At 71.5% G+C, this 109,914-nt stretch carries 111 protein-coding genes, 1 tRNA gene and 4 pseudogenes (2 of these 116 running past the window's edge); 69 read left to right on the top strand and 47 right to left on the bottom strand.

The annotated features are described in order from the left end of the window. Positions 1–231, bottom strand: partial view of a PadR family transcriptional regulator gene (locus tag Aeryth_RS16770; protein ID WP_067860963.1) — the 5' portion only. Its footprint begins 315 nt before the window's first position; the window shows 231 of its 546 coding nt (coding positions 1–231); its start codon is at positions 229–231; its stop codon lies beyond the left edge, outside the window. A 59-nt stretch (positions 232–290) separates the two neighbouring features. Here Aeryth_RS16770 and Aeryth_RS16765 point away from each other — a divergent pair, with 59 nt between their 5' ends. The 4 genes from Aeryth_RS16765 to Aeryth_RS16750 are packed head-to-tail and all read left to right on the top strand — an operon-like array spanning position 291 to position 3,050. After that, entirely contained in the window at positions 291–575 is a 285-nt protein-coding gene (locus Aeryth_RS16765; protein ID WP_067860961.1) for a YciI family protein, read from the top strand. 26 nt (positions 576–601) lie between these two features. Then, positions 602–1,468 carry an ABC transporter substrate-binding protein gene (locus Aeryth_RS16760; RefSeq protein WP_067860959.1) on the top strand — a complete coding sequence of 289 codons (867 nt, stop codon included), beginning with the start codon at positions 602–604 and terminating at the stop codon, positions 1,466–1,468. Continuing rightward, on the top strand, positions 1,423–2,310 hold the full coding sequence (locus tag Aeryth_RS16755; protein ID WP_236749771.1) for an amino acid ABC transporter permease: 888 nt from the start codon (positions 1,423–1,425) through the stop codon (positions 2,308–2,310). The genes Aeryth_RS16760 and Aeryth_RS16755 overlap by 46 nt, the downstream gene beginning before the upstream one ends. Continuing rightward, positions 2,310–3,050 (top strand): amino acid ABC transporter ATP-binding protein, encoded by a 741-nt coding sequence (locus Aeryth_RS16750; protein ID WP_083516526.1) that lies wholly within the window; start codon positions 2,310–2,312, stop codon positions 3,048–3,050. Before Aeryth_RS16755 ends, Aeryth_RS16750 begins: the two co-directional genes overlap by 1 nt. Position 3,051: 1 nt before the next feature. On the opposite strand, the gene Aeryth_RS16745 is transcribed toward Aeryth_RS16750, so the two are convergent. Further along, positions 3,052–3,471: a TA system VapC family ribonuclease toxin gene (locus tag Aeryth_RS16745; RefSeq protein ID WP_067860957.1), complete on the bottom strand. Its 420-nt coding sequence runs from the start codon at positions 3,469–3,471 to the stop codon at positions 3,052–3,054. A 1-nt stretch (position 3,472) separates the two neighbouring features. Further along, on the bottom strand, positions 3,473–3,715 hold the full coding sequence (locus tag Aeryth_RS16740) for a hypothetical protein (protein ID WP_067860955.1): 243 nt from the start codon (positions 3,713–3,715) through the stop codon (positions 3,473–3,475). A 66-nt stretch (positions 3,716–3,781) separates the two neighbouring features. Here Aeryth_RS16740 and Aeryth_RS16735 point away from each other — a divergent pair, with 66 nt between their 5' ends. After that, entirely contained in the window at positions 3,782–4,789 is a 1,008-nt protein-coding gene (locus Aeryth_RS16735; protein WP_067860953.1) for an alpha-hydroxy acid oxidase, read from the top strand. Next, entirely contained in the window at positions 4,786–5,775 is a 990-nt protein-coding gene (locus Aeryth_RS16730; protein ID WP_067860951.1) for an adenylate/guanylate cyclase domain-containing protein, read from the top strand. Before Aeryth_RS16735 ends, Aeryth_RS16730 begins: the two co-directional genes overlap by 4 nt. Here Aeryth_RS16730 and Aeryth_RS16725 read toward each other — a convergent pair. Together Aeryth_RS16725 and Aeryth_RS16720 are read right to left on the bottom strand one after the other, a co-directional pair. Beyond that, positions 5,760–6,980 carry an FAD-dependent oxidoreductase gene (locus Aeryth_RS16725; RefSeq protein ID WP_236749770.1) on the bottom strand — a complete coding sequence of 407 codons (1,221 nt, stop codon included), beginning with the start codon at positions 6,978–6,980 and terminating at the stop codon, positions 5,760–5,762. The two genes, Aeryth_RS16730 and Aeryth_RS16725, sit on opposite strands and share 16 nt — an antisense overlap. Before the next feature lie 37 nt (positions 6,981–7,017). Then, entirely contained in the window at positions 7,018–7,434 is a 417-nt protein-coding gene (locus tag Aeryth_RS16720) for a DUF2000 family protein (protein WP_236749769.1), read from the bottom strand. Between the two features lie 50 nt (positions 7,435–7,484). On the opposite strand from Aeryth_RS16720, the gene Aeryth_RS16715 reads away from it, so the two are divergent. Then, on the top strand, positions 7,485–8,255 hold the full coding sequence (locus Aeryth_RS16715) for an AraC family transcriptional regulator (protein ID WP_067860947.1): 771 nt from the start codon (positions 7,485–7,487) through the stop codon (positions 8,253–8,255). Between the two features lie 7 nt (positions 8,256–8,262). Here the strand turns inward: Aeryth_RS16715 and Aeryth_RS16710 are convergent, their stop codons facing one another. Continuing rightward, complete coding sequence (locus Aeryth_RS16710) at positions 8,263–8,808, bottom strand: TetR/AcrR family transcriptional regulator (protein ID WP_067860945.1); 546 nt, start codon at positions 8,806–8,808, stop codon at positions 8,263–8,265. A gap of 69 nt (positions 8,809–8,877) precedes the next feature. Between Aeryth_RS16710 and Aeryth_RS16705 the strand changes: the two genes are divergently transcribed. Further along, entirely contained in the window at positions 8,878–10,491 is a 1,614-nt protein-coding gene (locus Aeryth_RS16705; protein WP_067860943.1) for a GMC oxidoreductase, read from the top strand. Between the two features lie 8 nt (positions 10,492–10,499). Here Aeryth_RS16705 and Aeryth_RS16700 read toward each other — a convergent pair whose 3' ends face one another. Continuing rightward, positions 10,500–11,288 carry an alpha/beta fold hydrolase gene (locus tag Aeryth_RS16700; RefSeq protein WP_202967691.1) on the bottom strand — a complete coding sequence of 263 codons (789 nt, stop codon included), beginning with the start codon at positions 11,286–11,288 and terminating at the stop codon, positions 10,500–10,502. Between the two features lie 97 nt (positions 11,289–11,385). On the opposite strand from Aeryth_RS16700, the gene Aeryth_RS16695 reads away from it, so the two are divergent. Both Aeryth_RS16695 and Aeryth_RS16690 read left to right on the top strand, forming a co-directional pair. Beyond that, on the top strand, positions 11,386–12,531 hold the full coding sequence (locus Aeryth_RS16695; RefSeq protein WP_236749768.1) for a CaiB/BaiF CoA transferase family protein: 1,146 nt from the start codon (positions 11,386–11,388) through the stop codon (positions 12,529–12,531). Between the two features lie 13 nt (positions 12,532–12,544). Further along, positions 12,545–13,687, top strand: a complete 1,143-nt coding sequence (locus Aeryth_RS16690) for an acyl-CoA dehydrogenase family protein (protein ID WP_067860939.1) — start codon at positions 12,545–12,547, stop codon at positions 13,685–13,687. A gap of 47 nt (positions 13,688–13,734) precedes the next feature. Here Aeryth_RS16690 and Aeryth_RS16685 read toward each other — a convergent pair whose 3' ends face one another. After that, positions 13,735–14,700, bottom strand: coding sequence for a TerC/Alx family metal homeostasis membrane protein (locus Aeryth_RS16685; protein WP_067860937.1), 966 nt, complete (start codon positions 14,698–14,700; stop codon positions 13,735–13,737). A 194-nt stretch (positions 14,701–14,894) separates the two neighbouring features. Beyond that, entirely contained in the window at positions 14,895–15,623 is a 729-nt protein-coding gene (locus Aeryth_RS16680) for a MerR family transcriptional regulator (RefSeq protein WP_236749767.1), read from the bottom strand. Between the two features lie 130 nt (positions 15,624–15,753). Between Aeryth_RS16680 and Aeryth_RS16675 the strand changes: the two genes are divergently transcribed. Together Aeryth_RS16675 and Aeryth_RS16670 are read left to right on the top strand one after the other, a co-directional pair. Next, a complete protein-coding gene (locus tag Aeryth_RS16675) occupies positions 15,754–16,968 on the top strand; it encodes an acetyl-CoA C-acetyltransferase (RefSeq protein ID WP_067860935.1) in 1,215 nt (404 codons plus the stop codon). A 20-nt stretch (positions 16,969–16,988) separates the two neighbouring features. Next, complete coding sequence (locus tag Aeryth_RS16670) at positions 16,989–19,175, top strand: 3-hydroxyacyl-CoA dehydrogenase NAD-binding domain-containing protein (protein WP_067860933.1); 2,187 nt, start codon at positions 16,989–16,991, stop codon at positions 19,173–19,175. Between the two features lie 54 nt (positions 19,176–19,229). Here Aeryth_RS16670 and Aeryth_RS16665 read toward each other — a convergent pair whose 3' ends face one another. Next, positions 19,230–20,429, bottom strand: a complete 1,200-nt coding sequence (locus Aeryth_RS16665; RefSeq protein WP_067860931.1) for an HNH endonuclease signature motif containing protein — start codon at positions 20,427–20,429, stop codon at positions 19,230–19,232. A 58-nt stretch (positions 20,430–20,487) separates the two neighbouring features. Then, positions 20,488–21,078 carry a hypothetical protein gene (locus tag Aeryth_RS16660; protein ID WP_067860929.1) on the bottom strand — a complete coding sequence of 197 codons (591 nt, stop codon included), beginning with the start codon at positions 21,076–21,078 and terminating at the stop codon, positions 20,488–20,490. A 254-nt stretch (positions 21,079–21,332) separates the two neighbouring features. On the opposite strand from Aeryth_RS16660, the gene Aeryth_RS16655 reads away from it, so the two are divergent. Genes Aeryth_RS16655 through Aeryth_RS16635 form a run of 5 tightly spaced genes read left to right on the top strand, consistent with a single transcriptional unit; the run spans position 21,333 to position 25,995 of the window. Further along, positions 21,333–22,328 (top strand): ABC transporter substrate-binding protein, encoded by a 996-nt coding sequence (locus tag Aeryth_RS16655; RefSeq protein ID WP_067860927.1) that lies wholly within the window; start codon positions 21,333–21,335, stop codon positions 22,326–22,328. Next, the gene (locus tag Aeryth_RS16650) at positions 22,325–23,380 is read left to right on the top strand and encodes a FecCD family ABC transporter permease (protein ID WP_236749766.1); all 1,056 of its coding nucleotides are present in this window, start codon (positions 22,325–22,327) and stop codon (positions 23,378–23,380) included. Before Aeryth_RS16655 ends, Aeryth_RS16650 begins: the two co-directional genes overlap by 4 nt. Then, positions 23,377–24,420, top strand: coding sequence for a FecCD family ABC transporter permease (locus Aeryth_RS16645; protein ID WP_236749765.1), 1,044 nt, complete (start codon positions 23,377–23,379; stop codon positions 24,418–24,420). Before Aeryth_RS16650 ends, Aeryth_RS16645 begins: the two co-directional genes overlap by 4 nt. After that, the gene (locus tag Aeryth_RS16640; RefSeq protein WP_067860925.1) at positions 24,417–25,274 is read left to right on the top strand and encodes an ABC transporter ATP-binding protein; all 858 of its coding nucleotides are present in this window, start codon (positions 24,417–24,419) and stop codon (positions 25,272–25,274) included. The genes Aeryth_RS16645 and Aeryth_RS16640 overlap by 4 nt, the downstream gene beginning before the upstream one ends. Before the next feature lie 52 nt (positions 25,275–25,326). Next, positions 25,327–25,995 carry a class I SAM-dependent methyltransferase gene (locus Aeryth_RS16635; RefSeq protein ID WP_067860923.1) on the top strand — a complete coding sequence of 223 codons (669 nt, stop codon included), beginning with the start codon at positions 25,327–25,329 and terminating at the stop codon, positions 25,993–25,995. Here the strand turns inward: Aeryth_RS16635 and Aeryth_RS16630 are convergent. From Aeryth_RS16630 to Aeryth_RS16620, 3 genes are all read right to left on the bottom strand, one after another. Next, on the bottom strand, positions 25,992–27,464 hold the full coding sequence (locus Aeryth_RS16630; protein WP_067860921.1) for an amino acid permease: 1,473 nt from the start codon (positions 27,462–27,464) through the stop codon (positions 25,992–25,994). The genes Aeryth_RS16635 and Aeryth_RS16630 overlap by 4 nt on opposite strands. A 71-nt stretch (positions 27,465–27,535) precedes the next feature. Next, positions 27,536–29,044: an SDR family oxidoreductase gene (locus Aeryth_RS16625; RefSeq protein ID WP_067860919.1), complete on the bottom strand. Its 1,509-nt coding sequence runs from the start codon at positions 29,042–29,044 to the stop codon at positions 27,536–27,538. A gap of 53 nt (positions 29,045–29,097) precedes the next feature. After that, positions 29,098–29,421 carry a 4-fold beta flower protein gene (locus Aeryth_RS16620; protein WP_067860917.1) on the bottom strand — a complete coding sequence of 108 codons (324 nt, stop codon included), beginning with the start codon at positions 29,419–29,421 and terminating at the stop codon, positions 29,098–29,100. A 121-nt stretch (positions 29,422–29,542) separates the two neighbouring features. Between Aeryth_RS16620 and Aeryth_RS16615 the strand changes: the two genes are divergently transcribed. After that, positions 29,543–29,956 (top strand): OsmC family protein, encoded by a 414-nt coding sequence (locus Aeryth_RS16615; RefSeq protein ID WP_067860915.1) that lies wholly within the window; start codon positions 29,543–29,545, stop codon positions 29,954–29,956. 12 nt (positions 29,957–29,968) lie between these two features. Here Aeryth_RS16615 and Aeryth_RS16610 read toward each other — a convergent pair whose 3' ends face one another. Beyond that, positions 29,969–30,817: a serine/threonine-protein kinase gene (locus tag Aeryth_RS16610; RefSeq protein ID WP_067860913.1), complete on the bottom strand. Its 849-nt coding sequence runs from the start codon at positions 30,815–30,817 to the stop codon at positions 29,969–29,971. Positions 30,818–30,838: 21 nt separating this feature from the next. Here Aeryth_RS16610 and Aeryth_RS16605 point away from each other — a divergent pair, with 21 nt between their 5' ends. The 4 genes from Aeryth_RS16605 to Aeryth_RS16590 all read left to right on the top strand — a co-directional run bounded on the left by Aeryth_RS16605 (position 30,839) and on the right by Aeryth_RS16590 (position 33,407). Continuing rightward, on the top strand, positions 30,839–31,408 hold the full coding sequence (locus tag Aeryth_RS16605) for an RNA polymerase sigma factor (RefSeq protein WP_067860911.1): 570 nt from the start codon (positions 30,839–30,841) through the stop codon (positions 31,406–31,408). Positions 31,409–31,440: 32 nt separating this feature from the next. Beyond that, positions 31,441–32,046, top strand: coding sequence for a hypothetical protein (locus tag Aeryth_RS16600; protein ID WP_067860909.1), 606 nt, complete (start codon positions 31,441–31,443; stop codon positions 32,044–32,046). Positions 32,047–32,053: 7 nt separating this feature from the next. Beyond that, on the top strand, positions 32,054–32,530 hold the full coding sequence (locus Aeryth_RS16595; RefSeq protein WP_067860908.1) for a hypothetical protein: 477 nt from the start codon (positions 32,054–32,056) through the stop codon (positions 32,528–32,530). Between the two features lie 112 nt (positions 32,531–32,642). Continuing rightward, on the top strand, positions 32,643–33,407 hold the full coding sequence (locus Aeryth_RS16590; RefSeq protein ID WP_202967690.1) for an EAL domain-containing protein: 765 nt from the start codon (positions 32,643–32,645) through the stop codon (positions 33,405–33,407). A 7-nt stretch (positions 33,408–33,414) separates the two neighbouring features. Here the strand turns inward: Aeryth_RS16590 and Aeryth_RS16585 are convergent, their stop codons facing one another. Then, positions 33,415–33,630: a hypothetical protein gene (locus Aeryth_RS16585; RefSeq protein ID WP_144433838.1), complete on the bottom strand. Its 216-nt coding sequence runs from the start codon at positions 33,628–33,630 to the stop codon at positions 33,415–33,417. A 38-nt stretch (positions 33,631–33,668) separates the two neighbouring features. Then, a complete protein-coding gene (locus tag Aeryth_RS16580; protein WP_067860904.1) occupies positions 33,669–34,523 on the bottom strand; it encodes an SDR family oxidoreductase in 855 nt (284 codons plus the stop codon). A 218-nt stretch (positions 34,524–34,741) separates the two neighbouring features. Here Aeryth_RS16580 and Aeryth_RS16575 point away from each other — a divergent pair, with 218 nt between their 5' ends. Continuing rightward, the gene (locus tag Aeryth_RS16575) at positions 34,742–35,524 is read left to right on the top strand and encodes an enoyl-CoA hydratase-related protein (protein ID WP_083516524.1); all 783 of its coding nucleotides are present in this window, start codon (positions 34,742–34,744) and stop codon (positions 35,522–35,524) included. Next, on the top strand, positions 35,521–36,186 hold the full coding sequence (locus tag Aeryth_RS16570) for a nitroreductase (RefSeq protein WP_067860903.1): 666 nt from the start codon (positions 35,521–35,523) through the stop codon (positions 36,184–36,186). The genes Aeryth_RS16575 and Aeryth_RS16570 overlap by 4 nt, the downstream gene beginning before the upstream one ends. A 4-nt stretch (positions 36,187–36,190) precedes the next feature. Here Aeryth_RS16570 and Aeryth_RS16565 read toward each other — a convergent pair whose 3' ends face one another. After that, positions 36,191–37,636 carry a hypothetical protein gene (locus Aeryth_RS16565; RefSeq protein WP_067860901.1) on the bottom strand — a complete coding sequence of 482 codons (1,446 nt, stop codon included), beginning with the start codon at positions 37,634–37,636 and terminating at the stop codon, positions 36,191–36,193. A 149-nt stretch (positions 37,637–37,785) separates the two neighbouring features. On the opposite strand from Aeryth_RS16565, the gene Aeryth_RS16560 reads away from it, so the two are divergent. The 5 genes and pseudogenes from Aeryth_RS16560 to Aeryth_RS18530 all read left to right on the top strand — a co-directional run. Continuing rightward, positions 37,786–39,357 (top strand): molybdopterin-dependent oxidoreductase, encoded by a 1,572-nt coding sequence (locus tag Aeryth_RS16560; protein ID WP_067860899.1) that lies wholly within the window; start codon positions 37,786–37,788, stop codon positions 39,355–39,357. A 32-nt stretch (positions 39,358–39,389) separates the two neighbouring features. Beyond that, the gene (locus Aeryth_RS16555) at positions 39,390–40,049 is read left to right on the top strand and encodes a fasciclin domain-containing protein (RefSeq protein ID WP_067860897.1); all 660 of its coding nucleotides are present in this window, start codon (positions 39,390–39,392) and stop codon (positions 40,047–40,049) included. 105 nt (positions 40,050–40,154) lie between these two features. After that, positions 40,155–40,889 carry a methyltransferase domain-containing protein gene (locus tag Aeryth_RS16550; protein WP_067860895.1) on the top strand — a complete coding sequence of 245 codons (735 nt, stop codon included), beginning with the start codon at positions 40,155–40,157 and terminating at the stop codon, positions 40,887–40,889. Positions 40,890–40,892: 3 nt separating this feature from the next. After that, positions 40,893–42,473, top strand: a complete 1,581-nt coding sequence (locus Aeryth_RS16545) for an FAD-dependent oxidoreductase (protein ID WP_067860893.1) — start codon at positions 40,893–40,895, stop codon at positions 42,471–42,473. A gap of 299 nt (positions 42,474–42,772) precedes the next feature. Beyond that, a pseudogene (locus tag Aeryth_RS18530) lies at positions 42,773–43,570 on the top strand (cytochrome P450); the annotation flags it as partial. 71 nt (positions 43,571–43,641) lie between these two features. Here the strand turns inward: Aeryth_RS18530 and Aeryth_RS18435 are convergent. Further along, on the bottom strand, positions 43,642–44,598 hold the full coding sequence (locus Aeryth_RS18435) for a phytoene/squalene synthase family protein (RefSeq protein ID WP_067860891.1): 957 nt from the start codon (positions 44,596–44,598) through the stop codon (positions 43,642–43,644). Positions 44,599–44,660: 62 nt separating this feature from the next. Between Aeryth_RS18435 and Aeryth_RS16530 the strand changes: the two genes are divergently transcribed. Beyond that, the gene (locus Aeryth_RS16530) at positions 44,661–45,794 is read left to right on the top strand and encodes a lycopene cyclase family protein (RefSeq protein ID WP_067860889.1); all 1,134 of its coding nucleotides are present in this window, start codon (positions 44,661–44,663) and stop codon (positions 45,792–45,794) included. A gap of 111 nt (positions 45,795–45,905) precedes the next feature. On the opposite strand, the gene crtI is transcribed toward Aeryth_RS16530, so the two are convergent. From crtI to idi, 3 genes and pseudogenes are all read right to left on the bottom strand, one after another. Continuing rightward, on the bottom strand, positions 45,906–47,390 hold the full coding sequence (crtI, locus tag Aeryth_RS16525) for a phytoene desaturase family protein (protein ID WP_067860887.1): 1,485 nt from the start codon (positions 47,388–47,390) through the stop codon (positions 45,906–45,908). Next, positions 47,387–48,307, bottom strand: a pseudogene (locus Aeryth_RS18430) (polyprenyl synthetase family protein); the annotation flags it as partial. The pseudogene Aeryth_RS18430 and the gene crtI, both read right to left, overlap by 4 nt. 204 nt (positions 48,308–48,511) lie before the next feature. Beyond that, positions 48,512–49,042: pseudogene (gene idi, locus Aeryth_RS18425) on the bottom strand (isopentenyl-diphosphate Delta-isomerase); the annotation flags it as partial. A 99-nt stretch (positions 49,043–49,141) separates the two neighbouring features. On the opposite strand from idi, the gene Aeryth_RS16515 reads away from it, so the two are divergent. After that, positions 49,142–49,774 (top strand): histidine phosphatase family protein, encoded by a 633-nt coding sequence (locus Aeryth_RS16515; protein ID WP_067860883.1) that lies wholly within the window; start codon positions 49,142–49,144, stop codon positions 49,772–49,774. Positions 49,775–49,777: 3 nt separating this feature from the next. Here Aeryth_RS16515 and Aeryth_RS17755 read toward each other — a convergent pair whose 3' ends face one another. Continuing rightward, a complete protein-coding gene (locus tag Aeryth_RS17755; protein WP_067860881.1) occupies positions 49,778–50,233 on the bottom strand; it encodes a cell division protein CrgA in 456 nt (151 codons plus the stop codon). A gap of 103 nt (positions 50,234–50,336) precedes the next feature. Between Aeryth_RS17755 and Aeryth_RS16505 the strand changes: the two genes are divergently transcribed. Beyond that, positions 50,337–51,080 carry a DUF881 domain-containing protein gene (locus Aeryth_RS16505; protein WP_067860879.1) on the top strand — a complete coding sequence of 248 codons (744 nt, stop codon included), beginning with the start codon at positions 50,337–50,339 and terminating at the stop codon, positions 51,078–51,080. Positions 51,081–51,110: 30 nt separating this feature from the next. Here the strand turns inward: Aeryth_RS16505 and pknB are convergent, their stop codons facing one another. Genes pknB through Aeryth_RS16475 form a run of 6 tightly spaced genes read right to left on the bottom strand, consistent with a single transcriptional unit; the run spans position 51,111 to position 58,279 of the window. Continuing rightward, positions 51,111–52,886, bottom strand: coding sequence for a Stk1 family PASTA domain-containing Ser/Thr kinase (gene pknB, locus Aeryth_RS16500; RefSeq protein ID WP_144433836.1), 1,776 nt, complete (start codon positions 52,884–52,886; stop codon positions 51,111–51,113). A 28-nt stretch (positions 52,887–52,914) separates the two neighbouring features. Continuing rightward, positions 52,915–54,384, bottom strand: a complete 1,470-nt coding sequence (locus tag Aeryth_RS16495) for a peptidoglycan D,D-transpeptidase FtsI family protein (RefSeq protein ID WP_067860878.1) — start codon at positions 54,382–54,384, stop codon at positions 52,915–52,917. Next, positions 54,381–55,757 carry an FtsW/RodA/SpoVE family cell cycle protein gene (locus Aeryth_RS16490; protein WP_067860876.1) on the bottom strand — a complete coding sequence of 459 codons (1,377 nt, stop codon included), beginning with the start codon at positions 55,755–55,757 and terminating at the stop codon, positions 54,381–54,383. The genes Aeryth_RS16495 and Aeryth_RS16490 overlap by 4 nt, the downstream gene beginning before the upstream one ends. Further along, positions 55,754–57,067, bottom strand: coding sequence for a PP2C family protein-serine/threonine phosphatase (locus Aeryth_RS16485; RefSeq protein ID WP_067860874.1), 1,314 nt, complete (start codon positions 57,065–57,067; stop codon positions 55,754–55,756). Before Aeryth_RS16485 ends, Aeryth_RS16490 begins: the two co-directional genes overlap by 4 nt. A gap of 4 nt (positions 57,068–57,071) precedes the next feature. Next, positions 57,072–57,557, bottom strand: a complete 486-nt coding sequence (locus Aeryth_RS16480; protein WP_067860872.1) for an FHA domain-containing protein FhaB/FipA — start codon at positions 57,555–57,557, stop codon at positions 57,072–57,074. Next, positions 57,554–58,279, bottom strand: a complete 726-nt coding sequence (locus tag Aeryth_RS16475; protein ID WP_067860870.1) for an FhaA domain-containing protein — start codon at positions 58,277–58,279, stop codon at positions 57,554–57,556. Before Aeryth_RS16475 ends, Aeryth_RS16480 begins: the two co-directional genes overlap by 4 nt. Positions 58,280–58,562: 283 nt before the next feature. On the opposite strand from Aeryth_RS16475, the gene Aeryth_RS16470 reads away from it, so the two are divergent. Next, positions 58,563–58,648, top strand: a tRNA-Leu gene (locus Aeryth_RS16470). A gap of 211 nt (positions 58,649–58,859) precedes the next feature. Here the strand turns inward: Aeryth_RS16470 and bcmE are convergent. Further along, positions 58,860–60,098 (bottom strand): thiamine pyridinylase, encoded by a 1,239-nt coding sequence (gene bcmE / locus Aeryth_RS16465; RefSeq protein ID WP_067860868.1) that lies wholly within the window; start codon positions 60,096–60,098, stop codon positions 58,860–58,862. A 574-nt stretch (positions 60,099–60,672) separates the two neighbouring features. On the opposite strand from bcmE, the gene Aeryth_RS16460 reads away from it, so the two are divergent. From Aeryth_RS16460 to Aeryth_RS16450, 3 genes are all read left to right on the top strand, one after another. Continuing rightward, on the top strand, positions 60,673–61,368 hold the full coding sequence (locus Aeryth_RS16460) for a trypsin-like serine peptidase (RefSeq protein WP_067860866.1): 696 nt from the start codon (positions 60,673–60,675) through the stop codon (positions 61,366–61,368). Between the two features lie 138 nt (positions 61,369–61,506). Further along, complete coding sequence (locus tag Aeryth_RS16455; protein WP_067860864.1) at positions 61,507–62,811, top strand: hypothetical protein; 1,305 nt, start codon at positions 61,507–61,509, stop codon at positions 62,809–62,811. Positions 62,812–62,824: 13 nt separating this feature from the next. After that, complete coding sequence (locus Aeryth_RS16450) at positions 62,825–64,240, top strand: hypothetical protein (RefSeq protein WP_144433835.1); 1,416 nt, start codon at positions 62,825–62,827, stop codon at positions 64,238–64,240. A gap of 1,165 nt (positions 64,241–65,405) precedes the next feature. Here Aeryth_RS16450 and Aeryth_RS16445 read toward each other — a convergent pair. Beyond that, a pseudogene (locus Aeryth_RS16445) lies at positions 65,406–66,626 on the bottom strand (IS3 family transposase). Positions 66,627–67,138: 512 nt separating this feature from the next. Between Aeryth_RS16445 and Aeryth_RS16435 the strand changes: the two are divergent. From Aeryth_RS16435 to Aeryth_RS18570, 3 genes are read left to right on the top strand one after another with little or no spacing between them, the layout of a single operon-like run. Beyond that, positions 67,139–69,529, top strand: a complete 2,391-nt coding sequence (locus Aeryth_RS16435) for an SIR2 family NAD-dependent protein deacylase (RefSeq protein WP_067860858.1) — start codon at positions 67,139–67,141, stop codon at positions 69,527–69,529. Next, on the top strand, positions 69,522–70,724 hold the full coding sequence (locus Aeryth_RS16430; protein WP_144433834.1) for a glycosyltransferase: 1,203 nt from the start codon (positions 69,522–69,524) through the stop codon (positions 70,722–70,724). Before Aeryth_RS16435 ends, Aeryth_RS16430 begins: the two co-directional genes overlap by 8 nt. Then, a complete protein-coding gene (locus Aeryth_RS18570; protein WP_083516520.1) occupies positions 70,721–71,302 on the top strand; it encodes a histidine phosphatase family protein in 582 nt (193 codons plus the stop codon). The genes Aeryth_RS16430 and Aeryth_RS18570 overlap by 4 nt, the downstream gene beginning before the upstream one ends. Positions 71,303–71,559: 257 nt before the next feature. On the opposite strand, the gene Aeryth_RS16425 is transcribed toward Aeryth_RS18570, so the two are convergent. Both Aeryth_RS16425 and Aeryth_RS16420 read right to left on the bottom strand, forming a co-directional pair. After that, positions 71,560–72,315, bottom strand: coding sequence for an alpha/beta fold hydrolase (locus tag Aeryth_RS16425; RefSeq protein WP_067860854.1), 756 nt, complete (start codon positions 72,313–72,315; stop codon positions 71,560–71,562). A 16-nt stretch (positions 72,316–72,331) separates the two neighbouring features. Continuing rightward, a complete protein-coding gene (locus Aeryth_RS16420) occupies positions 72,332–73,309 on the bottom strand; it encodes an SDR family oxidoreductase (protein WP_202967688.1) in 978 nt (325 codons plus the stop codon). Positions 73,310–73,421: 112 nt separating this feature from the next. Between Aeryth_RS16420 and Aeryth_RS18210 the strand changes: the two genes are divergently transcribed. The 3 genes from Aeryth_RS18210 to Aeryth_RS16410 are packed head-to-tail and all read left to right on the top strand — an operon-like array spanning position 73,422 to position 75,139. Next, positions 73,422–73,616 carry an SDR family NAD(P)-dependent oxidoreductase gene (locus Aeryth_RS18210; RefSeq protein WP_202967687.1) on the top strand — a complete coding sequence of 65 codons (195 nt, stop codon included), beginning with the start codon at positions 73,422–73,424 and terminating at the stop codon, positions 73,614–73,616. Next, complete coding sequence (locus tag Aeryth_RS16415; protein WP_202967797.1) at positions 73,617–74,342, top strand: SDR family NAD(P)-dependent oxidoreductase; 726 nt, start codon at positions 73,617–73,619, stop codon at positions 74,340–74,342. Between the two features lie 41 nt (positions 74,343–74,383). Next, positions 74,384–75,139 (top strand): TetR/AcrR family transcriptional regulator, encoded by a 756-nt coding sequence (locus Aeryth_RS16410; RefSeq protein ID WP_067860850.1) that lies wholly within the window; start codon positions 74,384–74,386, stop codon positions 75,137–75,139. Positions 75,140–75,151: 12 nt separating this feature from the next. Here Aeryth_RS16410 and Aeryth_RS18205 read toward each other — a convergent pair whose 3' ends face one another. From Aeryth_RS18205 to Aeryth_RS16395, 3 genes are all read right to left on the bottom strand, one after another. After that, a complete protein-coding gene (locus tag Aeryth_RS18205) occupies positions 75,152–75,322 on the bottom strand; it encodes a hypothetical protein (RefSeq protein ID WP_202967686.1) in 171 nt (56 codons plus the stop codon). A gap of 155 nt (positions 75,323–75,477) precedes the next feature. Beyond that, the gene (locus tag Aeryth_RS16400; RefSeq protein ID WP_067860848.1) at positions 75,478–75,864 is read right to left on the bottom strand and encodes a universal stress protein; all 387 of its coding nucleotides are present in this window, start codon (positions 75,862–75,864) and stop codon (positions 75,478–75,480) included. A gap of 34 nt (positions 75,865–75,898) precedes the next feature. Continuing rightward, positions 75,899–76,336: a DoxX family protein gene (locus Aeryth_RS16395; RefSeq protein ID WP_067860847.1), complete on the bottom strand. Its 438-nt coding sequence runs from the start codon at positions 76,334–76,336 to the stop codon at positions 75,899–75,901. Positions 76,337–76,475: 139 nt separating this feature from the next. On the opposite strand from Aeryth_RS16395, the gene Aeryth_RS16390 reads away from it, so the two are divergent. After that, a complete protein-coding gene (locus tag Aeryth_RS16390; protein WP_067860844.1) occupies positions 76,476–77,096 on the top strand; it encodes a LysE family translocator in 621 nt (206 codons plus the stop codon). Positions 77,097–77,124: 28 nt separating this feature from the next. Here the strand turns inward: Aeryth_RS16390 and Aeryth_RS16385 are convergent, their stop codons facing one another. After that, complete coding sequence (locus tag Aeryth_RS16385; RefSeq protein ID WP_067860843.1) at positions 77,125–77,604, bottom strand: NUDIX hydrolase; 480 nt, start codon at positions 77,602–77,604, stop codon at positions 77,125–77,127. A 64-nt stretch (positions 77,605–77,668) separates the two neighbouring features. Here Aeryth_RS16385 and Aeryth_RS16380 point away from each other — a divergent pair, with 64 nt between their 5' ends. The 6 genes from Aeryth_RS16380 (at position 77,669) to Aeryth_RS16360 (ending at position 81,804) form a co-directional block, all read left to right on the top strand. Beyond that, a complete protein-coding gene (locus Aeryth_RS16380; RefSeq protein WP_202967685.1) occupies positions 77,669–78,589 on the top strand; it encodes an NADP-dependent oxidoreductase in 921 nt (306 codons plus the stop codon). 113 nt (positions 78,590–78,702) lie between these two features. Continuing rightward, a complete protein-coding gene (locus Aeryth_RS16375) occupies positions 78,703–79,257 on the top strand; it encodes a PadR family transcriptional regulator (protein ID WP_067860839.1) in 555 nt (184 codons plus the stop codon). Then, complete coding sequence (locus Aeryth_RS16370; protein WP_067860837.1) at positions 79,254–79,946, top strand: ABC transporter ATP-binding protein; 693 nt, start codon at positions 79,254–79,256, stop codon at positions 79,944–79,946. The genes Aeryth_RS16375 and Aeryth_RS16370 overlap by 4 nt, the downstream gene beginning before the upstream one ends. Further along, a complete protein-coding gene (locus Aeryth_RS16365) occupies positions 79,943–81,301 on the top strand; it encodes an FtsX-like permease family protein (RefSeq protein WP_067860835.1) in 1,359 nt (452 codons plus the stop codon). The genes Aeryth_RS16370 and Aeryth_RS16365 overlap by 4 nt, the downstream gene beginning before the upstream one ends. Positions 81,302–81,304: 3 nt before the next feature. Beyond that, positions 81,305–81,445, top strand: a complete 141-nt coding sequence (locus Aeryth_RS18030) for a hypothetical protein (RefSeq protein ID WP_158509224.1) — start codon at positions 81,305–81,307, stop codon at positions 81,443–81,445. 47 nt (positions 81,446–81,492) lie between these two features. Next, positions 81,493–81,804, top strand: coding sequence for a DUF4235 domain-containing protein (locus Aeryth_RS16360; protein ID WP_067861961.1), 312 nt, complete (start codon positions 81,493–81,495; stop codon positions 81,802–81,804). Positions 81,805–81,899: 95 nt separating this feature from the next. Here Aeryth_RS16360 and Aeryth_RS16355 read toward each other — a convergent pair whose 3' ends face one another. After that, positions 81,900–82,460 carry a type 1 glutamine amidotransferase domain-containing protein gene (locus tag Aeryth_RS16355; protein ID WP_067860833.1) on the bottom strand — a complete coding sequence of 187 codons (561 nt, stop codon included), beginning with the start codon at positions 82,458–82,460 and terminating at the stop codon, positions 81,900–81,902. A gap of 21 nt (positions 82,461–82,481) precedes the next feature. Next, entirely contained in the window at positions 82,482–82,754 is a 273-nt protein-coding gene (locus Aeryth_RS16350) for a WhiB family transcriptional regulator (RefSeq protein ID WP_470207141.1), read from the bottom strand. 202 nt (positions 82,755–82,956) lie between these two features. Between Aeryth_RS16350 and Aeryth_RS18145 the strand changes: the two genes are divergently transcribed. From Aeryth_RS18145 to Aeryth_RS16320, 6 genes are all read left to right on the top strand, one after another. Further along, positions 82,957–83,937, top strand: a complete 981-nt coding sequence (locus Aeryth_RS18145) for a MerR family transcriptional regulator (protein WP_083516518.1) — start codon at positions 82,957–82,959, stop codon at positions 83,935–83,937. Positions 83,938–83,973: 36 nt separating this feature from the next. Further along, positions 83,974–84,777, top strand: a complete 804-nt coding sequence (locus Aeryth_RS16340) for a crotonase/enoyl-CoA hydratase family protein (RefSeq protein ID WP_067860827.1) — start codon at positions 83,974–83,976, stop codon at positions 84,775–84,777. Positions 84,778–85,634: 857 nt separating this feature from the next. Next, positions 85,635–86,396, top strand: coding sequence for a class I SAM-dependent methyltransferase (locus tag Aeryth_RS16335; RefSeq protein WP_067860826.1), 762 nt, complete (start codon positions 85,635–85,637; stop codon positions 86,394–86,396). Between the two features lie 17 nt (positions 86,397–86,413). Then, the gene (locus tag Aeryth_RS16330) at positions 86,414–87,013 is read left to right on the top strand and encodes an IMPACT family protein (RefSeq protein WP_236749764.1); all 600 of its coding nucleotides are present in this window, start codon (positions 86,414–86,416) and stop codon (positions 87,011–87,013) included. 52 nt (positions 87,014–87,065) lie between these two features. Next, the gene (locus tag Aeryth_RS16325; protein WP_067860822.1) at positions 87,066–88,016 is read left to right on the top strand and encodes a helix-turn-helix transcriptional regulator; all 951 of its coding nucleotides are present in this window, start codon (positions 87,066–87,068) and stop codon (positions 88,014–88,016) included. Then, positions 88,013–88,564 carry a dihydrofolate reductase family protein gene (locus Aeryth_RS16320; RefSeq protein WP_067860820.1) on the top strand — a complete coding sequence of 184 codons (552 nt, stop codon included), beginning with the start codon at positions 88,013–88,015 and terminating at the stop codon, positions 88,562–88,564. Before Aeryth_RS16325 ends, Aeryth_RS16320 begins: the two co-directional genes overlap by 4 nt. A 9-nt stretch (positions 88,565–88,573) precedes the next feature. Here the strand turns inward: Aeryth_RS16320 and Aeryth_RS16315 are convergent, their stop codons facing one another. Together Aeryth_RS16315 and Aeryth_RS16310 are read right to left on the bottom strand one after the other, a co-directional pair. Beyond that, positions 88,574–89,701 (bottom strand): glycerophosphodiester phosphodiesterase, encoded by a 1,128-nt coding sequence (locus Aeryth_RS16315; protein WP_067860818.1) that lies wholly within the window; start codon positions 89,699–89,701, stop codon positions 88,574–88,576. Positions 89,702–89,763: 62 nt separating this feature from the next. Next, positions 89,764–90,291 carry a TetR/AcrR family transcriptional regulator gene (locus Aeryth_RS16310; protein WP_067860816.1) on the bottom strand — a complete coding sequence of 176 codons (528 nt, stop codon included), beginning with the start codon at positions 90,289–90,291 and terminating at the stop codon, positions 89,764–89,766. Positions 90,292–90,439: 148 nt separating this feature from the next. Here Aeryth_RS16310 and Aeryth_RS16305 point away from each other — a divergent pair, with 148 nt between their 5' ends. Beyond that, on the top strand, positions 90,440–92,023 hold the full coding sequence (locus Aeryth_RS16305; protein WP_083516516.1) for an MFS transporter: 1,584 nt from the start codon (positions 90,440–90,442) through the stop codon (positions 92,021–92,023). Positions 92,024–92,265: 242 nt separating this feature from the next. Here the strand turns inward: Aeryth_RS16305 and Aeryth_RS16300 are convergent, their stop codons facing one another. Continuing rightward, entirely contained in the window at positions 92,266–92,484 is a 219-nt protein-coding gene (locus tag Aeryth_RS16300; protein WP_067860814.1) for a hypothetical protein, read from the bottom strand. Positions 92,485–92,626: 142 nt separating this feature from the next. Next, positions 92,627–93,520 (bottom strand): LysR family transcriptional regulator, encoded by an 894-nt coding sequence (locus Aeryth_RS16295; protein ID WP_067860812.1) that lies wholly within the window; start codon positions 93,518–93,520, stop codon positions 92,627–92,629. 72 nt (positions 93,521–93,592) lie between these two features. On the opposite strand from Aeryth_RS16295, the gene Aeryth_RS16290 reads away from it, so the two are divergent. Then, positions 93,593–94,480 (top strand): EamA family transporter, encoded by an 888-nt coding sequence (locus Aeryth_RS16290; protein ID WP_144433833.1) that lies wholly within the window; start codon positions 93,593–93,595, stop codon positions 94,478–94,480. A gap of 1 nt (position 94,481) precedes the next feature. Here Aeryth_RS16290 and Aeryth_RS16285 read toward each other — a convergent pair whose 3' ends face one another. Continuing rightward, positions 94,482–95,030, bottom strand: coding sequence for a TetR/AcrR family transcriptional regulator (locus tag Aeryth_RS16285; protein WP_067860808.1), 549 nt, complete (start codon positions 95,028–95,030; stop codon positions 94,482–94,484). Between the two features lie 45 nt (positions 95,031–95,075). Between Aeryth_RS16285 and Aeryth_RS16280 the strand changes: the two genes are divergently transcribed. The 4 genes from Aeryth_RS16280 to Aeryth_RS16265 are packed head-to-tail and all read left to right on the top strand — an operon-like array spanning position 95,076 to position 100,917. Then, positions 95,076–96,668: a carboxyl transferase domain-containing protein gene (locus Aeryth_RS16280; RefSeq protein ID WP_067860806.1), complete on the top strand. Its 1,593-nt coding sequence runs from the start codon at positions 95,076–95,078 to the stop codon at positions 96,666–96,668. Positions 96,669–96,675: 7 nt separating this feature from the next. Next, positions 96,676–98,526 (top strand): acetyl/propionyl/methylcrotonyl-CoA carboxylase subunit alpha, encoded by a 1,851-nt coding sequence (locus Aeryth_RS16275; protein ID WP_067860804.1) that lies wholly within the window; start codon positions 96,676–96,678, stop codon positions 98,524–98,526. Beyond that, entirely contained in the window at positions 98,523–99,452 is a 930-nt protein-coding gene (locus Aeryth_RS16270) for a hydroxymethylglutaryl-CoA lyase (RefSeq protein WP_236749763.1), read from the top strand. The genes Aeryth_RS16275 and Aeryth_RS16270 overlap by 4 nt, the downstream gene beginning before the upstream one ends. Before the next feature lie 40 nt (positions 99,453–99,492). Further along, positions 99,493–100,917 (top strand): phytoene desaturase family protein, encoded by a 1,425-nt coding sequence (locus Aeryth_RS16265; RefSeq protein ID WP_067860800.1) that lies wholly within the window; start codon positions 99,493–99,495, stop codon positions 100,915–100,917. Positions 100,918–101,028: 111 nt separating this feature from the next. On the opposite strand, the gene Aeryth_RS16260 is transcribed toward Aeryth_RS16265, so the two are convergent. After that, complete coding sequence (locus Aeryth_RS16260) at positions 101,029–102,609, bottom strand: bifunctional NAD(P)/FAD-dependent oxidoreductase/class I SAM-dependent methyltransferase (RefSeq protein WP_067860798.1); 1,581 nt, start codon at positions 102,607–102,609, stop codon at positions 101,029–101,031. A 136-nt stretch (positions 102,610–102,745) separates the two neighbouring features. Between Aeryth_RS16260 and Aeryth_RS16255 the strand changes: the two genes are divergently transcribed. From Aeryth_RS16255 to Aeryth_RS16235, 5 genes are read left to right on the top strand one after another with little or no spacing between them, the layout of a single operon-like run. Further along, positions 102,746–103,042, top strand: a complete 297-nt coding sequence (locus Aeryth_RS16255; protein ID WP_067860796.1) for an SAV_915 family protein — start codon at positions 102,746–102,748, stop codon at positions 103,040–103,042. After that, positions 103,039–103,347, top strand: coding sequence for a hypothetical protein (locus Aeryth_RS16250; RefSeq protein WP_067860794.1), 309 nt, complete (start codon positions 103,039–103,041; stop codon positions 103,345–103,347). The genes Aeryth_RS16255 and Aeryth_RS16250 overlap by 4 nt, the downstream gene beginning before the upstream one ends. Next, positions 103,344–104,507, top strand: a complete 1,164-nt coding sequence (locus Aeryth_RS16245; RefSeq protein WP_067860792.1) for a WXG100 family type VII secretion target — start codon at positions 103,344–103,346, stop codon at positions 104,505–104,507. The genes Aeryth_RS16250 and Aeryth_RS16245 overlap by 4 nt, the downstream gene beginning before the upstream one ends. Before the next feature lie 56 nt (positions 104,508–104,563). Beyond that, positions 104,564–105,313, top strand: a complete 750-nt coding sequence (locus tag Aeryth_RS16240; protein ID WP_144433832.1) for a hypothetical protein — start codon at positions 104,564–104,566, stop codon at positions 105,311–105,313. Then, positions 105,310–105,882: a helix-turn-helix domain-containing protein gene (locus tag Aeryth_RS16235; RefSeq protein WP_067860788.1), complete on the top strand. Its 573-nt coding sequence runs from the start codon at positions 105,310–105,312 to the stop codon at positions 105,880–105,882. The genes Aeryth_RS16240 and Aeryth_RS16235 overlap by 4 nt, the downstream gene beginning before the upstream one ends. A gap of 132 nt (positions 105,883–106,014) precedes the next feature. Here the strand turns inward: Aeryth_RS16235 and Aeryth_RS16230 are convergent, their stop codons facing one another. Next, positions 106,015–107,046, bottom strand: a complete 1,032-nt coding sequence (locus tag Aeryth_RS16230) for an EamA family transporter (protein WP_083516515.1) — start codon at positions 107,044–107,046, stop codon at positions 106,015–106,017. Between the two features lie 39 nt (positions 107,047–107,085). Here Aeryth_RS16230 and Aeryth_RS16225 point away from each other — a divergent pair, with 39 nt between their 5' ends. Together Aeryth_RS16225 and Aeryth_RS16220 are read left to right on the top strand one after the other, a co-directional pair. After that, positions 107,086–107,631, top strand: a complete 546-nt coding sequence (locus Aeryth_RS16225; protein ID WP_067860786.1) for a CGNR zinc finger domain-containing protein — start codon at positions 107,086–107,088, stop codon at positions 107,629–107,631. Further along, positions 107,628–108,248, top strand: coding sequence for a GyrI-like domain-containing protein (locus Aeryth_RS16220; RefSeq protein ID WP_067860784.1), 621 nt, complete (start codon positions 107,628–107,630; stop codon positions 108,246–108,248). Before Aeryth_RS16225 ends, Aeryth_RS16220 begins: the two co-directional genes overlap by 4 nt. A gap of 147 nt (positions 108,249–108,395) precedes the next feature. Here Aeryth_RS16220 and Aeryth_RS16215 read toward each other — a convergent pair whose 3' ends face one another. After that, positions 108,396–109,082 carry an EcsC family protein gene (locus tag Aeryth_RS16215; protein WP_067860782.1) on the bottom strand — a complete coding sequence of 229 codons (687 nt, stop codon included), beginning with the start codon at positions 109,080–109,082 and terminating at the stop codon, positions 108,396–108,398. Positions 109,083–109,148: 66 nt separating this feature from the next. Here Aeryth_RS16215 and Aeryth_RS16210 point away from each other — a divergent pair, with 66 nt between their 5' ends. Beyond that, on the top strand, positions 109,149–109,914 hold the 5' portion of the coding sequence (locus tag Aeryth_RS16210; RefSeq protein ID WP_067860780.1) for a phosphotransferase family protein. The gene runs 194 nt beyond the window's last position; 766 of the gene's 960 nt are visible here — the first part of the coding sequence; the start codon lies at positions 109,149–109,151; its stop codon lies off the right edge, out of view.

The raw sequence follows: 109,914 nt of genomic DNA, 5'->3' as shown, positions 1-109,914 counted from the left end.
CGCGCGGCCGGCGTCGGTGATCGCGTACACCTTCTTGTCGGGGCGACCGTCCTGCACGACCACCTCCGACGTCACGAGGCCGTCGGACTCCATGCGGCCGAGCACCTTGTAGATCTGCTGGTGGCTGGCCTTCCAGAAGTTGCCGATGGAGGCGTCGAAGCGGCGGGCGAGCTCGTAGCCCGTGCCGGAGCGCTCCGCGAGGGACACGAGGATCGCGTGCTCCAGGGCCATGCGTCCGAGGGTACATATGCAACCAGTTGCACAGCAACCGTGCCACCTACGCTGAGGTCATGTCGATCTTCGCCGTGACCTACACCTACGGAGCCCCCGAGGACCAGCTCGCGACGCTGCGCGCCGAGCACCGGGACTACCTCGCCCACCTGCCCGAGCTGCTCGTGAGCGGTCCGGCGTCGAGCAGTCGCGAGGCGCTGCTCGTCTTCCGTGCCGACACGCGCGAGCAGGTCGAGTCGCTCGTGGCCGCCGACCCGTTCGTGTCCGCCGGCTTCGTCGCCCAGCACGTGGTGCGCGACTGGAAGCCGATCCTCGGTCCACTGAGCGGGCACTTCGACTCCTGACAGGAGGCGCGCCGTACGATCTCGGCATGCGCCTGACCCCCCTCGCGGCCGCTGCTGCCACGCTCGCCCTGGCCACCGCCTGCGCCCCCGCCGACGAGTCGCCCTCGTCCGACAGCTCCGCCTCGGTCTCCCTCGACCAGTGCAAGCCTGCCGACCTCGACCTCTACAAGGCCGGCACGCTGACCATCGCGACCGACTCGCCGGCCTACGAGCCGTGGTTCACTGACGACGACCCCACGAACGGCAAGGGCTACGAGGGTGCGGTCGCCCGCGCGGTGGCCGAGAAGCTCGGCTTCGCGCCCGACAAGGTCACCTGGGTCACCCAGGGCTTCAACGAGGCGATCAAGCCCGGCGCGAAGTCGTTCGACTTCGACATCAACCAGTTCTCGATCACGAGCGAGCGCGAGAAGGTCGTCGACTTCTCCAGCCCGTACTACAAGGCCAAGCAGGGCGTCATCACCCTCGCCGACTCGAAGTACGCCGACGTCACGAGCCTCGCGGGCCTCAAGGACGCCAAGGTCGGTGCGCAGGTCGGCACCACGTCGCTCGAGGCCACGCAGCAGCTCGGGCTCACGACCGACCCGCTCGTCTACGACGACACGACGAAGGCCGCCCAGGCCCTGCAGAACGGGCAGGTCGACGCGATCATCGCCGACGTGCCGTCCGCGTTCTACCTCGTCGCCGCCGAGCTCGACGGCGCGAAGCTCGTCGGGCAGTTCGAGCCGCGCACGGGTGAGTCCGAGGAGTTCGGCCTGCTGCTCGACAAGGACTCCAAGCTCACCCCGTGCGTGAGCGCCGCGGTCGACGCCCTCAAGGACGACGGCACGCTCGAGAAGCTGCAGCAGCAGTGGCTGTCCGACGCGGTCGACGTGCCCGAGCTGAGCCAGTCCTGAGCACCCACCAGCCGAGCGAGCGTCAGCAGGCCCGGGAGCGGTACCGCCGCTCCCGGGCGCTGCGCCGTGGGTCGGTCGCCGCGGTCTCGACCGTCGTCGTCCTCGGCCTGCTCCTGCTCGGCGTCGTCAGCTCACCCGGCTGGGACCGGGTCCAGCGCACCTTCTTCGACTGGCAGGACGCGAAGGACTCGGTCGGCCCGATCACCGAGGCGTTCTGGCTGAACGTCCGGCTGTTCGTGGTGTGCGAGGTGTTCATCCTCGTCGTCGCGCTGGTGGTCGCCGTGGTCCGCGTGGTGCCGTCGCCGGCGATGGCGCCGCTGCGGCTGCTGGCGACGATCTACACCGACGTCTTCCGGGGCACGCCGACGCTGCTCGTCGTCCTGCTGGTGGGGTTCGGCGTCCCGGCCCTCGACCTCGCGGGCGCCCCGACCAGCCTGTTCTGGCTCGGCGTCATCGCCCTGACCCTCAGCTACGGCGCCTACGTGGCGGAGGTGATCCGCGCCGGCATCCTGTCCGTGCACCCCACGCAGTGGGCCAGCGGACGCGCGCTCGGCCTGTCGTACGGACGCACCCTGCGCCACGTGGTGCTCCCGCAGGCCCTGCGCCGGGTGACGCCGCCGCTGCTCAACGACTTCGTGTCGTTGCAGAAGGACACCGCGCTGCTGTCGGTCATCGGCCTGGTCGAGGCGCTGCGGCAGGCCAACATCATCTCCAACCGCGACTTCGTGTTCACGCCACTGGTGGTCGCCGCGGTGCTGTTCATCGCCGCGACCATCGTCCTGGCCCGGCTGGCGGACTGGCTGACCGTCCGCAGCATGCGCCGCGAGGCAGGAGGGCTCTGATGCTCAGGATCGAGCAGCTGCGCAAGAGCTACCACGGCACCGAGGTGCTGCGTGGCATCGACCTCACGGTCGAGCCGGGTCAGGTGGTCTGCCTCATCGGGGCGTCCGGGAGCGGCAAGTCGACCCTGCTGCGCTGCCTCAACCTCCTGGAGACCGTCGACGACGGTACGGTGTGGCTGGCCGACGAGTCGGGCGCCGAGCAGGACGTGACCGACCCGCGGGTCGACGTCGACGGCGTGCGACGCCGCGTGGGCATCGTGTTCCAGGCCTACAACCTCTTCCCGCACCTGAGCGTGCTGCAGAACCTCGTGCTCGCCCCGACGCGCGCGGCGGGGGTCTCGCGGCAGGCGGCGCGCGAGCGGGCGCTCGCGCTGCTGGAGCGGGTGGGTCTGGCGGACAAGGCCGGCGCCTACCCCGACGCGCTCTCCGGCGGCCAGCAGCAGCGGGTCGCGCTCGCCCGTGCGCTCGCGATGGACCCTGAGGTGCTGCTCCTCGACGAGATCACGTCGGCTCTCGACCCGCTGCTGGTGGGCGAGGTGCTCGACGTCGTCAAGGGCCTGCGCGCCGACGGCATCGCGGTCGTGATGGCGACGCACGAGATGGCGTTCGCCCGCGAGGCGAGCGACGTGGTGGCGTTCCTCGCCGACGGCGAGATCGTCGAGATCGGCCCCCCGGAGCAGCTGTTCGACGCACCGCGCGACCCGCGCACCGCCGCGTTCCTCGCCCGCTTCCGGAGCTGACTCAGGCGAGCGTCAGCACGCGGTCGCGGTCCGCCGGCTGGAGCGTGGGTGCCAGCCTCGTGTCGAACGTGACCAGGCGTGCGTCGTGCAGCGCGGCGAGGTTGAGCAGGTGCAGGTCCGTCACCTGGCGATGCCCGACGAGGCCGGTCAGCTCGACGTGCGGCTCCGCCAGCGTGGCGTCGTCGGGGAGGAAGACGGCGCGCGGATGGGCCCTCATGCTGCGGAGCGCGGCCAGGCTCAGGTCGATCGATGCCGCAGCACCCGTGAGCGCCCGGTTCATCGAGAGCCGGACGAGTCCGGCCTCGGTGACGGGCGTCGTCGCGAAGGTCTGGACCGTCTCGAGCCAGCCCTGGGCGGACTCGTGGTGCACGTGCTCCCGCAGGGTCAGCGCCAGCAGGACGTTGACGTCGGGGAGGTCCATCTCACTCCTCGTCGAGCAGGTCGGCGACCATCTCGTCGGTCACGACCGGGGCGCCGGGGTCGGAGGGGATCAGGACGATGCCGTTCCTCGTCGACGGCTCGGGATCGGAGCGGACCTGGGTGGACTCGATCCCCGCCAGGGCGAGGGCGGAGACGGCCTCGCCGATGCTCGCGTCCAGACCCGCGGCGACACGAGCGCGCGCGACGGCCAGCACGCGAGGATCGACGCTGAGAGTGGTGCGCATAGATCTAGCATGCCCGAAGACGCATCACGCATCAAGCATCGCTTCCGCGCGGCGTAGTCTCGCCCCATGGACGACCTCGAGGGCCTGCTCGGCGCGGGCGCGTACGGCTACTTCGCGGGAGGGGCAGGCGACGAGCTGACCTTGCGCGCCAACGAGACCAGCTGGTCGCAGGTCAAGCTCGCGCCGAGGGTGCTGGTCGACGTCGGCGCGCGTGACCTGTCGGTCGAGCTGCTCGGCCGACGTCGCGCCCACCCGCTCGTCGTCGCGCCGATGGCCTACCAGCGGCACGCCCACGAGGACGCCGAGCGGGGCACCGCGCAGGCCGCTGCGGCCACCGGGTCGACGTTCGTCCTGTCGTCGCAGACCACCACGGCGCCGCGCGACGTGGCCGAGGTGGCCGGTCCCGACCGCTGGTTCCAGCTCTACGTGTTCAAGGACCGGCAGGTCTCGCTCGACCTCGTCGCCGAAGCGCGGGAGTCGGGCTACGAGGCGCTCGTGCTCACCGTCGACTTCCCGGTGGCCGGCTGGCGCGAGCGTGACAAGCGCACCGGGTTCAGCATCACGCACCCCATCGCGCTCAACCCGGGCGGCACCCCGCTGACCACCGAGCAGATCTTCGCGATGCACGACCCGACGCTCACCTGGGACGACGTGCACGCCTTCGCCGAGGCGGCCGGCATGCCGCTGCTGCTCAAGGGCATCCTGCGCCCCGACGACGCGGAGCGAGCCGTCGACGTCGGGGCGGCGGGCGTGATCGTGTCGAACCACGGCGGCCGTCAGCTCGACACCGTGCTCACCGGGGCCGAGGCGCTGCCGCCGGTCGTCGACGCGGTGGCGGGGCGGGCCGCGGTGCTGGTGGACGGTGGGATCCGTCGCGGTTGGGACGTCGCGAAGGCGCTCTGCCTCGGTGCAGACGCCGCGCTCGTCGGCCGTCCGGTCCTCTGGGGTCTCGCGCGCGGCGGTCGCGCGGGCGCCCAGGCGGTGCTGGAGCAGCTGGTCGCCGAGCTCGACTCCACCCTGGCCCTGCTCGGCTGCCCCAGGGCCGTCGATCTGGACCTATCCTTCCTGGCATGAACGAGCACGCGGGACAGTCCGCGTTCGACCCGAGCCTGCTCATCGACGTCGCCGGCGAGTACCTCTTCGACAGCGCCCCGACGCTGACCCAGCGGGAGGTCGCCGACCGGGCCGGCATGGACCTCGACCTCGCCAACAGCCTGTGGCGCTACCTCGGCTTCCCGGAGGTCGAGGACGACCGCGTGGCGTTCACCGAGGCCGACGTCGAGGCGCTGCGGGTGACGAAGCGGCTCATCGATCTCGGCGTGCTCGAGGAGGACCGGCTCCCGCAGTTCGTCCGCTCCCTCGGCCGCACGTTCGCCCGACTCGCGGACTGGCAGACGAGGCTGCTGCTGGGCGTGCTGCAGACCGCCGAGGACGGCGAGCAGCCGCCGCTCGACGTGCTCGCCGAGGTGATCCCGATGGTCGAGGAGGTGCAGGGCTACGTCTGGCGTCGGCACCTGCTCGCGACCGCCTCGCGGATCGCGCTGCGCGACGTGCGCTCGGAGACCGAACGCCAGCTCGTGGTCGGCTTCGTCGACATCGTCGGCTACACGTCGCGCAGCCGGCAGATGAGTCCCCGCGCACTGGGCGCCATGGTCGAGTGGTTCGAGCGGGTCGTCACCGAGCTGGTCGTGCAGCACGGCGGGCAGGTGATCAAGACGATCGGGGACGAGGCGCTGTTCACCGTGGACGACCCGACGGAGGGTGCCCTCCTCGCGCTCGAGCTGGTGGAGCGGGCCGAGGCCGACGAGCAGTTCCCCGACGTCCGCGTCGGGCTCGCCCACGGCCCGGTGCTCGCGCGTCTGGGCGACGTGTTCGGCTCGACGGTCAACATCGCGGCACGCCTGACGTCCGTGGCGCGCCCCGCGCGCGTGCTCGTGGACGCCGAGCTCGCCGAGCTGCTCGACCACGAGGAGTTCCGTTTGCGGCGCACGCGGCGCGTGTCGGTGAAGGGCTACGAGCACCTCGAGCCGTGGTCGCTCAAGCGTCAGCGCGAGCGCTGAGCGTCCGCACCACCGCGTTCGCGGCGGCCCGGCCGGCTCGGTTGGCACCGATCGTCGACGCCGACGGCCCGTAGCCGACCAGCTGCACGCGGGGGTCGGCGACGGCGGTCGTCGAGCTCGCCAGCGTGGCGCCCAGCTGGATGCCGCCGCGCGGGGAGCGCAGGTGCAGCGGTGCGAGGTGGTCGACGTCGGGGCGGAAGCCGGTGGCCCACAGCACGACGTCGACGCGCTCGAACTGTTCCGTCTGCCGCCCACGGCCCGGCACCCCCGCCGGGGCGCCCCGCCGCCCACGGCCCGGCACCCCGCCGGGGCGCCCCGCCGCCCACGGCCCGGCACCCCGCCGGGGCGCCCCGCCGCCCACGGCCCGGCACCCCCGCCGGGGGGCCGTCCCACACCGCGCCGTCCGGGACGAGCCGGTCGAACATCGGCAGCCGCTCGTAGGCGCCGAGCCGCTCGGCCTCCCGTTCCTGCTCGCGCAGCATCAGGCCGGTCACGCTCACCACGCTGCGCGGCGGCAGCCCGGCCCGCACGCGCTCCTCCACCAGGGCCACCGCCTCGCGACCCGCCTCAGGATCGATCCCCCGCAAGCGGGAGGTGCCCCCAGGCTCGGTGCGCCACACGGGCTCGCGTCGCGTCGCCCACAGGGTGTCGGTGATCGGCCGGAGCGCGCCGAGGAACTGCACGGCCGACGCGCCCCCGCCGACGACCAGCACCCGCTTCCCGCGGAAGTGCTCGGGCCCGGGGTAGTCGACGGTGTGCAGCTGCTCGCCGCGGAACAGCTCCTGACCGGGGTAGCGGGGCACGAACGGGCGGCGCCACGTGCCCGTCGCGTTCACGAGGGTGCGGGTGCGCCACTCCCGGTCGCCCGCGGTCACGACCAGCAGGTCGCCCTCGGACGTGACGCGCTGCACGGCGACCGGCCGCTCGACGGGCAGGTGGTGCTCCCGCTCGTAGGCCGCGAAGTACGCGGGGACGAAGACGTTCGCGCGCTCGGGGCCCAGCGGTTCCTCCATCGGGGCGTCGGGAAGCTCGGCCACCCCGTGCACGTCGGCCATGGTGAGCGCGTCCCACCGGTGCTGCCAGGCCCCGCCCGGTGCGTCGTCGGCGTCGAGGACGACGTGCTCGACGCCCCGTCGGGCCAGGTGGTACGACGCCGAGAGTCCCGCCTGGCCGGCACCGATGACCACGCTCTGCAGGACGTCCACGTCGGCAGCAACGCCGCGGGCCCTGCGCGTATGCCCGTCAGTCGTGCAGCCGCGTGCCCTTCAGGGCCTTGTCGACGGGGTTCTTCGGACCGTGCACCGCGATGCCGACGAGGTCGAGCTCGGCGGTCGGCACGGCAGCCACCGTCGCGCGGTTGGCGGCGTCGTGACCGGTCGAGAACATGTCGTGGGTGTAGACGGCCAGCGGCAGGCCCCGGGTCACGACCTTCGCGTGCACGCGCGCGAGGGTCGCGGCATCGGCGCTGAGCACGACGACCGGCTGACGCAGAAGCGGCAGGTAGCGCTGGCCGTCGGCGTCCTCGTACGGCTCGCCGAGCAGCTCGGGGTTCGCGCCGATGCCGCTCATGAGGAACGCGGTCACGTTGAGCTCCTGCCAGGGCAGGAGGTCGTCGCGCAGGACGACGGCGATCTTGGTGTCGAAGCGGTTCTCTTCCATGTCCATCACGATGTGCCCCGTGACGACCTCCCGTCTTGTACGTTCCGAGCATGGTCGAGCGAGTGCGGGCGTGGGCGCCGGACGTGCCGCTCGTGCGCGAGGTCTTCCACGCGACGATGACCGGCCACGCGTACCCCGCGCACACCCACGACACGTGGACGGTGCTGCTGGTCGACGAGGGCTGCGTGACCTACGACCTCGACCGTCACCCCCGCACGTCGCCGCAGCGACGCGTGAGCCTGCTGCCCCCGCACGTCGCCCATGACGGCAGGTCGGCGCGAGACGGCCTGGGGTTCCGCAAGCGGGTGCTCTACCTCGAGGCCGACTGGTTGCCGCCGACCATGACCGGTCGCGCTGTCGACCAGCCCGTCGTGCCGCGGGCGCGGGGGCTGGTGGAGGAGCTACACGCGGTGCTCGACGGACCGGCCGACGCGTGGCAGTCGGAGTCGCTGCTGCTGGGGCTGCGCGACGTCGTCCTGCGCCACGACGCGGGTGCCGACGCCTCGGACGCGCCGTCCGCGGGAGCGCTGCGCGACCTGCTCGACGCCCACGTCACCGACGGCCTGAGCCTCGAGGAGGCGGGTCGCCTGCTCGGCCGCTCGCCGGCCCACCTGGCCCGCACCTTCACGCAGACCTACGGCATCGCGCCGCACCGCTACCTCGTCGGTCGGCGGGTCGACACGGCCCGACGGCTCCTGCTGCGCGGGACCTCCGTGGCCGAGACGGCCGTCGAGGCGGGGTTCTGGGACCAGGCGCACCTGACCCGCCACTTCCGCCGCACGGTCGGCACGACCCCGGCCCGGTTCGCGTCGGGTCGGTGAGCCTGGGCTACGACGTCACGGCCCGGAGTGCGCGGGCGAGGTCCGCCCGCACCACGTCCGCGTCGCGGGTGTCGTCGATGGCCGTGAGGCACAACGCCCGGATGCAGCGCGCGAGCCAGTCGACGTCGAGCGTGGGGTGCAGCTCTCCGGAGGTGCGTCGTTCCTCGAGCAGGCGGGCGATCGGCTCGCCGGGGACGATCAGCCGGGCCAGCTCGTGCAGCTGTCGGTGGCCGGCGTCCAGCAGCTCGCGGTGCTGCCGGGCGACGTCGACGACGTCGCCCGCGAGCCGGTCGAGCGCGTCGGCGAGCGGCAGTCCCTCGAAGGTCTCCAGCAGGCGGGCCACGACCAACGGGCCGAGGTCGCGGGCGAGCGCGTCGAGCACGTGCTCGCGGTCGGGGAAGTGCCGGTACAGCGTCGGACGCGTGACCCCTGCGGCGCGGGCGAGCTCGCTCATGGACAGGTCCCCGTGCTCGAGGAGCAGGCGGCCGGCGGCGTCGAGGATGGCCCGGCGGTTGCGCACGGCGTCGGCGCGCTGCGCGGTCCCGGGCGTCATCGCACCATGCTAGACGCGCATGGATCAGGGGTTGACCGCACAAACGAGACAGGTGTAAACCTTCGTTGCATGTCCGCTGTGAGCCAGAGCACGCCGTCCGCCGCCTCCCGTCGCACCGTCCTCGCCGCAGGAGGGGTCGCGGCCGTGGCGGCCACCATCGGGGCCAGCGCACGCCCCGCGTCGGCGAGGGTTCGCCTGACCCGTGAGCAACGTCGGGTCGTGATCATCGGCTCCGGCTTCGGTGGTGCCGTCACGGCACTGCGTCTGACCCAGGCGGGGGTGCCCGTCACGCTGCTGGAGCAGGGTCGTCGGTGGCCGAGCGGACCGAACAGCGACACGTTCCCCACGGTCAAGACGATCGACCAGCGCGCACTCTTCTACGGCTCCGCGCCCCGGCTCTTCGGTCGCCCGGTGTCGCTCGCGCCCTACGCCGGCCTCTTCAACACGCTCCTCGGCCCGACGATGTCGATCATGAGCGGCGTGGGCTACGGCGGTGGCTCGCTCACCTACCAGGGCATGTCGCTGCAGCCGTCCCGTGCGGTCTTCGAGCACGAGTTCCCTGCCGCCCTGGACTACGACGAGATGGCGGGTCACTACCGCACGGTGGCCCGGATGCTCAGCGTGGCGACCGCCCCCGACGCCTTGGTCGAGAGCCCGAACTACGCGACCTCGCGCGAGTTCAAGCGTCGGGCGGAGGCGGCCGGCTTCGAGGTTGAGCGGATCCCGATGCCGATCGACTGGAGCTTCGCCCTGCGCGAGCTGAAGGGTGAGATGAAGCCGTCGTACACGAACGGCGACCTGGGATTCGGGGTCAACAACGGCGGGAAGCAGTCGCTCGACGTCACGTACCTCAGGGCCGCGGAGGCGACCGGCCTGCTCGAGGTGCGGCTGCTGCACCGCGTCGACGCCGTCGCACGTACCTCGACGGGTGCCTGGCAGGTGGAGCTCACCCGGACCGACGAGCGGGGCACGCCTCTCGAGCAGCAGGTGATCACGACCCCCACCCTGGTCATGGGCGCGGGCAGCGGCGGCACCAGCCGCATGCTGGTGCGGGCGAAGGCGACGGGGCGGATCCCGGACCTGCCCGACGCCACCGGCCGCGGCTTCGGGACGAACGCCGACCGCATCTACGTCTGGACCAGCCTGCTCGGGGGCTTCCCGACCCCGCAGGGTGGTCCGGTCGTGTTCGGCAGCAAGGACTGGTCGGACCCCGCCACCGCGAACACGGTGATCCAGGCCTCCATCCCGCCGGTCGGCATCGCCGGCCTCGACCTCGACCTGCGCAGCACGATGATGGTCGCCTACGGCGTCAGTCGCGAGCGCGGGCGCTTCGTCTACAACCCGCTCACCGACGACGTGGCGTTGTCGTGGCGCTACGAGGGCGATCGTGACCTGCAGACGAAGGCGATCGCCCCGCGGGTGGCGGCGATCGCCGGCCTCGACACGCTGCTGGTCGACACGAACGCCCTCGTCCCGTCCACGTGGCACCCGATGGGTGGCATGAACATGGGCGACGCCTGCGACCACGAGGGTCGGGTGAAGGGGCAGCGGGGCCTCTACGTCCTCGACGGCGCGCTGCTGCCCGGCTCGGCCGCGGCGTGCAACCCGTCGATGACGATCGCCGCCGTCGCCGAGCGGGCCATGAGCCGCATCGTCCGCGACGACGTCGGCAGCATCATCTGAGGAACGTCTCAGACCGCCGTCTCGCGGATCAGCCGCAGGACGCGCTCGGGGTCGTCGGCCATCGGCACGTGGCCGCTGCCGGGCAGCGGCTCGTGGCGGGCCTGCGGGAGGCGCTGGCGAGCCACCTTCGACTGCGCGTAGGGGAGGATGCGGTCGCGGGTGCCCCAGGCGATCGTCGTGGGGACGGGCACCTGGCTGTCGAAGCGGTAGATCACGCCCTCCTTCGCCGTCCGCTCGAAGGCGGTGGAGTACTTCAGCGCGAGCGAGTCGCCGTAGGTGTGCTCCGCGTCGTGACGCTCGGGGTGGGCGTAGAGGATCCAGCCGATGGCGCGACGGCCGCGCAGGTCGGCGGCGAGGCGCTGCAGGAGGCGCTTCGGCGTGATCATGGCCGAGAGGCGCATGAGGAACAGGGGCAGCAGCGCCTGGAAGCGGTTGATCGGCCCGAAGAAGCCGGCCGGGCTGAGCGCGGTCGCCGACGCGACGAGCCCGCGGGCGCCGAGCTCGAGCGCGATCGCGCCGCCGAGGGAGTTGCCCGCGACGTGCGGCTTGGTGACGCCCCACCGCTCGAACTGGGTCAGCAGGTGGTCGCACGCGTTGTCCATCGAGTACCGGACGCCGCCGGCGAACGCGGGCGACTCCCCGAACCCGGAGAGGTCGGGGGCGATGACGTCGTAGTCGCGGGCGAGCTCCTCGATCACCGGGTCCCAGGCCTGGCGTCGGTGGCCGATGCCGTGCAGGAGGACGAGCGGAGGGGCACCGGGGGTGCCCCGTCGGGTGTACGCGAGATCGGGGTGCACGGGGAGATGCTGCCACATACCGGCGGTATCCGAACAGGGTGAGAGCGACCACAGGGCGCTCTCGACATCGTGACAGTAGTACTGTCACAATGGTGCTGTGACAATCAACCCAGGACCCCTGAACGGCGTGCGCGTCGTCGAGATGGTCGGCATCGGGCCCGGACCCTTCGCGGCCATGATGCTGGCCGACCTCGGCGCCGACGTCGTCCGCGTGCACCGTCCCGGCGGCGGCGGGCTGCAGATCACGAGCCCGGAGCAGGACCTGCTCGGCCGCGGTCGCCCCTCGGTCGCGCTCGACCTCAAGGACCCGCGCGGCGTCGAGACCGTGCTGCGCCTGGTCGAGCGCGCCGACGTGCTGCTGGAGGGCTTCCGCCCGGGTGTCACCGAGCGGCTCGGCATCGGGCCCGACGACTGCCTCGCCCGCAACCCCGCCCTCGTCTACGGACGCATGACCGGCTGGGGCCAGACCGGACCGCTCAGCCAGACCGCCGGCCACGACATGAACTACATCGCCGTCGCGGGCGCGCTCGACCCGCTGGGGCGACGCCCCGACGACGCCCCCGCGTTCCCCATGAACCTGCTCGGCGACTTCGGTGGCGGCTCGCTCTACCTCGTCGCCGGCGTGCTCGCCGCGCTGCTGCACGCGCGCTCCTCCGGTGAGGGCCAGGTGGTCGACGCCGCCATCACCGACGGCACCGCCCACCTCATGACCATGGCCGTGACCATGCAGCAGGCCGGCATCTGGGACGGGCGGCGGGGCACGAACCTGCTCGGCGGCGCCGCCCCGTTCTACGACGTCTTCCAGACGTCCGACGGTCGCTGGATGTCCGTCGGCCCGCTCGAACCACAGTTCTTCGCGGTCTTCGTCGAGCTGGTCGGGGGCGACCTGCCGGGCCAGTACGACCTGCAGGACTGGGACACCCTGCGCACCGAGCTGGAGCGACGGTTCGCGTCGCGCACGCAGGCCGAGTGGACCGACGTCTTCGACGGCACCGACGCCTGCGTGCACCCCGTGCTGCCGCTGACCGAGGCGTACGAGCACCCCCACAACGTCGCCCGCGGCACCTACGTGGAGCACCACGGCACCACGCAGCCCGCGCCGGCCCCGCGCTTCTCGCGCACCCCCGCCCAGCTGACCACCCCGCCCGTCGGACCGGGAGCCAACACCCGGGACGCACTGACCGCCTGGGGCATCGACGACGTCGAGACCCTCATCGCCGACGGCGTCGCCGTCCAGGCCTAGGAAGGAACACACCATGAAGCGCACCATCTTCGACGCCGACCACGAGGCGTTCCGCGACACCGTCCGCACGTTCTGCGAGAAGGAGATCGCGCCGCACCACGACCAGTGGGAGAAGGACGGCATCGTCCCCCGCGAGGTGTGGGAGCGGGCCGGCGAGCTCGGCCTGCTCGGGTTCATGATGCCCGAGGAGCACGGCGGTGGCGGCATCACCGACTTCCGCTACAACGCGATCCTGTCCGAGGAGATCACGCGGATCGGCGCCAGCGGCATCGGCTTCGTCATCCAGACCGACCTCGTCTCGGGCTACCTGCTGTCGTACGCCACCGACGAGCAGAAGGCGCGCTGGTTCCCGACGTTCTGCTCCGGCGAGACCATCACCGCCATCGCCATGACCGAGCCCGGCACCGGCTCGGACCTGCAGGGCATCAAGACGCGGGCCGTGCTCGACGGCGACGAGTACGTCATCAACGGCTCGAAGACGTTCATCACCAACGGCATTAACGCCGACCTCGTGCTCGTGGTCTGCCAGACCGACCCCGAGGCCGGCGCGATGGGCTTCTCGCTCATTGCCGTCGAGCGCGGTACGCCCGGCTTCGAGCGCGGTCGCAACCTCGACAAGATCGGCCTCAAGGCGCAGGACACCGCCGAGCTGTACTTCGAGGACGTGCGCGTGCCGAAGGAGAACCTGCTCGGCGAGGCCGGCCAGGGCTTCATCTACCTCATGGAGAAGCTGCCGCAGGAGCGGCTGTCGATCTCGGTCGTGGCGGCTGCCGCGTGCCGCGCGGCCATCGACATGACGCTCGACTACGTCAAGGAGCGCAAGGCGTTCGGCAAGCCGATCGGCTCGTTCCAGAACAGCCGCTTCGTGCTGGCCGAGCTCGAGACGGAGGCGCGGATCGCGCAGGTCTTCGTCGATGAGTCGATCACCCAGCACAACCGCGGCGACCTCACCGTCGCCGACGCCGCTATGGGCAAGTGGTGGACGACCGAGCTGCAGAAGAAGACCGTCGACAAGTGCCTGCAGCTGCACGGCGGCTACGGCTACATGGCCGAGTACCCCATCTCCAAGGCCTACCTCGACACCCGCATCCAGACGATCTACGGCGGCACGACCGAGATCATGAAGGAGATCATCGGTCGCGGCATGGGGCTCTGACGCACGACGGCCCCCACGCTGCTGCGTGGGGGCCGTCCGCGTGAGGGTCAGACGAGCGGCTCGTCGCCCTCCTGGACCTTGGCGTCCTGCTCCTTCGCCTTCTCGCGTCGGTAGGCGGGGAGCGAGGCGACGACGCCGGCACCGAGGATCAGCAGCACGCCGCCGAGCGACCACTCCACCCCGACCTTGGTGTTCAGGACCTCGCCGTAGACCATCTTCGCGGCGATGAAGACCAGCAGCGCTGCCAGCGCGGCCTTGAGGTGCTTGAGGCGCGCCACCAGCTCGGCCACGAGGAAGAACAGCGGCCGCAGGCCCAGCAGGGCGAACGCGTTGGCCGCGAACACCACGAAGGTGTCGGTGGTGATGCCGAGGATGGCGGGCACGGAGTCGACGGCGAAGATGATGTCGACGACGGCGATGGCCACCAGCGCGGCGCCGGCCGTGGTGAGCATCCGCTTGCCGTTCTCCTTGGCGATCAGCTTGTCGCCGTGGTCGCCCTCGGCGATCGTCAGCCTGTTCTTGACGCCCTCGACGAGCTTCTCGTCGCCGTCGTGGTCCTTGCGGTGCTTCCACAGGCGCCAGCCGGTCCAGGCGAGCAGCGCGGCGAACGGGTAGGTCAGCCAGGAGGCGGCGTCGAGCGCCGCGGCACCGACGAGGATGAAGATCAGGCGCAGCACGAGCGCAAGCACGATGCCGTACGTCAGAAGACGCACGCGCTTCGGCGTCGGGATGGCGAAGGCGCCGAGCACCACCAGGAAGACGAAGACGTTGTCGAGCGACAACGACTTCTCCACCAGGTAGCCCGCCAGGTAGGTGCCCGCCTGCTCGGAGGTGCCGAAGAGGTACAGCACGCCGGCGAAGGCGAGCGCGATGGCGATCCAGGCGACCGACCAGACGGCGGCGACCTTGACCGGCATCTCGTCGCGCTTGCGGGTCAGCAGCAGGTCGATCGCGAGCAGGACGATGATCGCGACGAACAGGAAGGTCCAGTCGAGTGAGGAACCGAGGGGCATGGGGGAGTGCGCTCCTTCGCGGTGACGATGTCAGGGACAGACAGGGATCGCGAAGGTTTCTCCACCCGGGAGGGCCACCTGGCGCGGGTCCGGATGGCCGGACCGTGCTGACGCACCAGGTCGTCGGGATACTTCCCTTCGTGCCTCAGCGTACCGAGGGCACGAAAGGGGCGCTCGACGAAACAGGGGTGACGTCAGTCGCGCTCGTTGGCCCGACGCCGGACCGTGCGCCGCTTCTCGTCGTCGACGGCCTCCTCGTACGATGTGACGAGGGCCTGCACGGTGAGCGGCTTGAACCGCTCGATCATCGCGGTGATCAGCTCCGGCGGCTGCCCCGACGCGACCAGGTGCGGCCAGACGAGGGTGCGGAACAGCTCGGTCAGCTCGACCGCGAGCGCCCGGCCGTGCTCGGTGATCACCCTCCGTGCGGCGAGCGCCGCGTCGACGGGCAGGCCTGCGTCGAGGAAGCCCATGCCGACGGCGAGGTGCGCGGGCGCGAGCCGGAACACGTCCTCGGTCGGCGTCGGCTCGACGACGCCGATGGCCACCAGCACCTCGAGGTCGTCGTCGCTGAGGCTGCGACCGGCGCGCCGCTCGAGCATCGAGCGGTCGAGCGTCTCGGGCATCTCCGGCGTCCACGGCGCGAGGAGCGTGCGGTGCAGCGCCACCTGCTCGGGCGTCGCGTCGGCGGGGATCTGCTCGAGGTAGCCCTCGATGGCGGCCAGGGTGAAGCCGTGCGCCTGCAGCTCCTTGACGAGCTCGAGCCGCGCGAGGTGGTCGGGCCCGTAGTAGCCGTTGCGCCCCGCCCGCCGGGGTGGCGGGATGAGCCCCCGACCGGCGTAGAAGCGGACCGTCCGCACCGTCATGTCGACACGCGTGGCCAGCTGCTCCACGCTCATCGTCTCGTTCGGCCCGTCGGTCACCTGCGAGAGCGTAGCGTCATCCCCGTCGTCCGCCCGGCGTGACCCGTGTCACGATCCGCCAGGCCCCTAGCAACTCTGACAGTAGTGGTGTCACAATCGGCACCGAAGGTTCTACACGAAGGACACTGACATGACCGAGGCTTACATCTACGACGCGATCCGCACCCCGCGCGGACGCGGCAAGAAGACCGGCTCGCTGCACGAGGTCAAGCCGATCTCGCTGCTCAACGGCCTGCTCGAGGAGATCAAGACCCGCAACCCCGACCTCGACGCGAACCAGGTCGACGACGTCGTCCTCGGTGTCGTCTCCCCCGTCGGCGACCAGGGCGCCGACATCTCCCGCACCGCCGTCCTCGCCGCCGGGTTCGGCGAGCAGGTGGCCGGCGTGCAGCTCAACCGCTTCTGCGGCTCCGGACTGGAGTCCGTCAACCAGGCCTCGGCCCGGGTGAAGTCCGGCTGGGAGGACCTCATCGTCGCCGGCGGCGTCGAGTCCATGAGCCGTGTGCCCATGGCCTCCGACGGTGGCGCCTGGGCGATGGACCCCCGGACCGCGCTCGACACCGACTTCGTGCCCCAGGGCATCGGCGCCGACCTCATCGCGACCCTCGAGGGCTTCAGCCGCGACGACGTCGACCAGTTCGCCGCCGAGAGCCAGGCGCGCGCCGCGAAGGCGATCGCCAACGGCTACTTCGCGAACTCGGTCATCCCCGTCAAGGACGTCAACGGCATGACGATCCTCGACCACGACGAGTTCGTGCGCGAGGGCACCACCGCCGAGTCGCTGGCCGGCCTCAAGCCGTCCTTCAAGGACCTCGGCGACTTCGCCGGGTTCGACGCGGTCGCGCTGGAGAAGTACACGACGGTCGAGAAGATCAACCACGTGCACCACGCCGGCAACAGCTCCGGCATCGTCGACGGCGCCTCGCTCGTCCTCATCGGCAACGAGAACGCCGGCGAGCGCCACGGCCTCACGCCGCGCGCCCGCATCGTCTCGACTGCGGTCATCGGCTCCGAACCGACGATCATGCTGACGGGCCCCGGACCCGCCTGCCGCAAGGCGCTCGACAAGGCCGGCCTGTCGATCGAGGACATCGACCTCATCGAGATCAACGAGGCGTTCGCCGCCGTCGCCATGAAGCTCATGCGCGACCTCGACGACTACCCGCACGAGCAGACCAACGTCAACGGCGGCGCGATCGCCATGGGCCACCCGCTCGGTGCGACTGGCGCGATGATCCTCGGCACGCTCGTCGACGAGCTGCACCGCCGCGAGAAGCGCTACGGCATGGCCACGCTGTGCATCGGCGGCGGCATGGGCATCGCCACCATCGTCGAGCGCGTCTGACCCAGGAGAAGAGAGACACCATGACCGAAGCAGTGCGCTACGAGGTCGAGAACGGCATCGTCAACCTCGTCCTCGACGACCCCAACCAGAACGCCAACACCATGAACGACGCCTACGCGACGTCCATGGCGAAGGCCGTCGACCGCCTGGTCGACGAGATCGCGGCCGACGCCGACAGCATCAAGGGCGTCATCATCTCCTCGGCGAAGAAGACCTTCTTCGCCGGCGGCGACCTCAAGCTGATGACGCAGGCCACCCCGGCCGACGCGCAGAAGCTCTTCGACAACGTCGAGGGCATCAAGGCCACGCTCCGCAAGCTCGAGACGGCCGGCAAGCCCGTCGTCGCGGCGATCAACGGCGCCGCGCTCGGTGGCGGCCTGGAGATCGCGCTCGCCGCCCACCACCGCATCGCCGCGGACGTTCGCCTCGAGGTCGGCCTGCCCGAGGTGACCCTCGGCCTGCTGCCCGGTGGCGGCGGCGTGACCCGCACGGTCCGCATGTTCGGCCTGCAGGACGCGCTCATGAACATCCTGCTCCAGGGTCCGCGCATGCAGCCGGCCAAGGCGAAGTCGATCGGCCTGATCGACGAGATCGTGCCGGCCGACCAGCTCCTCGACGCCGCGAAGGCGTGGATCGAGTCGGTGCAGGGCGACGACGACGCGGCGAAGCAGCCGTGGGACCGCCAGGGCTACCGCATGCCCGGCGGCACCCCGTCGAACCCGAAGCTCGCCGCCAACCTGCCCGCGTTCCCGGCCATGCTGCGCAAGCAGACGAAGGGTGCGCCGTACAAGGCGCCGCGCAACATCCTCGCCGCCGCGGTCGAGGGCGCGCAGGTCGACTTCGAGACCGCCAGCCGCATCGAGTCCCGCTACCTCGTGGAGCTCCTCGTCGGCCAGCAGTTCAAGAACATGACGCAGGCGTTCTTCTTCGACCTCGGATCGATCAACGCCGGCGGTTCGCGTCCGGCCGGCATCGAGCCGAAGAAGTTCCAGAAGGTCGCCGTCATCGGCGCCGGCATGATGGGCGCGGGCATCGCGTACGTCTCGGCGCAGGCGGGCATGGAGGTCGTGCTGAAGGACGTCTCGCTCGAGGCGGCCGAGAAGGGCAAGGCCTACAGCGAGAAGCTGCTGGCCAAGAAGCTCGAGCGCGGCCGCACGACGCAGGAGAAGGTCGACGCCTTCCTCGCGCGCATCACGCCGACGGCCGACTACGCCGACCTGGAGGGCTGCGACCTCGTCGTCGAGGCCGTCTTCGAGTCGGTCAAGCTCAAGCACGACGTGTTCGGCGAGATCCAGAAGGTCGTCAAGCCCGACGCACTGCTCGGCTCCAACACGTCGACGCTGCCCATCACGGGTCTCGCCGAGGGCGTGGAGCGTCCTGAGGACTTCATCGGCATCCACTTCTTCTCCCCGGTCGACAAGATGCCGCTGGTGGAGATCATCGCCGGTGAGAAGACCGACGACGCCGCCATCGCGGGTGCGCTCGACTACGTCCAGCAGATCCGCAAGACGCCGATCGTCGTCAACGACAGCCGCGGCTTCTTCACGAGCCGCGTCATCGGCACGTTCGTCAACGAGGGCATCGGCATGCTCGCCGAGGGTGTCGACCCGGTCTCGATCGAGCGCGCCACGACCATCGCGGGCTTCCCGGCGCCGGTGCTGCAGCTCAGCGACGAGCTGAACCTCGAGCTGATGACGAAGATCCGCAACGAGTCGAAGGCGGCCGTCGAGGCTGCCGGCGGCACGTGGGAGGGCAACGCGGGCGAGGGCGTCATCGACACGATGATCGAGCTCGGCCGCTCGGGCCGCCTCAAGGGTGCGGGCTTCTACGACTACGAGGACGGCAAGCGCGTCGGCCTCTGGTCGGGTCTGCGCGAGCAGTTCCCGACGTCGGACACGCAGCCCGACTTCGAGGACCTCAAGGAGCGTCTGACGTTCATCATGAGCCTCGAGACGATCAAGTGCCTCGAGGAGAACGTGCTCCGCACCGTCCCCGACGCCAACATCGGCTCGATCTTCGGCATCGGCTTCCCGGCTCTGCAGGGTGGTGCGATCCAGTACGTCAACGGCTACGAGGCCGCTGACGGCTCGATCGGTGTCGAGGCGTTCACGCGCCGCGCCCAGGAGCTGGCCGCCACCTACGGCGACCGCTTCGAGCCCCCGGCCCTGCTGCTGGAGAAGGCGAAGAACGGCGAGAAGTTCGTCTGAGCCGACCGCTCGCCCGACGCCCCCGCGACCTGCTGGTCGTGGGGGCGTCGGCGTTCACTCGGCGGTGAGGCCTCGGGCCAGGGCACGCTCGACGTCGGAGGTGTTGCCGTGGGGGACGCCGTGGGTGGCGGGTTCGGCGTCGACGGTGCGGCCGGAGGGCAGGATCCAGCGCAGGGTGCGGTGGCTCTTCATGGTGTGGTGTCGGCGGTGCAGTGCCCAGAGGTTCGATCCCTTCGTGGGACCTCTGGGGTGGGGTTCTCGGTGGTCGAGGTCGCAGTCGCGGGCGGGTCTCAGGCAGCCGGGGGCCTGGCAGACGCCGTCGCGGAAGCTGATGGCGGTCGCGAGGACGTCGGGCGCGAACCGGCCGACGTACTCGTGGGCGAGGACGTCGCGCGTGATGGGGTCGACGAGCAGCCGGTGGAAGAAGGTGTCGTCGGGGTCGAGGTGCTCGAGGACCCACTCGGCGGGGACGGTCCAGGTGCCGTCGTCGGAGACGGCGGGTCCGGGCTCGGCACCGACCAGGACGTCGGCGTCGATGACGACGCCGATGTCGGTGCGGGCGCGGCCGGTGGTGGGGGTGTCCTCGGCGAGGAGGAGGTCGACGAACGCGTCGGCGCGCAGTTGCCCGCGGGTGCGGTCGTCGCCGTCGGGGCGTGGGGTGCGGCGCAGGCGGGCGTCGATGGCGGCGGCCTGGTGCGAGGGGACGAAGGCGTTGACCCAGGCCATGGCGTCGTCGACGTGGGTGACCTGCACGTCGCGCTGGCGGCGGGCGGCCTCGGCCCGCTGGGCGGCTTCCTCGGCCTCGACGCGGGCGACGAACCGCTTCAGCCAGGCGCGCAGCTCGGCCACGGTGTGGGTCGCCGCGTAGGCGACGACGGTGTCGTCGAGCCGGTCGTGGGACTCGGGTCGTTGGAGCAGGAGGAGGGTGGACGCGATCTCGCGGCTGCGGGCCCAGTCGACGTCGCCCCGCCGGAACGCGAGCCAGGTCTGGGGTCCTCGCTCGCGCAGGCGCTCGGCGGCGGCCAGGCGGTTGGTCACCTGCCCCTCGGACAGGCCCATCGCCTGGCCGATCTCGAGCGCGATCGCGGACCGCTCGACGAGCCGCACCATCGGCGACTCGATGCCGGCGGTGCGCACCAGCTCGGCGTCGCGGAACCGCAGCATCGCGACCAGCTCGGCCGCCTCGGCCCGCGCGCGCTCACGGCCGAGGGAGGTGAGTCCCTCGAGCACGCCCGCGTTGCCGTTCCCGTCCATGTCTCCAACCTAGGGACACCCTCCGACACCATCCCTCGGCCCGGATCTGCCCTGTGGATCAGCCGTAGAGCGGGGGTGTGGACTCGCGAGACGCCCGGGCCGTCGAGAGTCCCTCGGCGTCGAGGAGGCGGGTGATCGCCTCTTCCGACGCACCGACGCCGGCGAAGTGCGCGTCGACGTCGAAGGCGATGCACCACGCTCGGGCGGCGGGCCACGCGAACGCGGGCGGGAAGGCCCGTCCGGGCGGCTCGGTGGCCTCGTGGACCCAGCGAGCCCAGTCCTCGACCGTGCCCCGGGCGAGTGCGTACCGACGCAGGCCCGCCAGGTCGAACCGCGCCGTCGCGGGCAGCGCGGGTCGGTAGGGATACCCCTCCCACAGGAGGAGGAAGAGGTCGTCCGATGACCCGCCGAGCACCTCGACGACACGCGTGACGAGCTCGTCGTCGCTCGGCGCCCCGTCGAACACCGCGTCGGCCAGCTCGGCCTCGGGCTGCCGGTCGTACACGGGGTCGGGCAGCTGGAGTACGCGGGCGTAGGCCTCGAACCGCGCCGGCCCGAGCCACAGGGTCGCCTCGGCGGCGGCGTGGCCCGACTCCGGGGGCCTCAGCCAGGCGGTCTCGCGGATGTCGTCGATGAACTCCAGTGTCACGTCGCTCCTCCTTCGCTCGTCGCAGAGCTGATCGGTCGTGAAGGTTAGGTGACCTGCCGCTGGAGGACCAAGACGCGGGACCCTGCGTTCCTGCCTCGAGCTGGGAAGCCTCTGCGTTCACGACGGGATCCCGTCACGAACGCAGAATCTCCGGCTCACCGCAGCGACGGAGGCGCGTGACCCCGCTCACCGCCCCTTGCGTAGTTGAGGCTCACCTAAGTTAGTGTGTCCTACGGCCTACGAGAGGACGTCCCATGACCCTGCGCCCCCGCTTCACCCTGCTGGCCGCCGCGGCAGCACTTGTGCTCACCGGCTGCGGCTTCGGCACCGAGAGCGGGGAGGCGTCGGGCGAGAACGCCTGGACCTACACCTCCGGCGACGGCAAGACGTACACCGCCGACGAGGTGCCGACCCGCATCATCGCGCAGGGCGAGTCCGCCGCCGCGCTCATCGCGCACGGCATCCGGCCCGTCGGCATCTACCTCAGCCAGCCGCTCAAGGACACCAAGTCGCTGCAGGGCGTCGACCTCGACGGCATCGAGATCCTCGGCGAGACGTGGGGCAAGATCGACGCCGAGAAGGCCGCGGCCCTCAAGCCCGACCTCATCGTCAGCGGCTACTGGACCACCGAGAAGGCCTACGGCGGCCTCGAGAACGGTGTCGAGGAGTCGAGCAAGAAGGTCGCGAAGCTCGCGCCCGTCGTCGGGCCGGTCGCCGACCAGTCCGTCGAGAAGATGCTGGACGGCTTCGAGGAGCTCTCCGGGACCCTCGGCGCCGACCTCGACTCCGCGGAGATCGTGTCCGACAAGGAGGCCTTCGAGCAGGCGCGCGAGCGGTTCAGGACGACGGTCGCCGACGCCGACGGCCTCACCGCGATGGGCGTCTCCCCGGCCGACGACATCCTGTACGTGGCCGTGCCGAAGCACTCGGCCGAGCTGGCCGACTTCGCCCGCTACGGCCTCGACATCATCGTGCCCGACTCCCCGGACCCCGACTTCTCCTACTGGGAGAACCTGTCGTGGGAGAACGCCGACAAGTACCAGCCCGACCTCGTCCTCATGGACGACCGCACCCTCGAGCAGAGCACGAAGACCGCCGAGAAGCAGCCGACGTGGCGCAAGATCAAGGCTGTCGAGGCCGGCGCGGTCACCCCGTGGCCCGCCTACTGGATCAGCACCTACCGCGACTACGCCGAGCAGCTCGACCAGCTCAGCGACGCCGTCGAGAAGGCCGACCCGGACCTCACGTGACCGCCACCGTCCAGCGTCTGCAGCCCGTCGAGGCGCCCACCCCGCGACACCGCTCCACCGTGGGGCTCGGGCTCGGCGCCCTCCTGCTCCTCGGCGTGCTCGCCGTCGTGATGTTCATCAGCATCACGATCGGCGCGCGCGGCGTCGGGCTGCACACCATCTGGACCGCGTTCACCGACTACGACCCGACGTCGGCGGAGCAGACGGTCATCCGCGAGCTGCGCGTGCCCCGGACGCTCCTCGGCCTGCTCGTCGGCGCCGGCCTCGGGCTCGCCGGAGCACTCCTGCAGGGCGTCACCCGCAACCCGCTCGCCGACCCCGGCATCATGGGCATCAACATGGGCGCCGCGGCCGGCATCGTCGTCGCCGTCATGCTGTTCGACGGGCTCAGCCAGTCGACGTCGGTGTGGGTCGGGTTCGCCGGGGCGGGCATCGCGACCGTCGTGGTCTACGGCGTGGCCTCGTTCGGCCGCGAGGGCGCGACGCCGGTCAAGCTGGCCCTCGCCGGTGCCGCGGTCAGCGCGTCGCTGTACTCGGTCACCACGGGCGTCACCATGACCGACCTGCAGGCGCTCAACGAGCTGCGCTTCTGGCAGGTCGGCTCGCTCAGCGGACGCTACCTGCCGGTGCTGTCGCAGACGTGGCCGTTCCTGGTCGCCGGCATCGCCGTGGCCCTGCTGATGGGTCGCTCGCTCAACGGGCTCGCCCTCGGCGACGACCTCGCCGTCGCCCTCGGCCAGCGCGTGCGCCTGACCCGCGTGGTCGTCTTCGTCACGGTCGCGCTGCTCGGTGGCGCCGCGACCGCCGCCTGCGGCCCGATCGTGTTCGTCGGCCTCGTCGTCCCGCACGTCGCGCGCGCCCTCTGCGGGCCCGACTACCGCTGGATCCTGCCGTACACGTTCCTGCTGAGCCCGATCATCCTGCTCTGCGCCGACGTGCTCGGCCGGGTGCTCGTCAGCCCCAGCGAGCTCCAGGTGGGCGTGGTGCTCGGAGTGGTCGGTGCGCCGGCCTTCATCCTGCTGGTCCGACGCAAGGACCTGGCCCAGCTGTGAGCACCCTCGAGACGCCCCTGCGGCGCGCCGTCCGCGCCCAGCGCCGCGCCCACCGCGCCCGCACCACGACCATCACGCTGGTGCTCGCCGCGATCACCTTCGCCCTCTTCGTGGTCACGATGATGATCGGCAGCTACGTCCTGTCGCCCTGGGAGGTCGTCGGCAGCGCGTTCCGGCTCACCGACGACCCGAGCGTCGACTTCATCGTCCTCGACCTGCGCCTGCCCACCGCGGCGACCGCCCTCGGGTCGGGCCTCGCGCTCGGCGTGGCGGGGCTGGTGTTCCAGCGTCTGCTCGCCAACCCGCTCGCCTCTCCCGACTTCGTCGGCATCTCCGGCGGCGCGAGCCTGTTCGCCGTCTCGGCGATCCTGTTCACCGGCTGGGGTGCCGTCGCGACGTCGACGATGGCGCTGCTGGGGGCCCTGCTCGCCTCGATCGCGATCTACCTGCTGGCGTGGCGCGGCGGCATCACCGGCTACCGCTTCATCCTCGTCGGCATCGGCCTCTCCCAGCTGTTCACCGCCCTCACCGGCTACGTCATCGCCCGCGCCGACCTCACCGACGCGCGCGAGGCGATGACCTGGCTGGTCGGGTCCGTCGGATCGGCCGGCCCGTTCGAGCTGCGCACCCTGCTCGTCGCCGTGGCCGTGCTGCTGCCCGTCGCCTTCGTCCTCTCGCGACGCCTCGGCGCGCTCGAGCTCGGCGACGACGCCGCGTCGGCGCTCGGGGTCCGGGTCGAGCGCTCGCGGCTCGGCCTGCTGGCGCTCTCGGTCGTGCTCGTCGCCCTCGCGACGGCCGCGGCCGGGCCGCTGTCGTTCGTCGCGCTGATCGCCGGACCCATCGCGGTCCGGCTGATCGGCAACGCCGCGAGCCTGCCGGCTGCCGCGTTCGTCGGCGCGATCATCGTGCTCACCGCCGACCTCGTCGCCCAGCACGCCCTGCCCGTCTCGCTGCCGACGGGTGTCGTCACCGGCGCCGTCGGGGCGCCGTACCTCATCTGGCTCCTCGCCACCGTCAACCGGGAAGGACGCGGAGGATGACCGACTCCCGCGAGCATGACCCCAGGACCCATGACTTGCGCGCTGAGGACCTCACCCTCGGCTACGCCGACACCGACGTCGTGTCGCACCTCGACGTCCAGGTGCCGCCCGGCCAGGTCACGGTGATCGTGGGCGCCAACGCCTGCGGCAAGTCGACGCTCCTGCGCGGGCTCGCGCGTCTGCTCAAGCCCCGCACCGGCACGGTCCTGCTCGACGGCACGTCGGTGCACGACCAGCGTCCGACCGACGTGGCGCGGGTGTTGGGGCTGCTGCCGCAGACCCCGGTCGCCCCCGACGGCATCACGGTGGCCGACCTGGTCGGTCGCGGCCGTTACCCGCACCAGGGCTGGTTCCGGCGGTGGAGCCCGGAGGACGACGCGGCCGTGGCGCAGGCGCTGGAGGCCACCGGCACGGCCGACCTCGCCGACCGGCAGATCACGGCGCTGTCGGGCGGACAGCGCCAGCGCGTCTGGGTGGCGATGGCGCTCGCGCAGGACACCGACCTGCTCCTGCTCGACGAGCCGACCACCTACCTCGACATCAACCACCAGGTGGAGCTGCTCGACCTGCTCACCGACCTGAACCGCGAGCACGGCAAGACCATCGCGATGGTCCTGCACGACCTCAACCTCGCGTTCCGCTACGCCGACCACATCATCGCGATGAAGCACGGCGCGATCGTCACGCAGGGACGTCCGGCCGACGTCATCGACGCCGACGTCGTCGAGGACGTGTTCGGGCTGGCCTGCCAGGTCGTCCCCGACCCGGTCAGCGGGACGCCGCTCGTGGTGCCGCGCAGCCGCCACCACGTGCGTGCGCTGACGTCGGAGGCGGAGTCGCCGGCGGCCGTCTGACGTTCGCCTGCACTCCACCCGATCGTCATGCGACGGGCCTAGCGTCGCGCGCATGCCCGGACTCCGTGAACGTCTCGCGCGGCGGATCTGGACGCCGCCGCCCCCGCCGCGCGACCCGGAGCTGGTCGAGCTCGACCGGCTGCGCGACGAGTGGACGCACGGGCCCGTGCGCGACGAGCGCATCAACGAGCACCTCGCGCTCGTCCTCGCGAAGTCCGGCGTCACGGGGGGTCGGGTCCTGGAGATCGGCGGCCGCGCTCACCCCCGCGACCGCGTGTTCGACGCCGAGCGCTTCGAGTACCTCAACCTCGACCTCGCCGAGACGGGCCCCGGCGTCATCCTCGGCGACATCACGCACTGCCCCGAGATCGAGGACGCCTCGTTCGACGTGGTCCTCAGCGTCGACGTGTTCGAGCACATCGACCGCCCCTGGCTCGCGGGCGAGGAGATCGTGCGGATCCTGCGACCCGGCGGGCTCGTGTACACCTCGACCCTGTTCAGCTGGCGCTACCACCCGTGCCCGATCGACTACTGGCGCTACACGCCCGAGGCGCTGGAGTCGCTGATGCGCGGCACCGACACCCTCGACCTCGGCTTCGACACCACCGAGCGGCGGCGCGACGTGCGCAAGAAGGCCGCGGAGGACCCGATGCCGTACGACGCGCTGGGCGGCTGGCGCGAGAACGTCCGCGTCTTCCACGCGGGCGTCAAGCGCGGCTAGGCCTTGCCGGCCGCCTGGTCGATCCCCAGCCGGGAGTGACGGCGTCCGTACACGAAGTACAGGACGATGCCGAGCACCATCCACACCAGGAACCGCAGCCACGTCTCGACCGACAGGTTGACCATCAGCCACAGGCAGGCCGCGATGGACAGGACGGGGATCAGCGGCACGAGCGGCACGCGGAAGGCGCGGTCGAGCTCGGGTCGGGTGCGACGCAGGACGATGACGCCGGCCGAGACGACCACGAAGGCGAACAGGGTGCCGATCGAGACCAGCTTGCTGAGCTCGTCGAGCGGGACGAAGCCCGCGAGCACGGCCACGAACGCACCCGTGATGATCGTGATCTTGTAGGGCGTCCCGAAGCGGGGGTGCACCTTCGCGAGGCCCTGCGGCAGCAGGCCGTCGCGCGCCATCGCGAACAGCACGCGCGCCTGGCCGAGCATGAGCACGAGCACGACGGTGGTCAGGCCGGCGACGGCGCCGACGGAGATGATCTTGCTGGCCCACTCCAGGCCGTTGGCCGAGAAGGCGGCGGCGAGCGGCGCGCCCGTGTTCATGCGGTCGTCGCTGTACTTGAGCATGCCGGTGACGACGAACGCCACCGCGGCGTAGAGGACGGTGACGATCGCGAGGGACCCGATGATGCCGCGCGGCATGTCGCGCTGCGGGTTCTTGGTCTCCTCGGCCGACGTGGCGACGATGTCGAAGCCGATGAAGGCGAAGAACACGACCGACGCGGCGGCGATGATCCCGTAGATGCCGAAGACCGTCGGCTCGACGCCGAAGATCGACTGCAGCAGCGTCGAGTCGAGGCCGGAGCCGACGTTCTTCGGGTCGGCAGGCTGCGACGCGGGCACGAAGGGCGTGAGGTTCGCGGCCTTCACGAAGAACAGGCCGGCCACGATCACGAACAGCACGACGGCGACCTTGACCACCACGAGCACGCCGGTGAAGCGTCCCGACAGCTTGGTGCCGAAGACGGCGAGGGTCGTGAGTCCGACGACGATCGCGATGGCGGCGATGTCGGGCAGGGCGTCGCCGCCGGCGAGCCACGTCGGCAGGTCGAACAGCTCCTGCAGGTAGGCCGACCAGCCGCGCGACACGACGGCCGCCCCGAGGGCGAGCTCGAGCACGAGGTCCCACCCGATGATCCAGGCGATGAACTCGCCCAGGGTCGCGTAGGAGAACGTGTACGCGCTGCCCGCGACCGGGACGGTCGACGCGAACTCGGCGTAGCAGAGCGCCGCCAGGCCGCACACGACGCCGGCGATCACGAACGACAGCACGATGGCCGGACCGGCGTTCTTGTGCGCCTCCTGGCCGGTGAGCACGAAGATGCCCGTGCCGATCATGACGCCCACGCCGAAGACCGTGAGGTCCCAGGCCGAGAGGTCCTTCTTCAGGCGGTGGTCGGGCTCGTCGGTCTCGGCGATCGACCGTTCGACGGTCTTCGTGCGGAAGAGGCTCACCGAAGGATCGTGCACCCGCCCGGGGTGTGACGCAAATTCCCCGGTCCCGCGTCCCGCCCGTGTCGGCTCGCCTACGGGCGACGTCTGATGCCCTGGTGGGCCTTCGGCTCCTCGCCGCGCTCGAGCCGCTCCGCCGCCTGGGCGATGTTGCGCTGCATGGAGCCGAAGACGATGCCGTGGAACGGCCAGACGGCCCACCAGTACGCGTGGCCCAGCAGACCGCGCGGGTGGAAGAGCGCACGGTGGTGGAACGTGGTCGTGCCGCCCTCGGTGGAGCCGACCTGCAGCTCCAGCCAGGCCAGGCCCGGTACCCGCATCTCCGCCCGCAGCCGCAGGAACGTGCTGTCGTCGGTGGCCTCGACGCGCCAGAAGTCGAGCGCGTCGCCGACCACGAGGTCCTTCTGGTTGCGCCGACCGCGCCGCAGCCCCGGTCCGCCGACGAGCCGGTCCATGAGACCACGGATCCACCAGGCGAGCGGCCAGGAGTACCAGCCGTTGCGTCCGCCGATGCCCTCGATGATCGTCCAGAGCGACTCCGGCGACGCGTCGACCTCACGCGTCCGCTCGTCCTTGTACAGCGACCCGCCCGCCCAGTCGGGGTCCGACGGCAGAGGCTCCGACGGTGCGCCGGCGGTCGCGGCCGACGACCACCGGGTGGGTACGTCGAGCGTCTGGATCTTGGTGAGCGCCAGCTCGCAGGCCCGCTGGAAGCCGATCAGCCCCTCGGGTGGGTCGGGCACGTACTGCCTGATGTCGTCCTCGGCCGCGACGACGGTGTTCTTCAACGAGTCCACCAGCGGGCGGGCGATGCTCGCCGGGACGGGGGTCACGATGCCGACCCAGTGGCTCGACAGGCCCGGCGTCAGCACGGGCACGGGCACCACGCGACGTCGGGTCAGGCCCGCGACCTGCGCGTAGCCCTGCATCATCTCCAGGTAGGTGAGGACGTCGGGGCCGCCGATGTCGAAGGTCCGGTTCACCTCGGACGGCATCGACGCGCTCCCCACGAGGTAGCGCAGCACGTCGCGGACGGCGATGGGCTGGATGCGGGTGTGCACCCACGTCGGGGTGACCATCACCGGCAGCCGCTCGGTGAGGTAGCGGAGCATCTCGAACGACGCCGAGCCCGACCCGATCACCACGCCGGCCTGCAGCACCGTCGTCGGGACGCCCGACGCGAGCAGCACCTCGCCGACCTGCTTGCGCGAGCGCAGGTGCTCCGAGAGCTCCTCGCCCTCGGGGTCCATGCCGCCGAGGTACACGATCCGCTGCACGCCGGCCGACGCGGCGGCGTCGGCGAACGTCTGCGCCATGCGACGCTCGGTCTCGACCCAGTCGCGGCCCGCGCCGATCGAGTGCAGCAGGTAGTAGAGGACGTCGACGCCCTCCATCGCCCGCCGGACGTCGTCGTCGGAGGTGGCGTCGCCAGGCACGATCTCGACGCGGTCGGCCCACTCGTGCGCCTCGGCCTTCTCGGGGCTGCGGACGAGGACGCGGACGTCGTGGTCCGCGTCGAGCAGCTGGGGCACGAGGCGGCCGCCGACGTAGCCGGTCGAACCGGTGACGAGCGAGAGGGTCATGCCTCCATCGTCGGGGTGGCGGGAGCTCGGGGCATCCCGAGTCGCCGGGCCGGTCAGCCTGCGCGGTGCAGCTGCTCCACGTCGTCGTAGGCGAACCGGTTGGGGAACTCGAGCGGACGGGTCGGCCGGCCCGACGGCTCCGCGCGGTCGGGGTGCTCGACGGCCTGGGCGCAGCGCCGGTTGCCGCAGTCGTTGCGGCGCACGAGCCGGTCGCCGACGATCGAGGCGAGGTAGTGGCCGCGCTCGTCGACGACGTCGTTGCCGTCCCACGGGATCCACCCGATCCAGCGACCGGACGTGTCGAAGACGTGCTCGTCGTCCCAGGACCGTCGGAAGGCGATCACGTCGCCGTCAAGGTCGTAGAGGTAGTCACTCATGGGTTCAGCTCCCGAGATCCAGCTGTTGCCGTCGTGATGAAGACGGTAGAACGGCCAGGTCATGACGCGGGGCGAACCCGCCGAAGATGATCCGGTCGGACTAGTTCGGCAGGATGGGGGCATGAGCGACACGCATCGTCAGGTCGGCCTCGAGCGGCTCGGCCGGGGCCGGTACCGGGTCACGAACGCGCGCGGCGGGGAGATGGTGATCGGCGACGGCTCCAGCGACGACTTCACGCCCGTCGAGCTGCTGCTGGCCGCCGTCGCCGGCTGCACGGCGATCGACGTCGACCTCCTCACCACCAAGCGCACCGAGCCCGAGCGGTTCTCGGTGACCTCGGCGGGGGAGAAGGTGCGCGACGACGACGGCAACCGCATGGAGGGGCTGACGGTCCGCTTCGACGTCGCGTTCGGAGACGACGAGGCCGGTCGCGCCGCGACGGAGCGCCTGCCCGACGCGATCCGCCGCTCCCACGACCGCCTGTGCACGGTGAGCCGCACGGTCGAGCTGGGCACGCCGGTCGACACGCAGTAGGCGCGGCGCCTCTCAGGTCAGGAGGTAGTAGGCCCCGGTGGCCGACCCGGCGTAGGCGCCGACGGCCGCCGCCGCGACCCACCGCGTTGGCCAGCGACGACCCTCGCCTGCCGCCTCGCCGGTGAGGACGGCGTCGAGGTCCGCGCCCAGGTCGGCCGCTGTGGCATGACGTCGGGCCGGATCGCTGGAGAGCGCACGCTGCAGCACCGCGGCGGTCCGCGGATCGGTGCGGGCCAGCGGACGGGACGGGTCCGACGGGAACGCGCCGGTGAGCAGGACGCAGGTGAGCACCGCGAGGGCGTACACGTCGGTGCGGACGCTGATCCCGTCGCCGCGGGCCTGCTCCGGGGCCATGTAGGCGGGCGTGCCGGTCGTGACCGTGTAGCCCGACGCCTCGGCGACCCGCTTGGCGCTGCCGAGGTCGGCCGCGAGCACGCGGCCGTCGTCGGCGAGGAGCAGGTTCGCGGGCTTCACGTCGCGGTGCACCACCCCGGCGTCGTGCAGCACCTGCACGGCCCGGCACGCCTCGACCGCGAGGCCAAGGGCGACGTCGGGCTCGAGGGACCCGTCGGCCACCGCGTCGAGCGACCCGCCTCCCGCGAAGTCCATGACGAAGTACGGCCGGTCGTCCTCGTCGGTGCCGACGTCGTGGACGCGCACGACCCGCGGGCTCTCGATGCGGCGCAGCAGGCGTGCTTCCTCGAGGAAGCGCTCGCGGACGTCGGCGTGGTGCGACCAGTTGTCGGCGAGCACCTTGACGGCCACGCGCACGTGGAGCGCCGTGTCGTGCCCGCGCCACACGGTCGCGAACGAGCCCGACCCGTGGACGGCGTCGAGCCGGTAGCGTCCGATCTGTCTCATCACGCGACAGTATGGGGTGTCATGGACGACCAGGAGCTGCTTCCGCTCGTGGAGCGTGCTCGGGCCGGGGATCCGGACGCCCTCGACGACCTGCTGCGCCGGCTGCGCCCGCACGTCGTGCGCCGGTGCGCCGCGTTCCTGCCGTACGCGCACGACGCGGAGGAGGCGGCGCAGGAGGCGCTCCTGCTGGTGGCGCAGAAGCTCGACACGTACAGCGGCCGGGGCTCGTTCGGTGGATGGGTCACCGTCGTCACCTCCAACACCGCCCGCCAGGTCTACCGCTCGTTGCGGCGACGCTTCGACGAGCAGTCGCGGGACGTGCTGCCGGACGCCGTCGACCCCCGCACGACGAGCGTCATCGCAGGCACGCGCATCGACCTCCTCGAGGCGCTCGAGCAGTTGGAGCGCACGCACCCGGCGGCGGTGGAGGCGTTCGTGCTGCGTGACCTGGGCACGCTGCCCTACGAGGAGGTCGCGGCGCTCACGGGCGCCCCGCTCGGCACCGTGAAGGCACGGATCCACGCCGCGCGGCGCGAGGTGCGCGAGAAGCTGCGCGACGTCGACAACTTTTCGGGCCCGGCCGGCATCTGAAGGGTGACACCACCTTCAGGAAGAGGAACACCATGATGAGGACCAGGATCGCCGCCGCCGTGCTCGGGATCGCCGTCGTGCTCGGCGTCGCCACCGCGTGGGTCGCTGCAGCCCCCGAGCGTGGCTCGCGGGGCGGCGAGCAGGGCGCGCCGTCGGCCGGCCCAGGGTTGCTGGCACCGGACCAGCTCGTCGTCGCGCCGGGTGCCGTCGGTCCCGTGCGGGTGGGCATGACTCGTCAGCAGGCGCTCGCGACCGGCTACTTCGTCGCCGACGTCGCCGACCCCACCGACGGGTGCCCCGTCCGTCCCCTCGCGTGGCGCGACGAGTACGTGAACGCCGTCGACGTGCAGACGTCGCGAGCCGGCGAGGTGCGCTCGATCGGCGTGCGTGGTGAGGGCGTGGACACCGAGGCGGGCTTCGGCGTCGGCACCACCTACGGGGAGCTGAAGGGTTCGACGTCGGAGCCCGAGTCGGTCGGCTTCGGGCAGACCGGTGTGTTCCTCGAGGACAGCGCGGCGGGCACCTGGGTCGGGTTCCTGTTCGACGAGTCGCCGGACCGGCTGACGGACGCGTCGCGCGTCTCGTTCGTCGAGGTGACGAAGGGCGCGCGGCCCGAGCTCGTCCGCGACGGCTGCTGAGGCCGGCGTGAGGACCAGGCTCGCGGTCGCCGCCCTGTGCGTCGCGCTCGCGCTCGGCGGCGCCACCGGCGTGGTCGCGTCGGTGGTCGCCGACGACGCGCCTGGGCCGAGGGCGACGGCGGCCGCGTCGGCCGAGCCCACCGGGCCGCCGGCCGCGCTGGCGACGTTCACCTACGACCCCCATGAGTTCTTCAGGCTGCCGGCGCAGCGCGGGACGCTCTCCGCGGTGCTCGGCTGCGTCGTGATGCGGCGTGGGACGGGGATCGTGGTCCCTGCCTTCGCGCGGACGCTGGTCTCGTGGGACGGCACGACGCTGGTCCGGCGTCGGGTGGACGGGACCCGGGAGGTCACGCGCATCGGGCAGGAGATCGAGGTCGGCGGCGTCGTCCGGTCGCTGGAGAGCGGTGCGACGGAGGGCTCCGTCACTCTTCCACCTGCCTGCGCAGCGCTCCGCGGCGCGCAGTTCGTCAAGGTGATCCCGTGAGCCGGGCCCGGACGCCGACCCGCTGCGGTGCAGCGCCTGCGGCGTGGCGGAAAACCTGAGAGAATGGTCAGACTCGCGTCCTGCCCGGACCGGGACACCAGGGAGTGTGCTCGTGCCGTGTGCAGGATGTCGCGACGACGTCGAGTCGCTGGACTTCACGATGGCCTTCCAGCCGATCTTCGACGCCGAGCACGGGCGCGTGTGGGGGCACGAGGCGCTCGTCCGCGGCCCCGGCGGTGAGTCGGCGATGTCGGTGCTCGGCCAGGTCAACGACCGCAATCGCTACCGGTTCGACCAGGACTGTCGCGAGCGGGCGATCGAGCTGGCCGCACGTCTGTTCCCGGCCGAGGACGACCTGAGGCTCTCCATCAACTTCATGCCGAACGCGGTCTACGAGCCGGTGGCCTGCCTGCGCGCGACCCTGGCCGCGGCCGCTCGTGTCGGCTTCCCGCTCGCCTCCCTCGTCTTCGAGCTCACCGAGGACGAGCGGGTCGACGAGCCTGAGCACCTCGTGGCGATCGTCGAGGAGTACCGGCGCCAGGGGTTCACGATGGCCGTCGACGACTTCGGCGCCGGTCACGCCGGGCTCTCCCGCCTCGTCGACCTGCGCCCGGACCTGGTGAAGATCGACATGCACCTCGTACGCGGGATCGACACCGACGCTTCCCGCCAGGCCGTGGTCCAGGCCGTCGTCGTCATGGCATCCACGCTCGACGTCGTCGTCCTGGCCGAAGGGGTGGAGACCGAGGCCGAGTACGCGACCCTCCTGGACCTCGGCGTACCCCTCTTCCAGGGGTACTGGTTCGGTCGCCCCACGCTCGAGGCGCTCTCGCCCGTCCACCCGCGGGCGCAGGTCGTGGCCGCCGCCGCGAGCTGACGTCCCGTCAGTCGCGGCTGGCGCGCACCCCGAGCTCGACCGCACGAGCCACCAGCCCGAACCCCAGCCAGACGAGCCCCGCCACGGCGACGACGCCTGCCACGTAGAGGACCGGCCAGGTCTGCGTCGCGATGGCGACGGCCCCCGCGACGAGGGCGACGACCAGCAGGACGGCACCGCCGACGACGGCACGCGCGATGGAGCGGTGGGGCTCAGTGCTCATGCGCCGACCGTCGCACGACCGGCGCACCAAGGCACTTCCTACAGGCGCTTGCTCGCGTCGTGCGGACCCTTCGGGTCGACCCAGAAGTCCAGCGCGAGGTCCTCCTCGCGGCCTCCGTTCAGGTAGACCGAGAAGTCGGTGACGCCCTCGGCCTCCAGCACGTCGTCGTCGATGAAGAAGTGGCCCGTGCACTCGCGGCTCGGGCGCGTGAGGATCGCGTAGGCGGCGTCGGCCATGATCGCCGGCGTCCGCGAGCTCGACTCCAGGCCCGGGCCGACGACGTTGCGCACCGCGGCGGTGTCGATGGCCGTGCGCGGCCAGAGCGAGTTGCAGGCGATGCCGTCGGCGCGCAGCTCCTCGGCCAGCCCGAGCGTCACGAGGCTCATCGCGTACTTCGCGATCGCGTAGGCCGTGAACGTGCCGAACCAGCGGGGGTCGGTGCTGATGGGCGGGCTGAGGGTGAGGACGTGCGGGTTGGTCGACGCGCGCAGGTGCGGGATGCACAGCTTCGAGAGCAGGAACGTCCCGCGGGCGTTGATCTGCGTCATGAGGTCGTACTTCTTCATCGAGATGTCCTCGGTGCGGGACAGGTCGATCGCGCTGGCGTTGTTCACGACGACGTCGATGCCACCGAACGTCTCCACGGCTCGGGCGACCGCGTCCTCCACGAACGCGTCGTCGCGGACGTCGCCGACGAGCGGCAGGGCGCGACCGCCCGCCGCCTCGATGGCCGCGGCCGCCGTGTGGATCGTGCCGGGCAGCCGCGGGTGCGGCTCGGAGGTCTTTGCGAGCAGCACGACGTTGGCGCCGTCGCGAGCCGCGCGGACGGCGATCGCCTCGCCGATGCCGCGGCTCCCGCCGGACATGATCATCGTGGTTCCGGCCAGGGTCATGGGTGCCTCCGAGGTGGTCCGCTGTCATCGGTAGCCTGCTGGCGGGATCAGGAACAGTCAAGGCTGATGGTTTCTCTGGAGGCGACGTGGATCGACCGCGTGGTTCGACGACGCACTCGCCTGCGCGCCGGAGTCCCCGTCCGTCGAGGTCGACGGCGCCACGTGATGCCCGACCGATCCCTCGTCCTCGCCGCCGTCGTGCAGGCGATCATCGGAGAATGGAGACGACCGTGACCGAGCCCGAGTCGAGCCCCGACACCGCGTCCGAGCTGCTGCTCCACGACGCCGAGGGCGTCCTCACGATCACCATCAACCGGCCGCAGGTCATGAACGCCGTCGACGGCGCCATGCTCGCGCGCGCCGCCGAGGCCGTGGAGACCACCGACGCCCGCGTCGTCGTGGTCACCGGCGCCGGCGCCGCGTTCAGCGCGGGCGCCGACCTGCGTCGCCTCGAGCGCGGCGGCACGCACGAGAACGGCAACCGGCTCGTCCGGGCGATCGTGGCCACCGAGCGTCCGGTCGTCGCGGCCGTCAACGGGCCCGCCGCCGGCATCGCGATGTCGGTGGCGCTGGCCGCGGACGTCACCGTCGCGCACGAGTCGGCGTACTTCCTCCAGGCGTTCGTCAACATCGGCCTGATGCCCGACGGCGGCGCCACCGAGCTGCTGGCGGCGTCGGTGGGTCGGGCCCGGGCGGCTCGGCTGTCGCTGCTCGGCGAACGTCTCCCCGCGGCGCGGGCGGCGGAGATGGGACTCATCGACCGGTGCTGCGGCGACGACCACGCCGACCAGGTGGCCGAGCTCGTCGCGAAGCTGGCCGGCGGGCCGACGCGTGCCTACGCCGCCACCAAGCAGGCCATGAACGCCACCACGCTGCGCAGCCTCGACGAGACGCTCGAGCGTGAGCTGCGCCTGCAGCGCGAGCTGGCCGACACCGCCGACTCGCAGGAGGGCATCCAGGCCTTCCTCGACAAGCGGCCCGCCCGCTTCGAGGGTCGATGAGCGCGCCGATCGACGTCCTGGAGGGTCTGCTCGCGGACCGCTGGAGCTGTCGCGGCTACACCGACGAGCAGGTCGACACCGCCACCATCGAGAGGCTGCTCGCCGCCGCGCAGCGCACGCCGTCGTGGTGCAACACGCAGCCGTGGCACGTGGTCGTCACGGCCGGCGGCGAGACCGAGCGGCTCAAGCAGGCGATGGCCGACGACGAGCGGTTCGGTCCCGACCTGGAGTTCCCGCCTTCCTACGAGGGCGTGTACGCGGAGCGTCGCCGTGAGTCGGGCTGGCAGCTCTACGAGGCGGTGGGCGTCGTGAAGGGTGACCGGGCGGGTTCGGCCGCCCAGACGATGCGCAACTTCGAGTTCTTCGGCGCACCGCACGTCGCGATCGTGACGACCGCGAAGTCGCTCAGTGTGTACGGCGCGGTCGACTGCGGGCTCTACGTGCAGTCGTTCCTGCTCGCCGCGCAGGCGCTCGGCCTCGGCGCGTGCGCGCAGGCGGCGCTCGCCATGCGCTCGGAGCTGCTGCGGGAGTGGTTCGAGCTCGACGACGACCGCCAGGTGGTCTGCGGCATCTCCTTCGGCCACCCCGACCCCGACCACCCCACCGCCTCCTACCGCACCACCCGCGCCCCCCTCGACCAGGCCGCCGACCTCCGCCTCTGACGACTCAGCTGCGGAGGGCGCCGACGCCGAGCACGGCGGCGAGGCCGAGGGCTGACCGGGGGTGGTAGGCGGCGGTCCAGAGCCCGCCGTGCGCAGCTCCGCGCGCCTCGTCCCTCCACGGCTCGGTCTCCGGCTGCAGGCCGGCCCGCAGGTCGTGCACGAGCAGCGCCGCCATGAGCGTGTTCGACGTCGCCGGGTCGAAGATCTCGACGCCGAAGCGGTGCGCGCCTGCGTACGCGGCGGCCAGCGCCTTGTTCTTCACCACCGACCGCGTGCGGGTGGCGGGCGCGACGTTGAGCGACACCGTGGTGCCTGCGGCTCGGGCGTCGGTGGCGCGCCACCGCTGGACGCGCTTGGCCAGGGCGTAGTTCGGGCCCTGCTGAGGCACGAGCGCGTCGCAGAGGCCCGGGTCGGCGCCCGGCGGGTAGTTGCGCTGCAGCAGCCGGCCGCCGCTCACCACCCGCGTCGCGTGCCGGGCCACCCGCCCCACCCGACCCTTGCGGTACGCCTCCTGCGACCGGGCCACCTCCTCGGCGGGCACGGCGAACACGTCGGTCGGGGTGGCGAGGAACGCCAGCGCCGTCCGCGGGTGCTCCGCGACCAGGTGCGCGGCCAGCGCGTCGGCCGCCATCGACACGCGCACGTGCATGGCGCCGTCGGCGTAGCAGTAGTTGCCGAGCACGAGTCGCGACGCCCCGGCGAACGACCCCAGCCAGTGCGCGACGGCCGGCAGCTCGCGGACGAGGTCGGCGCCGACGTCGCAGCCGCCGTCGCCGCGCCCGCTCGTGACGATCCGCGTGGGCACGTGCACCCGCCCCGCACCGTCGGTCGCCACCCGGGCGATGCGCTCCTGCACGTCGGCGCGCGGGAGGTCGAGCGCGACGACCTCGGCACCCCAGCGCTGCAGCGCGCGGTACGGACCCATCTCCGCCCCCGCGCCGAGCACCGCCACGACGTCGCCCTCGAGCCGCAGCCAGTCGGGGTTCTCGTGCACGCGCCGCACGGCCTCGGCGCACGAGGCCGTCACCACGCCTCGCTCGACCCACGCGTCGAGCTGGCGCAGCAGGGCGTCGCCCCGGAGCCGCTCCCCGCGGTAGGGCAGCGTCAGCTCCGTCTCCGGCTCGGCGCCTCCCTCGAGGGTCGTCGTGTGGAGCACCTGGTCGAGCGGAGCGCCCGTGACGGCGGCGTCGAGGTCGACGTCGCCGAACCGCATCGCCGCGTGCGCGCTGCGCAGCCCGGCGGAGGCGATGGCCTGCGCGGCCGCCGCGTCGCCGATCCCCGCCTCGACGGCTCGCCGGAAGTGCTCGAGGTACTGCCGACGCCAGGCGGTCTCCCGCTCGACGGCGCGCGAGCCGACCGGGTCGGCCGCCCGCAGGGCGTCGGCCAGTACCTCCCGGGCGGTCGCCGACGTGCTCTCGGAACGGAACGCGACTCCCTCGTGCGTGCTCATGGGACCACCCTAGGAACCCTGCAAGGGCAGGGCAGAACGGGCATCGAAGGTAACTGGGAGTGACGTACCAGGTTGCTCATCCGCGGACCCCCTGAACAATTTTTTCCGTGAGCACCCATCCAGACGGCGACGGGCCCCGAATCAGGGGCATGAGCGAGACGACCACCGCAGCACCTGCCACCCGGGCCACCGCCCCGTGGTGGACCGGCGCGCTGTCGGGTCTGCTCGCCGCGGTCGCGGGCGTCGCCCTCGGATCGGGTGTCGCGACGCTGCTCGGCGTGCCCACCCCGATCGAGTCGGTCGGCAACCGGGTGATCGACCTCGTCCCGAGGCCGCTCAAGGAGTTCGCCATCGAGCAGTTCGGGACGAACGACAAGCCCGTGCTCATCGGCAGCGTCGCTGCGACCCTCCTGGTCGCCGCGGCCGTCGCCGGTTGGTTGGGCCTGCGACGGCCGCGGCTCGCCCTCGGCATCACCGCCCTGCTGGGCCTGGCCGCCCTCGTGACCGCCGCACTCGACCGCACGTCGACCGCGAACGTCGTCGTCACCGTCATCCCCTCGCTCGTCACGCTGGCCGTGAGCCTGCTGCTGCTGGTCCGTCTGCTCAAGGCCCTCGAGCTGTCCCGCAAGGTCGGCGACGAGACCCCCGCCGGCTTCGACCGCCGCGCGTTCCTGCAGGCCGTGCTCATCGCCAGCGCCGCCATGGCCATCGGTGGCGGCGTCACCCGCTTCCTCGGCTCGTCCGCGGCGAAGGACTCGCGTGCCGACGTGATGCTGCCCCAGCCCGCGACCCCGGCCCCGGCCGTCCCGGCGGGCGCGCAGGCCGACGTGAAGGGCATCAGCCCCTACATCACGCCCAACCGCGACTTCTACCGCATCGACACCGCCCTGCGCGTCCCGCAGGTCCCGGCGGACACCTTCAACCTTCGCATCCACGGCATGGTCGAGAAGGAGCTCAACCTCTCCTTCGAGGACCTGCTCAAGGAGCGTCTCGTCGAGAGCCGCATCACCCTGACCTGCGTCTCGAACGAGGTCGGCGGGCCCTACGTCGGCAACGCCGCCTGGCTCGGCGTCCCCGTGGCCGAGCTGCTCGCCCGGGCCGGCGTGAAGGACGGCGCCGACGCGGTCAAGACCACCAGCGCCGACGACATGACCATCGGCACGCCCCTCGAGGCGCTCACCGACACCGAGCGCGGTGCTCTCATCGCCATCGGCATGAACGGCGAGCCGCTCCCGCTGGAGCACGGCTTCCCGGTGCGGATGGTCGTCCCCGGCCTCTACGGCTACGTCTCGGCGACCAAGTGGCTGGTCGACATCGAGGTCACGAAGTTCTCGGACTTCAAGGCCTACTGGACGACGCGCGGCTACGACGCCGAGGCGCCCATCAAGCTCTCCTCCCGCATCGACGTCCCCAAGGCGTTCGAGGCCCTCCCGCGCGACAACGTCCGCATCGGCGGCGTCGCCTGGGCCCAGTCCGTCGGCATCGAGCGCGTCGAGGTGAAGATCGACGACGGTGACTGGCAGGACGTCGACCTCGCCGCCCAGGACAACGTCAACACGTGGCGCCAGTGGTCCTGGACCTGGGAGGACGCCACCGAGGGCACCCACCAGGTGACCGTGCGGGCGACCGACGCCGACGGCACCACACAGACCTCCGACCGTGTGCCCATCGCACCGGACGGGTCGACCGGCTGGCACAACGTCAGATTCCGTGTCGAGTAGCAGGACGAAACACCCAACCAAGGAGAAGAAACATGCGCACGACCACCAAGAGCAAGAGCCTCGCGATCGCAGCCGTGGCCTCGCTGTCCCTGTTCACCGCGGCCTGCGGCTCGTCCAGCGACGACAGCGCCTCGTCCGACAGCGAGTCCTCCTCGACCCCGTCCTCGGAGGCCGCGTCCGACGCCGGTTCCGACCTCGTCGGCCCGGGCTGCGCCGACTACGCCAAGGCCGTCCCGGACGGCGCCGGCTCGGTCGAGGGCATGGCCCAGGACCCGGTCGCCACGGCCGCCAGCAACAACCCGCTGCTGAAGACGCTCGTCCAGGCCGTCTCGGGCAAGCTCAACCCCGACGTGAACCTCGTCGACACCCTCAACGGTGGCGAGTTCACGGTGTTCGCGCCGGTCGACGACGCGTTCGCCAAGCTGCCCGCCGACACGGTGAAGACGCTCGGTACCCCCGAGGGCGCCAAGACCCTCGAGTCGGTCCTGACCTACCACGTCATCCCCGGCCAGATCGCGCCCGACGAGATCGACGGCACGCACAAGACGGTCAACGGCGCCGACCTCGAGGTCACCGGCTCCGGCGACGACATCAAGGTGAACGGCAACGCCGCCGTCATCTGCGGTGGCGTCAAGACCGCCAACGCCACGGTGTACCTGATCGACTCGGTGCTCATGCCGCCGGCCAGCTGATCACGGCATCCCTCCGGTCACGGGGCCCGGCTCTCCTCGGGGGAGTCGGGCCCCGTCCCGTTGCCGGGCCCGGCGGCCCGGCTGGTTCGCCCGTAGGCTGCTGACGTGCCGACACCTGGGACCCGGCTCGCGGACGAGTTCGACCGCGCAGCCCCACGCTACGACCTGCTCACCGCCCTCAATCCGGGCTACCACGGCGCCCTGCGCGACGCGGCCCGCCAGCTCGTGGCGCGGCTGCCCCGTCGCGAGACGTGGCCGACGCTCTGGGACCTCGGCTGCGGCTCCGGACTGTCGACGCAGGCCCTGGTCGACGCCGCCGGCCCCGAGGCCCGCATCGTCGGGCTCGACGCCTCCGCCGGCATGCTCGCGCAGGCGCAGGAGAAGACCTGGCCCGACGGCGTCAGCTTCGTCCAGGCCCTCGCGCAGGACCTGCCCGACGTCGCGCTGCTGCACCTCGACGGCCCCGCCGACGGCGCGTTCGGCGCCTACCTGCTGCGCAACGTGCCGGTCGACCAGCGCGACGCCACGGTCGCGGCGATCGCCGACCAGGTCCGTCCGGGCGGCTGGATCGCGCTGCAGGACTACCACGTGAAGGGCTCCCCGGCGGCGCAGGCGGTGTGGAGCGCGGTCTGCTGGGGCGTGGTCACGCCGCTGTCCGTCGCGGTGCGCGGCAACCCCTCCATCTACCGCTACCTCTGGCGCAGCGTGCTCGAGAACGACTCCACCGCCGAGCTGCAGGCCAGGCTCGAGCGGGCCGGGCTGACCGACGTCACGTGGTCGACCGCCGGCGGGTGGCAGCACGGCACCCTGCACACCGTCCTCGCGCGCAAGCCCCTCTGACGCATGGTCCGACGCATCCCGCCGGGGCGTGACCGCCACGCCGTCCTGCACGCCGCCGCGCCGGGGACCGCCAAGCTGCAGGAGCCGCGACACGTCGTCGTGGTCGGTGGCGGCATCGCCGGCCTCGGAGCCGCGGTCGTGCTGGCCGAACGCGGGGTGCGGGTGACGCTGCTGGAGGCCTGCGAGCAGCTCGGCGGGCGCGTGCGGTCGTGGCCCGTCGGCGACGCCGAGGCGGGTGGAGCCGGGCGCACGATGAGCCGCGGCTTCCACGCGTTCTTCCGGCAGTACTACACGCTGCGCTCGCTGCTGCGCCGCGTCGACCCGACGCTCGCGCACCTCGTGCCGGTGCCCGACTACCCGTTGCGTCGCGGCGACGGCCTCACCGACTCCTTCGCCGCCCTGCCGACCACACCACCGTTCAACCTGCTCGCGTTCGTGCTGCGCAGCCCGACGTTCCCGGTCTCGGCGCTGCCGTCGGTGCACGTGCCGAGCGCGCTCGAGCTCGTCGCCACCGACTACCCGGCCAGCCACGAGCGCTACGACGGCGAGTCGGCGCAGGCCTTCCTCGACCGGTTGAACTTCCCCGAGGGTGCCCGCCACCTCGCGCTCGAGGTGTTCGCGCGGTCGTTCTTCGCGCACCCGAGCGAGTTCGGCGCCGGCGAGCTGGTGGGCATGTTCCACGCCTACTTCACGGGCAGCTCCGAGGGGCTGATGTTCGACGTCCCCGACGACGACTACGACACCGTCCTGTGGGCGCCGCTCGGCCGCTACCTGGAGGGGCTCGGTGCCGACGTGCGGCTCGGGACCGCCGTGAAGGGTGTCCGGCCCGAGGGCGACGGCTGGCGGGTCGACGTCGCGGACGGGTCGGTCACGGCCGACGCGGTCGTCGTCGCCACCGACCCGCGCGCCACGCGTGCGCTCGTCGGGGCACTGCCGGCGGACGACGACGAGCGCGTCGCGTGGCAGCGCAGGGTCGCGGAGGGCCGCAACGCGCCGCCCTTCGGTGTGCTGCGCGTGTGGCTCGACGGGCGCGTGGCGCCCGAGCGGGAGGCGTTCCTCGGCACGAGCGGCTACGACCTGCTCGACAACGTCACCGTGCTCGAGCGCTTCGAGGCAGGCGCGTCGCGGTGGACGGCGGAGCACGGCGGATCGGTCGTCGAGCTGCACGCCTACGCAGCCGACCCGTCCCGCGACCCCGACCTGGCGGGCGACGGACCACACGGGATCGACGTCGAGCGGCTGCGCAGCCGTCTGCTCGCCGGTCTGCACGACGTGTACCCGGAGACGCGCGACCTGGTCGTGAGGCACGAGGAGCTCCTGGTCGAGGACGACTGCGGTCTCGTCGGCACGGGACCCTGGCGCGACCGGCTCACCGTCCAGACCCCGTACCCCGGGCTGGTCCTGGCCGGTGACGGACTGCGCGTCGACTGGCCGATCGCCCTCATGGAGCGCGCCGCGACCACGGGCGTCCTGGCGGCGAACCGGCTGCTCGAGGGCTGGGGCGTGCGCGGCGAGGACGTCTGGACGGTACCCCTGCAGGGTCTGGTGCACCGGCTCCCCGGTCGCGGTCGGCGACCGTCGTGAGCCGGCGTCGCGCCGTGGTGGCGGACGAGCCCGACGCACCCCGCGTCGAGCGCGTCGACGCCGCGGGCAGGCCCGGTGTGAGCACCGTGTGGCGGCTGCGCTCGCTCGAGGCCGCGCGTCAGGTGCTGCGCGCGCGGCACGCCACCACGCAGGCCGGGTTCACCGCCGAGGCCATCCCGCAGGGCTACCTCGAGCACCACCCGATCCTCGTGTCCGACGGTCCGCAGCACGACGAGCAGCGACGCAAGGTCGCGCGCTTCCTCGCGCCCACCGTCGTCGCGGTCCGCTACACCGACCTGATGCACACCACCGCCGACCGGCTGCTCGCCCAGGCGGTCGCCGACGGCGGCTGCACGCTCGACGAGCTGGCCCTGCTCTACACCGTCGAGGTCACGGCCGAGGTGGTCGGCCTCACGGAGTCGTCGGTGCCGCGCATGGCGCGTCGGCTCGAGGCCATGTTCAGCCAGCCGCCGTTCGACGTCACCCGCCGCGACCTCGGCCGCACCCGACGCCAGTGGATGCAGGCCGCCGTCAACGGGCTCGTCCCCGTGGGGCGGCTCTTCCTGGCCGACGTCCGTCCGGCGGTCCGGGCGCGTCGGCGGGAGCCGCGCGACGACATCGTCAGCCACCTGCTCGCCGAGGGGTACTCGACGGCCAGCATCCTCGTCGAGTGCGTCACCTACGGCACCGCGGGGATGGTGACGACGCGCGAGTTCGTGGTCATGGCGGCGTTGCACCTGCTCGACGACGACGCGCTGCGTGCGCGGTACCTCGTCGCGCCCGAACCGGAACGGCTGGCGATCCTCGGCGAGGTCATCCGTCTGGAGCCGGTCGTCGGGCACCTCTACCGGCGGGCTCAGCAGCCCATCGACGTCAGCGACGGCGGACAGTCCTGGACGATCCAGCCGGGCGACCTGGTCGACGTGTGCGTGCGCTCCACCAACGCCGACCCCGAGGCCGTCGGCGCCGCGCCGCTCGACCTCTGCCCCGGACGCTCGCTGCCTGCCGGCGTGGGCGAGCCGGTGCTGGCGTTCGGCGACGGCGAGCACAAGTGCCCCGGCCAGCCCCTCGCCCTGCTCGAGACCGACGCGCTGCTCGTCCGGCTGCTCGCGCTCGAGCCGCGTCTGGTGGCCGAGCCCGAGCTGGGGTGGGACCACCTCGTCGCGGGCTACTGGCTGCGCGGGGCCAGGCTCGCCCTCGGCGACGGCGGACCCGACGGCGGCAGCCCGCGGCGGGGACCCCGCACGAGCACGTCGGCCAGGATCGCTACCTTCGTGCGCGGCCTCACCCGGTGGCGGCCCGAGAAGACGTCGTAGTCGGCAGCCTCGACGAGGTCGAGGATGCGCGCGTACATGCGCAGGGCGGTGGCGACGCAGCGGGCGCCCGGGGGCGGCAGCATCGCGACGCCGGGCGCCGCCTGGCGGTAGAGGGCGCGGTTGCGCTCGACCTGCTCGGCCATCATCGAGCGCCACGCCGGCGTCACGCGTCGTTCGGCGGGGTCGACGCCGTAGCGGGCGAGGTCCTCCTGCGGCAGGTACACGCGCCCGCGGTCGAGGTCCTCGCCGACGTCGCGCAGGAAGTTCGTCAGCTGGAACGCGTGCCCGAGCGCGCGTGCCGGCTCCTTCGCCGCCGGCGTGAGCGGCTGCAGCACGGGCAGCATCATCTCCCCGATCACGGCGGCGGAGCCCTCCATGTAGCCGTCGCGCAGCTCCTCCCAGGTGGCCCAGGTGGTGCGGGTCAGGTCGAGCTCCATCGCCCGGAAGAACCGGTCGAAGCACTCGGGGTCGGTGCCCCGGCGCTGCAGGCTGTCGACGACGGCCGCCATGACCGGCTCGTCGGCGCCGCCCGCCGCGACGCTGTCCCAGAAGTGCTGCTCGAAGCGTCGCAGCCGCGCGGCCGGGTCGGTCTCGTCGTGCCCGGGCACCGCGGGGTCGACGCGCTCGGGCTCGTCGACGATGTCGTCGGCCAGCCGACAGAGGGCGTAGACGGTGTACACGTCGATCCGCTGCTCGCGCGGCAGCAGCCGGGCGCCCCAGTAGTAGGTGGTGCCGTGCGCCCGCGTCAGCTCGGCGCACCGGGCGTAGCCGGCCGCGAGCCGCGGGTCGGGGTGCAGGGGACGGGCCATGGTGACACCCAGCCTAGGACGTGCGGCCGTGCCACGATGGGTGCCGTGGAGCGCGGGCGGACGTGAGCGGCGGACGGGTCGACGTGGCGGTGGTCGGCCTCGGGCCAGCAGGTCGCTCGCTGGCGTCGGCGTGCGCGGCGCGGGGTCTGCGCGTCGTCGCCGTCGACCCGCGTCCCGACGCGGTCTGGACGCCCACGTACGGGGTCTGGGAGGACGAGCTCGCCGGGCTGCCCGCGACGGTGGTCCGGTCCCGGCTGGCGGCGCCGGAGGTCCGGGCCCACGAGGCGCACCAGCTGTCGCGTCCGTACGTCGTGATCGACAACGTCGCGCTGCAGGCCGCCCTGGCCCTCGACGACGTGGACGTGCGCCGCGGCCGGCTCGACGACGCCGAGGTCGCGGCGCTGTCGTCGTCGGCGCGCGTGGTGGTCGACGCGCGCGGCGCCCGGCCGCAGGGCCTGTGTGCCGACGATCCCGCCCCCGCGCAGACCGCGTTCGGGGTGGTCGTGCCCGACGACGTCGCGGCCCCGGCGCTGCAGGGCGCGGAGGGGCTGCTGATGGACTGGCGGACGGACTGGCGGGGGGATGGGGGCGGCGGGACCGCGGGTCTGCGACCGTCGTTCCTCTACGCGATCCCGCTCGGCGACGGGACCGTGCTTTTGGAGGAGACCTGCCTGGCCGCCTCGCCGCCCCTGCCCGTGGCGGAGCTGAAGGCGCGGTTGCGGCGTCGGCTCGCGGCGCGCGGCGTCGACCCGTCGGCCGTCGACGCCCCGCTGCACCGCGAGGTCGTGCACATCCCGATGCGTGGTCGGGGTCGACCGCCGGTGCCGGGCACACTCGCGCACGGCGTGGCCGGCCGGGGTGGCCACGTGGTGACGGGTTACTCGGTGGCGCACGCGCTGCGTCGCTCGCGCGCGCTGGCGGACGAGCTGGCCACCGGTCAGGTGCCGCGTCGGGTCGATGCGGTGGCACCGGCCGACGCGCTGCGCGAGGCGGGTCTGCGGGCGGTGCTGCGGCTCGACGTCGACGGCACGCTCGCCCTCTTCGACGGCTTCGGCCACCTCCCCGCCCACCTGCAGCGCGCCTACATGGCGCGCGACGGCGACCTCACCGACGTCGCGGCGGCCATGTGGTCGATGTTCCGCCGGATGCCCTGGTCGGGCCGCCGCGAGCTCGCCCGCGCCACCCTCCTCCCCTAGCCCCTCCCCACCCACCCCCCACCGACTTTTGGACAGTTGCGGGGCGTCCGGGGCACCGGAAGTGCCCCGGACGTGTCCAAAAGTCGGGTGGGGTGGGGTGGGGGGGGGTGCTCAGCGGACGAGCTGGTTGACGCGCTCGGCCGCCAGGCGGCCCGACGGGAGGACCATGGGGACGCCGACGCCGGGGACGGTGCCCGAGCCGGCGAAGACGAGGCCGGGGACCCGCTTGTCGACGTTGGCGGGACGGAACGGGCCCGTCTGGGCGAACGTGTGCGCCAGCGCGAACGGGGTGCCCGCGGCCATGCCCTGCTCGTGCCACTCCAACGGAGTCACGAGCTCGTCGACGACCACGTCGGTCGGGTAGCCCGACCGCTCCAGGAACGCCAGCAGCCGCTCGCGCATCGGCTCGCGCTCGGCCTTCCAGTCCAGCCGTCCGACGTCGAGGTTGGGCGTCGGCTCCAGCACGTAGAGGGTGCTGTGACCCTCGGGCGCGGCCTCGTCGTCGTCGAGCGAGTGCACCGTCACCAGCCGCGACGGGTCGCGCATGAGCGTGCCGCGCTTCATGAGGTCCTCGAAGGCCTCGTTCCACTGCTGGCCGAAGTGGATGTTGTGGTGCGCCTTACCCTCCGGCACGCCCTTGACGCCCACGTGCCAGACGACGCACGACGGCGAGTAGTCGCCGCCCAGGCGTCCGCCGATGCCCCGCACCGCACGCGGCGGGCGCAGGTCGGGCAGCAGCCATGTGTACGCGGTCGGCAGGTCGATGGTGCACACGACGGCGTCGGCGGCGACCGTGCCCTCGCCCGTCGCGACCCCGCGCACCCGACCTCCGGAGTCGCGCACGAGCGCCGTCACCGTGGTGCCGTAGCGGATCTCCGCGCCGGCGTCGGTGGCCGCGTCGGCGAGCGCCCGCGGCACGGCACGCATGCCGCCCTTCGGGAAGTAGACGCCCTCGATCGAGTCCATGTAGGTGATCACGGCGTAGAGGGCGAGCGCGTCGTCCGGGGCGAGCCCCGCGTACATCGCCTGGAAGGAGAACAGGCGGTGCAGGCGCTCGTCGGCGAACCGACGCCGGATCATCGGCCCCAGCCGCCCGAAGCCGCCCATCGCGAGCAGCCGCGCCGCCGCGGCCGGACGCGACAGCAGGTCGGTCGGCCGGTCGAAGTTGCGGTCGATGAAGTGCGGCATCTCCGTGAGGTACAGCCGCCGCAGCCAGGTGACGAACTCATCGAACGCGGCGGCGTCGACGCTGCCGCACTCGCGGTGGATCTCGGCGCGCATGGCCTCGTGGCCGTGCCGCACCTCCAGGGTCGACCCGTCGGCGTAGAACGCGCGGTAGGCGGGGTCGAGCAGCGTCAGCTCGAGCCGCTCGGCCAGGCTCGACCCTGCCGCGCGCAGCGGCCGGTCGATCAGGTCGGGCATCGTCAGCACGGTCGGTCCGGTGTCGAACGTGAACCCGTCGCGCTGCAGGATGCCGGCCCGACCGCCGGGCACGTCCTCGCGCTCCAGCACCGTCACGCGGTGGCCGTCGCCCACCAGGTGGCAGGCGGCGGCCAGGCCGGCGAGCCCTGCTCCGACGACGACGACGTGACTCATGCGGACCTCCAGGAGACGGTGCGGGCGACCGCGCGCAGTCCGGCGACGCCGGCCGCGGTCAGGGGGGAGCCGACGAGGGCCTGCTCGGCACGCTCGGTCTCGTCGACGATGCGCTGCTCGACGTCCTGGCGGACGCCGGACTCCTCGAGCGCGCGCTGCAGCAGGGCGACGTCGCCGGGACGTGCCTCGGCCGTGCCGACCCGCGTCATCGCGGCGGCGGCCTCGCCCGTGAGCCGCTCGGCACCGAGCGCCCAGATCATGGTGGTCTTGCCCTCGCGCAGGTCGTCGCCCGACGGCTTGCCGGTGACGTCGGGGTCGCCCCAGACGCCCAGCACGTCGTCGCGCCAGGCGAACGCGCGGCCGAGGTGCAGCCCGAAGCGGTCGAGCACCTCGCGCTGCGCCGCGGTGGCACCGGCGGCGATCGCGCCGAGCTGCAGCGGTCGGGCCACGGTGTACGCGCCGGACTTGAGCACCGCGACCGCCTCGACGTGCGCGAGGTCGGTCCGACGGCTGGCCGCCCCGGTGAGGTCGGCCCGCTGGCCGGCGATCAGCTCGAGGGTCAGCTGGTACCAGGACTCGCGCAGGACCGCGGGCAGCGTGTGCACGAGCCGGTCGGCCTCGTGGTGGGCCAGGTCGCCGAGAAGGATGGCGACGTTCTCGCCGAAGCGGGTGGCGTCGCCGTGCGCCCGTGCTGCGCGGTGCTGGGCCGCGGCGACGACGTGCGCGGCCGCAGCGCCGCGTCGCTCGCCCGACTGGTCCATCACGTCGTCGTGCACCAGCGCGAAGAGGTGCAGGGTCTCCAGCGCGGCAGCCACGCGGACGACGTCGTCGTGGGCGGGTGTCGCGAGCGTCCCGCCGGCGGCGACGAAGCCCCAGTGGCACATCTGCGGACGCAGCCGCTTGCCCCGACCCTGCAGCAGCGTGTGCAGCCATCCGGGCAGGTCGTCGGTGAGGGGTCCGGGGGTGCCCGCCGGCGCGAGGCCTTCCCAGACGGTGCCCATCCAGGCGAGCTCGGCCGACAGCAGGTCGCTGACGGCGTCGAGCGTGACGCGCACCGGCGCGTCGGCGTCCGACGACTCGAGCCGGCCCGCGGGCGGCGGGCCGAGGGGGAGCCGGGCACGCTCGGCGTCGAGCTGCGGCACCTGAAGCACCGACCACGGGCTGTAGACGGCCGGCGTGGCACGCGCGGCGGCCACGAGGTCGGACCAGGCGACCCAGGCGTGCTCGCCGACCTCGTCCGGGTCGGGCGAGAGGGGCCCGTCCGCGCGGGCGACGAAGACGGGGCAGACCTCGTTCTCGACCACACCGCTGGCGTCGACGGCGCGGTAACGGAAGTCGGGCAGCAGCAGACGCAGGTCGCGCACCTCCACTCCGAGCTCCTCGCGGACGCGCCGACGCACGGCGTCCTCGACCGCCTCGCCGGGCCGGGGGTGCCCGCAGCACGAGTTGGTCCAGACGCCGGGCCAGGTCCGCTTCGAGAGCGCCCGGCGGGTCAGGAGCACCCGGCCGGCGTCGTCGAACAGGTGCACCGAGAACGCCTGGTGCAGCGGCGTGTCGGCGCCGTGCACGTCGAGGCGCGGCGCCGTGCCGGTGGGTGTGCCGTCGTCGTCCAGCAGGACGACCAGGTCCTGCTCGCTCTCGATCGCGGTCATCGCGGTGCCGCCTCCGTCCCCTGGGTCCCCTCCATCCTCTCGGACACGCCGCCGGTCCGCCCGGCGACGGGCCCGCCCGACACCCGCTAGCCTGCGACCGTGGGCGCCATCCATCTGATCCGGCACGGCCAGGCCTCGTTCGGCAGCGACGACTACGACCAGCTCTCCGCCCTCGGCACCCGTCAGGGGAGCTGGCTCGGGCTCGCCTGGGAGGCGGCCGACTTCCGGCCGCACTGGTCGGTGGCCGGCTCGCTGCGACGGCACGCCCAGACCGCCGTCGCGGTGCTCGACGCGGTCGACGGCGACCTCTACGACGTCGACGCCGGGTGGGACGAGTACGACCACCTCGCCCTGGCGGGCGAGAAGGTCACGCCGACGACGGACCCTCGCGAGTTCCAGGCGCACCTCGACGCCGCGCTCGGCGCGTGGGTCAGCGGGGCGCCGTCACCGGTCGAGTCGTTCGCGGAGTTCTCCGCCCGGGTGCTGCGCGCACTCGACGAGGCCGTCGCGCAGGCCGGGTCGGGCCGACGCGTCGCGGTGTTCACGTCGGGCGGGCCGATCGCGTTGGTCGCGTCGCACCTGCTGGCGGGTGACGCGTCGCTGTTCATCCCGCTCAACCGGGTGGTGGTGAACGCGTCGGTGACCACGCTCATCGTCGGGCGCGGCGGCACGCGGCTGCTCACCTACAACGAGCACGGCCACGTGCCCGCCGACCAGGTCACGTTCCGGTAGGGCTCACTCCCACTTCATCGCGAAGCCGAACGCGGCCACGATGAAGCCCATGCCGATGACGATGTTCCAGTCGCCGAGGTCGGAGTAGACCGGGATGGTGATGTCGGTGCCGGAGATGACGTAGAAGACCACGATCCACAGCAGGCCGACGACGGCCGACGCGATCATCAGCGGCGCGGCGAACCGGCTGCCGGTGGGCGTGCCGGGCTCGGGCTCGGGGCGGGTGCGCGAGGCGACCGACGAGGCGGCGAACGCGATGACCGCGGCGATCGCGAAGTTCCAGGCGCCGAGGTCGAACAGGCCCGGGATCGCGCCGATCTTCGGGAACGAGCGGTCGGAGACCGTGAAGAAGGCGCCGACCGCCCAGGCGACGGCCACCACCAGCAGCAGCAGGGCGAGCGGGTGCGCCCAGCCGCCTCGGCGCGTGCGGACCGTGCTCGGGGTGCTGTTCTTGGCCACGGGGATCTCTTTCGGTGCCGTCTGCAGGTTCTGGGCCGTCTGCAGGTTCTGGGCTAGCGTAGTCGGCGTCGCGGACGGTGTCGGAGTGGGGAGAGGTGCTCGCATGTCGGGGACGCGTGCACGCTCGCGGACGAGGTCGTCGCGCGGCTGGTCCGTCGCGGTGCTCGGGGTCTGCCTGGTGGCCGGCCTCACCGCCGCGGCCGCGCACCGCACGTCCGACGGCCAGGACCTGCGACCGGCCGGTGGCGACGTCGCGTCGCTGGTCGGCGAGCGGGAGCGTCGGGTCGAGCAGCGACAGGCCGACGTGGTCGACCTGCAGCGCGAGATCGACGCCGCGACCGCCGCTGCCGACGACGCCAGCGGGGTCGAGGCGATCGTGCGACGGCTGCGCACCCTGCGCGACCTGGCCGGGCTCAGCACGGTGCGCGGGCCGGGCATGCGGGTCACGCTGACCGACGCCCCGCGCGACGCCGACTCCGCCGGGATCGACCCGAACTACCTCGTCGTGCACCAGCAGGACCTGCAGGCGTTCGTCAACGCCCTGTGGGCCGGGGGCGCCGAGGCCGTGAGCCTGCAGGGCCAGCGGCTCGTGTCGACGACGGCGATCGTGTGCGTCGGCTCCAACGTCATCATCGACGGGCGGCCGTTCTCGCCGCCGTACGTCATCGAGGCGGTGGGCGACGTGCCCGGCATGACCTACTCGCTCGGCTCGTCCCCCGAGGTGGCGAACTTCGAGCGCTACGTGACGAAGTTCCGGCTCGGCCTGAAGGTCACCACGGGCGACGACCTGGTGGTCGCGCCCTACGGTGGCGCGACCGTCCTGCGGTACGCGTCGGCGCTCTCCTGACCGGCGTGGCCGCCGGTCAGGAGAGTCCGGCTACTGCCCGGGGGTGAGGTCGAGGTCGGCGGCGCCGTCGCCGTTGCCGTCCGGGGCGTCACCGTTGCCGTCGGCCTGGTCGCCGCCCTGGTCGTCGCCCTCGTTGCTCGACACCGTGATCTCGATGGTGGTGCCCGGCGGCACCGACGTGCCCGCCGGCGTGCCCTGGTTGGTGACCTGGCCCTTCGGTGCGGTGGCGATCGGGTCCTCGGTGACCGAGACCTCGAGGTCGGCCTCCTGCAGGGTCTTCTCCGCCTCCTCCTGCGTCATGCCGACCAGGTTGGGCACCTGTACCTCGCCCTGCGACACGATGACGGTGACCGTCGTGCCGGCGTCGACGCTGACGCCGGCCGCGGGGTTGGTGTTGATGACGGAGTTGCGGCTCTGGTCCGACGCGCGTTCCTCGCGCTTGACCTTGAGCCCCTGCCCCTCGAGCGCGGCCTTCGCCTCGTCGAAGGTGTAGCCGACGACGTTGGGCACCTGGACCTGCGCCGGTCCGGTGGAGACGACCAGCGTCACCTCGGTCCCCTTGTCGACCTCGGTGCCGCCTTCGGGGTCCTGGGAGACGACGTTGCCCTCCTCGACGTCGCCGTCGGCGCGCTCCTGCGTCTGCACGGTGAAGCCGTCGCGCTCGAGCGTCCGCTGCGCCGCGACGGCGTCCTGGCCGGTGACGTCGGGGACCTCGACCTGGGCGGGCGCCGGCGGGGGCTGGTTGGCCTGGTTGTAGGCGTAGATGCCGATGCCGGCGAGCAGCAGGAGCAGCAGGATCGCGAGCGCCCAGTACAGCGGCTTGCGGTTCTTGCGCTCCTCCTCGTCCTCGACGGCGGGCTGCGTGCCGGTGGCCGCGGCGGCCGCCACGGCCGGGGCGACGGCGGTCGCGGCCGGCACGACCGAGGTGGCCGCGGTCGGGGCCTCGACCTGCTGGCCGGCGATGGCCCGCTCGAGGTCCTTGCGCATGTCGGCGGCCGACTGGTAGCGGTCGTCGGTGCGCTTCGCGAGCGACTTCGCGACGATGTGGTCGACGGCCTGCGTCACCTCGGGGTTCAGCTGCGACGGCGGTCGGGCGTCCTCGCGGACGTGCTGGTAGGCGACCGACACGGGGCTGTCGCCGACGAACGGCGGACGTCCGGTGAGCAGCTCGTACAGCAGGCAGCCGGTGGAGTAGATGTCGGAGCGGGCGTCGACGGTCTCGCCCCGGGCCTGCTCGGGCGACAGGTACTGAGCGGTGCCGATGACCGCCGCGGTCTGCGTCATCGCGCTGGAGGAGTCGGCGATCGCGCGGGCGATGCCGAAGTCCATGACCTTGACCTGGCCCGACGGCGTCAGCATGACGTTGGCGGGCTTGATGTCGCGGTGGATGATGCCGGAGCGGTGCGAGTAGTCGAGCGCGCTGAGCACGTCGGCCGTGATCGACAGGGCGCGCTCGGGCAGGATCTTGCGGTCGTCGCGCATGATCTCGCGCAGCGTCTGGCCCTCCACGTACTCCATGACGATGTACGGGATGTGGTTGCCGTGCTTGTCGGTCGACTCGCCCGTGTCGTAGACGGCGACGATCGCGGGGTGGTTCAGTGCGGCGGCCGACTGCGCCTCGCGGCGGAAGCGGGCCTGGAAGGTGTCGTCGGAGGACAGGTCGGCGCGCAGCTGCTTGATGGCCACGGTGCGGCCGAGGCGCAGGTCGCGCGCGACGCGGACGTCGGCCATGCCTCCGCGACCGAGCAGCCCGCCGAGCTCGTAGCGCTCGCCGAGCAGGATGGGCTCGTCGCCGGATCCGGTCATGGGGTCACTCTCCCTAGGGGGGTCGAAGTCACTCACCGAGCACCGCCTCGATGACGGAGCGTGCGATGGGGCCGGCGAGGCGTCCACCGGCGATCTCGTTGCGGGCCGTGCTCGAGGACTCGACGACGACGGCGACGGCGACCTTGGGGTCGTTCGCCGGGGCGAGGGCCACGAACCAGGCGTAGGGGGGTCGGTCGGGGGTCGACTGCGCGGTGCCGGTCTTGGCGCCCACCTGGACGCCGGGGATCTGCGCCGACGTGGCGGTGCCCGACTGGACGGTCGCCACCATCATCGAGCGCAGGATCGCCGCGTTGTCGGCGCTCATGGCGCGGTCGAGCTCTTCCGGCTCCAGCGAGTCGAGCACGCGCAGGCTGGGCGAGCGGACCGACTTGACCACCTGCGGCTTCATGACGACGCCGTCGTTGGCGATGCCGGCGCCCACCATCGCCATCTGCAGCGGGGTGGCCGCGACCTCGAACTGACCGATGCCGCTCTGCGCGAGCTGCGGGGCCTCCAGGTCGGTGCCCTCGGCCGTGAACTGGCTGGCGTTGCTGGCCAGGCCCTCGAGCGGGTCGGTGCCGAAGCCGAACTTGCGGGCTTGCTCGTCGAGCTTGTCCTGGCCGATCTTGCCGGCCAGGTCGCCGAAGGAGACGTTGCAGGAGACCTGCAGGGCCTGCTCGAAGGTGATCGGGTCGCCGCCGCAGTTGCCGCCGTTCTCGTTGGGCAGCGTGTACTGGATGCCGGGGAAGGAGAGGCTGGCGCCACCCTTCACGCGGCTGTCGGCCTTGAGGTTGAGGTCCTCCAGCGCCGCGGCGGCCGTGACGAGCTTGAACGTCGAGCCGGGCGGGAGGATCTGCTGCGTCGCGCGGTTGGTCAGCGGGTCGTCCTCGTTGGCCTGCAGACGCTTCATCGCCTCGGTGACCTTCGAGAAGTCGTGGCTGGCGAGCACGTTGGGGTCGTAGGAGGGCTGGCTGACCATCGCGAGCACGGCGCCCGTCTTGGGGTCGAGCGCCGCGACGGCGCCCTTCGTGCCCTCGCCGAGCGCCTCCAGGCCGCTCGCGGCGACCTTCTGCGCGCGCGGGTTGATGGTCAGCTCGACGCTGCCGCCCTGGGGCTTCTTGTTGGCGAGCAGGTCGACGACGCGGCTGACGAAGAGCCGGTTGTCGCTGCCGGACAGCACCTGGTTCTGCGAGCGCTCGAGGTTGGCGCTGCCGTAGATGTAGGAGAAGTAGCCGGTGAGCGGGGCGTACAGCGTCGACTGCGGGTACACCCGCTGGAACTTGTACTGGTCCTTGCTCGGCTTGCTCTCGGCGACGGGCTCGTCGCCCACGAGGATCGCGCCGCGGTCGCGGCTGAAGTCGGCGTCGATGACGCGCTTGTTGCCCTGGCGCGCGTTGAGGTCGCCGGCCTCGACGAACTGCACGTAGTTGACGTTGATCAGCAGCGCCGCGAACAGCACGAGGCAGGCGACGGCGAGGTTGCGGATGGGCTTGTTCACGACAGCTTCACCACCTGGGTCTCCTCGTCGTGGTCGAACTGCGACACCTCGGGCGCGGGGCGTCGGGTCTGGTCGCTGATGCGCAGGAGCAGCGCGATGATGGCCCAGTTCATGACCACGGACGAGCCGCCCTGCGCCATGAACGGCGTGGTCAGGCCGGTCAGCGGGATGAGGCGGGTGACGCCGCCGATGACGACGAAGATCTGCAGCGCCATCGAGACGGCGAGGCCGGCGGCGAGCAGCTTGCCGAACGCGTCACGGCAGGTGAGCGCGATGCGCATGCCGCGCTCGACGACCAGGCCGTAGATGACGAGGATCGCCATGAGTCCGGTCAGGCCGAGCTCCTCGCCCATCGCGGAGGCGATGAAGTCCGAGAACGCGAACGGGGTGAGCTGGGGGCTGCCCTGCCCCCAGCCGGTGCCGAGCACGCCGCCGTAGGCCATCCCGAACAGACCGTTGATGATCTGCCCGTTGCGGTCGGGGTCGGAGAAGGGGTCGAGCCAGGCGTCGAAGCGCACGCGCACGTGCCCGAACGCGAGGTAGCCGAAGTAGGCGCCGGCCACGAACAGGCTGCCGCCGACGACGAGCCAGCCCGGCCGCTCGGTGGCGATGTAGAGCATGACGACGAACAGGCCGAAGAACAGCAGCGACGAGCCGAGGTCGCGCTGGAAGACGAGGATGGCGATGCTGATCAGCCAGGCCGCGCCGATGGGGCCGAGGTCGCGGCCGCGCGGGAGGTCGATCCCGGCGAAGCGTCGGCCGGCGAGCGCGAGGGCGTCGCGCTTCACGACGAGGTAGCCGGCGAAGAAGATGGCCAGGCAGATCTTGGCGGCCTCGCCGGGCTGGAAGCTGAACGGGCCGATGTTGATCCAGATGCGCGCGCCGCGGATGTTCTGCCCGATGACGGGCAGCAGCGGCAGCACCAGCAGCGCGAGCGCGACGAAGCCGAAGGTGTAGGTGTAGGCCTGCAGACGACGGTGGTCGCGGATGACGAGCAGCACGACGGCGAACAGGGCGATGCCGATGCCCGACCACATGAGCTGGTTGGTGGCGAGCGGGCCAAACGCGTCGTTGCCCATCGCCTGGTAGCCGAGGTCGATGCGGTAGATCATCGCCAGTCCCAGCCCGTTGAGGCAGATGACCAGCGGCAGCAGGACGGGGTCGGCGTAGGGCGCGACCTTGCGGACGAGCAGGTGCGTGGCGACGGCGGCCGCGACCAGGAAGATCACGAGCCGCAGCGCGTCGGCCGGCACGCGACCCTCGGCGCCGAGGCCGACGGCGCAGTAGGCGCCGACGCCGATGAGCACGGCGAGCAGGGTCAGGGTGAGCTCGGCCCCGCGTCGCTTGCGCGGGACCAGGGTGGGTGTGCTCATGCGGACCGCTCCCGGTCGGCGGTGCGCGACGCGGAGGGGGACGGCGAGGGGGAGGGGCTCGGCGAGGGCGACGGCTCGGGCTCCTCGGCGAGGCCGCGCAGGTTCTCGACGATCTGCTCGGCGTCGGCGCGGCTGTCGGCCTCGATGCCGCCGCGCACCTGCTGCGCGCGGAAGGTGGGCAGGGTGTCGAGCTCGACGTCGGTGACCTCGTCGACGTGCTTGAGGGTGACGAGCGGCAGGTCGGCCTGGACGCCGCGGTAGATGACGACCTTGCCGTCGGCGGAGGCCACGTAGTACTGGTCCTGCGACCAGCGGTAGGCGTAGAACGCGCCGGCGGCGACGATGCCTACGACGACGGCGAGGGCGACGAGGCGGCGCACCCAGCGCCACTTGCTCGGCGGGCGCGGCGCGTAGCGCAGCTCCTCGGGGTCGACCTCCTTCTCGCGCCTGCGCTCCTTGCGCTCCTCGCGCGAGCGGGCCTTCCCGGAGCCACCGGAGGCGTTGCCGGTGCGGGGGCGGGGTCCCTCTGCGGCCGCGCCGACGAGCTGCGGGCGTCCGTCGGCCGACGAGAGCTCCTCTTCCGACACGGCACCGGAGGGCACGAGCTCGCCGATGACGACGGTGACGTTGTCGTAGCCGCCGTTCTCGAGCGCAGTGCGGACCAGGTCGGACGCGGCCTGGTCGATGGTCTCGGCGCTGAGCAGCTGCTGGATGGTGGCGTCGTCGACCATGTCGGACAGACCGTCGCTGCACAGCAGGAAGCGGTCGCCAACCTGCCCCTCGAACCACTCGAGGTCGGCGTCGTTGTCGTCGCGGCCGAGCATGACGCGCAGCAGGAGGGAGCGGTGCGGGTGCACGCGCGCCTCCTCGGGCGTCAGCTTCCCCTCCTCCACGAGGCTCTGCACGAACGTGTGGTCGGTGCTGATCTGGGTCAGCTCGCCGTCGCGCAGGAGGTACGCGCGCGAGTCGCCGATGTGGGCGGTGGCGAAGCGCTCGCCGTCCCACAGCATCGCCTCGAGCGTGGTGCCCATGCCCTCGACCGACGGGTCCTCGGCGACGAGCTCGCCGAGGCGCTGGTTGGCGTGGGCGACGGCCTTCTGGAGCGCCTCGAGCGGGTCGATCTCGGGCAGCTCGCGGTCGAGCTGGCGGATGACGTTCATGGTCTCGGCCGAGGCGAGGTCGCCGGCGGCCGCGCCGCCCATGCCGTCGGCGACGGCGATGAGGCGGCTGCTCGCGTAGCCGGAGTCCTGGTTGCTGGAGCGGCGCAGACCGACGTCGGTGAGCGCGACGTAGCGCAGGGTGAGGGACATCGTCCTACTTCCGCAGCTCGACGATGGTCTTGCCCAGCCGGACCTGGATGCCCAGGCCGATCGGGGTGGGGGACGTGATCCGCTGGCTGCCCAGGTAGGTGCCGTTGGTGGAGCCGAGGTCCTCGACGAACCACTGCTCGCCGTTGGTGGCGAAGCGGGCGTGGCGGGTGGAGACGTAGTCGTCGTCGAGGCGGATCGCGGCGTCGGTGCCGCGGCCGAGGAGGACGGGACCGTCGCCGAGCGGCACGCTCTGGCCGGAGTTGGGGCCGGAGACGACCTGCAGCTTGGTGGGCGCGCCGCGCGGGGTGCGCTGCTTGCGGCTCTTGGCGGGCTTCGCGGCGGCTGCGGCGCGGGGCTGCTTGGCGGGCTTCTGGTTCGGTGCCTTCGCGCCGAAGATGTCGGAGCGGATGACCGACACGGCCGACAGCACGAACAGCCACAGGACGGCGAGGAAGCCGATCTTGATGAGGGTGAGGGTCAGGTCCGTCATCGGTCCTCGCTCGTCGTGATGCGGATGGTGAGGACAGTGTTGCCGAGGCGGATCTCCGAGCCGTTGCCGACCGAGGCGGTCTGCACGCGGTGCCCGTTGAGGACGACGCCGTTGGTCGACTGCAGGTCGGTGATGGTGACGGTGGTGTTGCCGCCGGACTCGTGGACCTTGATGTCGGCGTGCCGGCGGGAGATGCCGGGGTCGTCGATGCGCAGGTCGGCCTCGCTGCCGCGTCCGACGACGACGCCGGGCGGGGTGAGGGGGTGCTTGAGGCCGTTGACCTCGAGCACGACCTGCGAGCTGCGCACGGCGGTCTCGGTCATGCGGGCGCCCTCGACGGGCCGGACGGCCGCGTTGGTGCGGCTGCGCACGCGGAAGCGTCCGGTGCCGAGGTCGGGCGCCTCGACGAGCTCGATGCGCAGGGGCCCGGCGAGGGTGTAGCGCTGCTCGGTGACGTGCTCCTGCACGAGCGTGGCGAGCTCGGTGGTGAGGGTGTCGCCGAAGGGGGCGAGCCGGCCGTGGTCGGTGGGCGAGAGCTCGACGGTGAAGTCGTTGGGGACGAGCATCCGCTGGCGCGAGAGCACGTGGGCGGAGTTGTCGACCTCGCGCTGGATCGCGGCGGCGATCTCCACCGGCTGCACGGCGCTGCGGAAGGCTCGGGCGAACGCGCCGGTGACTGCGCCCTCGAGCCGCTGCTCGAAGCGGCTGAGCACACCTGCCATCGGTTCTCGCCTCCTGCCGGGTCACGTGCGTGGGGTCGTCGGTGGTCCCGACGATGGTATCGGCAGGCACGACGCACGCGAATTGACGTGGGAACGCGTTCCATTCTTCCTGCCCCACCCCAGCCCCGCCGCCCTCTCCATCGGTGGCTCATCAACCCGCGCGCCGGCATCGGTGCCCCAGCACCCCCAGGAGCCCTGCTGCGGTTGCCCAGCCACCGACGGGCGGGTGCGGGTGCGTGGGAGCCGTGGTGTTAGACTCGGCGACTGTTCCTCAGGGAACGACGCGCGAGTGGCGGAACGGCAGACGCGCTGGCTTCAGGTGCCAGTGTCCGCAAGGGCGTGGGGGTTCAAATCCCCCCTCGCGCACCAGACGAGAAGCACGAGGAAGAACGAGAGAGCCGTGGGCGGCAACGCCGGCGGCTTTTTTCGTGCATCGATGTCGGGCTGGACGAGCAGGGACAGGCCCCCGTCGTGCCCGTCTCCGATTGTTGCGCAGGCGCGTTCGAGGACGCCCTGGCGCACCGATCCGTCGTCGTCGACGCAACGTGCAGGACCCGGGTCTCGGAGTCTGCCGCGGTGTTCACCTCTTGCGTGCCAGATTCACTGGCAGGTGCGCGAGCGAGGGGTGGATGGGGTGGTCGTTGACGACGATGGTGTCGTTCTCGGGCACGGTGTTCTCGAGGAGCTGGTCGCGGATGACCGCGCCTTGTGCGGTGAGCCAGTCGCGCACGCTCGCGTCGACGGTGAAGGCGTGGCGGGGGGAGCCCATGACGATGGTGCGGATGGTGCTGTAGAGGGGGTACTGGTTGGCGAGGTCGTCGAGAACGGACTGGCGTGCCGGGATGAGGTACTGGGGGTTCTCGTCTGCGGTGCGGGCTCTGCAGCCCTGCCCGAGCACCTGCAGGGACGTCATTACCTGCGCCAGCGCCTGTGCGGATGCGGTGTCGGGTGTTCGAGGGTTGATGCCGACTCCGTCGACGAAGAAGCAGTTCTCGCCCTGGGCGCTCGCGGGGGCGAGTGGTTTGGCTCGGACGGTGTAGTTCTGGATCTGGTCGACGGGGAACGTCGCGAGGCTCTCGGTGACGCCGGCGAGGGCGCGCCCTGATCCGGTCGTGAACCACTGCAGCCGTTGGGAGGCGGGATCCTCGTATCCAGCCTGCGCGCGGCCTGCGGCCTTGGTGTAGTTCAGCAGGGAGGCGATGGCGTTCTCATCGACCGTCGGTGGCGGCTGGAACGGCACGTCGTAGCCGTGGTCCTGCTGCTGGAGTGCTTGGGCGTACTCGCAGGCGTCGGTGGTGCGGCCCGTGTAGTCCAGGAGCAGGCCCGAGTCGGTCGGCGGTTGGGGTGTGGTGGGGTCCGTGGCGACGCCGAGGACGTCGAGGATGCCGTCGCTGCCGACAGCGTCGAGCAGGTCGACGTCGAGGCTGCGGACGATCAGGGAGCTGAGGCAGCCGAGCTGGGGGTAGGCGACGACCTGCCCTTCGACGGTGACCGCTCGCTGGGCGAAGTCCATGAAGTCGCCGTCGAGGGGCTCGCTGATCGGCAGGAGGTAGCCGGCTGTCTGGAAGTGGTTGATGAAGATCGCGTCGAAGGTGAACACGTCGAGCGTGCTCGGTGGATCGGCGGAGTAGCAGTCGTAGTCGACGAAGTTGAGCTCTGGGCCGTCGGGTCGTACCGCTTGCCACTGGGCTCGGATCGCGTCCTCGAACTGGAGGGGGCGGGGCAGGTAGGGGTAGATGGCGACGTTGAGGACGGGTTCGGTCGTCGTCGACGGCCGAGGAAGTCTGAGTGGTCGAAGAAGCGGGGTGTCCTTGGGCATGAGCGGTCCAGATCGTGAGAGGGATGTCGGACGCTAACCCGCTTGCCACGAAAGCGAAGGCGAATGCCCTCATCTCGCCGAGTCATGAGGTGATCAACCTTCACGACCTGGGGCGTCGGCAACGCGGAGGAGGCGGGTTCAGGCGTGGACTCCGACGCTGACGGAGGTCGTCGAGCTCCTGGGCTCTGAACGAGTCACGCTGCCCCGCGTCATCACGTTCCTGTCCTGCAACGTCTAGCCGGCCGAAGCGTGACGCCGTAGTTCGCAGGAACTATCGAGAGCCCCTTTTTCGCGTCTCGATCGGGTTCGGCGGGTTGTACGTCCCATTTATCGCCCCGTCCATTGACGAGGTGGCAGTGCATCCCGATTCTGAACTTCCTCGCCACGAGTTCAGCGATGGCCCCTCCGGCAGCGTAGGGATCTTGGGGATTTCGAGTCTTCGCTGGGATGGGTTGCACGGTTTTATCTATCAGTTTTCATGATCGATCAGTCAGGGGTGTTTCGCATGGAAGATCAGTCTCGGACAGGTGCGCCTATCCTCAACAGTGTCTTTCCCCCAGACGGACGTGTCCGGGTGGATCCGACCACCGTCACGCCGTTCTCGTGGGTCGGCCAGCTCGCCATCACCTTTCCCGACGGGAGCCGCGGCACCGGAACCGGCACGCTCATCGACCGAGACCGGGTGCTCACCTGCGGTCACAACCTTTATCAAGACAGGCGCGGGGGGAGGGCGAGCTCGGTCATTTTCTCGCTCGCGCAGAACGGCACGGACCGGCCGTACCCTCCGGTCGGCTTCAGGGATGCTCACGTGAGTGAGGAGTACAGGACGCTGTCGCCCGCGGACCCCGCCGCGACCGGCGGAGTGGTTCGTGATTACTCCCGGTACCTCTACGACTTTGGCGTGGTGTCCCTGCAGACAGGACTCGACCCCGCGGAAGGTGCCTTCCCCTTCCTGTACGACGCCAGCGACGAGACTCTCGTGGATCGAACCGCTGATATCGCTGGGTACCCGGGCGACAAGACGGCCGGCACCATGTGGAACGCGGCTGGCCCCTTGACGCCGCCGCCCGCTGCTGAGTTCCTGTGGTACCGCATCAGCACGTTCAACGGTCAGAGTGGCGCGGCTGTGAGGTGCACCTTCGAAGAGGACGAGGAAGGCGACGTTCCTCGGATCGTAGGCATCCACGTGGCCGGCAGCAGCGAGCTGCAGTCCAACTTTGCCGTCAGATTGACCAGCGACGTCATCAGGACCATCGAGACGTGGCTCTAGGAACCTGCCGTGCTTCCCAACGACGAGTCGCGCGAGGATCCGTGCTCGCGTTCGTGATCTCAGTTTTCTACAGCTTGACCCTGCCGCGAACGAGGGAATCAGTTCGCATGATCGATCAACGATAAAGGCGATGGAACCATGACTGACTACAATGCCACCCTCTACGAGAAGCTGTACTCCAAGCTTGCGATCGCGGTCGGTGCCGGTTCGAAGGAGAATCCGGGAACCATCGGAGAGTCTCTCCTCTCCATCTACAACCCGGGTCAGTACCTGCCCGTCAACCTCGACCCGGTCAACAACGCGGACGACGACCAGGAGATCTCGCAGCTGTTCGACACGGCGCCCATGTTCAACTTCACCTACACGCCCGGTGCTCTGCGCGTCTCCGATGCGTACAAGAGCATTCTCGACCTCAAGACCTACCCCATCGCCGATCTGAGCGAGAAGGAGAAGGCGAAGCTCGCAGCGGCTGAGAAAGACTACGAGGAGCGTCAAGAGAAGTGCGACGCCGCCGAGACCGCGTACTGGGCCGTGGTGTCTGAGTACGACGCCGCGCAGGCCAACTACGAGAACAAGACCGGGCCGGCACCGTCGGCGGCCCTCAAGGCCAAGGTCAAGTCGGCCATGGACAAGTGGGTCGCGGCTGGCAAGATCAAGCAGCAGACCAATCTCGCCATCATGAAGCAGCTCCAGGGCCGAGACGGGTCGGCGTTCTGGGACAAGCTCGACCAGCGGTTCGCCGAGAACGAGCGCGAGCTGCCGAGTGGTCTGCGCTTTCCCCCCGCCACTCTCGCGCCCCGGTACGCAAGCTGGTTCAAGGACGAAGGATGGACGAAGTTCGAGTTCGTCGAGAAAGACCTCAACAACCAGTCGACGTCGACCAACATCGGTGTCGCCGGCAACCTCGATGGCAAGTTCGGCATCGTCACTATCTCTGGCTCCGGCAGCTATCAGGAGGACAAGGAGTACATCAAGGTCGAGGAGACCAGTCTCTCCTTCAAGTGCGAGCTGATGAGGGTCACCATCAGTCGCAACTGGATGAACCCATTGGTCTTCAACAGTCGGGCGTGGAAGTTCGAGCCCACGGCACCCGCTGCGGAGCTGTCGTCTGGCGGGAGCCTGAAGGACAAGATCGTCCCGACGGGCGCCTTCGTCGCCATCCCGACGACCGTCATCCTGGCGCGCAACGTCGAGATCCTCGGCAAGTTCCAGAACACCGTCGAGGAACGCATGAAGCGCGAGATCGAGGCTGAGGCCAGTCTCGGCATCGGACCGTTCTCGATCGCTGGCTCGGTGCAGTACAAGGACCGCCGCGAAAGCATCAAGGGGACGTTCGCTGAGAACAAAATCTCGATCAACAACACGCAGATCATCGCCGCGATCAGCCAGGTTCTTCCTCAGGTGCCGAACCCCGACCCGAACCTCCCGTGGGCTCCCGCGTGATCGGTGCTGGGGCGTGGCAGAGCGCTTCTCAGCCATGGGAGAGGGCGACGCCGGCATGAGCCGAACCGATTCAGCCGAGTTCGTCCAGCTGTACAGCAAGATTGCCCAGGCGTTGGCGGTCTCCGGGGTGGTCGGGCAGAGTCCCGATGCGCTCCTCAGCATCCAGTGGCCGGGAATCGTCGTCACGCCGCACCTCGACCCTGACGACCCCGAGACCAAGTACATGGTCAGCAATTTGCTCAACGCGGCACTGGAGTGCAACTACGTCGTGACACCGAAGGCCGGCCTGGTCTCCGACATCTATCAGCTGATCCTCAACGGCAAGGAGACTCCCGAGATCGGACTCTCGCCGGAGCAGAAGGCTGAGTTGGCGAAAGCTGAGGGTTACCTCGAGGTGGACGGTGAGCCGAGCCCGCAGCTGCGTGACTACGTCGAGTACGAGGCGGTCTTCTACGCGGCGCAGGATCTGCTCTTCGAGGCTCGCGCGACTGAACAGAACGGCGGACCTCTCGTCCCGCCAGAGGTGATCGCTCGCTACCGCGAGGCTCGTCAGGCCTGGGACGAGCATGGTCACAGAGAAGAGGTCGAGACCGCTCTGGCAACCGTGAAGCAGCTGCAGGCCCGTGAACCCTACGTGTACTGGCAGCAGCTGGCAGACCGATTCGACACAGGCACCGAACGGCTCGCGAATGGGAGTGCGTTCCAGGTCGTGGACAGCGTGCCGCGCTACAAGGACTGGTTTCGCGATGAACAGTGGACTCCGTTCCGCTTCGACCCGGACGACTTCGCCAACCAACCCCGCTCAGGTGGGACAGGGATGCGAGGGTGCGACGGCAGATGTTGCTGCAGCGTCCGCTCAGGAGACGAAGTATCTCCAGGGCGAATGCCTGCGTGGAACCGGCAGTCCTCCATCCTTGCCGCTCGACACGTCGAGAGCGGGATGGACGAAGCAGGCCCAGCGGCGAGCGGCGCGGAGAGTCCGTTCTTCCTGTCGTGCTCGATGAAACGGATCTCGATCGTCCGACCGTGGATGGACTCCTCTGTCTTCTCGAGCCGATTATGGAAGTGGTCAGCGCAGAGCATCGGACGCGGCACCGTCATCTCAACCGGCGGATCAGTCGTGGGCAATGAACCCGCCACCGGAGTTCTTCCCATCCTGCCGACCACGGCTCTCCTGGTCAAAGATGTCGAGCTCATCCTCTCCTCGCGCGAAGCGTATGACTGGATACTCGACAAGATCGAAGCAGGGCGGGAAGTGCGCTACGGCCCATTCAGTCTCAACGCTTACAGCGAACCGTCAACGCGTCACCTGCGCATGGTGCCGGGTGCCTCTGGCGTCGTCAGTGGTAGCCCGCAGATCCTCGGGTTCATCTCTACGTTGATCGGACGGTGCCCCCATCCGGATATGACCCTCCCCTGGCCAAGCTGATCGCACGCAGCAGAGTGGATGGTCGAGGGGCGCTCCCGCTCGATCCAGGGCGTCGTGCTCGGGGTGGCCGTCTGGGGTGTGCACCTGTCGCGATGGGGGATCCTCCGGACCGGGGCTTCGTCGAGACGAGCGTGCCTGTCGACGCGGTTCTCATCGTGCCTAGAGGGATCGCCCACGGTGCGAGGGCCCGCGCCGCCGGATCGGTGCACTGATTAGACGTGCGGCAGCTCGTCCGGGTGCGCTCGCACGCCGGAAGTGTGCGGGACTGACGGCGTGCAGTCGCTTGAAGGCTGCGCTGAAGGCGAACGCGTCGCCGTAGCCGACTCGGCGGCGTGCCGTACTGGAAGGTCTCTAGCGGAGCCAGTGGCACAGTAAGATTCCCACCAGTGACAAACCTCCATCCGCGTGTTCTCGCGATGTTCGTGAGGAGTGTCGCTCTGCTGGCAATGCCGGCAAGCGCTAGATCGCTTGGCTCGAGTCGCTGGGCCTGGGTGCTCCTCCATACGCCGATGAGCTCGCGCTCGAGAGCGGCGTGCTCTTGCTGCCGCAGTTCGAACGAGCCGGCTGGGTCGCGACTGACCGCTCGCCATGCTGCCGAAGCACTGGATGCTGTGCTCGGAGAGTGGAGCGGTTCGGTTCATGAGGACTTCTGGCACCTCGACTCCGTGCCTGACTCCCCGGAGTGGGCGTGTCTGCGGGACCTGGCTTTTCAGGCACTGATCAAGTTCTAGCCTCGGCCCGCCGTATTCGTGGTACCTGCGCACCCAGGAGAGCGAGTCTCCAGAGACTTGATGCCCCGCCTCGACCGGGAGGTCAGGGGAAACGAAGGCCAGTCTCGGATGCAGATCCATAGGGCGAGGAAGAGAGAAGCTCTGCGACCTGACTTCAATGTCTCGCTCGGTCTGACCGGAAAAAGTGTGGAATCGGCCAGCGGGCGCGAGTTGATGGGCTCACTGACGCAGAGGGCGAGATCTTGGCAGCGGGACTCCACGAGTTGTTTATGGATCACCTCTTCCACACAGGTCGGTTGGAGTAGGCCAACTGCTCCGCGCGAGCGCGCGTGCGGGATCTACAGCTAGATCTCCAACGGACGAGAGTGGACCGGTCCCTCTCCAGACGCAGCTATGGCCTTGGGGACTGCTGCACCGATGGGTGACAGGTGGGGTTAGGCCGCCAGGGCGACGGTCTGGTTCATGATGGTCTCCCACTCGATGGGGGTCAATCGGCCGAGGACGGCTTGTCTGCGTCGGCGGTGGTAGGTCCGTTCGATCCAGGTCACGATCGCGATCCGCAGCTCTTCGCGGGTGGTCCAGTGACGGGTGTTGAGGACGTTCTTCTGCAGTAAGGCGAAGAAGGACTCCATGGCGGCGTTGTCTCCTGCTGCGCCGACTCGTCCCATCGATCCGACCATGTCGTGGCGGGCGAGTGGGGCGATGAAGCGGCGGCTTCGGAATTGGCTGCCGCGGTCTGAGTGCACGATGCAGCCGGCTACGTCGCCGCGGCGGGCGACAGCGTTCTCCAAGGCTCGGACGGCGAGGTGGGAGGTCATGCGGTCGCTGATGGAGTAGCCCACGATCCGGTTGGACCAGTGTCCTTGATCGCGCAGAGGTAGACCTTTCCCTCATGGGTGGGGTGTTCGGTGGGGGCACCTCCCTGCACGGAGTGCTCGGGGGAATGTCGGTCAGCCAGATCTGGTTCGCCCTCCCGGCCTGGAAGACCCGGTTGAGCAGGTCGTCGTGGGCCGGCGGGCCGGGCTTCTTGCCGTTCCTGCCGCGCTTCTTTCCGAAGGAGGACCACCACTGGTTGTCTGAGCAGATCCGCCAAACGGTCCGCTCGGCCGGTCCGAACCCGGCCTCGCGGACCTCATCGACCATGAACCGATACCCGAACTGGGGGTCCTGGTCGTGAGCGTCGAAGACGGCGTTGGCCAGGTGGGCGTTGTCCCACTCTGAGGTCGTGACCGGGGCAGCGAGCCAGCGGTAGTACTGCTGGCGACACAGCCCGAGCACGCGGCAGCTGAGCGAGACTCCGATCCCGTCAGCCGCGAGCTCCCTCACGAGTGGGAAGAGCCTTTTCCCGGCAGATTCGCCTGAGACAGGTAGGCCGCCGCGCGGCGCAGGACCTCGTTCGCCCCCGCGAGCGGGAGGTGCCCCCACTGCTCGAGCAGGCGGATCCGCTTCTTCGCCTCGCGCAGTTCGGCGTTCTCTGCCGCGGTGGTTCCGGGCTTGAGGCCGTCCTCGACGTCCGCAGTCTTCATCCAGTTGGCCAGGCACGACTCGCTGATCCCGAAGTCAGCGGCGATGTCCTTCAACAGGACTCCTGGCTCGCGGCTCCTGGCGACCCGCACGACGTCCTCGCGGAAATCACGGGGATAGGGCTTGGGCATGGTGCACATCCTTCCAGCGGCACCTCACGGCACCACAGATCAGATGTCACCTATCGGTGCAGCAGTCCCTTGGTCTGTCGCGAGCAGCGCGGTGGCTGCATGAGGCGCACGTTGGCTCATCCATATCTTAGATGGCGCATCGTCACATTGTGGTCGGTCCCGGTGTGCCAGGCCGAGGTGGGGTGGCCATACCGACCAACACGACCGAGACCGACGGCATGCCGTTTCAGTCGGTGCCGGTGAAAAAGCCTTAAGCTATCGAAGTCTGCCCAGCATCGCTTCGAACCGGACAGAGACCGACGCGGATCCGCCTCCACGCTCGAACGGCCGATCGGGGGCTAGTGTCTCCAGTGCTTTCTCGATGCTCGATGTGGCTACGTGGGGTAGTGAACGCGCGGCTTAGACGGCGACCTGGTCTCAGTGCATGCGTCACAAGGGCGTTCATCGTTGTTCGAACGACTATTTCTGTCATTCTTCGTTTCCCGGCCTTCCGGCAGAGCCAGGATCAGCACATGACAACGCCACAAGACGATCTCCTCGACGGGGAGCTGATCGCGTCAATCGCGGACGGGACCTGCGTTCTGTTCCTGGGTGCGGGATTCACGAGCGCATTCAGCAGCGTCGGCGGCGAGAACGTGAAGACAGCCTCAGAACTCGGCGAGTCGATTGTGAAGTCGCTGATCGAACGACTCGACGGGAGCTCCCACGTCCCTGCGCGCGTCATCGCCGCGACCACGAGCCTGACCGAGGACGGCAGGCGGACCTATCAATTGCGACTCGCGTCCCAATTCTTCATCTCTGAACTCGTGCGGTACGGAAACATCGATCCTGAGGTGGCGCGAGAGGACCTGGTCGAGCTACTTGTCGAGGAGACCGGCCAGTCGTTCAGCCTGGAGACGGTCACGGCGGCGGCACCGCTGCTGTCCCTGCCATGGTCATCCATCTACACGACGAACTACGACTCGCTCGTCGAGTCCACGCTGGCGGCGATCGGCGTCCCGTATCAGGTCACGAGCAGGCCCAGCGACCTAGTTGAACGGGCTGGCGACCGTCTCGAGATCGTGAAGATTCACGGCAGCATCGACGAAGTACACCTAGATCGCGAGCTTCCCCTTGTCGTGACTTCCGACGACTACGCGAGTTTTGGATGGACACGCGGGCTTCTCCTGGACGAACTCAGAGTCAACCTCGCTCAACGCGACGTCCTCTTTCTTGGATACGGGCTGCAAGACGAGAACCTCGACACGGTCATCCGGGAGGTCTCGCGGGCGATATCCCATACGCCGCGTTCCTTGTACGTGCAGACGCGAGGGACGGCTGAAGAGCCGTGGTGGAACTACCTGCGACTCCGGAACTTCAAGGTGAGAAGGTCGCAAGACTTGGTCCGCCTCGCGGGCAGGCTCAACGAAGCACTCACCGACTTCAGGACCAGTCACGATGCCGGTTACGTCGACTACGCCGTCACCAGTCGCAACGGAAACGACGATAAGTACGACACGGCCGAACTGATGAGTATCAAGACTGCCGTGGCGCGCGAGACATGGCGATCGTCACGAACATTCGCTTCAACGGTTGACCTTTCCTCCTGCGGCAGTGACCCAGTAGCCGCCCTCTACTTCTTCATGAGGGCCAAGCGAGTCGAATCTACGGATCCCGGCGCGCAGCAGATGCTTGTCGCCCGCAAGACCGCGATACGCGAGTGGTTGAAGAGCCACACACTCCACGTAACTCCGACGCGACCGAACTGGCACCGTACCCTCGAATGTCTCGGACTCTCGGCACCGGAACTCGACGACGACCATGTGAGACGCGTAGTGGAGCTCGTGCGAAAGAACTCACAAGTGCACTCGGACTCGCTCTCCAAGTGGTTGACTCTCCAACTCGTCCGGGATCTCCAGATGAAAACCGACCCGGACGAACTGACAGCACTCAACGGATTCGTGATCGGTGAAGCACGTTCCTGGCGGGCAGAGCCGAACTCCCGAGCTGGGTCGCAATGCCGGCCCGTGGTCCCCCGCCTGGCGTGGATCCTTTGCCGAGTCGGGGGCTACGAGGACTTTCTTCGTCCGGCCGACCAACAGACCTGGGGAGATCTCTTGCTCTCCTGGGAACTCAGCAAAGTCAGCGGACGACCCGTGCGGCTCTCGGACGAACCCGAGCAGGTGAGACGTCTGTCAGACGGTGTAAGGGTAGACAGCCGATGGATTCGCAGACTTACCGGACCCTCCGCAGAATCCTGGAGTTCGCTCGCAACGGCCCCGCTCAGCCGCCGTGCATCTTTGCGAGCGGAACTGGATCGAGCGCGTTCGGCTGGACCCGCAGCGGTAGTGACTCTGCTCGAAGGAATCGACCTCGAGCTCCGAGGCAGCGACCGACATTCGGACGTCGTCGAACCCTTCTTCGCGTCCTTCGTCCTGCTGGAACATCTTTCAGCGCTTCTCAAAGACCCCAATTGCGACGACGCGACGCTGTCCACCGCGCACCGGCAGCTAATGATTGCAGCCAACGATGCGATCGACGACCTCGAGGCCGACCCGGACGGCTCCAGTGTGCAGTCCAGCCGTGCGAGCCATTTCGCCACAGCTATGTGCCGGGATCTGCTGTACGGGACACGCACGTTGGAGCAACGACAGATGATGTCGGGTGTCGAAGCCGACCGCTTCGTCCATCTGACTAAACGACTTGCAAGGCTCAGTGGGTCCCATCAATGGATGGTCGAGAATCTTCTCAACGTGTCGGTCCACCTTTCCCGACTGCCCGAGTCGACTCCGCTCGTACAAGATGTCCTCGATGACATCCACGCTCAAGTGACTCGCGAACCGGTATGGGAGTCGCTCAGTCCCCTCCTTCGGTACTACGTGGCGAAATCGGAACAGGCGAAAGGATGGAACGTCCGTGGCTAAGCGAACTGTGGTGGCCGTCGATGCGCGCCGAGCAGGCGCGAGCGGCATCGGTCGATACACCCAGTGTCTGGTCGAGGCCTTCCGATTCTCCGAAGCACTCCGGCATCGCTTCGAGCTGGTCGAACTAGTAAACCCCTCGGCCCGCATGAGCCAGACCCAGTACCCTTGGGACGCGGCGCTTCTTTCCACGTGGGCGAGCAATGGTCTTTCGCAAGCACTGAAAGACGTCGGCGCCGGACTGTTCATCGCCCCGCAGTACTACGTGCCGCCGGTCGACGTGGTGCCACTGGTCAGAGTCCTCCACGACGCTCAGCCCTTCTGGGGTGACTTCCCGTCGCCATCCCGAGACGTCTTCGAGACTCTCTATGGCGCGGACGTCCTCCTGGGCCTCGCACGGGAACTAGGCGTCGAGTCGGCCTGGCTGGATAGAGACTCGCGTTCCGCTGTTGCGAACCTCATCCAGCGTATGTACGAGAAGGGATCCGAGAGCGCCGACGAGTTGATGACGGTATCCCACTTCAGCGCAACTGACCTCGTCAGATACCTTCCCCAGACCAAGGGACGGTGGCACGTTGCCTATCCGTTCGTCTCGTCTACCCTCGCGCCATCGAACGCACCGGTCCCGAGAGGCGACCCGATGATCATCGGGGTCAGCAAGATGGAGCCGCGCAAGAACCAGCTTGCACTGATCAATGCGGCGAATCGGCTTCGGTCCGAACATCCCCATCTCCGCCTGGTGCTGGTGGGTGGTGCGACAGCCAGTTTCCCCGCTTATGCAGACTCAGTCAGACAAGCCGCTAGACGAGCTGACTGGGTGACGTTGTTGGAAGACGCATCAGACGCGTTGCTGGCCGACCTCTACCGGTCGTGCGATCTCTTCGTGTCGGCATCCGTTTCCGAAGGCTTCGGGTTCCCCGGGTTGGAAGCCTTGGAGGCTGGGGCACGGGTCCTCGTCGGTTCCGAGACCTCGATGCGAGAGATCTACGGGTCCGCAGCCTCCTATTTCAACGAGTCAGGTCTCCGTGCCGAGGAAGGTTCACGTGCTTATCGCCGAGCGCTCGATCACCTGTACGGCGCGATGCGGCTGGCACTGAACCGCTCGATGCCGATCGATGGTGGCATATCCTCGCGAGTCCTCCCGACAGTGGAGACGTTCGGCGACGATCTGCTCGCTGTCATGGAGCGAGTTCTATGACCATCGTCTTCGTGCGGCACGCCGCCACGGACGCCAACGAAGTCGGACGAATGGCCGTCGGAGTGCCAGGACCACCGCTCTCAGCCGCCGGACGATCTGCCGCAACGGCGAAACGCGCCTACTGGCGGGCTCAACTGCCGCCGCACGAAGTATTCGTCAGCCCTGCTGCTCGGGCCATCCAGACCGCCGACATCCTTTTCCCGGAGTCTGAGAGCACGATCGTTTCTGGATTCGCGGAAGTCGACCCAGGGGACTGGGGCCGCGACGACTGTTCAGAAGGAACACATCAACACGCCAGCCTGCTCAGGGACTGGGAAGCCGGACGGAACTTGAATGCAGCACCTCCGAACGGCGAGTCCGGTGATGCCGTGCTTCGACGCCTAAGCGAAGCGGTAGCAACGCTGACTGCTTGCGAGGGGAAGCGGCGGATCATTCTCATCAGCCATTTTGCTGTGGCACGCATGCTGCTTGCGCACTTCCTGCCAGACTGTGAACCGCCGCGGCGAGGGTTCCCGGCGCTACTAGACGCGTTCAGGCTGGGGCGACTCGAGAATCCGACGGGTCTCGAGCCGCAGTAAGGTTGCGCAGGGACCCAGAGCTCGACCATGGACAGTCGATGCCTCGGGAACGGAAAGTCGTCCGGAGCATCGAGGCGGCGGCAGGACCAACTTCACGAATCGTGGGGGCCTTGGGAAAGCCGCCTCGCTCGCCGAGGGCGCGCCGCTGACGGCACGCTCGGTAGCGATGATCTGCCGTCAGCTTTCGTGGCAGGAGCCCGACTCCGTCGAGGGTGACGACGCGGACGTCGGGGACGGTGCGGGCGAAGCGCTCGACGTCACGGGCGGTGGAGAGGGGGTCCTGGGCGCCGCGGATGATCAGCGTCGGTGCGGACACGTGCTCGAGGCCGGCTGAGGGATCGCTCGTGAACGCCGACAGCAGCGTCGGCAGCGATCCGCGGGCGCCCAGCTCGCGCATCACGTCGCGGGCGACGTCGGGCGACAGGGTCCTCGGGGTGGGCGACGTAGCCGCGCATGAGGACGCGCCGCACGAACGCCGACTCCGCGACGACATCGGCCGCCGCCGACGGCAGCGGGAGCCCGATGGTCGCGAGCTGCTTGACGAGGGTGGTCACCGCGCGCGGCCCGCTGGTCAGGGTGCGCAGCGGGTGCCGGGGGAGGTCCGTCAGGGCGAGCACCGGACCCCCGGTGAGCACGAGGCGCCGGACCCGCCGCGGGTGGTCGACGGCGAGGCGCGTGCCGACGATCGACCCCATCGAGTGGCCCACGACGTCGACGGCGCCCAGCCCCAGCTGGTCCGCCAGCTCGTCGACCGCGGCGGCCATGGCGTCGAACGTCAGCCCGGCGGGCGGCATGGCCGAGCGCCCGAAGCCGGGAAGGTCGACGGCGAGCACGCGTGCCCGCTCGGACAAGGCCGGGATGACCGGCGTGAACCAGCGCCAGCTGGCCGCGATGCCGTGCAGCAGCACGACGACGCGCTCGGCGTCCGGGTCGCCGACGTCGACCAGCCGCAGGTCCGCGCCGCCCACCTGCACCGTGCGCTCGCTGCTCTCCCACTCGACCTCGCGACCCATCGCCCGGCCCCTTCCCTCAGACGCCGCGGCGCGCGGCCTCGCGACGCGCGAACTGCTCGTACGACGTCGGCGCCCGGTCGAGCAGGGTCGGCAGGTGCGAGAGGTCGCCGGCCGGCAGGCCGTGCTCGTCGTAGTGGCTCATCATCGTCCGGTACGTGTCGACGGCGTCCCTGCTCCAGGTGTTGATCCCCCGGACGTTCCGCGCACCGTCGAGCGCCTTGAGCAGACGCACCACCGACGTCGCCCGCGGCGAGGGGAGGGCCGCGACCAGCTGCGGGAGGACGTGCACCGACCGCAGCGGGTTCGTGATCGACGCCGGCGGGATCCGCACTGCCGTGACGCGATGCCCAACGACCTCCGACCAGGCGGTCGCCATCTCCTCGCGCGTCAGCTCTTGCGCCGACAGGTCGTACGTCTGCCCCACGTGACCTGACGGGTCGCGCAGCACCCGCACGGCCGCCTCGGCCACGTCCTCGACGTCGACCACGCCCATGACGCTCTGCGTGCTCACCGGGTAGGGCATGGATCCGACGCGGATGAAGTCCCACAGCTCGAGGTAGTTCTGCATGTAGTGCGACGGCCGCAGCACGGTGACCGGGATCCCGGACTCCTTCAACCGCTGCTCGGCGACGTCCTTCTGGTGATGGTGCGGGAGGACGTGCAGGTCGGGGTGGACCACCGAGTGGAACACGAGGTGCCGCAGGTCGCCGCTCGTCGCCGCGTCGATGAAGGCGTCGAGCAGCGGCTGCTCGTCGATGATCTGCGTCGGGGCCGCGTGGTACGCGCGACCAGCGCCGCGCAGCGCGTCAGTCAGGGCGGACGCGTCGCGCAGGTCGCCGACGACGACCTCGGCGGCGCCTGCCCGCCGCGCGACGCCCGCCTGTTGATCGTTCTTGACGAAGGCGCGGACGTGCTCGCCCGCGGCGGAGAGGCGCTCGACGAGCGGTCGACCGACCCCGCCCGCAGCGCTCGTCACGACGATCAGGTCCGACATGGGCGTCCACCCTTCACCTCTGGCGGCCTCGGCCGCGGGCTCCTTGATGCGAACTATGCACGATGCAAACGTCATTCGCAAAACTCACGGATCTGCTCTACCGTCTCGTCGTATGACCTGGACACCTCCGCCGGACGTGACCGGCACACGCGTCGTGCTGACCGGTGCCACCGGCGGCCTCGGCTTCCACGTGGCACGTTCGCTGGCGGACCGTGGGGCCGAGGTCTACATGACCGTGCGCGACCTCCGCCGCGGCGCCGGGCTCGTCGAGCGGCTGACCGAAGAAGCCCCGCAGGCGCGTATGTAGCTGCTCGAGGCGGACCTCGCCGACCTGGGGTCGCTGGAGCGCGCGGCGCGAGAGCTCCGGGAGCGGACGCCGTCGGTCGACGTCCTCGTCAACAACGCCGGCATCATGCTCGCGCCCGACGTCCGCACCGTCGACGGCCTCCCGCTGCAGATGGGGACGAACCACCTCGGCCACTTCGCCTGGACCGCGCACCTGTGGACCCACCTGGCGCCCGCCGGCCGCGTCGTCACGGTGAGCTCGGTCGCCGCCGCCAGCGCGCGACGCCTCGACCTCGACGCGTGGGCTGCGTCGTCGACGCGACGCCGTGACCGGCGGTGGCGCGCCTACGCGGAGTCCAAGCTCGCGAACCTGCTGTTCACGCGGGAGCTGGCCCGACGACTCTCGGCAGGCGCGAGCGCGCGGACGGCCGTGGCGGCGCATCCCGGCCTGGCCGCGACCGAGATCACGCAGACCGGCATGGCGATGGGCCACCCGGTGCTCGGGTGGCTCCTGACCCGCGCGATCCGACCCGGTCTGCAGAGCGCGCACGCCGGCGCCCAGCCGATCCTGCGAGCCGCCCTCGACCCCACGCTCTCGTCGGGCGACTGCGTCGGACCCTCGTGGCCGGGCCACACCCGGGGCCGCCCCGTCCTCGTGCGCATGCCGTCCCGCGCGCACGACGAGGAGCTCGCCGCGCGCCTCTGGTCGGCCTCCGAGCAGGCGGTGGGTCTCGCGTTCCCCGTCTGACGGCCGGCGGTCAGTGTCGTCGTCGTCCCTATGCTGAGCCCGTGAGCCGACCGTCCCGCTTCGACGTCGCGCGACGTCGCGCCGCGGTCGCCCGCGCCTTCGACGAGGGGGTGGGCCCCGAGCAGGTCGCGACCGAGCTCGACGTCCACCCCGCCACGATCTACCGGTGGGCGGGAGAGCTCACCGGGAGCCGCGCCGAGCAGCGTTCCGACGGGCACGAGGACGTGTCGAGCCGGCTGGTGCGCAGCGCCCAGCAGCTCCTGCGCGAGCACGAGTACGCGGCCGTCACCATGAAGATGCTGGCGGGCGGCGCCGGGGTCTCCGTGCGGTCCGCCTACCAGCGCTTCGACACCAAGCAGGACGTCTTCGGTGCCGCCGTCGACGCGGCCGCGACCGAGATCATCGAGCGGATCGCGCAGGAGACGCCTCGCCACCTCAGCCCGGAGCCCCTGGAGCAGCTGGAGGAGCTCCTGGTGGTCGCGGCGCGATGCGTCTACGCCGTCCAGGGCGCCCACGTGCTGTTCTGCGACGTCGGCCTCCCGCGCGAGGTCGTCGACACCGGCCGCTGGCACCAGCTGTTCGTCGACGTGGTCGCGCGGCTCCTGCACGAGGCGCAGCGGCTCGGCCAGCTCGGCCCGGACGACGACCCCGACCACCTCGCCGTCGGGATCGTCGCCGGGGTCCGCGGCGTGCACGCCGCCGTCCTCGGTGGATCGACCGACGCGACCACCGGCCAACGACTCGTCCGCGTCCTCGCTCAGGTCGGCTCGACGTCGCCGCGTGTGGTCGGCGGCTGAGAGTCCCGGCGCTCAGTCGTCGAGCGCGTCCAGCTCGTCGAGCGCCTCGCGGGCTCGGGCGAGGCGGGCGGCGGGCTCGTCGTCCCACCAGCGGGGTCCGCGCTCCCCGAGACCGTGCTTCGCCAGGCCGACGCGGTGTCGGGCGGCCGCCACTGCGTCGTCGTCGCCCGCCTTCTTCGCCACGCGCACGCCGGAGCGGCCGCGACCCAGGTGCGACGTCAGCCGCTCGACGACGTCGTCGGGCAGGGAGGGGTCGGTGCGGCGCCAGCGTCGGCCCTTGACGACGAAGTAGTGCTCGTCCTCGGCAGGGCCGTCCGAGGGGCCGGCGTCGCTCAGGGTCAGGCCTTGACGGCCACGACGGGCGCGTCGGCCTCGAGGAGGATGCGCTGCGAGGTGCTGCCAAGCACCAGCTTGCCGACGGGCGAGCGGCGTCGCTGGCCGATGACCACGAGCGACACGTCGTCGCCCTTCGCGTGGTCGAGGATCGAGTCGGCGGCACCGCCGGCGCCGCGGAAGTGCACGACGTCGCCCTCGACGCCGGCCTCCGCCAGCCGCGCCTGCAGCGCGTCGATCTGCTGCTCCTCCGAGATCGCCTCGGCCGTGTCGGCGCCCGGCGTCGCGACCACCGTGAGCCGCGCGGAGTCGCGCTGGGCCTGGGCGAGTGCCCACGCGAGCGCGGCCTCACCCTCGGGGGTCGGGACGTATCCGGCGACGATCGTGGTCATGCTTCCTCCTGGTCGGTCCCTCCCACCGTAGCCCTCAGCGGCGGCCACGCGCGGCGAGCGCGTCGACGCTCCAGCTGCCGGGTCCGACGAGCGCGAGCAGGAACGCCACGGCCGCGAGGACGAGCACGAACTCCGACCCGCCGTCGGAGACGAGGAACGCGTCGCGGTGGGCGTACCAGGCCGCGCCGAGCATGCCGAGCCCGAGCAGCGGGGCGACGACGGTCGTCAGCGCGCCGAGCACCAGCAGGGCGCCGCCGACCACCTCGAGCGTGGCCAGCGCGACCGCGGACACGTCGGCCAGCGGCACGCCCATCGCGGCGAAGCCGTCCTGCGTCCCGCCGATGCCGCCGGACCACTTCTGCCAGCCGTGGACGACGAACGTGACGCCGACGACCGCCCGCCCGATGAGGAGGCCGAGGTCCTGCGCGGTGGCGTGGCGGCGGTGGTCGAGCGTGCGAGCGATGGTGGACATGGGAACCCCCGAGGTACGTGGACGGTACGTGTAAGAGACGAACGACTGCTGAGTCGAGTTCCGCGCGGCTCATGTGAGGCGAGTCGTGCGAGGTCGTGAAGAGGTCCGCGCGACCGGCCGCGAGGCCTACGATCCTCGGGTGGCGACCTACCTCTCCTTCCTGGCGTTCGCAGCGCTCCTCGCCGTCGCGCCGGGCCCCGACACCTTCCTGACCCTGCGCGCCAGCGTGGTCGGCGGACGACGTCGGGGCCTGTTCACCGCGGCCGGCATCTCGACGGCCGGTGCGCTGCAGGGCCTGCTGGCCGCCATGGGTCTCGGCGCGGTGCTCGCCGCGTCGGAGCCGGTGTTCCAGACCATCCGCTGGGCCGGCGTCGTCTACCTGACGTGGCTGGGCGTCGGGGCCCTGCGCGCGGCGCTGCGTCGCGACGGGTCGGCCTGGACCGTCGGCTCCGGTCGCGCCCAGGTGCGTCGACGCACCGCCTTCCGGCAGGGCTTCGTCTGCAACGTGACGAACCCGAAGGTGCTCGCGTTCAACCTGGCCGTGCTGCCGCAGTTCGTCGGCCACGACCAGGGGGTCGCGGTGCTCGCGGCCTACGCGTTGACGCTCGTGGTCGTCGGCGCGGTCGTGCTGCTCGCGGTCGTCGTGGCCGCCTCGGGCGCGGCGTCGCGCATCGCCCGCCCTGGCTTCCGCCGCGGCGTGGACGGCGGCACGGGCGTGGTCATGCTCGGCTTCGCGACCGCCCTCGCCGCCGAGGGCTGAGATCCCCGACGGTCCTCGCGAGCGACGTTCAGTCGGGCGGCGACGTCTTGAAACGAGCGGACACCTCGTCCGAGAGCCCCGCGTCGACGCGCGTGCGCATCTCCGCGGTCATCTCGGGCAGCGCATCGCGCGGGAACCAGCGAGCCTCCGTGTTCTCGCCGTCTGCCGGGTAGGGCTCGCCCGAGACCCAAGCCAGTCGAAACGTCAGGTCGACGAACCGGGTTCGGTCACCGTTGGGGTAGACGACCTCGCCGCTGACGTCGACCGAGGCGAGTCGGATCGGATCGGCGACCACGCCAGTCTCCTCGAGGGTCTCGCGCACGGCTGCCGCAGCAGGTTGCTCGCCGGGATCGATGATGCCGGTCACCGGCGTCCACGCACCGGTGTCGGATCTGCGCACCATCAGTACGAGATCGTCCTTGCACACGACGGCGATGGCGCCCGGCAGCCAGAGCGGGTCCGTGCCGATCTTGGCGCGCAGGGCGAGGACGAAGTCCGGGGTGGCCATGCCCCGAGCCTAGACGCCGCGGAATGGTCCACCGGTCGCGTCCGTTGACACCTCCATGCGTGCCATGACCTATGCCCAGTACGGCGACGACGACGTCCTCGAGCTCACCGACCAGCCGACCCCCAAGGTCGGGCCGGGCGAGATCCTCGTGGAGGTGCGCGCCGCCTCGGTCAACCCGGTCGACTGGAAGCTGATGAGTGGCGGCCTCGACGCGATGATGGACGTCCGCTTCCCGGTGGTCCCGGGCTGGGACGTCGCCGGCGTCGTCTCCGCCGTCGGCATCGACACCCCCGAGTTCGCGGTGGGTGACGAGGTCGTCGCCTACAACCGCCAGGACTACGTGCACCGCGGGACCTTCGCCGAGCTGACGACGGTGCCGGTGCGAGCCGCCGCCCGCAAGCCACGCGACCTGTCCTGGGAGGAGGCAGCGTCGCTGCCGCTCGCCGGACTCACGGCGTTCCAGGCGCTCGAGCGGCTCGAGGTCGGCCCCGAGGACACCGTGCTCGTCCACGGCGCCGGCGGCGGCGTCGGCTCCTTCGCCGTCCAGCTCGCGGCCCGTGCCTTCCGGGCCCGCGTGATCGGTTCGGCGTCCGCGTCGCAGCACGACCGCATCCGCGACCTCGGCGGCGAGCCCGTCGAGTACGGCGACGGTCTCGTCGACGCGGTCCGCGAGCTCGCGCCCGACGGCGTCTCGGTGGTGCTCGACCTCGTCGGCGGCGTGGTCGAGCAGACCGTCGCCGTGCTGGAGGACGACGGGCGCCACGCGTCCATCGCCGACCCCGACGTGCTCGAGCACGGTGGGCTCTGGCTGTGGGTCCGCCCCGACGCCGACGACCTCGGCCGCCTCGTCGGCCTGGTCGACGACGGCACCGTCCGCGTGGAGGTCGACGGCGTCTACGACCTCGAGGACCTCGCCGACGCGTTCGCGCGCAGCCGCGAGGGCCACGTCCACGGCAAGCTCGCCATCCGCGTCAGCGAGGACTGAGCCGCCGCAGCGACGTCGACGCCCTCCCACCCCTCGGGTGGGAGGGCGTCCTGCGTCCGCATGGTCGTACGCGACTCTTCACCACATGAATACATGATGTGTATAGTTGCGCCATGGCTCTCGCCCACGTGCTGCTCGGCATCCTCGCCGACGGACCCGCGCACGGCTACGACGTGAAGCGCGCCCACGACGCCCGCTTCCCAGCAGCCAAGCCGCTCGCCTACGGGCAGGTGTACGCGACGCTCAGCAAGCTGTCGGACGACGGGGCGGTCGAGGTGGTGGAGACTGCGGACCCGTCGGGCGGTCCCGAGCGCATCACGTACGCCCTGACGGACGAAGGTCGCAGCCGCCTGCAGGCGTGGCTCGACGACGTCGAGCCCCCCGCGCCTGCGGCGGCGGACGACGTCGTCCGCAAGACGATCACCGCCCTTCATGCTGGAGGCGACGCCGTCGCCTACCTCCGCCGGCAGCGCGAGGCCCACCTCGAGGCCATGCGCCGGCTCGTTCGAGAGCGTGACGCTGCCACCGACGTCGCCGCGCGTGTCAGCGTCGACCATGCCGTCGCCCACCTCGACGCCGACCTGCAGTGGCTCCAGGCCGCCGCCGACCGCTTTGCGCGAGCCTCCCTCGAACCCCGACGCCCCTCCAGTGCAGGAGTCACCCGATGACCACGTCCCCGCCCGCCGTCGTCGCACGCGCTCACGAGGTGCACCAGTCCTACGGCCGTTCGCTCGCCCTCGCAGGCGCCTCCGTCCAGGTGGTGGAAGGTGAGCGGGTGGCGGTCACCGGGCGGTCCGGGTCCGGCAAGTCGACGCTGCTGCTCGCCCTGGCGGGTGTCCTCAGGCCGCAGTCGGGGACGGTCGAGGTCGTCGGGCACGACCTCGACACCCTCGACGACGCACAGCGCACGCGGCTGCGGCGGCGAGAGATCGGTCTGGTGCTCCAGTTCGGGCAGCTCGTCCCCGAGCTCACGGCCCTGCAGAACGTGGCCTTCCCGCTGCTGCTCGAGAAGTCGGCGCGAGACGCGGCCGAGGCCGCCGCCCACCACTGGCTGGATCGGCTCGGGGTCGGGGACCTCGCCGGTCAGCGACCGGGCGAGCTCTCCGGCGGCGAGCAGCAACGGGTCGCGATCGCCCGCGCGCTCGTCACGTCGCCGCGCCTCGTGCTCGCCGACGAGCCGACCGGCGCGCTCGACACCGTCACCGCCGAGGAGGTGCTCGACGTCATGCGCACCGCCACGGCGGAGTCCGGTGCGGCCCTCGTCGTGGTCACCCACGACAACCGCGTCGCCGCAGCCCTCGACCGCGAGGTCGTGCTGCGCGACGGTCGTGTCGTCAGCGAGGAGGCGGCGCGATGAGGAGCGTCGTCCCCGCGCTCCTGCGCGCCGGGGCAGGGTCGCGCGCTCTCGTCGTGGTCGCCGCGACCGCGGTCGCGACCGCCGTGCTCATGGCGGCCGCGTCGATCGCCATGCTCTGGTTCGAGCGCATTCCCTCGGACCTGGTCATCGACGCCCGCGGCTACGGCACCGACCTCGAGTCCGTCAACTGGATCGTCGCCGACCCAGGTACCCGCGGCGGCGTGCTGTTCGGCGCGATCGTGCTCGTGCTGCCCCCGCTGCTGCTGCTCGACCAGGCGGTGCGGCTGGGCGCCGCCTCCAGGCAGCGACGTGACGCGGCCCTCCGGCTCGCCGGGGCCACGCGGCGGGACGTGCGAGCCCTCGCGGCCCTCGAGGTGGCGCTGCCTGCGCTCGTCGGAGGAGTGCTCGGCATCCCCACGTTCCTGCTGCTCCGGTCCCTGCTCGCGGGTCCGGGCTTTCTCGCCCCGACGTCCTTCCCACCCCTGTGGGTCGTCCCGCTCGTCCTCGTCGGCGTCGCCCTGGTCGGCGCCGGTGTCGGCGCGCGAGCGGGCAAGGACGACCCGCTGGGCACCGCCCGCCGTGTCGACCTCCGGTCGGGCTTGTCGTGGCGGGGCCCAGCCGCGCTCGTCGCCGGCGCTGTCCTCCTGGTGACGCAGCTGGGGGCCGGCTACGGCAGCGACGTCTACCTCCTGCTCACCTTCGTCGCCCTGGGCCTCATCGTCCTCGGCCTGGTCGGCTCCGCGCCGTGGGTCGCCTACGGCGTCGCCCGTCGTGCCGTCCGTCGTGCGAGGACGGCACCCGACCTGCTGGCGGCACAGCGGGTGCTCGTGGCCCCCGGGGCCGCCGGCAGGGCGGCGGCAGGCGTCGGCGCGATCGGCCTCGCGCTCGGCACTACGGCCGTCTTCTCCGGCGACGTCATGGCGATGGGCCAGTGGGAGGCTGACGGAACCTACGACATCGGCGCGGTCGCGACCGCCGTGGCGGCCCTCGTCGCGCTGGCGGTGCTCGCGGGCTCCCTCGCCGTGCACGCCGTCGAGTCCATCTGGGAGTCGCGGCGGGAGATCGCGTTCCTCGCGGCCACGGGCACGACCCAGGTCGACCTCGACCGGGCGCTCCTGCGTCAGGTGCGGCTCGTCGCCGTCCCGCTCGGCGTGACCGGCGCGACGATCGGCGCGCTCGGCTACTCCGGCCTCCTGCTCGTCGGGGAGTCGCTCGGCGGGACCCGGCTCGTGGCGGTCGTCGTCGGGATCCTCGGCACCTGGGCGTGCGTCAGCCTCGCGGCCTGGGCGGCCGCCCGACTCGTCAGGCCTGTGGCGGTCGATGCGGCCCGCCCACTGCACCTGCGGACGGAGTAGGCCGTGGACCGGTTCACGTCGGCGAACCGACGCCGCGCCGCGCACGGCCGACGCCGACGGCGCGTGCAGCAGGTCGTGGCCACCGCGCTGCTCGGGTCGGCGTTCACCCGTCCTGACGTGGTCCGCCGTCGGGACGACGCCTGATCGTCGCCGGGGTGCGCCCGTCGGTGCGGGTGGCTACCGTCGGTCCCATGCCCAGTCGCGCACCCTCGAAGCAGCCCAGCACCTCGGCCAAGCTCCTCTACCGGCCCGTGGGGATCGTCAGCTCGATCCTCGGCGGGCTGCTGTCGAGCCTGATCTTCAAGCAGATCTGGAAGCGCGTCAGCCCCAGCAGCGACCAGCGCTCCGACGCACCCGGTCCGCTGGAGAGCGAGTACCCGATCAAGGAGATCCTCGTCGCGGCGGCGCTGCAGGGCGCGATCTACGCCGTCGTCAAGGCGGTCATCAACCGCCAGGGCGCCCGCACGTTCGAGAAGGTCACCGGCGAGTGGCCCGGTTCCTGACGCACCTCGCGGACGACGAAGGTCCCACGATCGACGAAGGCGCTGCCACCCAGGTCGGATGACAGCGCCTTCGTCGTCGTTCGGGATCGCGAGCCTCAGCCCGCGAAGACCTCCACGAGCTTCGCGTTGAACGCCGGGATGTCGTCGGGGTTGCGGGAGGTGACGAGGTCCCAGCCGTTCGCCGGGCAGTGGAACACCTCGGCGTCCTGCCAGGTGCCACCGGCGTTCTTGACGTCCGTCGCCAGCGACGGGAACGACGTGAGCGTCTTGCCCGGGAGCACGCCGGCCTCGACCAGCGTCCACGGGGCGTGGCAGATCGCGGCCACCGGCTTGCCGGCGTCGACGAACGCCTTCACCAGGGCGACCGACGTCTCGTCGGAGCGCACCTTGTCGGCGTTCACGGTGCCGCCGGGCAGCACCAGGGCGTCGTAGTCGGACGCCGAGGCGTCGGCCACGGCGACCGTCGCCTCGAACGTGGCGTCCTTGTCGGTGTCGTTCACCATCGACTGGACGGTGCCGGCCTCGGGCGCGATGTGCACGGGTGTGCCACCGGCCTCGACGACCGCCTTCCACGGCTCCTCGAGCTCGGGCTTCTCCACCCCGATCTCGGCGGTGAGGAAGGCGATCGTCTTGCCGGACAGGGATGCATCGGACACGGGGAGTCCTCTCGGTGGGGGTCAGGCAGCGCGGTGAGGGTGCGGGCTGCGGCTGAGGATGTCGCGCCGCTCGGCCTCGCTGAGCCCTCCCCACACACCGTACGGTTCCTGCACCGAAAGCGCGTGTTCACGGCACTGCTCGATCACCGGGCAGCGCAGGCAGAGCGCCTTCGCGGCCTGTTCTCGGCGGGCCTTCGGCGCTCCGCGCTCGGCCTCCGGCGAGAAGAAGCTCTCCGGATCGACCTCACGGCAGAGACCGTCGTACTGCCAGTCGTACGTCTCCTGCAGCGGCATCGGCAGGCGTCTGATGTTGACCATTTCGTGCCCCCTCTCGGTCGCGTCGGAGTCTCCGGCGACCTTGATGGGCTCCGGGACGGAGAGGCTCCGACCAGAAACACAACTTGCTCACAATCTATGCACCTTGAAGCAGAATGGCAAGATCCTGGATCCTCCGTAACATGAGCAACCTACCCAGGAAGGCTGGGAGGTGGCGTAGGTGAAGGAAACACCAGGACGTCCCGAGGAACCCCGTCAGCCCGCGGGACAGTGGAGCGACGTCGCCGACGCCGGCACTGACCTGACGTGGGGCGTGGGAGCAGTCTCCTCGCGACTCGGTGTCGCTGCGTCGACCCTGCGCACCTGGGAGCGTCGCTACGGCATCGGTCCGAGCCACCGCACGCACGGCGGCCACCGCCGGTACACCGAGCGCGACATCACCCGCGTCGAGCTGGTCCGCCGCATGGTCTCGCGCGGGGTCTCCGCGCAGGACGCCGCCCGCGTCGCCCGGCACCTCGATCGCGACGACCTCGCTGCGGCCCTGCGGGGCGAGACCGGTCACACGGCTCAGGTGGAGACCGACGACCTCCTCGACTCCCTGCTCGCCGCCGCCACCGCCAGCGACGAGACACGACTGCAGCAGCTCGTCGCCGGCGTGCTGGAGTCGTCGTCGGTGCTCGAGGCGTGGCGCGACGTGCTGTCGCCCGCCCTCGGCCGCCTCACGCAGGAGTCGTCTCGCGGCAACCTCGACCGCGACGCGTTGTCCCTCACCCTGCGGACCGTGCTCGACGCGCTGCTCGCGGTACGCGGGCCCAGCGCCCCGCCCGCCCAGGGCGGGCTCAAGCCGCAGGTGCTGCTCGCCACCTTCACGGAGGAGTCGCAGGCGCTCCCGTTCGTCGCCTGGGCGGCCGCGCTCGCGCAGGCCGACGTCGTGCTGCGCGTCATCGGTCCCGACATCGGCCCGCGGGAGGTGCTCGACCTCGCCTGGAGGCTGTCTCCGTCGGTCGTCGTGCTCTGGAACGCTCCGGGCGACTCGGCGGGGATCGTGCGTCACCACGTCGAGAACGGTGGACGCGCCGCCTTCATCCGGGCCACTCCCGGCTGGCCCGACGAGCTGCGGATCCGCTACGGCACCGAGGCTCCCGAGGTCGCCGCCGACGTCGGCACGGCCGTGCGCAAGGTCCTCGACCGCGTGCGCTGACCGCGACCTCGTCGGGGCGAGGTCTAGCCTTGATCCATGACCACGTCTGCCGTCCTCACCCGCATCGACGGGCCCGTCGCGTACGTCAGCCTCAACCGGCCCGAGAAGCTCAACGGCGTCGACTTCGACGTCCTGCAGGGTCTGCTCGACGCCGCCGCCGAGGTGCGCCGTGACCGCAGCGTCCGCGCCGTCGTGCTGCAGGGCGAGGGCGACTCCTTCTGCGCGGGCCTCGACTTCGCGTCGGTGCAGCCGCAGCGGGCCAAGGTCGCCCGGTTCTTCCTGACCCTCCCCTGGCGCGCGACGAACGGCTTCCAGCAGGCGCTGTGGGCGTGGCGCGAGCTGCCCGTGCCGGTCATCGCCGTGACGCACGGTCACGTGTTCGGCGCCGGCATCCAGCTGGCCCTCGCCGCCGACTTCCGCTTCACGACGCCCGACGCGCGGTGGTCGCTGCTGGAGGCCAAGTGGGGCCTCGTGCCCGACATGAGCGGCACCGTGCCCCTCGTCGAGCTGGTCGGAGCCGACGTCGCCAAGCGGCTCGCGATCACCGGCGAGACCGTCTCCGGTGCCGAGGCCGCGGAGATCGGCCTGGCGTCCGGCGTCGCCGACGACCCGCTGAAGCCGGCACTGGAGCTGGTCGACGCGATCGTCGCCCGGTCGCCCGACTCCGTCGCCGCCAGCAAGAAGCTGCTCAACCTGGTGCGCCTCGGGGGGCTGCGTTCCGCGTTCCGCCGCGAGCGCCTCTACCAGCTCGCCATGTTCCGCTCCCCGAACACCGCGATCGCCCGCAAGGCGGGCCTGAAGCGCGAGCAGCCCGAGTTCGGCCCCCGCACGTTTGGCTGAACCTGAAGGCGCTCAGCGCCTGAACGGTGAAGCCAGGTCGAGTAGTGCACCGGCGGAGCCGGCCCCGCTGTATCGAGACCTCGGCAGCGTCCAGACCCAGGCACGCCCGGTCTGGTGACGCTGAGCCGTTGCCGGGTGGTCTCGATACGTCCGGCCGGGCTCCTTCGTCGCCGGTCGTCCTACTCGACCAGCGGAGGGTTTCGTCGGTCGAGTAGCGCGGAGCCGCGACGAAGGAGCGTGCTCCGGGCGTATCGAGACCACTCCAAGCGCTCGCTGGAGGTTGGCTCGCGCTGAGCTGTTGCCGGGTGGTCTCGATACGTCAGGACGTGCTCGCTGGCGCTCGCCGTCCTGACTACTCGACCAGCGAAGCGTTCCGCTGGTCGAGTAGTCGACGCCGCGACGGAGGAGCTGGCGGAGGCGTATCGAGACCATTCCAAGCGGTCGCTGGGGGTCGGGCCGCGCTGAGCTGTTGCCGGGTGGTCTCGATACGTCAGGACTTCGCAAGCTCGTCCCTGCTACTCGACCAGCGAAACCCTCCGCTGGTCGAGTATCTCCACGAGCGCTAGCGAGGGGAGGTGCTGGAGCCGTCGCACCAAGGGCGTAGCCGCGACGGAGCGAGACCACTCCGAGCGGTCGCTGGGGGTCGGTTTGCGCTGGGCCGTTGCCGGGTGGTCTCGATACGTCCGAGCCTCGCAAGCTCGCTCGGACTACTCGACCAGCGGAGCGTTCCGCTGGTCGAGTAGTCGACGCCGCGACGAAGGAGCTGGTGGCGACGTATCGAGACCACTCTGGGCTGTCGCTGGGGAGTGGGCGCACCGCAGGGGCTGGGGGCGGGGTGCGTTGTTAGGCTGGCGCGCGTGACGGACGAGAAGCGCAAGAAGGTTGCCGACCAGTACGACCGCGGCTACGACTACACGGCCTACTGGGACAACCGCGACTACGAGCACGCTGCCGAGGAGGCGGCGATCCGTCGTCTGCTGGACGGCCGTCACTTCGGCCGGGCGGCCGACGTCGGTGGCGGCTTCGGCCGGCTCTGCCTGCTGCTGCGCGAGTACGCCGACCACGTCACGCTCGCCGAGCCGAGCCGCACCCAGCTGGAGGCGGCGGAGCGCGTGCTCGCCGGCACCGACATCGCGCAGGTGCAGATGCAGGCCGACGACCTGCAGTTCGACGACGCGTCGCTCGACCTGCTGACGATGGTGCGCGTCATGCACCACATCCCCGAGCCGACCACCGAGTTCTCCGAGATCGCGCGGGTGCTGAAGCCCGGCGCGACCGCCCTCATCGAGGTCGCGAACTACGGCCACTTCAAGAACCGTCGACGGTTCAAGAAGGAGGGCAAGGCCCTGCCGAAGGAGCCCGTCAGCATCCGCACGGCCACGGCCGAGGAGCCCGACGCGATCGCGTTCGTCAACCACAACGTCGACACCGTCGTCGAGCAGCTCGCATCCGCAGGGCTGCACCTCGAGCGCAAGCTGTCGGTCTCGAACCTGCGCAGCGAGAAGCTGAAGAAGGCGCTCCCGACCGGTCTGCTCGTCTCGGTCGAGAAGGCCCTGCAGGAGCGGCTCGCGTCGCGCGACTTCGGTCCGAGCATCTTCCTCGAGCTGCGCCGCCGCTGACCGCCGACCACTACCTGGTGCCTGCGGGCTCGGCCGACGTCGAGCTCGAGGTCAGCCGTTCGCGGTTCGTCGCGCACGTCGCCCCGGTCGACGACGAGGATGCGGCTCGTGCGGTGGTCGCCGCTGTGCGTGCACGTCACCCGACCGCCGGCCACCACTGCACGGCCTTCGTCGTCGGCCCGGACGCCCGGCTGCGCCGCTCGAACGACGACGGCGAGCCGTCCGGCTCTGCGGGCCGGCCGATGCTGGAGGTGCTGACGGGGCGCGGCGTCAGCGACGTCGTCGCCGTCGTGTCGCGGTGGTTCGGCGGGACGCTGCTCGGCGTCGGCGGCCTGGTGCGGGCCTACGGCGACGCGACCATGCTCGCCCTCGACGCCGCGGGCACGCGGGTGCGTCGACGTCGGCTCCTCGTCGACGTGACCGTCCCGGTGGACCTCGTCGGCGTGGTCGAGAACCGGCTTCGTGCCGCCTGGGACGTCGTCGACGTCGTCTACGGGACGCGCGTGGTGCTGACGCTCGCCGTCGAGCCGGACCGCGACGGCGAGGTGGGCGCGACCGTCGCCTCGTTGACGTCGGGACGCGGCGACGTCTCGACGGTCGGCGAGACCTGGCGGTAGGTCAGCAAGAACGGTCGGGCGCGGCCCGGGTCGTGGCGTCCAGACTGGTCGCATGCCCGCTCCTTCGCCGGACCGTCTCGTCGCCCTGCTCGACGCGGTGCTGGCCGACGAGCGCCCTCGGCTGGGGGACATGGCCGCAGGCGCGCACCTGTCAGCCTTCCACCTCTCGCGCCAGCTGAGCGCGGCCACCGGCGAGCCGCCCGTCGCACTGCGCCGCCGGGTGCTGCTGGAGCGGGCGGCCTGGCAGCTGCAGCGCGGCGCCCGCGTCACCGACGTGGCCCTCGCCGCGGGCTACGACTCAGTCGACGGCTTCGCCCGCGCCTTCGGCCGCGCGTTCGGACACCCGCCGTCGCAGCTGCCGCCCGCCGTGGAGCGAGGGCACTGGCTCCCGGCACCGAACGGCATCCACTTCCACGGCCCGTCGGTGCTCTACGTCGCCGCGGGGGAGGCGCGGGAGCACCCCGCCGGCGACGTCCTGGAGATGCTCGTCCGGCACGACATCGACGACGTCCGGGCGCTGCTGCGGGCGTCGCGGCTGCTCGGGCCGCAGGCGCTGGACGCCGTGCGGATGCCGGGCCACCGCGTCACCGACTGGCACGGGCCCGAGGAGACCCTGCGCGCCGTGCTGACCCACCTCGCCCTCGGCGTCGAGCCGTGGCTGGCCGTCCTGGAGGGCGCGACGTCGCCGCCCGAGCCCGGCGACGTCAGCGTCGCGGACCTCCTCGAGCGGCACGAGGAGCTGTCGCCGCGCTGGCTCGCCTGGGTCCGCGACGTACAGCGACGCTCCGCCTGGGGCGACGCCGTGGTCGACGCGCTGTGCGAACCCCCGGAGTCGTTCCGCCTCGGTCAGGTGGCGTCGCACGTGCTGACGTTCTCCACGCAGCGTCGGCACGTGGCCCGGTGGATGCTCGGGCGGGCCGGCGTCACCGACCTGCCCGACCCCGACCCGATCCTCTGGCACCGCCGTGCCGGGCACGACGACCCGAGAGGCCTCCACCGATGACCGAACGTCCCCGCGTCCGCTACGTCACCGCCACGACGCTCGACGGCTTCCTCGCCGACGAGCACGACTCGCTGGACTGGCTGCTGGAGCAGGACCACGACCCCCGAGGTCCTGGCGGGCACGAGCACATGGACGGTGCGGGCGCCCTCGTGATGGGGGCGACGACCTACCGCTGGGTCGTCGACCACCTCGCGCGCTCGGGCGAGGGCTGGCCGTACCCGCAGCCGACCTTCGTCGTCACCCACCGGACGCCGGACCTCGCCTCGACGAGCGTGCGGCTCGTCCAGGGCACGCCGACGGACTGGTGGCCGCAGGTCGTCGCAGCGGCCGACGGTCGGGACGTGTGGGTGGTCGGGGGAGGTGCGCTCGCCTCCGACCTCGCCGGGGAGGGACTGCTCGACGAGGTGATCGTCTCGATCGCGCCCGTCACGCTGGGGTCAGGGAAGCCGCTGCTTCCGGCGCGCTTCGACCTGCGCCTGCGCGACGTCGACCGCAACCGGGCCTTCGTCGTCGCGCACTACGACGTCCTGGGTCGCCGCGCCGGCTGAGCGCGAGGCTCAGCGGCGCTTCTGCCAGGCGGCGCGGGCGGCGACGGCGGAGTCGGGGTAGTCGGCGAACACGCCGTCGACGCCGGCGTCGAAGTAGCGGAACAGCTCGGTCCGCACGTCGCCCTGGGCGTTCGGGTCGGTGCCGAGGCGCAGGTCGGTGGGCAGGAACTGGTTCTCGTTGCGGATCGTGTAGACCACGACCTTGAGCCCGGCGCGGTGCGCGTCGGCCACGAGCGACGTCGGCGTCGTGTGCGCGCCCTTCGCGTCGCGGGGGATGACCTGGCTCTTGTCGGGGCCGATCCAGCGGGCGTAGCGGGCGACGGAGCGCAGACCCTGCGGCGTCGTCAGGTCGGCGTAGGTCGTGTCGTCACCGCGCGACACCAGGTCGTACGGCGCGCCCGACGCCGACGTCAGCTGCACGAGCGGCACGCGGGTCCAGCGGGCGAGCTCCTTGAGGTTGGAGGTCTCGAAGGACTGGACGACGATCGGTGCGTTGCGTCGGTCCCAGCCGGCCTTGCGGATCGCGCGCACGAGCGGACGGTTGAGGTCGAGCCCGATGGAGCGGAAGTAGGTGGGGTGCTTGGTCTCGGGGGCGACCGCGATGGTGCGGCGGCCGCGGCTCTCGCGCTTCGCGAGCTCGACCACCTCCTCGAAGGTGGGGATCTCGAAGCGCCCGTCGTACACGGTGTTGCCCGGCCGCACCTGCGGGAGACGCTCGACCGCACGCAGCGTCTTGAGCTCGGCGAGCGTGAAGTCCTCGGTGAACCAGCCGGTCACGTCGACGCCGTCGATCACCTTGGTCGTGCGCCGGTCGGCGAACTCCGGGTGCGAGGCGACGTCGGTGGTGCCGCTGATCTCGTTCTCGTGACGGGCGACCAGGACGCCGTCCTTGGTGCTGACGAGGTCGGGCTCGATGACGTCGGCGCCCTGGCGGATGGCGAGCTCGTACGCGGCGAGCGTGTGCTCGGGTCGGTGGCCCGACGCACCGCGGTGGGCGAAGACGGTGACGGTGCGGGTCGGCTTCTTGCCGTGCTGGACGACGGGCTTGTCGTGCGTGGGCGCGACCGGGGTGGCGACCGCGACGCTGGGGGTGGCGATCGCGCCGGCGGCGGCGAGACTGACAGCGAGCAGCTTCATGACACCAGGGCAGCCGCCGCGGGTGAACATCGGGCGACATCGCGTCGCCGATCATATGACGGTCAGAGGGCGCCGAGGCGCTGCAGCACGTCGCGCACGTGCTGGAGGGCGTTCTTCTCCGCCAGCCCGGTGGTGTCGTCGAAGTAGAGGCCGTCGCCGATGAGCTGGATGGTGCGGGCCAGGGACTCGTCGCCGAGGTGCTCGCGGAGCACGACGAACCAGCCCTCCCGCAGGTCGGCCAGCGCGTCCGAGGCGCGGGTGTCGTTCTCCTGCGCGATGCGACCTGCGGCGATGAGGGCACGGTCGAAGTCGGAGCCGGAGTCGACGGACGTCTCGAGGTAGTAGCCCACGGGCCCCTCGGGCGCCTCGCTCATTGCCTCGGCGTCGCGCGCGCCCTGCTCGCGCAGCCGGGTGAGCATGCCGTCGACGAGCTCGTCCTTGCTGTGGAAGTGGTACAGCAGACCGCCCTTGGAGACCTCGGCCTGCGCGGCGACGGCGTCGAGCGTGGCCGCGCGGCTGCCCTGGGTGACGAGGAGCGTCTCGAACGCGTCGAGCACACGGTCGCGGGTGGAGCGCTCGGCCGGCGGCATGGCGTGAGCCTACCCGGCGGGGTGCGACACGGATCACCGACGCGGACGGGTACGTGGGTTAGGAACTGTACCGGCTGGACGGTATAGTGTAGGTCGTGGTCCGGGCGCTGCCCGGACCGTTCCACGTCCGCCGAGAGGAGGCCCCGCCATGACCACCATCGACCCCCGCTTCGACGACGCTCGTCCGTCGAGCCCCCACGCATCGGCACTGCCCGAGGTGCCCCCCGTGCGCGCGGGCCTGCGCGAGTGGTGCGCCCTCGCCGTCCTGATGATCCCCGTGCTGCTCGTCTCGGTCGACAACACCGTGCTGAGCTTCGCGCTGCCGTCGATCAGCACCGAGCTGCGCCCGACCGGCTCCCAGCTGCTGTGGATCGTCGACGTCTACGCCCTCATGCTCGCGGGTCTGCTCATCGCGATGGGCAGCATCGGCGACCGCGTCGGTCGGCGCCGGCTGCTGGTGATCGGCTCGATCGGCTTCGGCGCGGCGTCCCTGGTCGCCGCCTACGCGAGCAGCGCCGAGATGCTGCTCGCGGCTCGTGCGCTGCTCGGCTTCTTCGGCGCCACGCTCATGCCGTCGACGCTCTCGCTGCTGCGCAACGTCTTCCACCACGCCCACGACCGCCGGCTCGCCATCGCAGCCTGGGCGGCCATGTTCTCCGGTGGTGCAGCCCTCGGGCCGGTGCTCGGCGGCTACCTGCTCGAGCACTTCTGGTGGGGCTCGGTCTTCCTCATCAACGTGCCGCTGATCGTGCTGCTGGTGCCGCTGGCGCTGTGGCTCGTGCCGGAGTCGAAGGACCCGAACCCGGGACCGCTCGACCCGACGTCGATCATGCTCGCCGTGGTGGCGATGCTGCCGGTGGTCTACGGCATCAAGCACCTCGCGAAGGCCGGCCTCGACGACGTGACGCTCGCGTCGTTCGGTCTCGGTGTCGCCGCCGGTGTGCTGTTCGTGCGTCGTCAACGGCGCAGTGCGTCGCCGATGCTCGACCTCACGCTGTTCCGGAACCCGGTCTTCAGCGGGGCGCTCGCCGCGAACCTGCTGAGCCTCATGGGCCTCACCGGCTTCCTGTTCTTCGCAGCCCAGCTGCTGCAGCTGGTGCTGGGACTGTCGCCGATGACGTCGGCGATGGTGCTGCTGCCCGGTCTGCTCGTCACGATGGCGTGCGGCTTCGTCGCAGTGCGGCTGGTGCGCCGCTTCCCGGTGCGCGTGCTCGTGAGCCTGAGCTTCGTCGCGTCGTCGCTCGGCTACGCCGTGGCGGCGTTCACCGGGCACCCGACGGTCGTGAGCGTCCTCGTCGCCTTCGCGGTGATGGGCGTCGGCATCGGCCTGGCGGAGACCCTGACGAACGACCTCGTGCTCGCGGCCGTCCCGCCGCACAAGGCAGGGTCGGCGTCGGCGATCTCCGAGACCGCCTACGAGATCGGTGCCGTGCTGGGCACGGCGGTGCTGGGGAGCATCCTCACGGCCACCTACCGGGCCGAGCTGACCGTGCCGGCCATGCTGCAGCACGGTGAGCGCGACCACGCCTTCGAGACGCTCGGCAGCACGTTGACGATGGCCGACCGGTACCCGAACGAGATGGGTGCGGCGCTCGCGGAGTCGGCGCGTGCCGCCTTCGACCTCGGCGTCCAGCGGACGTCGGGTCTGGCGATCGGCGTGGCTCTGCTGGCCGCCCTCGTCTCGTGGCGCACGCTCAAGCACGCTCCGTCGGTGGAGAACGTCTCGCACTGAGGACGGCTGCGTCCCCGTTCATCGGGGACGCGGTCGCCCAAAGTTCCAGACCAGGAAGAGGACGAGCGTGCCCAGGAGCACGATCGACCCGGCACGGTCCCAGTCCGGTGTCGGGTCGACGCCGACGAGGTGCCGCGCGTACGCGTAGGCGAGCGCGAGCAGGGTGATCTCCGTCCAGTGACGAGGATGCCGGGGATCGTGGTCCAGCTGCGGCTGGGGTGGCGCATGGGTACCTCCGGTGGTCAGTCGTGGTGATCGCGGTGGGGGCGTCGGTAGATCGCTCCGAGGACGGACGCGAAGGTCGTGAACAGCACGAGCTGGGCGTAGAGGGCCCAGTTCATGGTAGCGTCGACGTCGAGTGCGCGGCGCGCGGCGACGAAGACGAGGGCCAGTGCGGCCAGCGCGACCGCCTGGGCGACGAAGCCCAGGACGACGCGGCGGCGTGGCGAGGTGGAAGGCATCGGGTGCTCCTCTGGATCGTCGATGACTCGACCCTCTCGACGTCCGTGGTCGAGGACCAGACCTCTTCACGATGTCGGTGGATGGGGTTGACAGCGGGAGGAAGGGGTGTGGAGAACCTTCCGAGAGGTCGGGACCGGCGGGTCAGGAGATGGCTGCGACGAGGGCGTCGCGGAGGGCTCGGCGCGCCGGGTTGCCGGTGGTCGCGCGTCGCCAGACGAGGCCCACGCGGCGCTCCGGGACGGGGTCGACGACCGGCACGCACACCACGTCGTCGGGCAGCGGGCCGCGACCCAGGCGCGGCACGAGCGCGACCGCCACGCCCGCGGCGGCCAGCGCCACGTGCGACGCGTACTCGTTGTCGGTGAAGCGCAGGTCGGGTCGCAGGCCGTGCCGCGCGAACATGACGAGCAGCCAGTCGTGGCACAAGGTCCCGGCAGGCGTGCACACCCAGCGCTCCCGGACGAGGTCGCGCGGCGTGACGGTCTCGCGGTCGGCGAGGGCGTGCCCGCGGTGGACGACGAGGTCGGCGCGGTCGAGCAGGAGGTGCTCCTGCTCGACGCCGGGCGGGACGTCGAGGTGCACGCTCTCCCAGTCGTGGACGATCCCGGCGTCGGCGGCACCGCGGGCCACCTGCAGCACGACGTCGCGCGGGTCGGCCTCCGTCACCGTCACGCGCAGCTGCGGCGCCGACGCCTCCAACGCCGCGAGCGCGGGCGCCAGCAGACCGCGGTGCGCGGTGGTGAACGTGGCGACGTGGAAGGAGCCCTGGGGACGGTCGACGTCGTGCCCCAGGTGGCTGAGCGTCTCGAGCTCGTCGAGCACCCCCGCACCGCGCTCGGCGAGGAGGCGGCCGACGTCGGTGAGCACCACGCCGCGGCCGACGCGCTCGAGCAAGGGACGGCCCTGCTGGCGCTCGAGCCGCTTGACCTGCTGCGACACGGCCGACGGCGTGTAACCGAGCGCGTGCGCTGCGGCGACCACGCTGCCGTGCTGGTGCACGGCGAGCAGCGAGCGGAGCGCACTCAGGTCGATCATGCACGAAACGTACATCGAATCGTGAAGAAAGCATCGCTGGACCTACATCGTCGGTCCGACGAGACTGAGCCGGTGACCCGTCGTGACAGCCTCCTCGCCGTGCTCGTGGCCGTGCTGTGGGGGTGCAACTTCGTCGCCATCCACCTGGGTCTGCGCGACGTGCCGCCGTTCCTGTTCCTCGCGATCCGGTTCGTGCTCGTCGCGTTCCCGCTCGTCCTGCTGGTGCCGCGACCGAAGGCGTCGTGGCAGGCGGTGGTCGCGGTCGGCGTCTTCATGAGCCTGGGCCAGTTCGGGCTGCTCTACCTGGCGCTCGCGATCGGCATGCCCGCCGGGTTGGCGTCGCTCGTGCTCCAGGCGCAGGTCGTGCTGACGATGGTCATCGCGTCGCTCGCGCTGGGCGAGCGGGCCACGCGTCGCCAGGTCGGCGGGGCGCTCGTCGGCACGGCCGGTCTCGTGACCGTGGCCGTCGGCTTCGGTGCCGGCGCGTCGATCGTGCCGCTGCTCGTCACCGTCGGCGCAGCGCTCTCGTGGGCGGTCGGCAACGTCGTGGCCCGTGCGGCGAAGGTCGAGTCGGGGCTCTCGCTCGTCGTCTGGTCGGCGCTGGTCGTGCCCCTGCCCTGCCTGGCCGTCTCGCTCGTCGTCGACGGACCTGCCGCGATCGGGGCCGCCCTTGCCGGGTTCGGCTGGACCGCGCTACTCAGCACGCTCTACACGGTCGTCGGGGCGTCGCTCGTGGGCTACACCATCTTCAACGGGCTCATGGCGCGTCACCCGGCGTCGTCGGTGGTGCCGTACATCCTGCTCGTGCCGCCCGTCGGCATGCTCACGGCGTGGCTCGCGCTCGACGAGGTGCCGAGCCTCGTCGAGGCCGTCGGGGGGCTGGTCATGCTCGTGGGGGTCGCCGTGGCGGTGACATCGGCGCGACGTCCCGCGGTGGTGGCGCCGGCGGTGACCGGCTGACTCAGGCGAGGAGGGCGGCGCGGGCCATGCGCGCGAGCAGGGTGCGCAGGGCGTCCTCGCCGATGCGCGCGCTGTGCGGGGTGGAGTTCAGCAGCCCGAAGACCGCCTGGACGACGGCGCGGGCCTCGGCGCGCTGCAGGTCGTCGCGCAACGAGCGGACGACGTCGACCCAGAGGTCGACGTACGCCAGCTGCAGGGTGCGGACCTCCGCGCGCGCGTCGGCGTCGAGCCGCGACCACTCCCGCTCCTGCACGACGATGTAGGCGGGGTGGCTGACGGCGAAGTCGATGTGCCAGTCCACCAGCGCGTCCAGCCGGTCCGACGCGTCGTCGTGCGCCGCGACCCTGGCGCGCCCGGTGTCGAGCAGCTCGGTGCTGATGTCGACCAGCGCCTGCGCCAGCACCTCCTCCTTGCCGCGGAAGTGCTTGTAGATCGCGGGGCCGGAGATGCCCGACGCGGCGCCGACGTCGCCCACGCTCACGCCGTGGAAGCCCCGGTCGGCGAAGAGCTCCACGGCGCTGCGGGCGATCTCGCGCCGTCGGGTGCTCATGGCGGCACGATACCGCACGAGGTTAATGGGTGTTAACCTCGCCGCATGACGTCCTCCCCGACGATGCGCGACCTGGTCGACCAGCTGCACGAGCGGCTCGCCGTGGTGCGTCGCGGCGGCAGCGAGGCGTCGCGCGAGCGGCACGTCTCGCGCGGGAAGCTGCTTCCCCGTGACCGCGTGGACCGCCTGCTCGACCCCGGCTCGCCGTTCCTGGAGATCGCGCCGCTCGCCGCGTACGACATGTACGGGGGCGAGGTCCCCTCCGCGTCGATCGTCACCGGCATCGGCCGGGTGGCGGGCCGCGAGGTGATGGTCGTGGCGAACGACGCGACCGTGAAGGGCGGCACCTACTACCCGCTCACGGTCAAGAAGCACCTGCGCGCGCAGACGGTGGCGCTGCAGAACCGCCTGCCCTGCGTGTACCTCGTCGACTCCGGCGGTGCGTTCCTGCCGATGCAGGACGAGGTGTTCCCCGACCGCGAGCACTTCGGCCGCATCTTCTTCCACCAGGCGCAGCTGTCGGCGCGTGGCATCGCGCAGGTCGCGGCGGTGATGGGCTCGTGCACGGCCGGCGGTGCGTACGTGCCGGCGATGAGCGACGAGACCGTCATCGTGAAGGAGCAGGGCACGATCTTCCTCGGCGGGCCGCCGCTCGTGAAGGCCGCCACCGGCGAGGTCGTCACGGCCGAGGACCTCGGCGGTGGCGACGTGCACGCCCGCAACTCCGGCGTCGTCGACCACCTCGCCGACGACGACGCGCACGCGCTCGACATCGTCCGCTCGATCGTCGGCACGCTGGGCCCGGCGCGCACCCACCTTGAGCCGCAGCCCGCCCTGCCGCCGCGCGAGGACCCCGAGACGTTGCTCGACGTCGTGCCCGTCGACGGCCGCACCCCCTACGACGTGCGCGAGGTGATCCGGCGGGTCGTCGACGACTCCCGGCTGCACGAGTTCAAGCCGCTCTACGGCGACACCCTCGTCTGCGGGTTCGCGCACGTCGAGGGCTACCCCGTCGCGATCGTCGCCAACAACGGCATCCTGTTCAGCGAGTCGGCGCTCAAGGGAGCGCACTTCGTCGAGCTGGCCAACCAGCGGGGCATCCCGCTGCTCTTCCTGCAGAACATCACCGGATTCATGGTCGGGCGTTCGTTCGAGAACGGCGGCATCGCGAAGGACGGCGCCAAGCTGGTCACGGCCGTCGCGTCGAGCGTCGTGCCGAAGCTGACCGTGGTGATCGGCGGCTCGTTCGGCGCCGGCAACTACGGCATGTGCGGCCGCGCCTTCGACCCGCGGTTCCTCTGGACGTGGCCGAACGCGCGCATCTCCGTGATGGGCGGCGAGCAGGCCGCCTCCGTGCTCGCCACCGTCCGCCGGGACGGCATCGAGGGGCGCGGCGAGGCGTGGTCGGCCGAGGAGGAGGAGACGTTCAAGAAACCCATCCGCGCCCAGTACGAGGAGCAGGGCAACCCCTATTACGCCACCGCACGCCTGTGGGACGACGGCATCATCGACCCGCGGGAGACCCGGCGCGTGCTCGGCCTCGCCCTGCAGGCCTGCGCGAACGCGCCCGTCCCGTCCTTCGCCGACCGACCCGAGACCGACGCTGGCGCGCCCGGCTTCGGCGTCTTCCGGATGTGAGCCGACCATGACCGAGACCACCGCACGCCCGATCGAGACCGTCCTGGTCGCCAACCGCGGCGAGATCGCGCGCCGCGTCGTGAGTGCCTGCCGGGCCGCGGGACTGCGGAGCGTCGCCGTCCACACCGACCTCGACGTCGCCTCCTTGCACGTGGCCGAGGCCGACGACGCCGTGCGCGTCGGCTCCTACCTCGACGTCGCGGAGGTCGTGGCCGCGGCCGTCGCGTCGGGTGCCGACGCCGTGCATCCCGGCTACGGCTTCCTGTCGGAGAACGCCGGCTTCGCGCGGGCCGTGCAGGAGGCCGGCCTCGTGTTCGTCGGACCGTCGCCCGAGGTGATCGAGCTGATGGGCCGCAAGGACCGTGCCCGCGACGTGGCCGAGCGTGCCGGCGTGCCGGTGACCCCGCGGCACGACGTCGACGACGTGCCGCCCGACGCGTACCCCGTGCTCGTGAAGGCGGCCGCCGGTGGCGGCGGCAAGGGCATGCACGTGGTGCGTCGCCCCGAGGACCTCGCCGGCGCGGTCGCCACCGCCCGACGCGAGGCGGCGTCGTCGTTCGGCGACGACACCCTCCTGGTCGAGGCGTACGTCGAGGGCGGCCGGCACGTGGAGGTGCAGGTCTTCGGCGACACCCACGGCACGGTCGTGCACCTCTTCGAGCGCGACTGCTCCGCCCAGCGCCGCCACCAGAAGGTCGTCGAGGAGGCACCCGCGCCCGACCTCGACCCCGCGCTCCGCGACCTGCTGCACCGCTCGTCGGTGGCGCTCTGCGAGGAGGTCGGGTACGTCGGTGCCGGGACGGTCGAGTTCCTCGTAGCTGGTGCCCCGGGCGACCAGACGGCGTACTTCCTGGAGATGAACACCCGCCTGCAGGTGGAGCACCCGGTCACCGAGCAGGTGACGGGCCTCGACCTCGTGCAGTGGCAGCTCGACGTCGCCGCGGGCCGGCCGCTCCCGCTCACTCAGGACGAGATCACCTGCACCGGCCACGCCGTCGAGGTGCGCGTGTACGCCGAGGACCCCTACACGGGGTTCCTGCCGCAGGCTGGCCACGTGCTCGACGCGCGGTGGGGCGGGCAGCAGGGGCACGAGGTCCACGCGGCGATCGAGGGGGAGGCGCACGTGTCGTCGGCGTACGACCCGATGCTCGCCAAGCTCGTGGCCCACGGCCCCGACCGCGACGCGGCGATCGACACGCTCCTGGACGTCGTCGACGGGTCCGCCGTCGAGGGCATCGCCACCAACCTCGGGTGGGTGCGTCGGCTCGTCGACTCCGCGCCGTTCCGCTCCGGGGAGGTGCACACGGGCTGGCTCGACGCCTACGAGGGTCCGCTCCTCGCGCGACCTGACGTCGCACCCGAGGCGCTGCGTGCGGCCGCGCTGCTGCTCGGCGAGCCCGAGGACACCTCACCGTTCGGCCGGGGCGACGGCTGGCGCTCGGCCGGACCTCCGAACCCCCTCGTCGTGCACGTCGCCGAGCCCGACGGCACGACCCACGCCGTCACCGTGGACCGCGGGCACGAGCACGCCGACGCCACCGCGCGCGGACGTCGCGTCTGGGCCACCTGGCAGGGCCAGACCTGGGTCCTCGAGCAGGCCGACGCCATGCGACGCACCTTGTCGGCCGCGGCCGGCGACGCCGACGTCGTCGCGCCCATGCCCGGGTCGGTCGTCGCGCTCGACGTCGAGGTCGGCGACGTCGTGGTCGAGGGCCAGCGGCTCGGTGCCGTCGAGGCGATGAAGATGGAGCTCGCGCTCGTGGCCCCCCACGCCGGCACGGTCACCCACGTCGGCGCCACGGTCGGCGACCAGGTCGCCATGGGCCACGTGGTCGTGCACGTCGAGGAGTCCGCGTGAGACTCCCCATGGTCGTGCCCGAACCGGGCCTTCCCGACCGGGTGACGATCTACGAGGTCGGGCCGCGCGACGGCCTGCAGAACGAGAAGACGGTCGTCCCGCTCGACGTGAAGGCCGCGTTCGTGCGCCGGCTGGTCGCCGCGGGGCTGCCCGTCGTCGAGGCGACGAGCTTCGTGCACCCGCGGTGGGTGCCGCAGCTGGCCGACGCCGCCGAGCTCGTCGAGGAGCTCGCCGAGGGCCCCACCTTCCCGCACCCCGTCCTCGTGCCCAACGAGCGCGGCCTCCACCGTGCGCTCGAGGCCGGCTGCGCCCACGTGGCCGTGTTCGCCAGCGCCACCGAGACCTTCGCCGCAAGGAACCTCAACAGCACGGTCGCCGACCAGATGACGATGTTCGCGCCCGTCGTGCGACGTGCGCTCGACGCCGGCGCCGACGTGCGCGCCTACGTGTCGATGTGCTTCGGCGACCCGTGGGAGGGTCCCGTCGACCCCGACGCGGTGGTGCGGGTCGGGTGCGAGCTGCTCGAGCTCGGCGCGACCCAGCTGTCGCTCGGCGACACGATCGGCGTCGGGACCGCCGGCCAGGTCGGCGACCTCGTGCGCCGCTTCGGTGCGGCCGGGGTCGGGGCCGACCGGCTCGCGCTGCACTTCCACGACACCTATGGGCAGGCCCTCACCAACGTCCACGCGGCGCTGCAGGCGGGGGTCACGACGTTCGACGCCTCGGCGGGCGGGCTCGGCGGCTGCCCCTACGCGAGGAGCGCGACCGGCAACCTGGCCACGGAGGACCTCGTGTGGTTCCTCACCGGGCTCGGGATCGGGCACGGGGTCGACCTCGACGCGCTCGTCGCCACCAGCACCTGGATGGCCGAGCGGCTCGGCAAGACGCCCGCCAGCGCCGTGGTGCGCGCGCTCGGCGGCGCCTGAGCGACGCGCTGCATCGTCCGGCCGGTGCGAGGATGAGGACATGACGTCGGCAGTGGTGGTGGGCAGTGGTCCGAACGGTCTGGCGGCGGCGGTACGGCTCGCGCACGAGGGCCTCGACGTCACCGTGCTGGAGCGGTCGGACCGGGTCGGAGGCGGCACGCGCACGTCGGAGCTGACGGTGCCCGGCCTCCTGCACGACGAGTGCTCAGCCTTCCACCCGATGGGCGTCGCCTCGCCGTTCCTCGGCTCGCTCGACCTCGAGCGGCACGGACTGCGCTGGCTCTGGCCCGAGATCGACCTCGCCCACCCGCTCGACGACGGGCGTGCCGGGGTGGTCAGCCGCGACATGGAGCGCACGGCGGCGTCGCTCGGCGTCGACGCGCGCACCTGGCGTCGGCTGTTCGAGCCGCTCAGCGACGGGTTCGACGACCTGCTCGCCGACGTCCTGCGCCCTGTCGTCCACGTGCCGTCGCACCCGTGGGCGCTCGGTCGGTTCGGGCTCAACGCCGCCCTCCCCGCCACGCTCCTCGCCCGACGCTTCGACGACGAGCCGGCGCGGGCACTGTTCATGGGAGTCGCCGCGCACGTGTTCGGCCGCCTCGACACCCCGCTGAGCGCGTCCGTCGGTCTCATGCTGACCGCCGCGGGCCACCGCTACGGCTGGCCGGTCGCCGAGGGCGGGTCGCAGGCCATCGCGGACGCCCTCGTGTCGCTGCTGGAGGAGCTCGGCGGCACCGTGCGCACCGGGGTGCAGGTGACGAGCCTCGACCAGCTGACCGACGCCAGCGGCGCACGTCCGGACGTCGTCATGCTCGACACCTCGCCGCGTGGCGCCCTCGGCATCGTGGGCGACGCGATGCCGTCGATCGTCGCGCGGGCGCTCCGCGCGTACCGGTACGGTCCGGCGGCGTTCAAGATCGACCTCGCGGTGGAGGGCGGCATCCCCTGGACCAACGACGACGTGCGCCGCGCCGGCACCGTGCACGTCGCGGGTGACGCGGCGGAGCTGGTCGAGGCGGAGGGTCGCACGGCTCGCGGCACGATGCCCGAGCGTCCGTTCGTGCTGCTGGGCCAGCAGTACGTGGCCGACCCCAGCCGCTCGCAGGGCGACGTGCACCCGATCTGGGCCTACGCGCACGTGCCGCACGCGTGGCCCGGCGACGCGACCGAGCAGATCATCGGCCAGGTCGAGCGCTTCGCGCCCGGCTTCCAGGACCGGATCGTGCAGGTGGTCTCGAAGAGCACGGCACAGCTCGAGGCGTACAACCCGAACTACGTCGGCGGCGACATCGGCACCGGCGCGAACACGTGGCGCCAGATCCCGCTGCGCCCGCGGCCGACGCTCGACCCGTACTCCCTCGGGGTCGAGGGCGTCTACCTCTGCTCCGCCGCCACCCCGCCCGGCGGCGGCGTGCACGGCATGGGTGGCTTCAACGCCGCCGAGACGGCCCTGCGCCGCCTCTGACCCTCCTCTCCCCTCCCCCGCTGAACCCACCCCCGCTGAGTGTGACGTTTGCGGGCCGAGAACCACGCTTTCCGCCCGCAAACGTCACACCCAGCGGGGAGGGGGAAGGGGTCAGCGGCGGGTGGCGACGAGGATGCTGTCGCGCACGACGTGGGCGCCCATGCCGGTGTGGGTGCGCTCGACGACCTCGGCGCGCGCGTCCCACGTCTCGTCGAGCGCGGGCAGCAGAGCCTCGGGCTCGAAGAGGTCGTCGCGTGCCCTGACGCCCGCCGGCACGTCGCCCGGGTGGTGCCCGACGACGAGCAGCGTGCCGCCGGGTGCCACGGCCGACGCGAGCCGGCGCACGACGTCGAGCATCGGCTCCGGAGGCAGGTGGAGGTAGTGCGCCGTGACGAGGTCCCACCGCTCGTCGCCCGGCTCCCACGTGCGGACGTCGCCGACGCGGAACGACGTCCGCTCGCCCACCCCGGCGTCGTGCGCGTGCTGTCGTGCGCGGTCGAGCCCGGTGGGCGAGAAGTCCATGCCGGTGACCTCCCAGCCGTGCTGCGCGAGCCAGATGACGTCGCCGCCCTCGCCGCAGCCGACGTCGATCGCGCGACCCGGCTCCAGCGCCTCCGCCTTCGCCGGCACCTGCGGGTTGACCCGGCCGCTCCAGACGGCCGACGGGGAGCCGTAGCGCTCCTCCCACGCCTCGGGCTCGCGCATCGCCTCGCGGGCTCGCTCGACCGCGGCCTGGGTGTCCTCCTCCACCAGGCCCGCGTTGAGGAGCGCCCCGGCCTGCACCCCCGAGGCGGCCGCCGCCGCCACCGTGGCCATGGGCGCCGACGCGTTGCCGACCGCCAGCACGCCGGGCACCGGCGTCACGCCGTTCGCGTCGGCCACGAGCCCGACGGCGAGGGTGGTGCCGTGCATCTCCATCGGCCGGGTCGGCACGCCGAGCAGGTCGGCGACCTCGGTCCGGGCGCGGGGGAACGACTGCACGGCCAGCGCGTCGAGCTCGACGGTGGTGCCGTCGGCCAGGCGCACGCCGACGAGCCGGTCGTCGTCGACCAGCACCTCCTCGACGCGCCCCTCCACGACCACCTGGCCGCGTGCGCGCAGCGGCTCGCGCTCGCCGTGCCCCAGCGCGACGTCGTGCGCGAGCACCATGAGCCGGTCGGTGAGCTGCCCGAACAGACCGGCCTGGTGCAGGCCCATCGGACTGCCGAGCAGCACGCCGACGCGCTGGTCGCGCACCTCCCACCCGTGGCAGTAGGGGCAGTGCAGCACGTCGCGTCCCCAGCGGTCGGCGAGGCCGGGCACGTCGGGCAGCTCGTCGACCACACCGGTCGCGAGCACGACACGACGCGCGAGGAAGCGGGTGCCGTCGTCGAGCGTCAGGCCGAAGCTCGGCACGTCGCCGGGCAGCGCCTCCGCGTCGACGACCCGACCGGCGACGACCGTCGCGCCGTACGACTCGACCTCCTCGCGACCGAGCCGCGCGAGCTCGAGCGGCGGCGTGCCCTCGCGCCCGAGGTAGTTGTGCATGTGGTCCGCGGGGGCGTTGCGCTGCTCGCCGGCGTCGACCACCACGACGGATCGGCGGGAGCGGGCGAGCACCAGCGCGGTGCTCAGCCCGGCGGCGCCTCCTCCCACCACGACGACGTCGACGGGGGTGCCGGAGGAACGGGGAACCTCGATGTTCGTGCTCATGGGTCGAGCATGCGCTCCGTTGCGTTCAGACGACAAAGAACTTTGCTGTTCTGGCAACCTCGGGGCGCTGCAGCGTCTGGCACGATGGGTTCACGACTTCGGTGCTGCGTGAGCGGCCACACCCTGGGGGGAAGACATGACCGACCAGCCAGATGGACGCCGGCAGATTCCGCCGGTGCTGTACCTGCCTTGCCGTCCGACCATCCCGGGCGAGTCCCCGCAGGTCGAGCTCCGCACCCTCGAGGACGGTCGGCTCGCCCTCCTCGCATACACCGCGCTCGACCGCTTGGCGCGCTGCTGCGGGGACCACCAGCCCTGGACGCTGATGGAGACCGGCCACCTCTCCACCCTGCGTGAGCAGGCGCGTTACGACGTCGTGCTGCTCGATCAGGAGCTGCCCGCCGAGGTCCGGCACACCGGAGGTTCCTTGTGAGCGACCTGCGGATCGAGCCCGGTGCCGGCGAGGCGATCCGCGACCTCCACCTCGAGGGAGCCGAGCTGATCGAGGGTACGGGGGAGTCGGCGCCCGGCACCGTCGACGCCGGTCCCGGGTCCTCGGCGATCTCGGCGATCCTGTCGAACGTCATGTCCGAGGCGAGCGACCTCGCGGCCGTCCACCGGGCCGTCGCGACCGTGATGGGCCAGGTCGTCGACCAGTACGACGCCACCGACGAATCCATCCGCGACGCCTTCGACCAGGTCACGCGCGGGCTCCCTGCCGACGAGGGCGGACGATGATCGAGACGAAGCTGGAGGGGGACCCGGCGGCGGTCCGTGCCGCCGCCACGTGGGTCTCGGACACCCTGCGCGCGAAGGTCGGCGAGGCGGGCGAGCGGGGCACCTCGGCCCGGCAGCGCGCCGGTCGCGACTGGGAAGGAGACGCCGCCGAGGCCTACCGTGACGTCGCGAGCCAGGTGATCGACGCCGGTGACGAGCAGGAGGAGCACCTCGGTCGCGTGGCGGAGAAGTTCCGCACCTACGCCGTCAAGCTGACGCACGCCCAAGAGCACATGGCCGATCGCCGTGCCGAGGCCACGGAGGGCGGGCTCACCGTGGCCGGCACCGTCATCCAGACCCCGCCGGAGCCGCAACGTCCCGCCGACCTGCCCGCCGGGTCGACGGAGGCGGAGCGCACCGCGTGGGACGCGGAGGGCGACCGGTTCGAGCAGGCGAACGACAAGGTCGAGCTCTACAACCGGCTGCTGGGGGAGGTCGAGCAGGAGCGCACCACCCTCGATGAGTGGATCGACGCGAACCTCACCCACATCGCGACGGCCGACGACCCGACTCTGCTGTCCTACCTCGTCAAGCAGCTGCAGAAGCTGCCCGCCACGGCCATGCTCTTCACGATCGACCTGCGCAAGGGTCGGCTCGAGGAGCTGGCGAACCATCACGGCAGCGAGGCGGCACGCCTGCGTCGCGAGGCGGCCGAGGCGCGCCGTGCGCAGCGCTCCGGCAACCCCGCCCGACGCGCGGCGGGCGACGCCGTGGACGTCCGCGGCAACCGTCAGGCCGCGCGGGGCCTGGACGCGCTCGCCGAGGGGTCGGAGCGGATCGCCCGGCGACTCCCCATCGTCGGGGGGCTGCTCACCGTCGGCCTCGCGGGCAACGACATCGCCAACGGCGACTCGCCCGGTCAGGTCATCTCCAGCGAGGTGCTCGCGACGGGGGCCGGCATCGCCGCCGGGGCCATCGCGGTCACGGCAGGTGCTCCCGTCCTGGCCGTCGCCGCGGTCGGCACCGTCGCGGCCGTCGGCGTCGGCATGCTGGCGGAGTACGCCTGGGACCACTGGGTCCCCGAGGACGTCACCGAGGCGATCGACGAGGGTCTGCGCGACTTCGGCGAGGGCGTGAAGGACACGGCGAGCGACGTGTGGGACGCGGTGACCCCGTGGTGAGCGGCGCGGAGGCGCGGCCGTCGTCGCCGAGACCGCCGGTGGGCCAGGTGCTCGGCATGGGTGCGGCCGCTGTGCTGCTCGGGCCGGCCCTCCTCGCGGCGTCGGTGCTGCTGCTCACCCGTGGCGACCTGCTCCTCGCCCTGGCCGGTGCCGCCATGGCGGCGACCGCCGTCCTCGCGGTCGGATACCTGCTGCGCTTCCTCGCCACGCCGCGAGGCGCCCACGCGTCGACGCTCGTCGACGCCGCCACCGTGCTCCCGGAGTCGCGCCTGGCGCGGTTCCTCGCGTGGGGCACCACCGGGGCCGCCGTGCTCTTCAGCGCCCTCCTGGTCCTCTCGGCGGTCGCGGGGTCGGGCTCGACGGGGCCGTCGGTCGGGCTCGTCGGTGCGGCGGTCGTGCTGGTCCTCGCCGTGCCGACCGTGGTCGCCGTGCTTGCAGGTCGCCGCCCTCGGGGCGCCCTGGTGCTCACCCCCGACACCGTCCGGTTGCGCACCTGGAGCTCCGAGCGCGAGATCGCGTGGGACGACGTCGTCGAGGTGGTTGCGCTGCGGCAGCCGCGTCGTACGCTCGTCGTCTACGCACGCACGGCGGACCAGGTGCGGGTGCTGCGCGCCCCGACCGGGTTCGGCGAGCAGCAGGCACGACCGATCCCGGAGGCCGAGAGGGCGCTGGCGATCTCGTTCCCGCACCTGAGCGGCGACCCGGCCGTCCTCATCGCCGCGCTCGACCACTGGCGTCGTGTTCGCCGTGGCCGTGCCGAGCTCGGCACCGAGGCGTCGCTGCGTCGACTGGAGCCCGGCGCATGACCGCACCCTCCGACCTCGGCGAGGTGCTGGCGGGCGTCGGGCCTCGGCTGCGGCAGCTGCGCCTGGAGCGCGACGCGACCCTCGCCGACGTCGCGGAGCAGACCGGCATCTCGGTGAGCACCTTGTCGCGACTGGAGTCGGGGCAGCGCAGGCCGACCCTGGAGCTGCTGCTGCCGCTCGCTGCCGCGCACGGTGTCGCACTCGACGAGCTCGTCGACGCGCCCGAGACCGGCGACCCTCGCGTGCGGGCGCGCCCGGTGGTGCGGCACGGTCGCACGTTCGTGCCGTTGACGCGACGTCCGGGCGGGCTGCAGTCGTACAAGATCGTCATGCCGGTGGAGGCCGACGCTGAGCCGAGCCTGCGCACGCACGACGGCTACGAGTGGATGTACGTCCTCTCGGGTCAGGTGCGTCTGGTCCTGGGCTCGCGCGACCTGACGATCGGGCCCGGCGAGGTCGTCGAGTTCGACACCCGCACCCCGCACTGGGTGAGCAACCCCGGCCCCCACCCCACCGAGGTGCTCGCCATCTTCGGCCCCCAGGGCGAGCGGATGCACGTCCGCACCTGACCCCGCCTCCACTGCGCGTTTGCGTGGGGCCCCACCCAAGCGTGCAGATTCGGCGCACTTTTGCGTGGGGGCGAGCCGGTTCGGGTGGGGCCCCACGCAAACGGGCGCTGCCGGTGAGGGTGGGGCGGGCGCTCAGGTCGGCGGCAGCGGCTCGACGGTGGGCGACGTCGCCCCGTGCTCCTCGACGTGCCGGGGCTCGCCGACCTTGACCAGCACGACGCCGGCCAGGACGAGCAGGCCGCCGAGGAGCTGGGCCGTGGTCGGCAGCTCGTCGAGCAGCAGCCACGCGAACAGCACGGCCATGAGCACCTCCGACAGGGCGACGAACGACGCCACGCGCGACCCGAGCCGACGTCCGGCCGCGATGCCCGTGACGTAGGCGAGCGCCGCGGTCACGACGCCCAGCAGACCGACGAGCAGCCACCAGGGGAGCGCGACGTCGCCCAGCGTCGCGTCAGCGGTCGACGCGGTCATCGGCAGCACGCCGACCAGACCGCCGAGGCCGAGGGCGGCGCTGCCGACGAGCAGGCCGCCGCCGGCCAGCGCGACCGGCGGCAGCCCGACGCGGTCGTCGGCCGACAGCAGGAAGTAGGTCGCGGCGCCGATCGTCGCGCCGAGGGCCCACAGGACCCCGACCCCGTCGAGGGAGACCCCCGACAGCAGGCCGAGCACGAGCGCGAGACCCGCCATCGCGACGACGGCGCCGGCGACGGTGAGCCTCCCGGGGCGCTCGCCGCGGGCGACCCACAGGAACACGACGACGGCGACGGGCGCCATGTACTCGATGAGCAGCGCCACGCCGACCTGCAGCGTCTGCACGGCGTAGAAGTAGCAGAGCTGCGCGCCGGCGACGGCGAGCAGGCCGTAGAGCAGCACCGTCGGCGCGGCGCGGCGGACCAGGCTCCAGCGACCGCGCATCGCGAGGGCCGTCGGCAGCGCTACGACCGCGGCGGCGACGCCCATCCGGACGGCCGCTGCGGCGCCGGCGCTCCAGCCCGACTCCAGCAGTCCGCGGGCCAGGGACCCGGAGAGCCCGAAGGCCGAGGCCGACACCAGGGCGAACGCGAGGCCCGACGCGGTGCGTCCGCTCCCGGCGTTCGGGGAGCGTCGCGACGGCGCCGAGGCGCCCGCCAGCGATGCTGCGTCAGGAGCGTTATTGGTCATGGGTCCTGACGATAGGGGCGCATGTCGTAAGGTGTCAACATGGTCTTCGCTCATGACACCGAGGCGAACCTGCTGGCCGCCGTCGAGCTGGCGAACTCGGCCGAGGAGCCCGACACCCTCACCTCCGTGGCGGAGCTCGACGGCTACTACGAGCGGCACGGCTACACCGGCCGGCACGACCGCGACCGCGCGGAGCTCGACGAGGTACGCGCGCTGCGCGCGACCCTGCGTCGACTGATGACGGCCGAGCTCGACGAGGCCGTCGCCGTCGTCAACGACCTGCTCGCCGCGTTCCCCGCGCAGCCCCGACTCGTGAACCACGGGCCCCTCGGCTGGCACCTGCACGTCGTCGACGACGACCGGCCGCTGCACGAGCGGATCGCCCTCGAGACCGCCGTCGCGTTCAGCGAGGTGGTGACCGCCGGCGAGCTGTCCCGCTTCGCGACCTGCGCCGACGACGGCTGCGACGGCATCGTCCTCGACCTCTCTCGCAACCGCTCCCGCCGTTTCTGCAGCACCGCGTGCGGCAACCGTCACGCCGCGGCGGAGTACCGGGCGCGCCAGCGCGAGCAGGAGCAGGCGTGACCCTCGACCGCAAGCGCACCCTGACCCACTACCGCGCGCGGCGCGGGGTCTTCGACGTGCTCGAGGTGCCGCCGCTGACGTACCTGGCGGTCGACGGCCAGGGCGACCCCAACACGTCCGCCTCCTACGCCGAGGCGCTCGCCGCGCTCTACCCCGTCGCCTACGCCCTGCGGTTCGCGGGGAAGGCGCGCGGCCACGACGAGACGGTCATGCCGCTCGAGGCGCTCTGGTGGTCCGACGACATGGCCGCGTTCACGAGCGCGCGCGACAAGAGCCGCTGGAGCTGGACCACGCTCGTCCTCGCGCCCACCTGGGTCGACGACGCCGCGTTCGCCGACGCCGTCGCGACCGTGGCGCGCAGGAAGCCGGAGCTCACCGGCCTCGACCGCGTCGACCTGCGGGTGCTGCACGAGGGTCTGTGCATCCAGACGCTGCACGTCGGCCCCTACGACGACGAGGGCCCAGTGCTCGCGCGGATGCACGACGCCGAGATCCCGTCGGCAGGGCTGCGCCTCACCGGCCGCCACCACGAGGTCTACCTCGGCGACCCCCGGCGCACCGCCCCGGAGCGCCTGCGCACGATCCTGCGCCAGCCCGTCGCGCCGGTCGAGTCCTGACCCGCGGTCACCAGTCAGGCCGCTGATTCCCATGAGGTCATGGGAATCCCCCACTCACCCTCGGAATGATTCGCAGGTGAGTGAGGAAGAACCATGGTCAGATGCTGGTTCCCATCAACTGATGGGAACCAGTGACGGGCTGCGCGGCTAGGCCTGCCGCTTCGGGATGTTGCGGTCCTTCAGCTCGCGCGCGGCGTACTGGCCGATCTGCCGCGTCGACCAGCCGTCGGACCCGCCCGCGACGGCACCGCCGATGAGCGGCACGCGCCGGGCGACGAGGGTGACGGCGCGGCGGCCTACCGTGCGGGTGACCAGCTCGGCGGTGACCTCGTGGGAGATGATCCGGTCGAGCTCCGGGGAGTGCACCGGCGACGTCGCGAGCGTCATCGGCGGCGACGGCAGCTTGCCCGACTTCAGCAGGTCCTTCACCGCGTCCTCGCCGAGCATGCAGACGAGGATCGCGTTGCGCACCCGCGGGTCGGTGAGGTCGTAGCCGCGCAGCGCGGCCACCCCCGCGACCATGTGCGCCTGCACCAGCGTGACGCCGACGACGTTCGCCGGCACCGACACGGCCACCGCCGCGATGCCGCCCAGGTTCGTCACGAACCCCTGCGCGCCGGCCAGCGCCGTGTGGCGTCGCACGAGACGCGTGATCGCGGCCTCGACGTCGCCATCGGTGTCGACCAGGTGGGCGTCGGCGGCCTTGCGCGCCGACGGGAGCGGCCCGACGCCGTCGATCGCGCGGTCCAGCACCTGGCGGACGAACCCGCCTGCCACCTGGGGAGCGAACTTGTTCGTCGCCGCCACCGCGGCTCTGCCTCGAAGTCCAGCCATGCCCACAATCCTAGGGACGCGCTCGAGGTCCGCCCCCCGAACGGCGACGGGCCCTACGCTCAGCGCATGGACGAGGCGTTCAGCCGGCAGGTCACGTCGCCGGGCTGGCTTGAGGAGGCGCACGCCTGGATCCACGCCCGCGCCGAGGAGGCGGGGCACGCGCTCGCCGGCCCGATCGAGCAACGTCGGGTGCGACCGTGGTCGACGCAGCTGGTCGTGCCCACCGACCGCGGGCGCCTCTGGTTCAAGGCGAACTGCCGGTCGATGGCGTTCGAGCCGGCGCTGCACGCCCTGCTGGCCGACGTCGCGCCCGACCAGGTGGCCGCACCGCTCGCGGTCGACCCCACACAGGGGTGGATGCTCACCGCCGACCGTGGCGTGACGCTGGGCGACTCCCGCGAGCCCACCCTCGCCGACTGGCGCGGCGTCATGATCGCGACCGCGCGCCTGCAGCGTCGCCTCGTCGACCGTCGCGACGCCGTGCTCGCCACCGGCGTCCCCGACTGCTCGCCCGAGACCGTCCCGGCCCGTTTCGACGCCCTGCTCGAACGCCTCGCGACGCTGCCCGCCGAGCACCCCTCGGCCCTCGACCACGCCGGCGCCACCGCGCTCGCCGGACGTCGCGACCAGCTGCTCGAGGCCGTCGCGCGTCTCGCGTCGTCGAGCGTCCCGGTCACCGTGCAGCATGGTGACGTGCACCCCTGGAACGCCTTCGCCGACCTGCGCGTGTTCGACTTCGGCGACCTGCAGTGGGCGCACGCGCTCGAGGTCCTGAGCGTGCCCTACGGCTGGATCACGACCCGCAGCGCGCTGGCCTGGGACGACGTGCTCG

Source organism: Aeromicrobium erythreum (assembly GCF_001509405.1).
In the GTDB taxonomy this organism is placed as follows: domain Bacteria; phylum Actinomycetota; class Actinomycetes; order Propionibacteriales; family Nocardioidaceae; genus Aeromicrobium; species Aeromicrobium erythreum.
This window is presented reverse-complemented; position numbering and strand designations above follow the sequence as displayed.

What these genes read in the sequence shown, in the direction of transcription:
- Aeryth_RS16765 (WP_067860961.1), top strand. Translation starts at nt 291, where the DNA reads ATGTCGATCTTCGCCGTGACCTACACCTACGGAGCCCCCGAGGACCAG.
- Aeryth_RS16760 (WP_067860959.1), top strand. Translation starts at nt 602, where the DNA reads ATGCGCCTGACCCCCCTCGCGGCCGCTGCTGCCACGCTCGCCCTGGCC.
- Aeryth_RS16750 (WP_083516526.1), top strand. Translation starts at nt 2,310, where the DNA reads ATGCTCAGGATCGAGCAGCTGCGCAAGAGCTACCACGGCACCGAGGTG.
- Aeryth_RS16745 (WP_067860957.1), bottom strand. Translation starts at nt 3,471, where the DNA reads ATGGACCTCCCCGACGTCAACGTCCTGCTGGCGCTGACCCTGCGGGAG.
- Aeryth_RS16740 (WP_067860955.1), bottom strand. Translation starts at nt 3,715, where the DNA reads ATGCGCACCACTCTCAGCGTCGATCCTCGCGTGCTGGCCGTCGCGCGC.
- Aeryth_RS16735 (WP_067860953.1), top strand. Translation starts at nt 3,782, where the DNA reads ATGGACGACCTCGAGGGCCTGCTCGGCGCGGGCGCGTACGGCTACTTC.
- Aeryth_RS16730 (WP_067860951.1), top strand. Translation starts at nt 4,786, where the DNA reads ATGAACGAGCACGCGGGACAGTCCGCGTTCGACCCGAGCCTGCTCATC.
- Aeryth_RS16720 (WP_236749769.1), bottom strand. Translation starts at nt 7,434, where the DNA reads ATGGAAGAGAACCGCTTCGACACCAAGATCGCCGTCGTCCTGCGCGAC.
- Aeryth_RS16715 (WP_067860947.1), top strand. Translation starts at nt 7,485, where the DNA reads ATGGTCGAGCGAGTGCGGGCGTGGGCGCCGGACGTGCCGCTCGTGCGC.
- Aeryth_RS16710 (WP_067860945.1), bottom strand. Translation starts at nt 8,808, where the DNA reads ATGACGCCCGGGACCGCGCAGCGCGCCGACGCCGTGCGCAACCGCCGG.
- Aeryth_RS16705 (WP_067860943.1), top strand. Translation starts at nt 8,878, where the DNA reads ATGTCCGCTGTGAGCCAGAGCACGCCGTCCGCCGCCTCCCGTCGCACC.
- Aeryth_RS16690 (WP_067860939.1), top strand. Translation starts at nt 12,545, where the DNA reads ATGAAGCGCACCATCTTCGACGCCGACCACGAGGCGTTCCGCGACACC.
- Aeryth_RS16685 (WP_067860937.1), bottom strand. Translation starts at nt 14,700, where the DNA reads ATGCCCCTCGGTTCCTCACTCGACTGGACCTTCCTGTTCGTCGCGATC.
- Aeryth_RS16675 (WP_067860935.1), top strand. Translation starts at nt 15,754, where the DNA reads ATGACCGAGGCTTACATCTACGACGCGATCCGCACCCCGCGCGGACGC.
- Aeryth_RS16670 (WP_067860933.1), top strand. Translation starts at nt 16,989, where the DNA reads ATGACCGAAGCAGTGCGCTACGAGGTCGAGAACGGCATCGTCAACCTC.
- Aeryth_RS16665 (WP_067860931.1), bottom strand. Translation starts at nt 20,429, where the DNA reads ATGGACGGGAACGGCAACGCGGGCGTGCTCGAGGGACTCACCTCCCTC.
- Aeryth_RS16655 (WP_067860927.1), top strand. Translation starts at nt 21,333, where the DNA reads ATGACCCTGCGCCCCCGCTTCACCCTGCTGGCCGCCGCGGCAGCACTT.
- Aeryth_RS16640 (WP_067860925.1), top strand. Translation starts at nt 24,417, where the DNA reads ATGACCGACTCCCGCGAGCATGACCCCAGGACCCATGACTTGCGCGCT.
- Aeryth_RS16635 (WP_067860923.1), top strand. Translation starts at nt 25,327, where the DNA reads ATGCCCGGACTCCGTGAACGTCTCGCGCGGCGGATCTGGACGCCGCCG.
- Aeryth_RS16625 (WP_067860919.1), bottom strand. Translation starts at nt 29,044, where the DNA reads ATGACCCTCTCGCTCGTCACCGGTTCGACCGGCTACGTCGGCGGCCGC.
- Aeryth_RS16620 (WP_067860917.1), bottom strand. Translation starts at nt 29,421, where the DNA reads ATGAGTGACTACCTCTACGACCTTGACGGCGACGTGATCGCCTTCCGA.
- Aeryth_RS16615 (WP_067860915.1), top strand. Translation starts at nt 29,543, where the DNA reads ATGAGCGACACGCATCGTCAGGTCGGCCTCGAGCGGCTCGGCCGGGGC.
- Aeryth_RS16610 (WP_067860913.1), bottom strand. Translation starts at nt 30,817, where the DNA reads ATGAGACAGATCGGACGCTACCGGCTCGACGCCGTCCACGGGTCGGGC.
- Aeryth_RS16605 (WP_067860911.1), top strand. Translation starts at nt 30,839, where the DNA reads ATGGACGACCAGGAGCTGCTTCCGCTCGTGGAGCGTGCTCGGGCCGGG.
- Aeryth_RS16600 (WP_067860909.1), top strand. Translation starts at nt 31,441, where the DNA reads ATGATGAGGACCAGGATCGCCGCCGCCGTGCTCGGGATCGCCGTCGTG.
- Aeryth_RS16585 (WP_144433838.1), bottom strand. Translation starts at nt 33,630, where the DNA reads ATGAGCACTGAGCCCCACCGCTCCATCGCGCGTGCCGTCGTCGGCGGT.
- Aeryth_RS16580 (WP_067860904.1), bottom strand. Translation starts at nt 34,523, where the DNA reads ATGACCCTGGCCGGAACCACGATGATCATGTCCGGCGGGAGCCGCGGC.
- Aeryth_RS16575 (WP_083516524.1), top strand. Translation starts at nt 34,742, where the DNA reads ATGGAGACGACCGTGACCGAGCCCGAGTCGAGCCCCGACACCGCGTCC.
- Aeryth_RS16570 (WP_067860903.1), top strand. Translation starts at nt 35,521, where the DNA reads ATGAGCGCGCCGATCGACGTCCTGGAGGGTCTGCTCGCGGACCGCTGG.
- Aeryth_RS16565 (WP_067860901.1), bottom strand. Translation starts at nt 37,636, where the DNA reads ATGAGCACGCACGAGGGAGTCGCGTTCCGTTCCGAGAGCACGTCGGCG.
- Aeryth_RS16560 (WP_067860899.1), top strand. Translation starts at nt 37,786, where the DNA reads ATGAGCGAGACGACCACCGCAGCACCTGCCACCCGGGCCACCGCCCCG.
- Aeryth_RS16555 (WP_067860897.1), top strand. Translation starts at nt 39,390, where the DNA reads ATGCGCACGACCACCAAGAGCAAGAGCCTCGCGATCGCAGCCGTGGCC.
- Aeryth_RS16545 (WP_067860893.1), top strand. Translation starts at nt 40,893, where the DNA reads ATGGTCCGACGCATCCCGCCGGGGCGTGACCGCCACGCCGTCCTGCAC.
- Aeryth_RS18435 (WP_067860891.1), bottom strand. Translation starts at nt 44,598, where the DNA reads ATGGCCCGTCCCCTGCACCCCGACCCGCGGCTCGCGGCCGGCTACGCC.
- crtI (WP_067860887.1), bottom strand. Translation starts at nt 47,390, where the DNA reads ATGAGTCACGTCGTCGTCGTCGGAGCAGGGCTCGCCGGCCTGGCCGCC.
- Aeryth_RS16505 (WP_067860879.1), top strand. Translation starts at nt 50,337, where the DNA reads ATGTCGGGGACGCGTGCACGCTCGCGGACGAGGTCGTCGCGCGGCTGG.
- pknB (WP_144433836.1), bottom strand. Translation starts at nt 52,886, where the DNA reads ATGACCGGATCCGGCGACGAGCCCATCCTGCTCGGCGAGCGCTACGAG.
- Aeryth_RS16490 (WP_067860876.1), bottom strand. Translation starts at nt 55,757, where the DNA reads ATGAGCACACCCACCCTGGTCCCGCGCAAGCGACGCGGGGCCGAGCTC.
- Aeryth_RS16485 (WP_067860874.1), bottom strand. Translation starts at nt 57,067, where the DNA reads ATGTCCCTCACCCTGCGCTACGTCGCGCTCACCGACGTCGGTCTGCGC.
- Aeryth_RS16480 (WP_067860872.1), bottom strand. Translation starts at nt 57,557, where the DNA reads ATGACGGACCTGACCCTCACCCTCATCAAGATCGGCTTCCTCGCCGTC.
- Aeryth_RS16475 (WP_067860870.1), bottom strand. Translation starts at nt 58,279, where the DNA reads ATGGCAGGTGTGCTCAGCCGCTTCGAGCAGCGGCTCGAGGGCGCAGTC.
- bcmE (WP_067860868.1), bottom strand. Translation starts at nt 60,098, where the DNA reads ATGCCCAAGGACACCCCGCTTCTTCGACCACTCAGACTTCCTCGGCCG.
- Aeryth_RS16455 (WP_067860864.1), top strand. Translation starts at nt 61,507, where the DNA reads ATGACTGACTACAATGCCACCCTCTACGAGAAGCTGTACTCCAAGCTT.
- Aeryth_RS16435 (WP_067860858.1), top strand. Translation starts at nt 67,139, where the DNA reads ATGACAACGCCACAAGACGATCTCCTCGACGGGGAGCTGATCGCGTCA.
- Aeryth_RS18570 (WP_083516520.1), top strand. Translation starts at nt 70,721, where the DNA reads ATGACCATCGTCTTCGTGCGGCACGCCGCCACGGACGCCAACGAAGTC.
- Aeryth_RS16425 (WP_067860854.1), bottom strand. Translation starts at nt 72,315, where the DNA reads ATGGGTCGCGAGGTCGAGTGGGAGAGCAGCGAGCGCACGGTGCAGGTG.
- Aeryth_RS16420 (WP_202967688.1), bottom strand. Translation starts at nt 73,309, where the DNA reads ATGTCGGACCTGATCGTCGTGACGAGCGCTGCGGGCGGGGTCGGTCGA.
- Aeryth_RS18210 (WP_202967687.1), top strand. Translation starts at nt 73,422, where the DNA reads ATGACCTGGACACCTCCGCCGGACGTGACCGGCACACGCGTCGTGCTG.
- Aeryth_RS16400 (WP_067860848.1), bottom strand. Translation starts at nt 75,864, where the DNA reads ATGACCACGATCGTCGCCGGATACGTCCCGACCCCCGAGGGTGAGGCC.
- Aeryth_RS16395 (WP_067860847.1), bottom strand. Translation starts at nt 76,336, where the DNA reads ATGTCCACCATCGCTCGCACGCTCGACCACCGCCGCCACGCCACCGCG.
- Aeryth_RS16385 (WP_067860843.1), bottom strand. Translation starts at nt 77,604, where the DNA reads ATGGCCACCCCGGACTTCGTCCTCGCCCTGCGCGCCAAGATCGGCACG.
- Aeryth_RS16380 (WP_202967685.1), top strand. Translation starts at nt 77,669, where the DNA reads ATGACCTATGCCCAGTACGGCGACGACGACGTCCTCGAGCTCACCGAC.
- Aeryth_RS16375 (WP_067860839.1), top strand. Translation starts at nt 78,703, where the DNA reads ATGGCTCTCGCCCACGTGCTGCTCGGCATCCTCGCCGACGGACCCGCG.
- Aeryth_RS16370 (WP_067860837.1), top strand. Translation starts at nt 79,254, where the DNA reads ATGACCACGTCCCCGCCCGCCGTCGTCGCACGCGCTCACGAGGTGCAC.
- Aeryth_RS16365 (WP_067860835.1), top strand. Translation starts at nt 79,943, where the DNA reads ATGAGGAGCGTCGTCCCCGCGCTCCTGCGCGCCGGGGCAGGGTCGCGC.
- Aeryth_RS16360 (WP_067861961.1), top strand. Translation starts at nt 81,493, where the DNA reads ATGCCCAGTCGCGCACCCTCGAAGCAGCCCAGCACCTCGGCCAAGCTC.
- Aeryth_RS16350 (WP_470207141.1), bottom strand. Translation starts at nt 82,754, where the DNA reads ATGCCGCTGCAGGAGACGTACGACTGGCAGTACGACGGTCTCTGCCGT.
- Aeryth_RS16340 (WP_067860827.1), top strand. Translation starts at nt 83,974, where the DNA reads ATGACCACGTCTGCCGTCCTCACCCGCATCGACGGGCCCGTCGCGTAC.
- Aeryth_RS16325 (WP_067860822.1), top strand. Translation starts at nt 87,066, where the DNA reads ATGCCCGCTCCTTCGCCGGACCGTCTCGTCGCCCTGCTCGACGCGGTG.
- Aeryth_RS16320 (WP_067860820.1), top strand. Translation starts at nt 88,013, where the DNA reads ATGACCGAACGTCCCCGCGTCCGCTACGTCACCGCCACGACGCTCGAC.
- Aeryth_RS16315 (WP_067860818.1), bottom strand. Translation starts at nt 89,701, where the DNA reads ATGAAGCTGCTCGCTGTCAGTCTCGCCGCCGCCGGCGCGATCGCCACC.
- Aeryth_RS16310 (WP_067860816.1), bottom strand. Translation starts at nt 90,291, where the DNA reads ATGCCGCCGGCCGAGCGCTCCACCCGCGACCGTGTGCTCGACGCGTTC.
- Aeryth_RS16305 (WP_083516516.1), top strand. Translation starts at nt 90,440, where the DNA reads ATGACCACCATCGACCCCCGCTTCGACGACGCTCGTCCGTCGAGCCCC.
- Aeryth_RS16300 (WP_067860814.1), bottom strand. Translation starts at nt 92,484, where the DNA reads ATGCCTTCCACCTCGCCACGCCGCCGCGTCGTCCTGGGCTTCGTCGCC.
- Aeryth_RS16295 (WP_067860812.1), bottom strand. Translation starts at nt 93,520, where the DNA reads ATGATCGACCTGAGTGCGCTCCGCTCGCTGCTCGCCGTGCACCAGCAC.
- Aeryth_RS16285 (WP_067860808.1), bottom strand. Translation starts at nt 95,030, where the DNA reads ATGAGCACCCGACGGCGCGAGATCGCCCGCAGCGCCGTGGAGCTCTTC.
- Aeryth_RS16280 (WP_067860806.1), top strand. Translation starts at nt 95,076, where the DNA reads ATGACGTCCTCCCCGACGATGCGCGACCTGGTCGACCAGCTGCACGAG.
- Aeryth_RS16275 (WP_067860804.1), top strand. Translation starts at nt 96,676, where the DNA reads ATGACCGAGACCACCGCACGCCCGATCGAGACCGTCCTGGTCGCCAAC.
- Aeryth_RS16265 (WP_067860800.1), top strand. Translation starts at nt 99,493, where the DNA reads ATGACGTCGGCAGTGGTGGTGGGCAGTGGTCCGAACGGTCTGGCGGCG.
- Aeryth_RS16260 (WP_067860798.1), bottom strand. Translation starts at nt 102,609, where the DNA reads ATGAGCACGAACATCGAGGTTCCCCGTTCCTCCGGCACCCCCGTCGAC.
- Aeryth_RS16255 (WP_067860796.1), top strand. Translation starts at nt 102,746, where the DNA reads ATGACCGACCAGCCAGATGGACGCCGGCAGATTCCGCCGGTGCTGTAC.
- Aeryth_RS16245 (WP_067860792.1), top strand. Translation starts at nt 103,344, where the DNA reads ATGATCGAGACGAAGCTGGAGGGGGACCCGGCGGCGGTCCGTGCCGCC.
- Aeryth_RS16240 (WP_144433832.1), top strand. Translation starts at nt 104,564, where the DNA reads ATGGGTGCGGCCGCTGTGCTGCTCGGGCCGGCCCTCCTCGCGGCGTCG.
- Aeryth_RS16235 (WP_067860788.1), top strand. Translation starts at nt 105,310, where the DNA reads ATGACCGCACCCTCCGACCTCGGCGAGGTGCTGGCGGGCGTCGGGCCT.
- Aeryth_RS16230 (WP_083516515.1), bottom strand. Translation starts at nt 107,046, where the DNA reads ATGACCAATAACGCTCCTGACGCAGCATCGCTGGCGGGCGCCTCGGCG.
- Aeryth_RS16225 (WP_067860786.1), top strand. Translation starts at nt 107,086, where the DNA reads ATGGTCTTCGCTCATGACACCGAGGCGAACCTGCTGGCCGCCGTCGAG.
- Aeryth_RS16215 (WP_067860782.1), bottom strand. Translation starts at nt 109,082, where the DNA reads ATGGCTGGACTTCGAGGCAGAGCCGCGGTGGCGGCGACGAACAAGTTC.